Raw genomic sequence first — 115343 nt, 5'->3', positions numbered from 1 at the left:
CTTCGATCGGCAGGATGTAATCGGGAAAGGATGCCGCAGGTACACGCGCAGCGATAGAGTCGAGAACCCTGGAGTCGTACAGTTCTTCGCTCTTGAGAATGAGCGGGCGAATCCGGGCAGCAAGGGATTCAAGCAGCTCCTCTTCCGGAAACTCCTCACGATGGACGTAGGTGACTTCACCGGTCTGATGGTCAAGTGTCACTGTGACATTCATCTGACCAGCGTGCAGCTTCTCCAGGAGTTCCTTCTGCTCGCGCCATAGCGAATGGGCCGTGATCCGGCGTGCACGAAGCACGAATGCCTTCAATCGCTGTTCATGAGTGAAGCTCTGGCGCTTCGGTTTGCCCACAGAGGGGAATCGCAGCCTCCCAGGCTGCTGCTCGCGCGGGCTTCTGCTGCAGTAGGCGCTATGGGCGGTTCGAATGGCCGGGTTTCTCCGTGTCTGACCTCCAATAAGGACCGCTTCCAGTCGTTCTGTCTGTCTGCAGCGCACGAGGTCACTGCCCCCAAGGATGTAACGTCGACAGGCCTTCCTGCGATTGGCGAGCTCGAGCTGCGAGTTTGGAGAATCCACACAACCTGCCTCTGCGAAGTCCGTTGGACACCGCCTGACGTAAGCGGCAATGCCGGAGTTAACTGGGCTACGACGTGATTCGGTTCAGGGCGGCGAAGAGTGGCTCAACCGAATCCGCAACTGGGAAACAACGAACAAATGAGATATTGGCCATGGCAGACGGGTTGCTATTCGTATTGTTCGCCGATAGCTGGGCAACGAATCTAACCCAGGCGCAAGTCGCTTCCTTGACTGTTGAAACTCGGCAAACCGAACTGACGTTTCGAGTAAAGACTGTGATCGGTGGCTGAATTTTAAGGCTGGTAAATAAGAGCGTCCATCAACTCGTGCCAAACCACTTCCCGCATTCATGTCGGGGCGATCAAAGGAGTAGCATGACCATGCCGGGATTTCCCGCCGAGCGGAACGATGAATCGCCACCGCGTCCTATCGTGCACCCATTACTTGCGCTGGCTGTGAGCGTTCTGCTGGCTGCAGCAACCGGGCTGCTGGTCGATTGGACTGCCGCAGTAACGGTGTTCGTCACCACCGTCGGCCTGCTCGGGGTACAGAAGGCACATAGCCGCCGCCTTCCTCGGGGCGAACGATGAGACGCAGTTGCGATCCGCCAAGATGTATACGCTATCCGATACCGGGTCGCGAGGACGGCGAGTCTGGACATCCCCCTCGAGGCCCAGTGGATACCTGGCGTGCTCTACGCCTGGGCGCGAATACGGCTCGGACGCGACCCGGTTTGGTACGCCGACGTGGCAATCGATTACCGAAGTCATTCCGTTGTCACCGCAGTGACACTGCGCAAATGGGTGCCATGGGATGCCGTCAGACCGCCCGAACCAGACGAATTGCAAACCCGACAAACCCGCCGGTAGACAGTTCATGCGGCCGGATGCGGACGGTCGGCTACGTATGCCTCAATTCGGGACCGTTTTCGACGGCAAGAGGATCGGTGCGAGTCGATTCCATCGCTTGCGCTCTAGTGCAGCCGTAAGATTGCTCCAGAAGATCTGCATCTGTCGGCCGTGTGCTCTGTCTGCTGCTACTCGCTAAGGAGAACCGCGATGGATTACCCTGATGCGCTTGGCTCGGTATGGTACGAGACCGAAGTGGACGGCTGGCAGGGCAAATGGACCCGCATAGCCGGTACAAACGAGTTCAGCGCCGAATTTACCCATCCGTCAGGGCAGCGCATTGGAGGCCGACTGAGTATTAGGGTGGACGGCCGCACAGTTCGTATCCATCGGGAGAACCCTGGAACATGGGGGACGTGCGAGTATCTGGGGACTCTGTCGCCCGATCTCAAGACAGTCAGCGGCAATTACCATTGCACCGACCAAAACAACCAACCGACTCCGACCTATGCTTGGAGTGCTCGTATCGAGTAGTGCCCTGCACCAGAGATCGGCTGTATAAGGCGTCGCTGCCAATGTGCAACCTTTCCACTCTCGACCTCGCCGATCTCGACCTCAGCGGTACAGACCTGGGCGGTGCGAAGCTGGCCCGCGCGAATCTGACCGATGCGAAACTGGCCGACGCGAACCTGCGTGGTGCGACTTTCCGCAGAATTGTCCAGCGCCGGGCTGTTCCGCGCGGATCTGACCAAAAGAGGCGACTGGGAAAGGTCAGGCCTCACGATCTACGGCACACCTACGCGGGCCGCCACGTACGCGGCGGGGTGCCGATCCAGCAGGTGCAAAAGCTGCTCGGGCACGCGTCGCTGCGGACGACGCAGCGGTACGCGAGCCTGGGTGATAGCCAGTGGGAGAGCGTACGTGGCGTGCTGGGTTAGCGGCTCCCGTCTATACGGGACTGCGCTCGCAGACCCCCTGATGCGGTGGCGTATAGGAGCTTTCAACGATACGTCGCGCATGCACAGCTCTGGTCCTGATCGACCAGGTGGTGAGCCAGGCTAGCACCCAGAGGGCTGGGGGCGAATCACTACAGTGCTTTGTCTGTCGAGGCAAACCTTAGTCCACTTTCGGTTGGTGTCGAGGCCGTCATGCCCTGACATAGGCCGCGACGAACACACGTCCTGTGGGATAATCGAAAGAATGTTCGATGAGACGCTGACGGTGGGTGAGGCTGTCACCTAATGGACGGATACTCATGGGCGCGGTGTCGAGCCCGAGGATCCTGCAGCGGTTCGTCGCACCGGCATCATCGCCCAGGTGCACCGCAGTCCGAGCGATGCCAGCCGGGTCGTGGCATACAGTGTCGTCTGTCGCAACACCCTGGGCGAATACCTCGTGACCCTCCGGCCCAACTATCGCCACCGGCCCACACGGGCGGAGTAAGCGTTTCCCGCCTTCGTCTGTGTCGGTGGTACGTGGAAGTCGGGCTGCCCGTGCGGAACGTGCATGCGGACGAACCGCCGAACCGGAGCATGGACGAACTCGCAAAGCCCGCCGGTTTTCGACATTACGTACTCTTCGGTTCGTGCTTTCCTGTTTGTCGGTAGGCGTAGCTAGGCTGCTGGGGTTGCCGGTTTTGAGGGAGGAAGAAGCGTGGCGGATAAAAAGATCGTTTTCGTGGCATTCGCGATCGAGGACGAGCGACAGAGGGATTTCCTCAAAGGTCAATCACTGAGTCCTCGCGCTCCGTACGAGTTCATTGACTTGTCGGTGAAGGAGGCGTATGTGAGCGACTGGAAAGACAAGGTGCGCACGCGCATCAAGAGGTCTCACGGCGTGATCGTGCTCGTGAGTAAGAACTCGCTCGATTCCACTGGGCAGGAGTGGGAGATCCAGTGCGCCCGTGAAGAGGGGAAGAAGATACGGGGCATTTGGGCGTACTCGGATGATCGGACGAATCTTCCCGGCGTTCCTACTTATACCTGGAGCGACAAGAACATTAGCGACTTCATCGACTCGCTGTAGGGGAGAGAAGTGCGGAAGGCCCTCATCGTCGGGATTGACTACTACGAATACGGCGATGATCTGTCAGGCTGTGTTGCCGACGCTCTCGCCGTGAAAGGGGTACTTGAGCGGAACGCTGACGGCGGCTTGAACTTTCCCTCACCGAGGGTTCTCATCGCCCCTCGGGCAGAGCAGCCGGTGACCCGGAGGCAGCTTAAAGATGCTGTCGAAGCCCTTTTCGAGGATGATTCCGACATCGCGTTGTTTTACTTCGCTGGGCACGGATCTGTCGATTCCACAGGCGGTTTCCTGTGCGCCAGTGATACGGAGGACGCCGATGCGGGCCTTTCGCTTAACGATGTCATGAGTTTCGCTAACAGATCCAAGGCGAAGAACAAGATCATTATTCTCGACAGTTGTCATGGTGGAATTGCTGGGGGCAGCTCCCGTGACCCTAACGTCGGCGAGCTTCAAGAGGGAGTCACGATCATGACTGCGTCGACGAAGGATCAGTACTCAATGGAAGTCCCTGGGGGTGGGTCTGGTGTCTTCACGAACCTGCTTGTCGACGCGCTCAGCGGCAGTGCCGCGAATCTCGTCGGCTCTATCACCCCGGGCAGCGTGTATGCGCACATCGATCAGTCGCTCGGCCCGTGGGAGCAGAGGCCCGTATTCAAGACCAACGTCAAGACCTTCGTCTCGCTCAAGGAGGCCAAGCCGCCGATCGCGTTGGAGCACCTGCGTTCTCTCACGACGCATTTTCCAACCCCTGACTACAAGTTCCCTCTGGATCCCACATACGAACCGTTCAGGTCCAACGACGACCTGGCGAATCCCGACATCCCCGATCCTGATGAGAACAACACCGCGACGTTCGCTGTCTTGCAGAAGCTCGTTCATGTGAATCTGGTTCGCCCGGTGGATGAGGAGCACATGTGGTACGCCGCGATGGGCTCGAAAGCCTGTGAGCTGACGGCTTTGGGACAGCATTACTGGAATCTCGTTGCGCGTGATCGTATTTGAGCCATGGCTATTGACTGGCAGCGAGGTCGGGATGTGCTTCGCTCTTCTGAACTGATGGAACGCCTGGCATCGCTGGAGCACGAGCGATGGTCGCACTGGCAGGAGTATGTGCACTCACGGTGTACGTCTGGCACCGACGGGTCGTTGATAATCCCCGCGGAGTTGGTCGAGCGCTGGACCAGGCAACTGTCAACCCCGTACGAGGATCTGCCTGATCACCAGCGGGAAAGTGACCGTGAGCAGGTGCGCCGATACTTGCCTATCATCGAGGATGCGCTGAACACCCAGCCGCCGGAGTGAAAGCGGAATAAGTCGTCGGCTCGCCGGGAGGTGTGTCGCGCGACACGCTGAGATGTGGGTAACACATCTCCGTCACCCTGGTATGCAACCGTTGGGCCGAAACCTGGCCTCGCGGTTGTATTTTGCGGCCCGCTTCGGGCCGGGTGTCAGCTTGGTGGATATCGTGTGTCCGCCTGAAATCTGATCCGCGGCGTATCGTGACGCGAGCGGATCGAATGCGAGGGAGGGCATCGCATGAATGAGGCCGCCACGGCGCCGATGTCGATCTCGCCACCGCACGCACGGTGCTCGCCGATATCGCCGCTCACCTCAGCACGCACGCAGCGCCCTGGCCGCTGAAGTTCTTTGGGCATTGTGCCGGTGAGCGCTCGGCCGAAGACGGAGCGCACTACTCGCGATCATTTGCTGTGTCCGGGTGTGGCGCTTTGCGCTTGAGAGAAGACATCGACTTGCGCTTGAGGGAAGACTCGGACTGTTGCCGCTGTTGGCTGAGCCTCCTGATTAGCTTCTCGGCCAGATCGGCGTCTTCATCGGTCAATTGCTCGAAGAGAGGGCCCAGCCGGAGAACTCGAGCAGAGATCTCCGTGTTCTGCTGCACTCCGTACCAATCCGCAGCGATCATGGCCCTGACCTGCCCCTCCGATGTGCCAAACAATTTCGCTATACCGCTCAGCGCGTCGGGGTCAGGTGGGCTGACCCTTCCGGCAGGACCTTTCCACGGCCCGTATTCGACAAGGTTCCTCCACCAGCCATGCGACCGCGCCCGGTCGCTCCGGTGGGCCATGTCCTGGTAGTCCATCGTTTGGGCAATCCGATTGGCGGCATCCCAAAAAGGAGTCTCTTGCATATCATCAGTATAGAACTCTTGAGATTCTGTCATCTGCACTATGGGGCTATGTGCGCTGAGGCTTACCTGTGACGCGCCATCGCGGATATGCGTGAGGCTCGCCGTCATGCATGGCGGCGTTTCGCGCCGTCTCACGGCCTCGACGGCGGCCGTGGCACAGCGGCAGTCCGGCAACCTCACAAACTTGCTTACACCCGCCCCAAGCCGATCAGCCGCGCACGAAGGTTCGCGCCGGATCGTAGAGGGCGCGATGCCATTTCACGACCGAACATTCCGCTGATGCAATCGAGCTCAGCGCGTGCCGACCGCGGCGGGCCAGATTCTGGTGTACTGCCGGATCGGTGCTAAGGGCGTCGAGTGTCGAGCCGCAGTTTGCGCAGCCACCGGCCATTGCAGTGCGGTCGCCGGTTGGATCGGCGCGGCGGATGATCGTCCTGGCGAGACCGTCTGCGACGCCGGATCGTTCGAGTAGATGTTTGACGAGCTTCCAGGAACTCTCGGTGTTAACCAGGAGTAGCAGGCGGTACTCCGCGGCGGGAAAGACGGGGAATACTCCTGCGACGCGGGCGGCGTCGTTTCCGCACTGCGTGCAGGCGCTGGCAAGCCCGAACGCGCGAAGCCAGACACGTGCGGCGGCCCCACGCGGTGGCTTATCGATCTGCACATCCGGCAGCGGCACGTCGGTGTGGCCATACACTCCGGTGAGGCTCACCATGTGTTGGCATCGGCCGCATGTCACAGTCCACGCGCCGGGTTCACCGCCGAGACACCCGCCGCCGTCGGCGACCGGTACTGAACACATATTGCAGGCTTTACCCCATCGGGCTTTGCCGCCGATTCTGGACATGTGCCACGCTCCCGTCGCATTCGTCTTGGATGCGTCGAGTGTCCTTTGGTGTACCGACAGAAAAGATTCCGTGTGAGGCGTCTGGGTAGTGCCTGCTCCACGTTTGCTCCACGAAATGAGCGTGGAGCAAACGATTCGTAGTGATAAAACCGCTGTCTAGCTCAATCTTCTTCGGTGGGCGCAGAGGGGTTCGAACCCCCGACCGCTGGTGTGTAAAAGCGCACCACAACGTCCAGCCGGTACCACCCCGTCCATCCCGTCCAGGTCAGAGGCTGTCTACCGTCCAGCGAGTATCGCCGTGTCCGGCCCGTATCTGCTTGTCTTGGCAAGGTCTTGGCAAGTTCGGGGATTCGCCGATCATGCCTCGGACCTGCGCATAGCCGACCTGTTCGGCAACATCGATGCGCCGCCCGGCATCGCTCATACGGGCACGACGCCTACGCGCTGGGCCAGCTTGCCCAGGTCCCCGGTCGTCAGGTCCCGCCGCGCCGTGCGCATCATGTGGCCGACCAGTTCGCGGACGTGCGTCATCTGGCGGACGTGCTGGGGCGCAGCGTGTTCGGCCCGCAGGAGGGCGTAGAGCGAGCCCTGATAGTCCCGCTTCATGGCGTGCGCCCGGCCGATCTCCACGAAGTACTGAGCCCGCCGCCCCTCCGCCGGGAGCGCATCCGGGGTGAGGGTCGGCGCGAGCGCGAGCACCTGGCCCGGCTCCCGGCGCTCCATGGCCGCGCTCATCCGCCACAGCTGGACATTCGCCGGGCCGAACGTGGGATTGCGCAGGATCGACGTACCGGCCGGGGCGTCGGCCAGGCGGCCCGCCGTCTCCGCCGCCTCGGTCAGGTGCGGCTCCGGGTCTCCGCCCATGGCGGCCGTGACCAGGGAGGCTTGAAGGTGGAGCATCCCCAGGCCCTCGATCTCCCCCACGGTGCACACGTCCGGCGCGATCTCCGCCGCCGTCCCTTCGGCGTGGGTCAGGGCGGCAGGCAGGGAGCCCGGCCGGGACAAGAGCACCTGACTCCGGGCGAAGGCGGTAGCGGCCAGCGCCGCCGTGCCGCCGATGTTGCGGGCGGCGCTCTCGGCCTCCTGCGCCGCCGTCCAGGACAGGGCACCGTAGCCCCGGGCCTTCAGCGCCGCCGCCGAGGTGTGGGCAACCATGCTCAGCACGTCCCAGGCCCGGTCTCGGTCGGTCGGTCCGCCGTCGCGGATATGGCGGTAGCAGTCGGTCAGCATCGGCGCGAGCATCGGACCGAGCGTGGCGTAATCGCACGCGATCCGCAGTGCCGCTGTCCGTTTGGCCTCCGCCGTCAGAACGTCCAGGGTGCGCGCCGGGGCGGTGTGAGTGGTATTGCCCTGGGTCCACAGCGCCACTTCGATATCCGGGACGGCGGTGTGGAACCCGGCGACGGCCGGGTCCATCCGGTCTTGCTCGTGTCCGGTCAGGTCCCCCAAGGTGACGCCGAGCGCCGCAGCCAGCGCGAGCAGCGTTCGGCGCGAGTCGATCGGCCGTTCGCCGTTCTCGTACTTGGCAATAGCGCCACGAGACAACCCCGCCCGGTCGGCTAGCACCTGCTGAGAGATGCCCCGCCGCGCTCGGATCGCGCGGACCCGTTGCCCGATGTACCGGTCTTCGTGCTGGTCGTCGCTCACGTGCGCGCCCTCCGTTGCTGGCCGTGAATACCCGCTCAACGGGCATTGTCCCACGGTGGGACAGCGCGCGGTGTCTGCGCTGCCAGGCTCCTGTACAGCCCCGCCGCCGGGTCGGCGCGAAGCCCTCGGCGGTGGGTGCCTACCAACTGGACAGCGGAAGGCGCAGGGGAATGGAAGCGCTCGCGTGGTTAGACCCGACATCACCAACGTCGGAATGGGACGAGGCCCAGATTCGGCGTTTGGCGCGGCGATTGGGCTACGTGCTGCACTGGGCCGACGCGGGTTCGGTGCTCGGTCTGGTCGAACAGGCCGCCGGGCTAGGCGTCGACGTGGTGCTGTTGCCGTCCTCGGCGCACCTGGACGCGCAAACCCTGAATCGACTTATGGGGTTTGCCGATGTCGAATGCGCTTGCCCGCGTGAGTCTTTCGCCCGATGGTCCGTGCTGGGTGGGGTGCACCGATGATCGCGCTCGGGTGGGTGATCGTGTTCGGCTTGCCCCTGACCGTGGTGTTTGCGGCGATCTTCTGGCCCGAGCGCACACCGGAGGACCGCACTGTGTGGGCGATCAGACGTCGGGTCGATCAGGAGCGCGACGACGACGCGTCGTCTACCCGAGGACCCAGGTATTCGCGCTCAGCAACTATTTGGAATCGGGCCACGCGTAACCCGGCGATGTCGTCGTTGGACCTGCCTCGGGTTGCCGGGACAGGTCAATCCGCACCGCCCCTGTCCGCACCGCTAACGCCATCCCAGGTGCCCGCACCGGATGAGCCCGGGGGGGACCCTCGCACCGCGCAGCTGACAGCGGCGAACGCCTCGCCCCAGCAAACACCGTTTGGGCCGACCATTCATCTTCGGTGCGGATGTGGAACCGGTGTGGGAGTTGGCTTCCTGTGGGTTGGCATTGAACCCGGCCAGGGGGTGTGCTCAGTGACCGGTACCCGCAGCCGTGCGGGCGGTGTCGTGGGCTGAGTCGCGGCGCGGGCACAGCGTTTCGCCGGGGGGCTGGGAACAACAGGTGCTGACCGCATCCGGGTACCCGGCACACGTCGGCAACAGTATCGGCCGGGGGTAGGTTGCGCAGCTCGCACGTGATGCGGTGTCGCATGGGCGGCCCTGTTCGGCGACGAAACCGAGGCGACCGGAACCTAGTTCGCCGACCCGTTGGCAAGTTCTACGCAAGATCAGCTTGCGCGGAGGGTCACATGAGGGGGACGGGGTGGACGGAAATAGGCGGTTACCAGCCATTTCCTTGGTGGGCGCAGAGGGGTTCGAACCCCCGACCGCTGGTGTGTAAAACCAGAGCTCTACCACTGAGCTATACGCCCGGGATCCGTCGGTGGGATTACCGACGGGCCGGTCTAGGACTCTAGCGCGGCGAGCGCTTTCTCCCAAGCCGCCTGGTCACGGGGCTCGCCGGGGCCGTTCATTTCGGCGAAACGGATGACGCCGTCGCGGTCCACGACGAAAGTGCCGCGGTTGGGGTAGCCGGATTTTTGGTTGAAGACGCCGTAGGACTGGGCGACGGCGCCGTGCGGCCAGAAGTCGGACAGCAGCGGGAAGATGTAGCCCTGTTCGGCGGCCCAGATCTTGTGGGTGGGCGGCGGGCCGACCGAGATGGCGAGTATCTCCGCGTCATCGTTCTGGAACTTGGGCAGCTCGTCACGCACCTTGCACAGCTCGCCCTGGCAAATCCCGGTGAAGGCGAGCGGATAGAACACGAGCAGCACGTTCTTCTTGCCGCGGTAGTTCGAAAGCGTGACGTCTTGGTTGTTCTGGTCCTTGAGCGTGAAATCCGGCGCGACAGTGCCGATTTCCAGCGGACCAACCTCGAGTGGCATCACTGATCCTCCATCGTGTCGGGCTGCACCGGGCGGTGGGAACACCGCCCGGCGAAACCATAGCGAAAGCGGTCAGCGCTGTTTCGAGGGTGCCTTGGGCTGCACGAGGCGGCTGCCGGACCAGGCACCGAGGCTGATCGCCGACGTCTGCGTCAGACCCGCGGTGGGCGCCGCTTCGGCGATATCGCTCGGATCGACATGACCAGGTTGCCCGGTCTTGGGGGTGAGTACCCAGATGAAGCCTTCGTCGGCCAGCGGGCTGATGACTTCCATCAGCTCATCCGCCAGATCGCCGTCGCCTTCACGCCACCACAGCAGTACGGCGTCGACGACCTCGTCGGAGTCTTCGTCGACCATCTCCCCGCCGCTGGCCTCTTCGACGTCGGCCCGCAGGTCGTCATCGGTGTCCTCGTCCCAGCCCAGCTCCTGGACAACCATGCCGTGTGTAATGCCAAGCTTCTGAGCGTAATTCTGCGCGTCCGCCGCGGCGACCACGGTGGTGTCCTCCTCAACTCCAGACAATAGTTAGTTGCAAGCGAACATGGTTATCGCCTCGAGCGCAAGCTGATCGGAGGAAATACCCACGGAATGTCGCATGACAACCTCGTGTGATTGACCGATTATCGCCACCCGCACTCGGTTCGTGGGATGAATCAGCGTTTCGGGCATGCGTCCTTGACCGCGTTGCGCGCGTCGTTGACCCGTTTGCTGGCCTCGTTGAGCGCGCCGACCGGTGCGGTGTAGGTCATTTTGCGGGTTTCGGCGGCCAGCTGCCGAGCGGCGGCGACGTATTCGGTGAATTTGGCCTGCAGGTCGGCCGGTAGTGCGCCGTTGGCGCCGTTCACGCCGGTCTCGACCTTGGTCGCGGCGTCCTCGAGCGTCTTGGCCGCGGTATCGCGCTTGGCGTTGTAGTCCGGCGCGTTCGCATCGTGGGCATCCACGAACTCGTTGTACTTCGAGACGCCGACGCCTGTGGTTGTGGGGAATTGACCACAGTTGTCGTTGATCGCCTGCGCCTGTGCCGCGGCCTTGCGCGAGGAGGTGGCCGCCGCGGAGGACGAGGCCGCCTCGGTCTTATAGGCGGCTAGTTCCGAGGCATTCGGATTGGCAACTCCGTCAACGTGTTTCGCACACCCGGCGACGGTAAGGCCGATCACGACCGCCGCTGCCGCGCACACCGCTCCGAACCCGCGTGGGTCCAGCACCTTCATCGTCCTCCCGGCTCCTCTTTATCGTCGGCGGTACTCGACTCACGTTCCCTGCGGAACCGTACTGTAGATGCCCCTGACATGATGACCTGGGCCACATCTTCCGCAAGGATGGAGGTGCGCCCGAACCTAACGTAGACGGGTGGTCCGCCAACCAAGCGTGCCCATCCGGGGAAACAGACGCCTATCAGCTTGTCCACCCCTGTACGAGGAGCAGATTTGACCGACCTGATCCACTCTTCCGCACCAGCGAAATCCGCTGGTACCAACGCCGCGCCCGGTGATCCGAACGGATCGCACGTGCCGCCGACCGGCGGGCGGGTGCGGGTGATCCGCGAAGGGGTGGCGTCCTACCTACCGGACATCGACCCGGAGGAAACCTCCGAATGGCTCGAATCGTTCGATGACATGCTCGACCGGGAAGGTCCGGGCCGCGCTCGTTACCTCATGCTCCGGCTGTTGGAACGCGCCGGTGAGCGTAGGGTCGCCATTCCATCGCTGACCTCCACCGACTACGTCAACACCATTCCGACCGAGAACGAGCCGTGGTTCCCCGGCGACGAAGAGGTGGAGCGACGCTTCCGGGCCTGGATCCGCTGGAACGCGGCGATCATGGTGCATCGGGCGCAGCGTCCCGGAATCGGTGTCGGCGGCCATATTTCGACCTACGCGTCCTCGGCGGCGCTCTACGAGGTCGGCTTCAACCACTTCTTCCGCGGCAAGGACCATTCCGGCGGCGGCGATTCGATCTTCATCCAGGGGCACGCGTCGCCGGGCATCTATGCCCGCGCGTTCCTAGAGGGCCGGTTGAGCACCGACCGGATGGACGGCTTCCGGCAGGAGTACAGCCACGGGGGTCCGGGCCACGGCCTGCCGTCGTACCCGCATCCGCGGTTGCTGAACGACTTCTGGGAGTTCCCGACGGTGTCCATGGGCCTGGGCCCGATGAACGCCATCTACCAGGCGCGGTTCAACCACTACCTGCACGACCGCGGCATCAAGGACACCTCCGATCAGCACGTCTGGGCCTTCCTCGGCGACGGCGAGATGGACGAGCCGGAGTCGCGCGGCCTGATCCAGGTGGCCGCGAACGAGGGCCTGGACAACCTCACCTTCGTGATCAACTGCAACCTGCAGCGTCTCGACGGCCCGGTGCGCGGCAACGGCAAGATCATCCAGGAGCTGGAGTCGTTCTTCCGCGGCGCGGGCTGGAACGTCATCAAGGTCATCTGGGGTCGTGAGTGGGACGCGCTGCTCGGCGCCGACCGCGACGGCGCGCTGGTGAACCTGATGAACAGCACCCCCGACGGCGATTACCAGACCTACAAGGCCAATGACGGCGCCTACGTCCGCGACCACTTCTTCGGCCGCGACCCGCGCACCAAGGCCCTGGTCCAGGATCTCTCGGATCAGGAGATCTGGAACCTCAAGCGCGGCGGTCACGACTACCGCAAGGTCTACGCCGCCTACGCGGCCGCGATGGCGCACAAGGGTCAGCCGACGGTGATCCTGGCCAAGACCATCAAGGGCTACACCCTCGGCAAGCACTTCGAGGGCCGCAATGCCACGCACCAGATGAAGAAGCTGACCCTGCAGGACCTCAAGGACTTCCGTGACCTGCAGCGGATTCCGATCTCCGACGCCGAGTTGGAGAAGGATCCGTATCTGCCCCCGTACTACCACCCGGGTATGCAGGCGCGCGAAATCCAGTACATGCTCGATCGCCGCAAGGCGCTCGGCGGCTTCCTGCCCGAACGGCGCGCGGCGGCGAAGCCGCTGCAACTGCCGGGCGATGAGGCGTACCGGTCGGTGCGCAAGGGTTCCGGTAAGCAGAACGTGGCCACCACCATGGCCCTGGTGCGGCTCATGAAGGAGCTGCTGCGGGACAAGGAGATCGGCAAGCGGATCGTGCCGATCATTCCGGACGAGGCCCGCACCTTCGGTATGGACTCGTGGTTCCCTTCGTTGAAGATCTACAACCGCAACGGGCAGTTGTACACCTCCGTCGACGCGGAATTGATGCTTGCCTACAAAGAGAGTGCTGTCGGGCAGATTCTGCACGAGGGCATCAACGAGGCCGGTTCGACCGCGTCGTTCACGGCGGCGGGCACCTCCTACGCCACCCACGGCGAGCCGATGATCCCGCTCTACATCTTCTACTCGATGTTCGGCTTCCAGCGCACCGGCGATGGATTGTGGGCCGCCGCGGATCAATTGGCGCGCGGTTTCGTACTCGGCGCTACCGCCGGGCGAACCACGCTGACCGGTGAGGGTCTGCAGCACAACGACGGCCATTCGCTGCTGCTCGCCTCCACCAATCCGGCCGTCGTCACCTACGATCCCGCGTTCTCCTTCGAGATCGCGCACATCGTGCGTGACGGCCTGCGCCGGATGTACGGCGGCGGCACGCCGCAGCCCGGTCCGGGCGCACTGCCCGGCACGCATCCGCACGGGTCCGCGGGTGAGTTCGGCGGCGAGGACGTCTTCTACTACATCACCCTCTACAACGAGCCGTATGTACAGCCCGCCGAGCCCGACGATCTCGATATCGCCGGACTGCTCAAGGGCATCTATCTGTACAAGCGCGGCGGCGAGGGCAGTGTGCGCGCGCAGATCCTGGTCTCGGGCGTCACGGTGCCCGATGGCGTGCGGGCCCAGGCGCTGCTCGCCGAGGAGTGGGGCGTGCAGGCCGATGTCTGGTCGGTGACCTCATGGGGTGAGCTCCGTAAGGAGGCCCTGGACAAGGAGATCGCTCAGCTGCGCAATCCGGGTACCGACGCCGGGGTTCCGTATGTCACCCAGGCACTGGCCCGGGTCGATGGTCCGTATGTGGCCGCGACGGACTGGATGCGTGCGGTGCCGGACCAGGTCCGCAAGTGGGTGCCCGGCGACTTCACCACGCTCGGCACGGATGGTTTCGGTTTCTCCGATACCCGTCCCGCCGCGCGCCGGGTCTACAACGTCGACGCGCAATCGATCGTGGTCGCCGCCCTGGCCGCACTGGCACGGACCGGCAAGATCGACCCCGCGAAGGCCACCGAGGCGGCGGCCAAGTACCGCATCGATGATGTCGACGCCGCGCCGAAGTCGGCTCCCGGCACCGAAGACGAACTCGCATAGCGGACGATTGGATGGTGGAACGTAAACCGCCGCGGCCGCGTCGGATCTCCGAAGGCTCCTCCGAGCACGAGGTGTATCTGCCGACGGGCGCACTCTCCCCGAACCGGCAAACCCGTGACCCGCTGCCGGACACGCTGCTCAAACGCGTGAAGCAGTTCTCCGGACGCCTCTCCACCGAGGCGGTCGGGTCCATGCAGGATCGGTTGCCGTTCTTCGCCGATCTGGACGCCGCGCAGCGCGCGGGTGTGCAGATGCTGGTGCAGACCGCGGTGGTGAACTTCCTGGAATGGCTGCAGGATCCGGAAAGCGATATCCGGTTCAGCCTGGATGCCTTCCAAGTGATCCCACAGGATCTGGCGCGGCGGCTGACGCTGCGCCAGACCGTGGACATGGTCCGCGTGGCCATGGAGTTCTTCGAACAATGGCTGCCCGCGCTCGCGCGCAACGACCGGCAGCTGGTCGCGCTCACCGAGGCGGTGCTGCGATACGGGCGTGAGCTCGGCTTCGCGGCCGCCTCGGTGTACGCGAGCGCCGCGGAATCCCGTGGCGCGTGGGATACCCGACTGGAGGCGCTGGTCGTCGACGCCGTAGTGCGCGGCGATTCCGGTCCGGACATGCTCTCGCGGGCCGCGACATTGAACTGGGATGCCACCGCGCCGGCGACGGTGCTGGTCGGCACCCCGCCGGGGGATCAGGGCGTATCGATGGTCGGTTCCGTGCACACCATCGCCGCGCGGCACGGCCGCGCGGCGCTGGCCGTTGTCCAGGGCTCGCGACTGGTCATGGTGGTCAGCGGAAATCTCGGCGATACCTCTTATGCCTCACCGTTTCTCGCGGATCTGCTGGCCGAGGTGTTCTCCGACGGTCCGGTGGTGATCGGCCCGACCATGCGGACCCTCGGCGCGGCGCATGCCAGCGCGGTGGAGGCACTGGCCGGAATGGAGGCGGTGGTCGGCTGGCGTGGGGCCCCGCGACCGGTGCACGCGGCGGAGTTGCTTCCCGAGCGCGCACTGCTGGGCGATCGAGCTGCGATCGACGCGTTGAACGAGTATCTTGTCCTTCCGTTGGCCGCCGCGGGTTCCTCGCTGGCGGACACTCTAGAGGCCTATCTGGACTGTGGTGGCGCTGTCGAGACGTGTGCCCGGCAGCTGTACGTTCATCCAAATACGGTTCGCTATCGCCTCAAGCGGATAGCCGAGATCACGGGCCGCGATCCGATGAATCCGAGGGATGCCTATGTACTCCGGATCGCCGCAACCGTGGGTCGTTTGACACGAACCCGTAACGAACCGTCAACACCTGTCCCAGAGGTCACTCAATTCTCGATGGGTAACGAAGGGCTGTAACGGATCCGGCGAACCGGTCGATCGGGACGCCCCACATGGGATTTTGTGGGACCCCCACAAAAGCGAGCAAAAAGGTTCATTCGCGTCGACATCTCGTGCGGCGCACCTCACAGTGTTCTCTTAGAGGTGTGATCGCGTTGTTCGCCCCTGGACAGGGGTCCCAGACACCCGGCATGCTCGCGCCTTGGCTCGACCTTCCTGGCGCGAACGATCGCCTCGCCATCTGGTCCAAGGCCTCCGGCCTGGATCTGCTCCGTCTCGGCACCACCGCGACGGCGGAGGAGATCACCGACACCGCCGTGACCCAACCACTCGTCGTGGCCGCGGCCCTGCTGGCATATGCCGAAATCGAGCCGGAGTCGCTGCCGGCCACTACCATCGTCGCTGGACATTCGGTCGGTGAGCTCGCCGCCGCCGCGGTCGCCGGAGTCATCTCCGCCGACGAAGCGGTGACCTTGGCCGCCATCCGCGGTGCGGAAATGGCCAAGGCGTGCGCGCTGGAACCGACCGGCATGTCAGCGGTGCTCGGTGGCGATGAGGCCGCCGTGCTCGCGCGGCTCGAAGAGCTCGACCTGGTCCCGGCCAACCGCAACGCAGCGGGGCAGATCGTGGCCGCCGGACGTTTGACCGCCCTGGCGGAACTCGCCGCGAACCCGCCCGAGAAGGCGCGGGTGCGTGCGCTGCCCGTCGCGGGGGCTTTCCACACCGCGTTCATGGCCCCGGCCCAGGACGCTGTGACGGATGCCATAGCCAAGATCACGCCGAACGAGCCGACCCGGACCCTGCTTTCGAACTTCGACGGCAAGCCGGTCGCCTCGGGCGCCGATGCGGTCGCTAAGCTCGCGGCGCAGGTCACCCGGCCCGTCCGGTGGGATCTGTGCACCGAAACCGTGCGACAGGCGGCGGTTTCGGCCGTGGCGGAGCTGCCACCGGCGGGCACGCTCGTCGGTATCGCAAAACGGGAGATGAAGGGCACGCCAACCCTGGCCCTGAAGACCCCTGAAGACCTCCCCGCGTTGGCCGGGTTCACCACTTCCGGCTAGCTTTCCCCCCGGCGATTGTGTAACCAAATGCACGATCGTGACCGAGCAGGCGGTAACCATCGGCTCGCTCGATTCGAAAAACAACAGTGAAGCCCTACAAAGTAGATAAGAAGGGAGCCACGAAGTGGCCGCTCTGACCCAGGAACAAATCGTCGAGGAACTCGGCAAGATCATCGAAGAGGTGACCGGTATCGAGCCCTCCGAGGTGACGATCGAGAAGTCCTTTGTCGATGACCTGGACATCGACTCGCTGTCCATGGTCGAGATCGCGGTTCAGACCGAGGACAAGTACGGCGTGAAGATCCCGGACGAGGATCTGGCCAGCCTGAAGACGGTCGGCGACGCTGTCGCCTACATCCAGAAGCTCGAGGCCGAGAACGCTGAGGCGGCCGCTGAGCTCAAGGCCAAGTTCGACGCCGAGTAGGGCCGACACCGTGACCACTCCTTCCACCTTGAACGGGAACTTCCCCAACGTCGTCGTTACAAGTATGGCGGCGACCACGTCGATCGCTGGTGATGTCGATGCGACGTGGAAGGGACTCCTCAACGGCGAGAGCGGTATCGACGTTCTCGAGGATTCCTTCGTCGAGGAGTACGACCTTCCGGTCCGCATCGGCGGCCACCTGAAGGTCAAGCCCGAGACCCTGCTGAGCCGTGTCGAATGTCGGCGCATGGCCTACGTCGAGCAGCTCGCGACCGTTCTCGGTCGTGAGGTCTGGCAGAACGCGGGCAGCCCCGAGGTCGATCCGGAGCGTCTGGGTGTGGCGATCGGTACCGGACTCGGGGGCGGTGACGCGCTCATCGACTCGGTCGACAAGCTGAAGAACGGTGGCTATCGCAAGATTTCGCCACTGGCAGTTCAGATGGTCATGCCGAATGGTCCGTCGGCCGTCGTCGGCCTCGAATTGAAGGCCAGGGCAGGAGTGGTCACTCCGGTCTCGGCATGCTCGTCGGGCTCCGAGGCCATCGCCAATGCTTGGCGGATGATCGTCATGGGTGACGCCGATATGGTCGTCACCGGTGGCGTGGAGGGTTTCATCGACGCGGTGCCGATCGCGGCATTCACCATGATGCGCGCGATGAGCACCCGTAATGATGACCCGAAGGGTGCCTCGCGTCCGTTCGACAAGGATCGCGACGGTTTCGTCTTCGGTGAGGCCGGTGCGCTGATGGTCATCGAGACCGAGGAGCACGCCAAGGCACGTGGTGCGACGATCCACGCGCGGCTGCTCGGCGCCGGTATCACCTCCGACGGCTTCCACTTGGTCGCACCGGACCCCACGGGCGACGGTGCCGCACGGGCGATGACCAGGGCGATGCAGACCGCGGGTCTGACGCCGAAGGACATCACCCACATCAATGCCCACGCGACCGCGACCCCGATCGGCGATACCGCCGAGGCGAACGCGATCAACAAGGCCGTGGGCAACCACGCTTCGGTGTATGCGCCGAAGTCGGCACTCGGGCACTCGATCGGCGCCGTCGGCGCCCTCGAATCGGTGCTCACCGTGCTCAGCATTCGCGACGGCCTCGTCCCGCCGACGCTGAACCTGGAAAACCAGGATCCGGAGATCGATCTGGATGTGGTGCACGGCGAGGCTCGCCGCCAGGAGATCGAGTACGCGATCAATAACTCGTTCGGTTTCGGTGGGCACAATGTCGCGCTCGCCTTCGGTCGGGCATAGCCGCCCCATCGACTGCACAACGAACCCCGGTGGGGTCGGCCATTCGACAGGTGGCCCGACCCCACCGGTGTTCGCCATACGCAGCCGCTGGTAGCGGCGCACTTCCTTGAGGTGAGGAGAAAACGCGATGACGATCATGGCTCCCGCGTTTCAACCAGAAACTTCGACCGATCCGCGTGATCCACTCGGTCGACTCCAGCGCTTCTTCGACCCTGGAACCGTTCTGCCGCTGCACCCGCGGGACAAGTCCGGTGTGCTCGCCGCGATCGGCGAGGTCGACGGTGTTCGCACCGTTGCCTACTGCTCGGATGCGACCGTCATGGGCGGCGCGATGGGTGTGGAGGGCTGCAAGCACATCGTCGACGCGATCGACACCGCCATCGATTCCGCCATCCCGGTGGTCGGCATCTGGCATTCCGGCGGCGCTCGCCTGGCCGAGGGTGTCGAGGCGCTGCACGCGGTCGGCCTGGTCTTCGAGGCCATGGTCCGCGCGTCCGGTCTGGTGCCCCAGATTTCGGTGGTGCTCGGCTTCGCGGCCGGTGGCGCCGCCTATGGTCCCGCGCTGACCGACATCGTGATCATGGCGCCCGAGGGCCGGATCTTTGTGACCGGTCCCGATGTGGTGCGCAGTGTGACCGGTGAGCAGGTCGATATGGCGACCCTCGGTGGGCCGGTGACGCACGGCAAGAAATCCGGTGTCACCCACATCGTGGCCAATGACGAGGCCGATGCGCTGCACCGCGGTCGTCGCCTCGTGTCGATGTTCGCCGAGCAGGGCGAATTCGATCTGGTTGCCGCCGCGCACGGTGATGTCGACCTGAAGGCGATGATGCCGGAGTCGGCCAAGCGCGCCTACGACGTGAAGCCGATCGTCCACGAGCTGCTCGACAACGTCGACGGCGAGTCCTCGTTCGAGGAGCTGCAGGGTGGTTACGCGCGCAGCATCGTGACCGGTCTCGGGCGGCTCGGCGGGCGCACGGTGGGTGTGCTGGCCAATAACCCGATCCGGCTCGGTGGCTGCCTGAACTCCGAAAGTGCCGAGAAGGCCGCGCGTTTCGTGCGGTTGTGCGATGCATTCGGTATTCCGCTGGTGGTGCTCACCGATGTGCCCGGGTACCTGCCCGGTGTCAGCATGGAGTGGGAGGGTGTGGTGCGGCGCGGTGCGAAGCTGCTGCACGCGTTCGCCGAGGCCCGCGTCCCGCGCGTCACGCTGGTGACCCGCAAGATCTACGGTGGCGCCTACATCGCGATGAATGCCCGGTCGCTCGGTGCGACTGCGGTGTATGCGTGGCCCGGCTCCGAGGTCGCCGTCATGGGCGCCAAGGCCGCGGTCGGCATCCTGCACAAGAAGGCGCTCGCGGCCGCGCCGGAGGACGAGCGTGAGGCGCTGCACGAGCGCCTGACGGTCGAGCACGAGCGCATCGCCGGTGGTGTCGAGCGGGCCATCGCGATCGGTGTGGTGGACGAGGTCATCGACCCGGCCAAAACGCGCAGCACCATTGCCGCGGCACTGGCGGCTGCGCCGGTGCGCAAGAGTCACCACAAGAACATTCCGCTGTAGATCCAGTAGCGGAAGCGGGTCTCGGGATTTTCCCCGGGGCCCGCTTTTCGTTCGTAATGTTCTCCACGTCCCACCTGGGGTGACGGGTATATATCGATCGGGATTCCGCTCAGCAATGTTGTTGAAACTTTGGTGATACGCATTGCTCGTACGTTGCCCGCATGAGCGTGACGATCGAATCCACCGCATCGACGGACCCGGTGCGCACATCGCCTTGGTACCGTTCGCTGTTCCTGCAACTGCTGGTGGCGATCGTGGCCGGAATTCTGGTCGGCAAACTGTGGCCCGACTTCGGTGCGGATCTCAAACCGCTGGCCGATGGGTTCATCAAGCTGATCAAGATGGTGATCGCGCCGATCATCTTCTGCACGGTGGTACTCGGCATCGCCCATGTGGGGGATATGAAGGCGGTGGGGCGGATCGGGGTGAAGGCCCTGATCTACTTCGAGGTGATCACGACCTTCGCGCTGCTGTTCGGTCTGGTGGTGGGCAATCTCGTCGAACCGGGCGGGGGATTTCATGTCGACGCGCAGACCTTGGCGACCGGCGCGGAGAAGATAGCGAAGACCACCAAGAACGGCGAGCTGCCGCATACCGTCGACTTTTTGCTGAATATCATTCCGGCGTCGGTGATTTCGGCGTTCGCGGAGAATGCGCTGCTGCAGGTGTTGTTCTTCGCGGTGCTGTTCGGGTTGGCGTTGGCGAAGTTCGGGGAGCGCTCGGGGACGGCAGCCGACGGAGTGGGCAAGCCAGTGCTGCCGGTGATCCTGGAGGCCGTGGATCACATCGGGAAGATCTTCTTCACGATCATCGGCTGGATCATGAAATTGGCGCCGATCGGTGCGTTCGGGGCGATGGCCTATATCGTTGGGCAGTACGGACTTTCCGCGCTGAGCAGTTACGGCAAGCTGATCGCCTGTTGTTACGCGGCGGCGGTGCTGTTCCTACTGGTGCTCGCGGTGGTGGTGCGGGTTTTCGCGGGGGTGAGCCTGTGGAAGCTGATCAGATACATCAAGGATGAGCTGTTCCTTGCGCTCGGCACCGCGTCGACCGAGGTGGTGCTGCCGCGGATCATGATCAAGTTGACCGAGGCCGGATGTTCGCGGGCCACCACCGGGCTGGTGATACCGACCGGGTACTCGTTCAATCTCGATGGTGCGACGCTGTATCTGTCCATCTGCGTGCTGTTCCTGGCGCAGGCGCTCGGTGTGGATCTGAGTCTCGGGGAGCAGATCACGGCGGTCGGCGTGTTGATGCTGACCTCGAAAGGTATGGCCGGGGTTCCGGGGTCGTCGTTCCTTGCGCTCTCGGCGACGATCACCGCCATTGGGCACGGGTCGATTCCGGTGGCGGCGGTCGCGCTGTTGCTCGGGGCCGATCGGCTGATGGATTCGATGCGGGTCACGGTGAATCTGCTCGGCAATTGCGTTGCGACATTTGTGGTGGCGAAGTGGGAGGGGCAGTTGGATTCGGAGCGGATGCGCAAGGTGCTGAATGGGGAACAGGTTCCGCCGCTGCAGGCCGCCGATCCGATGGTCGCGTATTCGGCGGAGGCGGGCTGAGCGGCGGCGAGGAAAGCCGCCGCCGGGCAACGACCGATCGGTAGCATCGACAGGTGCGCTACGAGGAACTTGCCGATGAGCCGTGCTCGATCACGCGGCCCCTGGTGATCCTGGGCGACCGCTGGACTCTGGTGATCCTGAAGTACGCGTTCGCGGGCGTCCGGCGCTTCAACGCGTTCCAGAGCGCACTCGGTATCTCCCGGAGTCGGCTACAGGATCGCCTCGACCGCCTGATCGAACACGGAATCCTGGTCAAGCAGAAGGCGGCCGTCGGTGCGCACGAGGAGTACCGGCTGACGCCGAAGGGCCACGATATCTACCCGATCCTGATGGCGATCCGGGACTGGGGTGATGCGTACATGGCCCCCGATGGGCCGCCCGTCGCATACCGCCACCGCGGGTGCACCGGTGAAGCACATGTCTCCCTCCAATGCGATTGCTGCGGCAGCGAACTCACCGCCCGGGAAATCACGCCGGAACCCGGACCCGGAATGACGGAGTTCCCCGGACGTCAGGCGGGCTGACCGCCTCGGATTTGGGGTGGGTCAGGCGCTGTGCCAGGTGGCGACCTGGTCGAGGTCTTCGCGAGAAGTGCGGAAGGCGTTGACCGGGTGATTCGGATTCGGATAGCCGAAGGAGATGGCGGCGACCACTCGGCGCTGCTCCGGGAGACCGAAATAGGTGCGGAGGAAGGGGGAGTAGGAGGCGAGGGCGGCTTGCGGGGCGGCGCCGAGGCCGAGGCTCTGGGCGGCGAGTAGGAAAGTGCCGATGTAGAGGCCGCAGTCGATGGCGCCGTAGACGCCGAGGTCGGCCTCGGTGGTGATGATCGCGACGTGCGGGGCGTCGAAGAGTTCGAAGTTGCGCCGTGCCTGGCGCATGGTGCCCGCGTGATCGCCCTTCACGATGCCGACACTGTCGTAGAGCCGCAGTCCGCATTCGCGTCGGCGATCGCGGTACACACCGGTGTACTGCGCGGGAAAGGCGAAATCCGGTTCCGGCGTCGCGGTGGCGATGTGTTCGAGAAGTTCCTCGCGGAAGCGGTCGGTGCCCGCGCCCTCGGTGACGACGACCTGCCAGGGCTGGGTATTGCACCAGGAGGGGGTGCGCTGGGCCAGTCGCAGCAGGGCCTCGATGGTGTCGCGGGGGATCTGGTCGGTCGTGAACTGTCTGCAGGTCCACCGGTCGTCGAGGAGGCGGCTCAAGGCCGTGAACTCGTCGGTCTGCAGGCTGGTCGGGCTCATGCGGCACCCTCTCGCACTTGGTCTTATTTCGAGACTGAACGCTAGCAGTTGTGGTCTCGTTTTGGAACTGGCAATCGCGCGGACCTGGGGCGGGCGTGGAATGTGATGCGGTGCTGTCGCGAAATTAATTGGCCCACAGTGTGATACGCGGTGCGCCAGACAATGAAAATAGGGGCTCGGGCGCTGGGGGCAATTCGGTGAAAGATGCCATACGGGTCCGACTCGACTTGTACTCTCCGGGCTGGACTGAAATGCTGCTACTCCTGATCTCTAGAACGGGGAACGTGTTGAAGGTTTGTCTCGCGGCCGTGTTCGCTTGCGGCGCGGTGCTTCTCGGCGCCACCGCATGCAGTAGCGGGACCGAATCGCATGACGATCACACCCCGACCAGTGCGTCGACGACTGCGGTCGCGCCGACCAGTGCGGTCGCGCCGTCGAGTAGTGCGCCCGAGGCACCGGCGCCCGCTCCGCAAGTAGTACCCGGGCCGGAAGCGACATCGATAGCGCCGCCCGCGCCGCAGCCGCAGGCGGTGCCGGCACCGCAAGCGCCGCCGGCGGCGCAGACGGCACCGCAGCCCGAACCGGCCAAGCCGGCACCCACTTTGACCGCACCTGGATTCGAACCGCGCGCGGGCTACTGATAGCGGAGTAATCGTTTTGACCAGCAAGCTCTCCCGCCGTTGTGCCCGTTGGCTCGGGGCAATGACGGCGACCGTCGCGGCTGCGGCCTGGGTGCCCGCGGCAGCGCAGGCGGCTCCGGCCGCAGCACCGGGCAGTACCCTGGTGGCGCTCGGGGATTCCTTCACCGCCAACGGTTTCCGATGGGAAGTGGATGCGAAGGAGTGTCTGCGCGGACCTGCCTCGTGGCCGACGCAGCTGAGCCGACTGATGGGTGTCGCGGGTAGTTCCGACTTCGTGGACGCGTCGTGCTCCGGTGCGGCCATTCAGACCGCGCGGGGTTATTCGCTGGTTCAGGAGGCGATCAATGCCGATAAGGCGGGTGCGTTCGGTCCGCGAACCAAGCTGATCGCAGTGCAGTTCGGGCTCAACGACAGCTGGGGCACGAGCGAGACCACGCTGTGGACCTCGCTGCTCCCGTGCGTATTCAACCTCGCCGACGGATGTGGGCCGGAGGCGGCCGAACAGGGCCGGATCACCGACTATCGGGCCGTATCCGGCAGCGACTTTGCCCAGCGCATCCGCGAGGTGGTCGAATATCTGCGCTATTACGCGCCGCAGGCGAAGATCGTGCTGGTCGGCTACCCCGAACTGTTCCCGGCCGGGCAGGATTTCGCGTGTGTCAGCGTGCTCGGCGTCGGGCAGTACGTACAGCCGAGGGCCGCGGCACTGGTCCGGTATCTGGATAGCATCGATGCGGCGCAGCGGGACGCGGCGGCGCAGCTCGGGATCGAATTCTTCGATTCCAGGGCGGTGACCGCCGGGCACGGATTGTGTTCGGCGCAGCCATGGTTGAACGGTGCGCTCGATCCGCGTGCGGATCTGGTCGGGATTCCGTTTCATCCTTCGGCGCACGGTGATTCGGTGATCGCGGGAGCGCTGTACGAGCGGTACGGCAAGTGACGCAGCAGCGGCCCGCCCTGCCGTCGCTGACCGGGGCGCGGTGGTGGGCCGCCTTCGCGGTATTCCTGTTGCACGCCTTGGTATTTCTGCCGGTCTATCCGTTTCAGAAGTCCGAGTTGTTCCGGCATATCCATCAGGTGATGCCGATGCAGTTGGGCGCGGCCGGGGTCACCTTCTTTTTCGTGCTCTCCGGATTCATCATCTATTGGTCGTTCCGGCCGGGGAATTCGGTGCCGCGGTTCTACTGGCGGCGAGTGCTGAAGATCTACCCCACGCATCTGGTCGCGACGGCGGCGTTCATCGTGGTCGCGAGTGTGCCGCTGTCCAGGTTGGTGGTCTGGGTGCCGAACGTATTGCTGATCCACACCTGGGTGCCGAAGTGGACGACCGTCGGTGGGCTCAATGTGCCCTCCTGGTCGCTGGGCGCGGAAATGCTTTTCTACCTGAGCTTTCCGCTCGCACTGCCGGTGGTGCGCCGCATTCGCGGCGATCGGGTGTGGTGGGCGATGGCGGGGCTGCTCGTGGTGATCCTCGCGCTGCACACGGCGTATTTCCTGTGGGTTCCCGGACCGAAGGGCATCGAGAACGCCTTTGCGCCACGGCTTGTTCCGGGGGATGTATCGCCATCCTTCGAACTGCACGCCTCACCGGCGTGGTTCGCCCAGTCGGATATCCCTGTCGCCCCGGCCTATTGGCTCAGTTATACCTTTCCGCTGTCGCGGTTGCCCGAATTCTTTCTCGGGGTGTTCGCCGCGCGGCTGGTACTGGAGGGGCGTTGGCGCAATACGCGGCTGACCTGGCCGCTGCTGGCATTGGCCGTCGCCTTCGCCGCCACCTGGGTGGTTCCGGTGAACTACAAAATGTCGGCGCTGCTGCTCGCGCCGATGACCGCGGTGGTCGCGACGCTGGCCGCGCGGGATCTGGCCGGTATGCGCGGGCTGAACGCCTCGCCCCGCATGGCGTGGTTCGGCAATATCTCCTTCGCCTTCTATCTGATCCAGTTCCCGGTGATGGTGCTGATCACTCGACTTTTCATCGGCGGCAGGCAGTTCGGCCTGTTCGGCTGGCTGGGGTTCGCCGGATTGAGCCTGATCGTCGCGACGGCGGCGGCCGCGGCGATCTACCACTGGGTGGACGAACCACTCATGCGCCGCTTCTCCGGCCGCCGCGCCGCGGGTCCGCCCGCGACGACGCGGGAGCCGGTCGACCGCGTTTCCGCCGTGGTTGGGTCATGACGAGGCAGAATCCCTGGCATGAATCCCGGGGACCCTGCCGCGCGCGACCGCAAACGGCACGGTAGGCACTACACGCCCCCTGCCCTGGCACGCTTCCTGGCAGAGCGGTTGGTCGCGCATGTGCCGAGACCCGGGGTGCGCGACGGGGTACCGGGTGCTGGCGTGTTGCGGGTGCTCGACCCGGCTTGCGGGGACGGTGAACTGCTGCTCGCGCTGCATCGGGTGGCGGGTGAGGTGATGCCGGGGGTGGCGGTGGAGTTGGTCGGGTATGACCTGGACCTGGCCGGGGTGGCGATGGCGCGGGAGCGGGCGGAGGCGGCGGGGGTTGCGGTCGAGTGGCATATCGGGGATTTCCTGACCGCGTCGGCGGGGATCGCGGACGGGTCGTTCGATGCGATCATCACCAATCCGCCGTATGTGCGGACGCAGCAATTGGGTGGCCCGACCGCGCAACTGCTCAGCAAGCGGTTCGGATTGCGCGGCCGGATCGACCTGACCCACCCGTTCGTCGCGATCGCGCCGCGGCTGCTGCGGCCGGACGGGGTGCTCGGATTGTTGTGCGCCAATCGGTTTCTCACCACCAAGGCGGGTGCGAATATTCGGAGTCTGCTGCTCACCGAGCTGTCTCCGGTCGAACTGTACGACCTCGGCGATACGAAACTCTTCGAGGCGGCGGTGCTGCCCGCGGTCACCATCGCCACCCGCACCGCATCCCGTGCCGTCTGCCGCCACGTCTCGGCCTATGAGGTCGAAACCACCGAAACCGTCAGTGCGGCGGATCTTTTCGAGGCACTGACAGCCGAAGGCAGCCACACCGTCACCCATGCCGGACGCACCTTCGCGGTCGAGGTCGGCGCGCTGGCCACCGGCGATCAGACAGTGACCAGCGATCAGGCTTCGGGACAGGAGGGTGAGGGTGCAGATACGGGAACGTTGGGGGCCGGCGACGGGGGTGGGAAGGGAGCGTGGCGGATGTCGCGGCCCGGGGTGGACGGGTGGTTGGGGGAGGTGGAGGCGGGGACCTGGCGGACGTTCGGAGAGGTGGGGCGGATTCGAGTGGGGATCAAGACGACTGCGGATCGGGTGTTCATCTCCGAGCGATGGGGGGAGATGGAGCTGCGGCCGGAAGGGGAGTTGTTATTCGATTTGATCACTCATCACGATGTCGAGCCGTGGCGGATTTCGCGGGCGCGTGACACCAGGGTGCTGTATCCGTACGACACCTCCGAATCCACGCGAATACCGGTTGATCTGCGGGGATTTCCCAGGGCCGCAGCGTATTTGGAGGCGAATCGGGAGACGTTGGCCGCGCGGAAGTATCTGACCGACGGTGGCCGGGAGTGGTTCGAGATCTGGGTGCCGCAGCGGCCGCATCTGTGGCGGGTGCCGAAGGTGGTGTTTCCCGATATCAGTGAGCGGCCGCGGTTCGCCCTGGATCGGTCGGGGGCGGTGGTGAACGGGGACTGCTACTGGATATCGCTGGCCGATCTCGGGGTGGACGGTGCGGCCGAGCGACTCGCGTATTTGCTGATGGGCGTGGCGAATTCGGCACTCGGGCTGCGGTTCTACGATGCGGTGTGCGGGAATCGGCTGTATTCGGGGCGGCGGCGGTGGATCACCCAGTACGTCTCCCGGCTGCCGCTGCCGGATCCGACGACCATGCGGGCGGGCGGGGTCGTCGAGCTGGTCAGGGATTTCGTCGACGGCGGGCGGGTGCCGGATGCGAATTCGCTGCGTCTGCTCGATGAGTGGGTGGCGGCCGCATTCGGCCCGCGAGTATACGAAATGCGTTGATTACGTAGCGCTTAGAGTGTTGATGCCGCGTCAGGCGGTGGTGCGGACACCGACCATCGGCAGCAGCGTGCGCCGCGCGAATTCGCGACCTGCCGTCACATCATCGATCGGAATGAGCCCGTCGGGCGTCAGTGCGAGTGAGAGCGCGAGCCGCGCCATGATCTCGGCGACGAGGTCGAAGTCGAAGTCGTCGTCGGCGCCGCTGCGGAGTTCGCGCAACTTCTCCGCCAGATAGGTGCGCCCGACCGCGATGATCGGCCCGGCGTCGGTGGTGAGCCGGGGCAGGATGAGGTCGGGTTCGGTTCGCAGGAGCCTGCGCAACAGTTCGTTGCCGGCGATCTCGGTGATCACCGCGACGAAGATCTCCACCAGTTGTTCTTCAACGCCCTCGACCTTCTGCACGCGCTTATCGATTTCGGCGACGAAACGCTGTGCCTCGCGCACGCTCACCGCCTCGACCAGGTCGTTCTTCGATTCGAACCGCCGATACAGCGTGGCCGGGCTGATTCCGGCGCGCCGGGCGATCTCGCCCATGCTGGTGCGTTTGATACCGAAGTCCAGGAATGCCGACAGCGCACTCTCCAGCAGCCTCTCGCCGTCACTGACGGGCTTTTCCAGAATGCGCTGGAGGATGGGCGGGACGGTCGGCATCGAGTCTCCAGTCGTATCGGCTCGGACGCCGATGGTGGCTGGGCGTCGCGACGGTGCGGGTGATCGGTGTTCATTATTTCACCGGGTCGCGATGGTTCGGCCGGGGATCGGCACCAGAGGTCGACAGGAGGGCTATCGCTGGTGGTTCGATGAGTGTGAGCGCGTGACTACGGTCGCGGCAGATCCAGCTCCGCCATCTCTTGTTCGATCGCATTGGCGGCGAAATCCACTCCGCTGGAGCGCAACTCGTGGACCCGTCGCTGTAGCGCCTCGATCCCGCCCGGTTGGGCCGCGATATCGGCCACGCTGATCCGCCCCGACGGCCGGTGCATGCTCTGCTGCACGTACGCCACCGTGATACCTCCTGCCTGCACGCTACGCAGCCACCATCCCGGCGGGCTCACCCTCCGCGTTACAGGCCACTCGACAGCTGCGTCGGCGGGAGATCCCGGGACACCGGGCACGCTGGCAAAATGTTATCAGCGATTCCGATCGGACATTTGATCAGTGTGGTCTGTCTCACACTTGCTTGGCGACCCGGTGGTTGGCCATGTTGTGCAGGTACACAGCGCCATTGAGCCGAATGCCGTCCTGTTCGGCCTCGGTCAATTCCCTGCGCACCTTGCCGGGTACGCCCGCGACCAGCGAGCCGGGCGGAATCTGCGCGCCCTCCGGTATCAGGGCGTTCGCGGCGATCAGACTGCCCGCACCGATGACCGCACCGTTGAGCACCGTCGCGCCCATGCCGACGAGCACATCATCACCGACGGTGCAGCCGTGCAGGATCGCGTTGTGCCCCACCGAGACTCCGGTACCTACGGTGAGCGGGAAGCCGGGGTCGGCGTGCAGTACGCAGCCGTCCTGAATATTGGTACGCGCGCCGACGCTGATCGCCTCGAGATCACCGCGCAGCACCGCGCTGTACCAAATGCTCACCTCGGCGGCCAGTCGCACGCGTCCGATCACGGTCGCATTCGGTGCGATCCACGCGGTGTCGTCGATCTCCGGGGTGTGTCCGCTTACCTCGATCCTCATGCCGAAAACCTAGACGACGAGATCGCCGGCATCGCGGGCGTCCCCGAGAACAGCGCGCGGTGCGCGGCCGGACTGGTGCCGAGGATGCGGTGGAAGTGATGGCGCAAGCTGACCGCGGTGCCGAAGCCGGTCTCGGTCGCGATGCGGTCCATGGTGTCGGTGGTGGATTCGAGCAGCAGCCTGGCCCGATCGGCGCGCTGGTGCAGCAGCCACTGCTGCGGACTGCTGCCGGTGCGATCGCGGAAGCGGCGGGTGAAGGTGCGCCGCGACATGAGCGCGACGCGGGCCCAGCCGTCCAGATCGATCGGTTCGCCGAGATTGGTTCGCGCCCAGACCATTGCGCGTTCGATCGGATCATCGTCGGCGGCGTCGGGCACGGCCACCGGAATGTATTGGGCCTGGGATCCGCTGCGGTGCGGTGCGGTCACCAGCGCTCTGGCCAATTCGGTGGCCGCCCGGCTGCCCAGGTCGCCGCGCACCAGGTGCAGGCAGCAGTCGAGTGCGGCGGCGACGCCCGCGGAGGTGATGATGTCGCCGAGGTCCGACCAGAGGGTATCGGCGCGGACCCGGACCGTGGGGTAGGCGGCGGCGAGGTCGTCGGCCGCGGCCCAGTGGGTGGTGATCTCCCGGCCGTCCGCCAAGCCGCTCGCCGCGACCGCGAAGGCGCCGAGGCACAGGCCGACGATGCGGGCACCCCGGGCGTGGGCGCGATGCAGTGCGTCGCGCAGATCGTCCGAAATGGCCTGATCGCGGCGCCAGCTCGGGATCACCACCAGATCGGCGCGCTCGAAGGCGTCGAGTCCGGTTTCGACGACGATGTCGAATCCGGCGGGTGTCCGCAGGGTGCCGGGACGCTCTGCGCATACCTCGACGCGGTAGTCGGCGCTGCCCTCGGCGCCGACACGGCCGAAGACCAGCGTCGGCACGGACAGGTGGAAGGGGATGACGCCATCGAAGGCGAGGACGGCGACGGTACGCATGGCCCGATCTTATCGCTGGGTGGCTGACGGGCCACTTTTGATTGCTCCGGGCGGTCGGCAAATATTGATCGCATGACCGAGACGATCGAACGCACCACCGTCGAAGCCCTGCACATCGGCGGGCCCACCCTGCGCTTCCGGTACGGCAATCTGACCTGGCTCACCGACCCCACCTTCGATGCTCCCGGCGACTACCCGGGTCCGATCACGCTGCACAAGCTGACCGGCCCGGCGGTATCCGCCGATGAGGTGGGGCCGGTGGATGTGGTGCTGCTCTCGCATGATCAGCACGCGGACAACCTCGACACCTCGGGCCGCGAGTTTTTGACGAAGGTGCCGACCGTGCTCTCGACCACGGATGCGGCCGGACGCATCGACGGTGTTCGGGGACTGGAGAACTGGGAGACCGTCACGGTGGGTGAGGTGCGCGTGACGGGCGTGCCCGCGCTGCACGGGCCCGAGGGGTGCGAACCATTCAGCGGGATGGTCACCGGATTCGTACTGCAGGCCGATGACCAGCCGACCGTGTACGTCTCCGGGGACAACGCCTCGGTCGCGCTGGTCGAGCAGATCGTGCAGCGCATCGGGCGGATCGATATCGCAGTCCTCAATGTCGGGGGCGCGAATGTCGGGCGGTTCGGCGACGCCGACGTGACGCTGAACGGGCGCACCGCACTCGCGGCCGCCGAATTGCTCGGCGACGCGGTGGTCGTTGCCGTGCACGGCGAGGGTTGGCACCACTTCAGTGAGCCGCTGGACTACCTGGCCCGCAACTTCGACTACGCCGGACGGGCCGCTCAGCTGCGGATCCCGCGCTTGGGTCAGCCGTTCGAGGTATAGCCGCACGGTGGCGGACTGCCTCGGGAGCGCGCGGCGTTCATGGCGAAGCTCCGGTCCGTGGTCCACGATGGCGATATGAGGATCGCAGTTCCGCGGGAGGTCAAGGAACAGGAGTTTCGGGTGGCGCTGACCCCGGCCGGTGCCGGGGAACTGGTGCGGCACGGGCACGAGGTGCTGATTCAGACCGGCGCGGGGGTGGGGTCGGGTTTTCCGGATGCGGAGTACCTCGCCGCGGGTGCCCGGATGGTGCCCGGCGCCGATCAGGTGTGGCGGGAGGGCGAGCTGGTACTGAAGGTCAAGGAGCCGATCGCCCAGGAGTATCCGCGGATGCGGCGCGAGCAGGTGCTGTTCACCTACCTGCATCTGGCCGCCTCGCGGGAGTGCACCGATGCGATTCTGCGGTCGGGGATCACCGCGATCGCGTATGAGATGGTGCGGGCGGTGGATGGATCGCTGCCGCTGCTCGCGCCGATGAGTGAGGTTGCGGGCAAGCTCGGGCCCCAGGTCGGCGCGTATCACCTGATGGCGCCGCTCGGGGGCGCCGGGCTGCTGCTCGGCGGGGTGCCCGGGGTGCCGCCGGCCGATGTGGTGGTGCTCGGCGGTGGTGTCGCCGGGACGAACGCGGCCACCGTCGCGGCCGGGATGGGTGCGAAAGTCACTGTGCTGGACACGAATCTGACGCGCCTGCGCGAGCTCGACGCGCTGTTCCAGGGGCGGGTCTCGACGGTGGCTTCGAATGCGGTCGAGATCGAACGGGTGGTGCTCGGCGCGGATCTGGTGATCGGATCGGTGCTGGTGCCCGGTGCGCGGGCACCGAAATTGGTGTCCGAGGAGCTGGTCCGCGGTATGCGCCCCGGCTCGGTGCTGGTCGATATCGCGATCGACCAGGGTGGATGCTTCGAAGGCTCGCGTCCGACCACGCACGCGAATCCCACCTTCCGCGTGGCGAATTCGCTGTTCTACTGTGTGGCGAATATGCCGGGCGCGGTGCCGCATACCGCGACCCTCGCGCTCATCAATGCCACCATGCCGTATGTGCGCGCCATCGCCGATCACGGGTGGCGCGAGGCGTGCACCGCGCATCCTGAACTCGCGCACGGGGTTACCGCGGATAAGGGGCGGTTGCTATCGGCGGAGGTCGCGGCGGCGCACGGGTATTCGAACTCCGAACCGGTAGGTTTGGCGGGCTGACGGCTCGACGCGGACCGAGAATGATGAGGGCGAGATCGGTGACGGTGGAATACCTGCGGCGGGCCTGGGTATTGGTGATCACCTTGCTGCTGGTGCTGCTGCCGTACTCCGGTGCGGCGGTCGCGGCGCCGGCCGGCCTCGATTCGGCCGCGGTGGACCGGTATATGTCCGAATACCTTTCGCGGACCCGGTTGCCGGGGGCTTCGATCGCCATTACGCACGGGGATCAGGTGGTGTATGTCGCGGGGTACGGTCACGATTCCACCGGTTCGGCCATCACCGCGACGACGAGAATGCCGATCGCTTCGGTGAGCAAGTCCATGACGGCGTTGGCCGTGATGCAGTTGGTCGACGCGGGCCGGGTGCGTCTGGATGCGCCGGTGCGTCAGTACCTCACGGACTTCCGGCTGGCCGATCCGCGCGGTGAGCGGATCACGGTGCGGCAGTTGCTGAACCAGACCTCAGGCATGTCGGATACCGCATTTCCCGATCTGCGGCGGCCGCAGGCGGATTCGCTGGCGGGGGCGGTCGAGCGACTGCGGACAGCGAAATTGGCCGCCGATCCGGGGACGCGATTCAACTATCACAATCCGAACTATCAGGTGGCCGCTCGGTTGGTGGAGGTGGTCAGTGGGGAACCGTTCGCGGACTATCTGCGGCGGAATGTCTTCGGGCCCATCGGGATGCGCAACACCACGACGGTGGATACGGCGCGTGCGGCCGATGATGTGACGCACGGATACATTCGGGCGTACGGGTTCGCGATACCGGTGGCGGAGCCCGATTGGTTCGTCGGTGGTAGCCACGGTGTGATCACCACGGCCGCCGATCTTGCCCAGTGGTTGATCACTCAGAACAGCAGCGGTCTGGTGGCGGACGGACAGCGGGTGATATCCGCGGCAGCGGTGGCCGAGATGCACACACCGTCCGGGGTGGGCGATGACGACTACGGAATGGGCTGGCGGCGTGCGCAGTCCGACCACGGAGTCCAGCTCTCGCACAATGGCGATTGGTTCACCTATACCGCTGAACAGGTGCTGTTGCCCGACACCGGGTACGGGATTGCCGTGATCGCCGATACCGGGATGTCGCTCGAGGACGATCCCGGGATCATCGCGCAGGGGCTGGTCGAGCTGACCCGGGGCCAGACGCCGGATGTGCACCGCCCGTGGAGTATCTGGGCGGACTGGGGGATGGCGCCGTTCACGCTCGGGACGGTCGGTCTCGGTGTGTTCTGCCTGGTGCGATCGCGCCGGTGGGCCGACCGCCAGACCGTCCGACCGCCGTGGTTGATCGCACTGCGGCAGTTGCCCTATCTGGCTCCGATGGTGATCTTGGCGGTGCTGCCGCAGCTCGCGGGGCTCGTCTTCAGGGGGCGAGCCGGAACCTTCCTGCAGGTCACCTATGTGTGGCCGGCTCTTGTGGTGTTTCTCGGCATCGCCGCGTTGGCGGGAGTGAGTGTTCTGCTCGCGCGCGGGGCGTGGCTCATTGTGTTGCGGCGCCAGCGATCCGGGGGAGACGCGCAGCAGGAAGCGCCGGTTGCCGAGGCATCTGCCTGAGGTCGGATGGGCGGCCCGCACCGGGGAAGGTGCGGGCCGTGTGCACTATTCGGCGTTCGGGCCGAGGTACCAGTCGGGGGCGCCCTCGGTGGGGAGGTCGTGCAACTTGTCCGGATTGCGGACGACATTGATGGCGGTAATGCGGCCGCTGTCGATGGTGAAGGCGAAGACGCCGATGTGGGTGCCGTCGAAGACGACCAGACCGGGTGCGCCGTTGACCAGGACCGCGCGGCCCCAGGCGCCCGCCGCGGACGGTGCGTGGTACCAGCCGAGCAGCATCTTCGCGATGAGTTCGGCGCCGTGCACCGGCTGGCGGATCGCGGGGACCTTACCGCCGCCGTCGGCGGTGAGGCTGACATTGGCGTCGAGTACGCCGAGCAGTGCGCTGAGATCACCGGAGCGCCAGGCGACCGCGAAGGCCGAGACGACCTTCTCCTGCTCGTCGGGCGAGGCCGGGAAACGGGGTGTGCCGTCCTCGACGCGCTTGCGGGCGCGCGACGCGAGTTGCCGCACGGCCGCCGGGGTGCGGCCGACGACCTCGGCGACCTCGGGGCCGCTCATACCGAACACGTCCTGCAGCACGAATGCGGTGCGCTCGGCGGGCGAAAGGGATTCCAGTACCACCAGCAGCGCCGTGGTGACGCGCTCGTCCTGGGTGATCCGGTCGGCCGGATCGTCCCAGCTGGTGACCTCCGGCTCCGGTAGCCATTCGCCGACGTACTGTTCGCGGCGGGCGCGGGCCGAGCCGAGCTGATCGAGGGCCAGGCGGCCGGTGACGGTGGAGAGCCAGGCGCGCAGATTCTCGATCTCGCCCGCGGTCCCGGCCTCGTACTGGCGCTGCAGCCGCAGCCACGCATCCTGCACCACATCATCGGCATCGGTAAGACTGCCGAGCGTGCTGTAGGCGAGCCTGCGCAGATACGGCCGGTGCTCCTCGAAACGCCGGGCCAATTCGGCCTGGTCGATCGGTTCGGAGGCTGGCTGGTCTGCGGTCACTGTTCTCGCCGTTCGTCGGTCCGGCCCCCTCAGGGGCGAGTGTATGAGTCGTCATCACGATGACGAAACAGGGCTAGCGAGTGTGACATCCGAGTCGCGTGGCGCACTGCGGGGGTTGCGCGCGTGTTGGGCTCTGGCCGCGGGTGCTGCGAACTCGGCCGCGAGATTCTGGGCCTCGAGCAGTCAGGATCCGACTGTGTCGAGATAGTGGCCGGCACCGAGGTTGGGGGCGATCGCGTTCGGGTGAGCGGGGATATCGCGGCAGCAACCGCACGGCGGGCGCGATGTCGAGATGCCGGGGAGTCGAAATTCGGGAACTTGGCCCTCGTCGCGGCGAGCTGGCGGCATCTCGCGGAGTAGTCAGGGCCGACCACCCTTCTGGCATGCGTGTGCGTCGGCGGGTTCGGTGGGGACGTGGGTTGTCGGGAGGTGAGGACCGGCTACCCTCGCCGGGTGCGAATGGGGACCTCGACGGCTGTTGGGCTGGTGCTCGGCTTCGCGCTCGACCGCGCGTTCGGTGATCCCCGGCGGTGGCATCCGGTGGCCGGATTCGGTTCGGCGGCGAGTGCGCTGGAGCGGGCGACCTATGCCGATCGGCGGTCGGCGGGGGTGGTGCACGAGGTCTTGCTGGTCGGTGCGGTGACGGCGCTCGGGATCGGGCTGCGTCGTGGCGGGGTGGTGGCGACCGCGCTGGCGACCTGGACGGTGCTCGGTGGACGCAGCCTGGCGCGCACCGGGCGCGATATGGCCGATCGGCTCGAGTCCGGTGATCTGACGGGTGCGCGGGCATTGCTGCCATCGCTGTGCGGGCGCGATCCCGAGGCGCTCGATGCGGACGGATTGGCCCGTGCCGCAGTGGAATCCATCGCGGAGAACACCTCCGACGCGACCGTGGCCCCACTGCTGTGGGGTGCGGTCGCCGGAACGCCCGGGCTGCTCGGATACCGCGCGGTCAATACTCTCGACGCGATGATCGGCTACCGCGACGAGCGCTACCTGCGCTTCGGCTGGGCCGCCGCGCGCGTGGACGATCTCGCGAACCTATTGCCCGCCCGAATTACCGGCATGCTCACCGCCGCCTTGGCTCCCATGGTCGGCGGTCATCCGGTCGATGCGCTGCGCGCCTGGCACCGCGACGCATCCGAACACCCGAGCCCCAATGCGGGTGTGGTCGAGGCATCCATGGCGGGTGCGCTCGGCGTCCGCCTCGGCGGCCGCACCCAATACCGCTACGGCATCGAACTGCGACCCACCCTCGGCGACGGCCCCGCACCCCAGGTAGCGGATCTCCGTCGGGCCGTACACATGTCGGAAGCAGTCCAACTGGGCGCTGTTCTCACGGCCGCTCTCTGGTCGGTCCTGCGGCGCTGACGCCGAGGTCACACGGCTCAGCGGGTGCCGCCGTAGCGGTCGGCGAGGCGTTGTTCGTTGCTAGAAGTCGGTGCGGGGGTTGAGGTTTCGGTCGGTGTCGGTTCCGGGGCCGCTGGCGTCTTTTCCTTGCGGCGTTCGCGGATTTCGGCGTAGACGAAATAGCCGAGGCCGAGCGGGGCCATGATGCCGAAGGCCAGCCACTGCAGGCCGTAGGAGAGGTACGGGCCCGCGTCGAGTTGGGGAAGGGGGGTGGGGGTGAAGGCGCCGGGCTGGTTTTCGCCGAGTTGCAGATAGCCGCCGCGTTCGCCGGTGGGGATCACGGTCAGTGGCTCCTGCAGAACGGCCATTTCCTGGGTGGTGTCCACCGAGTACACCTGGCGATAGCCGTCCTGGACCATCGGGTCCTTGCCGGGGGTGACGCCCTCGGACATCCGGATTCGGGCCTCGATCCGCTGCGGTCCGGCCGGCGGGTCCGGAATCTGCGGTGGGCGGGATCCGTCGACGGCGGCGACCAGGCCGCGGTCGATGAGCAGGATGCGGCCGTCGTCGAGCTTGAAGGTGGCCAGCACCGAGTAGCCGGGGGCGCCGTCGAGGTGGCGCAGGCGGACCAGCGCCGTCGAATTCGGCATGTAGCTACCGGTCGCGATGACTCGACGCCATTCGGCGTGCGAATCGGTGCCCTGGTCGTCCAGGACGGTGGTGATATCGATCGGGGCGGCGTCCACCGAATCGGCGATCAGCTGGTTGCGGTGCGAGGTGGTGGTGTTCTTGCCGAGCTGCCAGGGTGCGAGCACGGTGAAGCAGAGGTAGGCGAAGGCCGCCACGAGCACGGCCAGGATCAGCCAGCTCGGACGCAGGAGGAAGGTCAGTCGGCGCATCACGCGTGTCCGTCGTGGACGGGACTGTAGGACACCGTCCGGTCTGATTGGGCGGCGAGATCTGCTCCTCGGGCCGTACTCGGCTCGGCGGCGATCTGGCTCCGCGTGTCGTCACCGGACCGGGCAGCGCCGCGGACTTGGATCGCGTCTGCCTTCGCCTCGGCTTCGAAGTGAGCGGTGGACGTGCCGTTGCGAGCGGCGAGGGTGCTTCGGACCCAGTCCAATAATCCGGGGAGGGCGGCGGCTATCTGGTCGTGGACGAGGTCGAAGTCGGCGGTGTCGCCGTAGTAGGGGTCGGGGACGTCGAGGGAGTCGGCATCCGGGTCGAAGCTGCGCAGCAGGCGGCGGCGGTCCGACGGGACGCCGAGCATGGCCAGTCGGCGTTCGTGACCGGAGTCGAGGGCGATCAGCAGGTCGGCGTCGCGGTGCTGGTTGCCGAGTTTCGCGGCCACGTGACCGGTCGGATAGCCGTGGCGGCGCAGTGTCGCATTGGTGCGGGCGTCGGCGTCCTCGCCGACGTGCCAGCCGTCGGTGCCCGCGCTGCTGACCCGCACGCGGTCCGCGAGCCCCTCGCGGTACAGGTGTACCGCGAACATCTTCTCCGCCATCGGCGATCGGCAGATGTTGCCGGTACAGACGAACGACACGTGCAACTCACCCACGACAGCCATTCTGGCCGGTCGCCCCGATGAGCCGCCACGTAGGGTGTTTTCTCGTGCCGGATGAACAGGTCGATCACGCGAAACTGCGTCACCACGGTGACGTCGACGCGCACCCCGGCATGCTCGATTTCGCGGTGAATGTGCAGGGCAGTGCGCCGCCGGTCTGGCTGCGCGACCGGTTGGCCGCCCGACTCGACGACCTCGGCCGTTATCCGAGCGTGGCTGATGAATTCGCCGCGCGCGCCGCGGTGGCGGCCCGGCACGGCCGCACCGCCGACGAGGTGCTGTTGCTGGCCGGTGCCGCCGAGGGTTTCGCGATGCTGCCCCGACTCGCACCCCGGCTGGCCGCGGTGCTGCATCCGTCGTTCACCGAACCCGAGCTGGCGCTGCGCGAGGCCGATATTCCGGTTGCCCGCGTCGTCCTCGAACCGCCGTACACGCTGGATCCGGCCCTGGTGCCGGTCGCGGCCGATCTGGTGGTGCTCGGCAACCCGACCAATCCGACCTCGGTCCTGCACCCCGTCGACACCATCCGCGCGCTGCGCAGGCCCGGCCGGATCATCGTGGTCGACGAGGCCTTCGCCGATGCGGTCCGCGGTGAGCCACAGTCGCTGGCCGCCGCGACCGACCCGGATATCCTCGTCCTGCGCAGCCTCACCAAAACCTGGGCGTTGGCCGGCCTGCGCTGCGGCTACTTCCTCGGCGCACCCGATCTGCTCGCGCGGCTGAACCACGGCCGCGCGCACTGGCCGCTCGGGACACTGCAACTCGAGGCGATCATCGCGACCGCCGAGCCGAATGCGGTCGTCGCCGCCCAACAGCGTGCGCGGACGATCGCCGTCGACCGGGATTCGATGATCGAACGACTGACCGCGCTGGGTGTGCACGTCCACACGCCCGCCGACGCACCATTCCTGCTACTGCGCGTATCCGATGGTGAACTCCTGTGGAAACACTTGGCGGACCAGGGAATCGCGGTCCGCCGCGCGGATACCTTCCCCGGCCTCGGACCCGACTACATCCGCGTTGCCATCCGCGGTGCCGCCGAGGTCGATCGGCTGGTCGCCGGTATTCGTGCGGCGGGGGTCTGATGTCGGCCCGGACGAGGTGTTATGGGGGCATCGATGGAGTGGAGGTAGGCGGATCGTGACGACGCTGGCGGAACTTATCGGGGTGCTCGATGCGGCTTATCCGCCGAAGTTGGCGGAGTCGTGGGATTCGGTGGGGCTGGTGTGCGGGGATCCGGGGGATGCGGTGACGCGGGTGCTGTTCGCCGTGGATGCCACGGCGGCGGTGGTCGATGAGGCGATCGATTGGCGGGCACAGGCTTTGGTGGTGCACCATCCGTTGCTGTTGCGCGGGGTCGACAGCGTCGCGGCCGATACGCCCAAGGGTGCGCTGGTGCATCGGCTCATCCGGTCCGGATGTGCGCTGTTCGCGGCGCATACCAATGCCGACTCCGCTGATCCGGGGGTTTCCGATGCGCTCGCCGCGGCGCTCGGGCTCACTGTCACCGGGCCATTGGATTCGAAACCACAAGCCGCCGTGGATAATTGGGTGGTGCAGGTGCCGCGCTCGGAGGCCGATGCGGTGCTGGCTGCGCTGTTCGCGGCCGGTGCGGGCGGTAGCGGAACCTATCGTGACTGTGCTCTCCGAGTGCCGGGAGTCGGGCAGTTCCGTCCGGTTGCGGGAGCGAATCCGGCGGTCGGCGCGATCGGGGAATTGCAGCGGGTCGATGAGGATCGCCTCGAGGTGGTCGCGCCGCCCTCGGCGCGTGCGGCCGTGCTGGCGGCATTGCGGGACGCCCATCCCTATGAAGATCCCGCCTACCACGTCACCGAGCGTGCCGCGCTGCCATCGGGGCTCGGCATCGGTCGGGTCGGCGTACTGCCCGAGCCGGAGTCCTTGCGCGAGTTCACCGCTCGGGTTGCGGCCGCCTTGCCCGCGACGACCTGGGGTGTTCGCGCGGCCGGTGATCCGGACCGCATGATCCGGACCGTCGCCGTCTGCGGCGGCGCGGGTGACTCCTATCTGGATACCGCGGCGCGCCTCGGCGTGGACGCCTACGTCACCTCGGATCTGCGCCACCACCCGGTCGACGAACACCTGCGCCGCGGTGGCCCGGCCGTGATCGATGCGGCCCACTGGGCGACCGAATTCCCTTGGTGCGCACAGGCGCAGACGGTGGTGCAATCCGCGCTGCCGGACCTGGAAACCCGCGTGTCCACGCTGCGCACCGATCCCTGGACGGTCAGCGCCACCGTGTGACGCACACTCTGATCAACTCGCACGAACCCGAACTATCCAGTGCGGCGGCGTGTTCGGGGCGTGTCGTGCCTATTGCCGGGAGTGGTATGCCGTTCAGCTGAGTCGACGCGCCGGTACGGGGTACAACTACCGCATGAATTTCCCGGTGGACTTCGGGATCGTGCAGATCGGGCTGATGCTGGTCATCCTGGTCGCGGTCGCGTTGCTGATATCGGCGCTCGTGATGGTGCGCAAGGTCGGTTTGCGGGTTTTGATCGGGCGCGGGGCGGGCGGACTGGTGCTGCTGGTCGTCGCCGTTCTCCTGTTGTGGGTGGTGACGCTCATGCAGACCTTCCTCGGGTTGAGCGGGGAGATCAAGGCGGCACATGTAGTGGTGAGTCAGGTTGCGGGCCAAAACCATCGGCTCGAGGTCGACCTGACCCTCTACGGCGACGAGGACCATCCCGACAAGCACGAGAAATATCAGGTCGAGGGCGATCTGTGGGTGCTGCAGGCCAATATCGTCGAGCTGAAGCCCTGGGTGAACGCCCTCGGCTTCCACTCCGGCTACAAGGTCACCCGCCTCTACGGCCAGCGCCTCGACGGCGTCGCGACCACGCAGAACCAGATCTTCGTCAATGGCGATGATCAAGACTTCTTCAACGATATGAGCAACCACAAGTGGTGGACCGACCCCTTCGTCCGCTCCGCCTACGGCAATGCCGTCATCGCCACACCCGGCACCTACGACGTCTTCATCTCCCGCGACGCCATCAAAACCCGAGCCCCGGGCAGCTGAGATCTCGTTGTCGAGATGGTGGTGAGCCTCGTCAGGGGGCGAGTGAGTTGTGGACCGGGCCGCGTAGTCGTCCAGTCGATCAGGTTCACTCGTGACGCCCGCTTCGCGGTCACCGCGGGCGGGAAGCTGCGGCTGCCCAAGGCCGGCGAAGTGAAGGTCATGTGGTCACGGGAATTGCCGTCCGAGCCTTCGATCGGAGGTCGAACATTCGTGCGAAGGCTCGGATCGAGTCACCATGGCTCACACCACGGTGGCCGATGCGCGCCGCGACTTCGTGCATGAACACCCACGCCGATGACGTGGCCTCGGACCGAATCACCCACCATTCGGGGTACGGTTGAAGACTGGTATCGCCGCATCCCGCGGCTCGCGTGCCCCATCCGTCCATAGCGTCCAGGAGTTTGTCCGCGTTGAATGTCGAACCACCTGTCCAGGCCAAGCTGCTCCAGCTCGCCGCCGTCGACGCCGAACTGACGCGGATCGCGCATCGGCGCACCGTGCTGCCCGAGCAGCAGGAGGTGGCGCGGCTGGAGACCGAGCGGAATGCGCACAAGGATGCGGCGGTGGCGGTCGAGATCCTGCTCGACGATCTCGACCGCGATATTCGCAAGCTCGAGGGTGAGGTCGAGGCGGTGCGCAAGCGCGAGGAGCGCGACCGCGGCATGTTGACCGCCGGTTCAGTGGGTGCCAAACAGCTTTCGGAGATCCAGCACGAGCTGGGCAGTCTGGAGCGGCGCCGTTCGGTGCTCGAGGATGAACTGCTCGAGGTGATGGAGCGTCGTGAGGCGTCGGCATCCGATCACGATCACGCGGGTGCGCGGCTCACCAAGACCGAACAGGATCTGGCCGACGCGCAGCGGCTGCGCGATGAGGCGCTGGCGGATCTGGATGTGGCGCAGGGGCGTTGCGATGCCGATCGCAAGGGTTTGGTCGCGCTGTTCCCGGTCGATCTGCTGAGCATCTACGACCGTCAGCGCAGCCAGCACGGGGTGGGGGCGGCGCTGTTGCAGGCGCGTCGGTGCGGTGCCTGTCGGATCGAACTGGACCGCGGCGAGATCGCGCGGATCGCCAAAACCGAGCCGGATGTGATCGTCCGGTGCCCGGAATGCGGTGCGATCCTGGTTCGTACCAAAGAGTCGGGTTTGTGACGTTTCCGGTGCGGGTATCAGTACCCGCGTCGGTTCCACACCCGGCGGCGGGCGGTCCAACGAGGCCGGGTGGTCGAAGAGGACAAGGGGAACAATGACCCAGCGCGAGGTGATCGTCGAGGCCGACGGCGGTTCCCGGGGCAATCCGGGCCCGGCTGGTTACGGTGCGGTCGTCTTCGATGGCGATCACAGTCGAATCCTTGCCGAGCGCAGGGAATACGTGGGCATCACCACCAACAATGTCGCCGAATACCGCGGGCTCATCGCGGGTTTGGAGGCGGCGGCCGAACTGGGCGCTCGGGTGGTTTCGGTGCGGATGGACTCCAAGCTGGTCGTCGAGCAGATGTCCGGGCGCTGGAAGGTCAAGCATCCGGCCATGATTCCGCTGGCGGACCGGGCGCGCAGGCTGGTCGCCGGATTCGACACGGTCACCTTCACCTGGATTCCGCGCGCCGAGAATTCCCATGCCGACCGGCTGGCGAACGAGGCGATGGATGACGGCACGCTGATCGGTGAGGTGCATGCCGCCGAACGGCAGCTGCTCGATGCCGGGGCGGTCGCCGCCACGGTGGCGGAGGAGGTGCGCGATGCCGAAGAGCAACTGCTGAGCTGGACCGATGAAACCTCCGCACGCGGCGCCGAAGAAAACTTGCCGAGCTGGATCGACGAAGCCAGGGACGCGCAGTCGACCGCGGCCGATGCCCGAGACGCCGCGGGCGACACGGCGCCGACCGCCGCCGAAAAGGCACCCGGCTGGACCGGCGCGACCGGCCGACCGACCCGCTTTCTGCTGCTGCGCCACGGCCAGACCGCGCTCTCGCTCGAGCGCCGCTACTCCGGCCGCGGCAATCCGCCGCTCACCGACCTCGGCCGCGAACAGGCCGCCCGCGCCGCGAAAATGCTCGCCGCGAAGGGCGGTATCGCGGCGGTGGTCACCTCGCCGCTGGGCCGCGCGAGGGAAACCGCCGAAGCCGCCGCTACCGCACTCGATGTGCCCGTGCACGTCCTCGACGGCCTCATCGAAACCGACTTCGGCGACTGGGAGGGCCTCACCTTCCTCGAGGCCGCACAACGAGATCCGCAGCTACACGCCCGCTGGCTCGGCGATCCCTCGACGCCAGCGCCGAACGGCGAGAGCTTCGACCAGGTCCGCGAACGCGTGGAGGCGGCGCGCCGCGATCTGGTCGCCCGGTATCCGGGCCAGAACATCGTGGTGGTGAGTCACGTGACCCCCATCAAGACCCTGTTGCAACTCGCGCTCGGCGTCGGCCCGTCGCTGCTCTACCGCCTGCATCTGGACCTGGCATCGCTGTCGATCGCCGAGTTCTATCCGGACGGCGGCTCCTCGGTTCGATTGGTCAACGACACGTCCTACCTCTGAGACGTTCGGGCAGCTGACCGATCCGCATCTTTCGCAAAGCGTGAATTATGGCGCATGACAACGGATTCGGCCTGTCGAAACGGCCCCTTTGGGGCGAATCTCACACGGTAACGTTTCAGACACGCTTATAGCGGTAGGCTTCGGGTCGGTCAGGCACAGGCATCCCGCCCCGCCGGTCTGGTCGGGGATTACATCGGTCTTCGAACAGTGCTGCTCGGGGGATGAGAGCCGACGAGCAACGTGGCTCGGTGGTCGCTTCGAAAAGTGAAGGCGTCCTGTGCTGTCCAGTGGGTCGAGGGAAGCGCAGGTTCGAATGAGTAGTCCGGTCAAGGTTGTCGTGCTCGGTGCGGGGATCGGAGGGCTCACCACGGCCGCCGCACTGCGACAGGCGGGCTTCGCGGTCGAACTGTATGAAGCGGCCCCCGAACTGCGCGGCCAGGGATTCGGACTTTCGGTGCAGGCCAACGGCATCCACGCGCTGCGCGCGATCGGTCTCGGCATCGAGGAGGAACTGTTCGAGCGCGGCGGCAAGGTCGAGACCTTCCGCTTCAACAACCCGGATGGCACGCCCATCCGCGTGCTCCCCGTGCACCGCCAGGACGAGCGCCTCGGTGCGGCAAGTGTCGCGCTGCATCGCAAGGATCTGCATGCGGTGCTGTTGCGTGCGATCGGCGACACCCCGACTCATGTTGGCGCACAAGCGACTCGGTTCATCGATGACGGTGACCACGTGCGCGTCGAATTCGCCGACGGCCGCGTCGCCGAGGGCGATCTGCTGATCGGCGCCGACGGCATCCACTCGGTAGTGCGCGCCCAGCTGCACGGCCGCGCCGAACCGCGCCCCGGCGATTTCGTCGCCTGGCTGGCCTGCATCCCGTTCGAACATCCGGCTGTGCCGCGCGGCTACTCCGCCCACTACTGGGGCACCGGAATGCGTTTCGGCATCCACGACATCGGCCACGGCCGGGTCTATTGGTGGGGCACCATGACCATGCCCGGCGATGAGGCCGCCGATTGGCAGGGGACCAAGGAAGATCTGCAGCGGCTCTACGCCGACTGGGCGCCCGAGGTGCGCGCCTGCATCGAGCAGACCGACTGGGCCGATGTGCTCGCCGTACCCTGCCAGGACCGTCCGCCGCTCGCGGGTTGGGGCCGCGGCCGGGTCACCCTGCTCGGTGACGCCGCGCATCCCATGCTGCCCAGCCTCGGTCAGGGCGCCAACTCGGCCATCGAGGACGCGGTCGTGCTGGCCCACTCGCTGAAGACCTCGCTGGATCCCGTTGCGGGCCTGCGACGTTACGAGCAGGTGCGCGCCGAACGCACGGCCATGTTCGTCAATGGCTCGTGGTCGCTCGGCAAGATCGAGCAGACGACCGATCCCAAGCTGGTGAAGGTGCGCGACACCTACTTCCGGCACGCGCCGACGGAATTCTTCCTGCGCGAATTGGCCAAGCCGATGTCCTTCCCGGCGCTGGCCGGTCCGACCGCGCGGCTGCCGCGCCAGCTGTCCCCGGTGGAGCGCTGGCACTGGATCGCCGATCAACTCGCGCCGCTGCACATTCTGGCCCGGGTGCGGGTGCACGGGTCGATCACCGCCGAGCAGGTCCGGACCGGACTCGACGCGGTGCAGCACCGACATCCGCTGCTCGGTGTCGCGGTGGCGGCCGAACCCGACGGCACCGCACCGCGTTTCGTCCCGGTGCCGACACCGATTCCCTTGCGCGTTGTCGAATCCGCGGATGCGCGGACCTGGCTGACCGAGGTGGACGAGGTCGAACTGCGCGAGCCGTTCGACTGGCACGGCGGACCGCTCGCGCGCGCCGTGCTGATCACCGATTCGACCGGCGAGACCAGCGATCTGGTCATCACCCTGCACTACGCGATCGCCGACGGCGAGAGCGCGATGTCGGTGGCCAAGCAGGTGCTGCAAGTCGCCGCCGGCGAGGGCCCTGAACTCGAGCCCGCCCCGGTCCGGCCGGGTCCGGAGGCGCTGTTCCCGGCGAAGTTCCAGGGCGCCAAGGGCTTCGGTCGCACCGTGGGATCGCTGCTGCGCGATCAGAAGTCGCAGCTCAAACGTCCGCGCCGACTGGAGCCGACCGAATTGGCCGCGCCCGCGCAGCGACGCAGCCGGGTCGTGCACCGCGGCCTCAACGCCGATCAACTCGACGCGCTGAGTGCCGGGTGCGAGCGCAATGGCGTCGGTCTGCAGGCCGCGCTCTCCGCGGCGCTGCTCATCGCGGCGGCCCGAGAGTCGGGCACCTACAAGGAATCCTGGTACACGGTAGGCAGTTCGGTGAATTTCCGCGACCATCTCGACGGCGCGGTCGCCGATACCGAGGTCGGGACCTACCAGGGCATGATCGCGACCCCGGCGAAGTACGCGCCGTGGTCCTCGCTGTGGCGGATCGCCGGTGAAATCGAGCGCGAGTACGGCGCGCGGATGGATCGTCGCGATCACCTCGCGGCACTGAACCTGTTGCAGGTCGCCGCTCCGAAGTCGGTGGCCGCCAGCGCATCCACGGTCAAGCTGATGGACACCCGCGGTCCGGGGCACCTGTGTATGACCTACCTGGGCCGCTACTCGTTTCCGGACAAGATCGGCTCCTGGCAGCTGTCGGGCGCGCAATTCGTCTCCGGCATGTCGGTGAGCGGCTTCACCATGGCCACCGCGAATGCCACGCACGGCGAACTGTCGTTCAACCTCGGCTACGTCGAGCCCGCGGTATCTCGCGAGCGCGCGGAGCGGCTCGCCGATGAGAGTGTTCGCGCACTGCTGTCGGTGATCTGACAATGCGGGCCGTCCGCGCCCGCCCATAGACCGCGAATCCCGGTATCGAGCGCGATGCCGGTAATTCGCGCTATCTGAAAACTGGATACAAGTGGTAACTGCTTTGCGTTCGGCGTCGACAGGGGTGGGTCCTGGACAGGTTTGCGCACGGTATGTGCCGCGATCGTCGCGATAGGAGTGACTGTGACGTCCGAAATCAGCGCAACCCCGGAGCGATCCACCGAGGCCTGGCCGGTCAGCGCGTATCAGCGCGATGTCCTCGGCCTGGCATTCCGGCTGGCGCCCGAACCCGTTGCCCAACAGACCTATAGCCTGCGCATGGATGAGCCGCTGGATATCGAGCGGCTGCAGGCGTGCTGGCAGCGGACCCTGATGAGCGATGTCGCGCTGCGCCTGCGCTTCGCATTCGACAACGGCGAGTTCCGCCAATGGATTTCCGATGATATCCCGCCGGTCGAGGTCATCGATCTGACCGGTGCGCCGGATCCCGAGACCGCGGCTCAGGAGTGGCTGTGGCGCGAGGTCGGCGCACCGGAGCGGCCGGAGCGGCCCGCCCGGCTGGCCGCGGTGGTGGACCGGCCGGACCGGTTCTTCCTCTACATCTCGGTGCATCACGCGCTGGCCGACGGCTATGGCATGAATCCGGTCATCGCCATGCTCGATACCAGCTACAAGATGAAAGATGTTCCGCCCGACCAGCTCGCGGTACCGGAACCCGCCAATGAGCACACCGATCGCTCGGTGGCCACCTATCGGCGGATCATCGAGGACGACGAGGCATACCGGGCCTCCGAGCAGTACCAGGCCGACCGCGACGGACTGCTCGCCGCGCTCGACGGCGTCGAGCCCGCATTGTTCGGCAACCGGACCAACTCGCCGAGAATCGCACGCGGGCACTACAGCACGATGATTTCGGGGGAGTACCTCGACCGTGTCCGCGCCACCGGTGTCACCGTCTTCGCCTACCTGACCGCGGCGGTGGCGACCTATCTCGCGACGATCCACCGCACCGACGAGGTGGTGATCGGCTGCCCGATGCTGAACCGGCATTCCGCGGAGACGTACCGCACGCAGGGGCACCGAGCCAATGTCGTCCCGCTGCCGGTGCGCGTCGATCGGGATGTGCCGCTCGCGGCAATCGCGGAGCAGGTGACCCAGCAGATTCGGAAGCTGAAGAAGCATCAGCGATTCCCCTACGGTGAGCTGACCCGCGCGCTGAATCCGGATCCGGCCGCGCCGCCGCTGTACGACGTGGCCTTCTCCCACACCAAACTGCCCGATGCAGACTACGTCCACGAGCTGCTCTCGAAGTGGACGGTGCACAACCCGGGTTCGGTGACCAACGCACTCACCATCGTCACCGCGGAGAACGGCAGGGACGGCTCGATCAGCCTCCAGTTGTTCTACGACAGGGACGTTTTCGACGCGAGCTTCCCGATCGAATCGGCGCTGCGCGGCGTCGGCGAGCTGGTCACCGCATCGCTGGACCGGCCGCAGACCCCGGTGGGCGCGCTGCCGTTGCTGTCGGAGCGAATGCGTGCCGACGTGGCGGCCTTCGAGGCGGGGCCGCGCAACGAGTTCCCCTACACCACCATCGATCGGCTCTTCACCGAACAGGCCGCCGAGCATCCGGATCGGGTGGCCATCGTGCCCGCCGCCGGTTCCGGTGAACGGCGGCTGACCTACGCCCAATTGTCCGGTCTGGTGGATGGTTTCGCGGCCCGGCTGCACGAGCTCGGCGCCACCGGCAACGAATGCATTCCGGTGGTCCTGCCGCGTTCCACGGATATGGTGATCGCGGTGCTCGGCATCCTGCGTGCCGGGTGCGCCTATGTGCCGCTCGATCCGGAATATCCGGCGGCGCGCATCGAGACGGTGCTCGCGGACTGCGATGCGCGGTTCGTGGTCGCCGGACGCGAGCACACGCGGGTCTACGCCGACCTCGGCGTCACCCGCGTCACGGTGTCCGACACCCTGCCGGGCACCGTCGAAAACGTCTCGCATCCCCACGATCTGAGCTATCTGATCTACACCTCGGGCTCGACCGGCGTGCCCAAGGGCGTGATGATCGAACACCGCTCGGTGGTCAACCGGCTGACCTGGATGCAGCGCCGCTATCCGCTGACCGCCGACGATGTCATCCTGCAGAAGACGCCGGTCACCTTCGATGTCTCGGTGTGGGAGTTGTTCTGGTGGGCCATTACCGGGGCCGAGGTCGCGCTGCTCGAGGTCGGCGGCGAGCGCGACCCGCGTCGCATCGCCGAGGCCATCGAGGCGCACGGGGTGACCGTCATGCATTTCGTGCCGTCCATGTTGGCGGCCTTCGTGGACGAGCTGACGGCCGATCGCACGATCGTGCCGCGCATCGCCGGTCTGCGCCGGGTGTTCTGCAGTGGTGAGGCGCTGCCGCCCGCCCTGGTCCGCCGCTTTCACGCGGCCTTCACCGCGGTCGGCCAGCGGCCGCCGCAGCTGGTGAACCTCTACGGTCCGACCGAAGCCACCGTCGATGTCTCGTATTTCGATATCCCGGACACCGGCGATGCACTCGATCTGGTGCCCATCGGCCGCCCGATCGACAATATCGATCTGCTGGTCCTGGATGAATCCGGACGCCGTATGCCCATCGGGGTGCCGGGTGAACTCAATATCGCCGGTGTCGGCCTCGCCCGCGGATATCGCGGCCGCCCCGAGCTGACCGCCGCCGCCTTCGTCGACGACCTGTCCGTGCCCGGCCGCCGCCGCTACCGCACCGGCGATCTGGCGCGCTGGCTGGCCGATGGCAGCCTGGAGTTCCTGGGCCGCTTCGACGATCAGGTGAAGATCCGCGGTAACCGGATCACCCTCGGCGAGGTGCAGAACGCGATCCTCGGCTGCCGGGGGGTACGCGCCGCGGCCGTGGTGGACGAGCAGTCCGACACCCACGGACCGCATCTGGTCGGCTACTTCGTCGGCGATGCGGTGACCGGCGAGGAGATCGCCGAACAGCTCGCGACCCGCCTGCCCCGCTACATGATTCCGACCCGGCTGCTGCGGGTGGACCGGATTCCGTTGACCCGCAACGGCAAGGCCGATCGCAAGGCGCTGGCCCGCGAGGCGGCGACCGTCGAGCAGGTGGACGTCATCGGCGCGGTCGAACCGCGGACACCGGTCGAGGCCGAGCTGGCACAGGTCTGGCGGACCGTGCTCGGTATCGACTCCATCGGTGTACACGACAACTTCTTTACCCACGGCGGCGACTCGATACTCGCGCTATCTGTGCGCACCGCCGCCGAGCGGGCCGGGATGTATTTCGATGTGGACGCCTTCTACCAGCATCCGACCATTGCCGAGCTGGCCGGGATCGTTTCGGATGGTCCGGACGGCAACCGGATTCGGATCGCGACGGCGCTGGAGACGGTGCCGCTGATCGACCGCGCCGCCCTGCACCAGGCGGAGGACGCCTTTCCGGCCACCGCCCTACAGCTCGGCATGCTCTTCCACAGCATCGAGCGCGCCGATTCGGTGACCTACAAGGACGTGTTCCGCTACCGCCTCGACATGCCATGGGATGTCGCGCGCTTCCGCGCCGCATTCGACCGGCTGGTGCGCCGTCAGCCCGCCTTGCGCTCCTCGTTCGAACTGAGCAAGTATTCGGTGCCGCTACAGGTCGTGCACACCGCGGTCGAATACGAGCTGGAAATCGTGGATGTCTCCGATCTCGATCCGGTACTCGCCGATCAAGAGGTCGAGGACTACACCCAGGAGCGCAGGCACGCCCACTACGACCTCACTCGCGCACCGCTGCACGCCGTGCGGGTGTTCCTGCGTCCATCCGAAAGTGCGGGCCAGACCGTCGATCTGGTGCTCAGCTTCCACCACGCGATCCTCGACGGGTGGAGCGTCGCCACCGCGGTGCTCGAGCTGTTGCTCGACTACCTGAACACGCTGGGGCTGATCGAAACCGGTACCGATGACACCCCGCATGCGACCACCGTGCTCGCCGAATACGCACAGGCCGAAATCACCGCGGCACACGATGATTCGGCCCGTGCGTTCTGGCGGGACGCGCTGGCGGGCGCCGAACCGACGGCGCTGACCGCATTGGGTGTGCACGAGGGCGCCGGGGCGGAGGAACCGCGGGCCAGTGCGGTGGTGCCGCGCCGGCTCGCCGAGCGGGTGACCGCCTTCGCCGCCCGGCATCAGGTGCCGGAGAAGGCCGTCTACCTGGCGGCGCACTGCCTGACGCTGCGGACGGTGACCGGCCGCGCCGATATCACCACCGGCGTCGTCAGCCACGGCCGTCCGGACCGGGCGGGCGCGGAAAGCATTGCGGGCCTGTTCCTCAACACCCTGCCGATGCGGCTGGACGATACCGCGACCACCTGGCGCGCGGCCGTCGACCAGATCGCGCGTCGGGAGCGCGAGGCGTACCCGCACCGGCGCTATCCGCTGCGGTCGATGCTGGCCGATGGCGCCCCCGCCTTCGAGACCGCGTTCAACTTCATCAACTACCACCTCTTCGCGCCGATCGTCGGTGCGGACGGCGTCGCACTGCGCGATTTCGACGTTCGCGAGGACACCAACTTCCAGCTCCTGGTGACCGTGGCCAACGATCCACGCGATGGCCGAATGTGGGTGCGGGTCAACGGCGATCACACGCTGACCCGGGATCAGTGCGAGACCGTCGCGGTCACCCAGCTGCGCATGCTGGCGGGCATCGTCGCGGATCCGGATGCCGCGATCGATCGCAGCACGGGTCCGGCGACGGCCCGCGATATCGGCACGCTGGTCGCCGACGCGGCCGCGCTCAATCCGGATATCGTCGCGGTACAGGGCGACGAATCCGGCATCACCTACGACGAACTGATCGAGCGCAGCGATCGACTTGTCCGGCGGCTCAGCGATTTCGGCATTCGGACCGGCGATCGCATCGGCATTCTGATGGGCCGTCGCCCGGAGCTGGTGCTGCTGGTGCTCGCGCTCATGCGGCTCGGCGCGGCCTGCGTGCCGCTCGATGTCAGCTATCCACGGTCCCGGCTGAACCTGATGATCGGCCGCGCCGCCCCGCACCGGGTGATCGCCGACGCCGACTACGCCGATATCGTCGACAATGCCGCGCTGGTGCTGGACACCGCCGAACTGTTCGACCCGACAGTCGCCGACAGTCATACCGAGGCCGCAGTCCCGGACCATATCTCACCCGATGCGGTCGCCTACGTGCTGTTCACCTCCGGCTCCACCGGCGAACCCAAGGGCGTCGCCATGCCACACCGCGGGCTGACCACACTGGTGGACTGGCAGAACCGCAGCGCGTCGGGCATGGATTTGGCGAGCACACTGCAATTGGCGCCCTTGAGCTTCGACGTGTCCTTCCAGGAGATCTTCACCACCCTGGTCGCGGGTTCCACGCTGCGGGTCAGTTCGGTGGATCTGCGCTCCAATGTCGAGGAACTGCTGAATACCGTTGTCGCGGAGGGCATCGAGCGACTGTTCCTGCCCTACGTCGCATTGCAGGCCTTCGCCGAGGCCGTGGTGGCCCGGCGGATGTTCCCGGTCAACCTGAAGGTACTCGCCTCCTCCGGTGAACAGCTGCGCATCACCGACGAGATCCGCGCGCTGTGCAAGGTGGTACCCGGCCTGCTGCTGGAAAACCAGTACGGCCCAACGGAATCCCATGTCGCGACCACCTGCAGGCTCACCGGCTCGCCCGATGACTATCCGCCGCTGCCGCCCATCGGCCGTCCGGTCGACGGCGATACCGTCGAAGTGCTCGACGGCGCACTGCGTCCCGTGGCCGACGGCGTGATCGGTGAGATCTACCTGGGTGGCCGTTCCCTCGCGCTCGGCTACCAGGGCCGGGCGGGATTGACCGCGCAGCGTTTCGTGGCCGCCCACGGCGGCGCGATCCTCTACCGCACCGGCGATCTCGGTGTCCGGCTCGCCTCCGGTGATCTGGTCTGCCTCGGTCGCAGTGATAGTCAGGTGAAGATCCGCGGCTTCCGCGTGGAGCCCGCCGAGGTGGAGCTGTGCATTCTCGGGCTGGTCGAGAAGTATCCGACCATCACCGAGGCCGCCGTGGTGGCACGGGGTTTCGGTGGCATCGATGGTGCCCTGATCGCATTCCTCGTCGGCGACGCCGAGCAGACCGATCTGGCCGCGCTGCGCCACGATCTGCGCGGGGTACTGCCCGCGCATATGGTGCCGTCCCGGTTCGTCTTCCTCGACGAACTGCCTCGCACGCCCAGTGGTAAGCGCGACGACGGCGCATTGCGCTCGATCATCGACGCTGTGCCGGAATCGGTTGCCGCACAGCGGGAACCGGCCGACGAATACGAACGCACCGCCGTCGAGCTGCTGGCCGAATACGCCGGTCTGCGCTCGATCGGACTCGACGACGATTTCTTCGCCTCCGGCGGCACCTCGATCGGTGCCATGCGGGTGGTGATGGGGCTGTCCCGGCGCTTCGGCGTCGAGTTGCCGCTGGATTCGTTCATCGGTGCGCCCACTGCCACCGAACTCGCGGCGCTGATCCGCTCGGGCAATACCCAGCGCACCTTCGACCCCTTGGTGCCGATCAGCGTCGGCGGTCATAAGCCGCCGCTGTTCCTGGTGCATCCGATCGGCGGAAATGTGCTGTGCTACTTGGCCCTTTCCCGCTATCTCGATCCGGATCGGCCGATCTATGGCCTGCAGGCCGCGGGGGCGGACCCGGGCAGCACGCCGGAAAAGTCGATCGTCTCGATGGCGGAGTCCTATCTGGCGGCGGTGCGCCGAGTGCACCCCGAGGGGCCCTACCACCTGGCGGGCTGGTCCTTCGGCGGCAATGTCGCACTCGAAATGGCGCGTCAGCTGCCCGAACACGAAGTGGCCAGCGTGACCTTGCTCGACACCATGGCGCTGCGGCAGCAGGCCCGCGAACCGATCGCCGAGGAGCAGCTCATCCGCTGGTTCTTCCTCGAATTGCTGTGGTACGCCCGCGGAAATCAGGCCGCGCTCGTCGATTTCGAACCCGATGTGCACGGTTCCGAGGAACTGTTCGAGGCGATGCTCGCCGAGGCGATCAGGTCCGCGATCCTGCCCGCCGACAGCTCACCGCAGGCGATCCGCAGGCTCTACGACGTGTTCTACGCCAATTACACGGCGCTGCTGGAGTACCGGCTCGAACCCTATGACCGCGATATCACCCTGCTGCGGGCCGAACAGGGGCTGCCGCCGGGTGTCGATATCGCGCACCAGGCGGTGGGCAGCATGTTCGACAGCGCGAACAACGGGTGGCAGCAGTACGCGGCCCGACGCTTCACGCTGGTGCCGGTGCCGGGCGATCATCTGCACATGATGACCGAACCGCATGTCGGTGAGGTCGCCGTGCAGTTGGACGCCGCGCTGGCGGCGGCGGATCCGGATCTGGATCGGGAGCTGGGCGCCGAAATGCTCGACGCCTGACCGATGCGACCCGACCGTTATGCACGACGACCCGCATAACGGTCGGGTTCGGTGCCGTGGCAGGCGTGGTTCCCGTCATGGTGAACTACAGTTTCGAGGTGGCCGCAGCCATCGGGGTGGCTCTCCATCGCGTGTGCGGTCGGCCAACGCCTGAGTCGATTCCGATGTCGGCCAGCGCTTTTCGAGAGGGAGAGTAGTTGCCGTTGAAGTTCGCAATGCTCGCACTGGCCGCGGCCGCGGGGTGTCTCGTGGGGGCCGGTACCGCGCAAGCGGCGGGAAATGCCGTGGTCGGCGGAGGTACCGGTCTGGTCTTCGATAGCAACGCGGTGTGTTCGCTGACCGCCATCGGCTACGACAGCGCCGGACGACTGGTCGGGCTGACCGCCGGACACTGCGCCCCGACCGGTGCGCGATTGGGCGCCGAGCAGTTCCTCGACACCGGTGTGATCGGCACGGTCGCATACTCCGATGAGGGCGCGGGCCTGGACTTCGCGGTGCTGGAATTCGATCCGGCGAAGGTCACGCCCGCGCGCAATATCGGCCCGACCACCATCGCCGGGTTCGGTGCCGCGCCCGCCCCTGGTGAACCGGTGTGCACGAGCGGGCGCAGCGGCGGAATCGACTGCGGCATCGTGTGGGGCACGCTGGAGGGCAGCGTTATCAACCAGTCCTGTTCCAGGCCCGGCGATTCCGGTGGTCCGGTCACGGTGGGTGATCGACTGGTGGGTATGAATCAGGGGCGGCTGACCCGCCTCGGCGGCCTCGGATTCAACATTCCGTGCACCTTGGGCGCGAATCCCGTGCACTCACCGGCATTTTTCGCGCCGATCGATCAGATCCTCCAGGCCGTGGACGCCACCGGTGGTGTCGGCAGCGGATTCCAGCCCATCTGATCCGATGTGGAGTTCACCGCCGCGAGCCCGCGCAGGGCGTCGGCGGTGCATGCGTCCAGGGGGTAGAACAATTCGATCGCGAGCTCGGAGAGCGTGATATCGGCAGGCGCGCCGAAGGTGGCCATGGTGCTGAACATGCGCAGTTCGCCGAACGGAGTCCGGATACGCAGCGGGACCTCGAACGGACTCGGTTGTGCCGCATCGTCATCCGGTTCTTCGCGGTAGTCCGGCGGCAGGGGATAGGCGACAACCTCGTCGTAGAGTGCCCGCAGCTCGGCGTCGCCGGTCGCATCGACCTGGCGGGACAGTCGCTCCAGGAACAACTCCCGTACCTGGGTCAGGTTGGCGAGTCGGCCCGAGAGGCCATCGGGATGCAGCACCAGCCGATAGACATTCGGCCGCGGCAGCAGCAGTTCGTCGGGGATGCCGGTCATGAACAAGCCCATCGCGGCGTTTTCACCGACCACATGCCACAGCCGGTCCACCACCACCGCCGGATAGGGTTCGTGCGCGGTCAGCATGATGTCGAGCGCGGAACGGACCGAGGCCAGGCCGGCGTCATCGAGACTGCTCTCCCGGTAGGCGGGCGCGTAGTCGGCGGCCAGCAGCAGGGTATTGCGCTCGCGCAGCGGCACCTCCAGTGCATCGCAGAGCCGCAGGATCATGGCCCGACTCGGTTTGGACCGTCCGGTCTCCACATAGGAGATGTGCCGCGCGGAACTGTCCGCCGATAGCGCCAGGTCGAGCTGACTGAGCCTGCGTCGCTGCCGCCAGTCGCGCAGCAGTGCGCCGACACGTGTGTCCGTCCGAGTTGATGCCACCCGAGCAGGCTAGTCAGCGTTGCCTGCGTTCGGCCATGACCTCGGAGGTTATTGAGACCTGTACCTCGAACCGGGCATGGTCGGTGCCGGGAGCCGATCGGCTGCTATGGATCGACCTCAGGAGATGGATATGAGCGCGTCTACACTCAGCGCCCGGCCCGCGTCGGACACCGATTTCTTGCGGACGGTGCTGCGCCTGGACGGATGGGGAACCGGGGCCTTCGGCGTCGTCATGCTCGCCGCGGCGGCGGCGCTGAGCGGACCGCTCGGGCTGCCGACGGCCTGGTCCATTCCATTCGCTGTCGCGATGATCGGCGGCGGGCTCGCGCTGCTGCTCATCGCGGGATATCCAGAGCTGGTGCCGGGCCACGCGACTGCGGTCATCGGCGTCAACGCGGTATCGGCGGTGACGCTGGTGGTGTCGGCGTTCTCCGGTGTGCTGGAGCTGACCGGGCTCGGGGTGATGTTCCTGCTGATCGGGGCGGTGTGGGTTGCGGTATTCGCGGGGCTGCAGGCCCGCGGGGTGCGCCGGGCCGGGCTGTGAGTGCGGCAGCTGTCGGAGCCTTCGGGCGAGCTCGGATCGTGCCGATCAATGTCATCGCCGCGATCGCCGGTTCCGAACCGGCCGTCATCCCCGACTTTGGTGAGGCTGCTGGTGGTGGTTGCGATGTGGCCGTTATCCCCGACGTTGGTGGGGGTGCTGGGGTTGGCTGCGACGTGGTCGTCAACCGCGACCTTGGCTAGGTGCTGGCTGCGGTGGTGCGGAAGCCAGTGCGATGACCATCTCGCGCTCCATGCGCGGATCGTCATCGGCGCAACGCTGTTCGCGTCCGGTGAAGGTGAAACCTGTTCGCAGGTATAGGCGTTCGGCGTGCTGATTGCCGACGACGACGCAGAGTCGCAGGTGATGATGACCAAGTTCGCGAGCCCAATTGATCGTAGCGGCCAGCAGGAGATCCGATGTACCCTGCCCGCGCGCACATGGATTCACCCAGACCGATACCACCGTGGGCGGCTCGGTCTCGGTGATGATGCCCGCGCAGCCGACGACGCGATCGCCATTCTCGGCGACGAACAGCAGTCGCGTGCCCACCCATTGCCGCCATTGCCATTCGTCCCACTGCGCGGCCACCTCGTAGGTCGTCGCGAATGTCCCCGGTGGTGATCCCGCGAGGGCGTCGAGCCGGATCTCCTGTGCGACCATCCACTCGTCCCCGCCCAACTGCCGCACGCTCATTCGGCGATCTTGCACCGACATCTCGCGGTCGTGCAACCGCATATCTGCCCGCGAGTGACCCGGGGACCAGCGGTTATCAGCTCATCGCTGCCGCCGTCGCCGTACCCGTTCGCACAACGGCCGGTCGCACCTGGGTCAGTCGGGTGCATCGGTCCGTCGGGGCCAGCGATTGGGCGCCCGGCGTGTGGGCTCCTGTCGCGGAAGTCGCGAGCCTGCACAGGTGCCCGGCCGTCCTGGATGCGGTGCCCATGCTGAGCGATAGGCGCGGGCTCACGTTGAGTCGTCGGCAGCGCGACACCGGGCCGCCGGCCTGAGACGCGGATTCAACGCAGTCGGCCGGTGCGGTTGGTGGTCCGGTCGTCGCGCGTCGTCTCGGGGTGGGGCTGACGTGGTGGCTCCGCGTGTCGTTCGCGGGCGAGTTCGAGCATGGCCAGTCCGGTTTCGCGGATGAGGCTGTCGAGATCGTCGAGCATTTCGGCGATGGCATCGCTGGTCGTCTGCAATTCGGCTGAGCTCGGATCGCGCCGATCGAAGACGACGCGGAGCTTGTGTAGTCGGAGCCCGACATCGAAGAGGCGGCGCACCAGCCGATCGCTGGAATCGGCGAATGCGGTTGCACCGGCGGAGAGCTCATTGGTGGGGACGAAGGATCGTCGTGGCTTGCGCCGGGGGCCTCTACTGATGCCCATGCGGCTGCCGGGAAGTCGACGGGTGTCGCTCTGCGCGCTCGACCGCGCATTGTCGGGCATAACATTCCTCCTGAGTCATCTGATTCGTATTGGCGCCCACGCTTCGGGACCCGGAGACATGGGTATTCTAACGCGCACGATACCGCGGCAATGATCGCCTCCCCGGGGAATTCGATACTCCTGTACCACTTTTCGTTGTACTCATACGGTAATCACTTGGTACACAACAGGATCTAGAACCCGTTGATTCCGCATTCGTCGCGTCCGAGCTCAGCACGTGGTGTGCTGATCGATTAGGGGGCTGCTTCGCGTGACGAACGGGTGGACAATGGAGGGATGACAGTAAACGGTGTGCGGGAGTCACGCGAACTGTCGGTCGATGCGTCGCTGCATTTGCTCGGCACGATCGGATTCGGTCGTGTTGCGTTCTCGCGCTACGCCTTACCCGCCATTCGGCCGGTCAGCCATGCGGTTGTCGATGACCAACTGGTGCTCTACGCCGACTCCGCGACAACCAGTTCGCTCGATCGTCAGGTGGTCGCCTATGAGGTGGACACGATCGATCACGAAACCTCCCTTGGCTGGTGTGTGATCGTGACCGGCATTGCCGATACCGTCCGCGACCAACACGAAATCCTGCACTATCAGCAGTTCTTGCCGGAGCGCACGGTCGGGGCGGGCGATCGGGTGACCAGAATCCTGCCCGATATCGTCACCGGCATCGAATACGTCGGGTCCGAGGACATCGAACGGTAGTGCCTACCGGTCCGGCATCGGTTCGGGGAGTAGAGGTTCGAGCTTCGCCAGGAAGCGGGTGAAGTGCGGGTCGGCGTCGGTGCGGTCGAAGGTATCGATCTCCCACCAGCGTGACGCGCTGAATTCGCCCGGGTCCAGCGTGTATTCGCGGGTACGGTCGCCGCGGATGACATACCAGAGGCTGACATCCTCGTGGCCGCTGTCGATTCCGACGGTCGTGGTCACCGTGAGGAACAGCGGTTCGGTTCCGGTGACGGTGAATTCGGCATCGAGACCCAGCTCCTCGGCCGCCTCGCGCCCGGCGGCGGTCAGGGGGTGTTCGCCTGGCGAGATATGACCGCCGGTCGGCAGCCACAGTCCGGCCAGGCGATGGCGGCCGAGCAGGACGCTGCGGGTTTGCGGGTCGACGAGCACGACGTAGGAGACCAGATGCCGCGGCGGCGTATCGGGTTTGACTCGACGGAATACGTCGTCGGTGGCGGCGAGCCAGGCCAGCGTTTCCGCGATGTGTTGGCGCTCGAGCTCGTCGAGCGGATCGATGGCGTCGACGATATCGGCGACGGCGGCGGTCGCGAGGTTCATGGCAGGTGAGGATAGCGGCAGGCACCGACAGGTTCGCCGCCGCGAGTCAGTCCAAGACGACCGGGCGCAGCCTGGTGGTGTAGACCCCTGCGCGATCGAGCGCGTCGGCCGCCGCGTCGAGCTCGATCGAGGCCTCCTCGAACACTTCCCGCGCCCCCGCGATGCAGTAGGCCGGGGTGGTGAGCGCCCCGATGCCCTCGGTATCGACCAGCATCCCCGAGGTTTGCAATGATCCGTAATCCGCATCCAACTCGGCCAGTTCCCCACGAAGTTCGCGCAGCCGATCGAACAACCGCTGCCGCCGAATCTCCAGTGCCAGTGGATCGGTCATCGCACGCTCCCCAGGTCGGCTACATCGCTCGCTGCCCGCAATCTACCGCCGATCTATGCCGAAGGCTCGAACTCCAACAGCACCGGTCCACCACCCCGGCCCTTCGGCAGTGGGAAGAAGCTGTGGTGAGTATCCGGATCGACGGCGACCGTATGCGCGCCCTCGGCAAGATGATCGGATGCGAGGGCGATGGTGTGTCCGTCGCGCTGGTCGAACAGGCTCACCCAGCCGCTCTCGGCGGCCACATACAGCCGATGGGCCGAATTGTCGTAGACCAGCACATCGGGAGTCCGGCCGACGCTGTTCGCATCGATCACGGTGCGACGGGTGAGATCGACGGTGACCAGGCGGGCATTGTCCTCGCATCCGACGAACATCAGCCGGTCGGCCGCATCCAGTGCCTGACCGTGCGGTCCGGCGCAGCCGGGTACCGGAATCCGGTCGGTCACCGTCAGCGTCTCCGGATCGATGACGGCGAGATCGGTCCTGCCCTGGACCGCGACGATCATTCGGTCGGTATCGGCGTCATAGACGACATTGCCGACTTCACCACCCAATGGCACCGTGCCACGGACGGTTCCGGTTTCGGCGTCGACAACCGTTTCGGTCCCGGCGCGCTGGTCGGTGGTCCACACCGCGCCGCGGCGCGGATCGTAGGCGAGTCCGTCCGGATAGTCACCGGTCGGCGAGGTGCGCAGGATGGTGCCGCTATCGGAGTCGATGGTCGCGAGTTGGTTGCGTCCGGTCGCGGTCGCGAAGATTCGATGCCGCTGCGGAACCGCGAGCACGCCGTGCACGTCGGGCAGGTCGGCGATCGTACGCACCACGCGATGGGCGCGGATATCGATCTCGACGACCGCACCCGCACCCATATGTGCCACCCACAGCACGCCGGATCCGGCGTCCAGGCTCATGTAGTCGAATCGCACCGCCGCACCGGGCAGGTCGAGCTGCCGGAGTTGGTGTAAGGGCAATCGGCTCGACTCGGGCGGCGTCGAGGTGCCGCACCCGGTCGCCACCACGACGACCGCGCAGGTCAAGGCGATCGGCCAGATCGGTCGCATCGAGCCTCCCGTCGAGGGCAACCGTGGGTTCAGACTAGTCCGGGAGCGAACGGGGGTCGTGGATTCGAACAGCGCAAGGGTGCATCAGTCGGCCCGGTCAGGCCGGGAAGGTGAAGCCGACCTTGCGGGTCGCGGGGTCGGCGGCGATCAGGCGCACCTGGACATTCGAACCCTCGGGTGGCCCGCCCAGGCAGGGGCCGACCACGGGTGGGTCGGCGACGAAGACTTCGGCGGCGCGGCTGCCATTGGCCTCGCGTACCACTATGGCATCGAAGACCGTGCCGCCGCGTTCGGCGAGCAGGGTGGCCTCGGTCAGGTCGATGCAGGCCCGTTCCACCTTGCCCGCGATGCTGTCGCTGCGCTTCATCGATTCGGCGGTGGGGACCAGGCCATCGCGAACCCATTGCGGCACTTCGGTTCCGGCGCAGCGGGCCAGACAGATCTCGGTGGCGAACCGATCCGCGAGGCGGCGCAGCGGCGCGGTCACGTGTGCGTACGGCGCGCCGATCGCGCTGTGCTGCAGATTGTTGGGTGCGTTGTTCCCGGATCGAGCGCCGTTCGTCGAGCGCGAGCCGCCGGTCGCCCGGCCGCTTCCGGCCTCCTGCCCGCCGCCGGTCGGTCCACCGCCAACCGATTGCCCGCCACCGCCAGCCGCCGCGCCGCGGGTTGTCCGCCCGCCACCGATCGGCGAACCACCCGCTTCGTCCATCGCGCCGTCGAGCACGGTGTAGGCGGCGCCCCGCAAGAGCCCGGTCGCTTCCGACATCAGCACCAGCGTCGCGGGCGCCTTCGGATCCAACCCCGCCAACATCCGCCCGACGGACTCGTCCGTGGGCCATTCGACCCCGAGCGCCGCGGCGGTCCTACGCATCGAATCGATCGCCGATTCCGTGGGCGGCGGCATGGTCCGCAAGAGCGCGATGCGCGCACCGGCGCCTGGTGCGCCGTCGGATCCACTGCCGTTCAACATGATTCGCGCCGCGCACATGCCGGTGAGCAGCGAAACCTGCTCGTTCCAGTCATCGGCCGCGGTGCGCGGTTCGACAACGAGGCGCCAGTGCCCGTCGGCGCTGTCGTCGCGGATAATGCTCTGGGCGGGCAATCGCAGCCCGATCGCGCCACGCGCCAGCCCGGCCTCGATGCGCCGCGTGCCGAATTCCGGCAGGGCCGCGATCGAGGGGTGCAGGCGGTTCGCGTCGGCGTCGGCCTGGACGCTCGCGTAGTCGAGCCGGGCCCGGGAGCGCACGGTCGCCCGGACCACCGAGAACCGTTGCGGCTCGGCGTTCTCATCGCATTCGATGGTCCACAGGGCGGCGGGCCTGGTCTGTTCGGGGAGCAGGCTCGCGGAGTTCTCCGACAGGATCGTCGGATGCAGCGGCACGGTGCCGTCGGGGAGATAGAAGGTCTGGCCGCGCATACCCGCTTCTCTGGCCAGTGGGCCAGCCGGGTCGATGACGGCGCCGACATCGGCGATCGCGTAATGCACGGTGAAGCCGGATGCGGTGCGTTCGATATGTACCGCCTGGTCCAGATCCAGGGCGCCGGGCGGGTCGATCGTGACGAACGGAATATCGGTGCGATCACTGCGATGGCCCGCGAACGCGTCGATCGCGTCGCGGGCCGCCGTGGTGGCCTCGGCGGGATACGCCGAGGCCAATCCGAATTCGGATCGAATGGCACCGAAATCGACCGGTGCCGAAACGATCCGCTGGTGGAGTTCCACGGTTTCGCACTCGTGCTCTACTGCAGTGCCAGCATCGTGCCGTTCAATTCATTGAGCGGGCCGTACACAGTAAAGGTCACCCGTCCACCCGGGACGCTGGCCGAGACGTCGGCTGCGGCGTCCAGCGCCTCGCCGAACGACGCCGCCGACGGATGCGGCAGACCGGCGATGGCCTGCCCGATGTGATTCTGGTGCACCCAGGCGGTGTCGGCCGGGTTGAGGTCGACCCGGACCCCACCCGCCAGCGGGGTGACCGCGACCGCCGAGGCGGATCCGGTACCCAGCATGGCGAAAACCGATGCGGCCCCGGCGATCAACGCACCGGCGACCAGTGAACGAACAATCCGCATAAAGATTCAGACCTGCTTCCATGATCGAAGAATGGGGAGGGTTCGTGGCGGCCCGGCTACGGGGCTTACCAACGGCGCCTACTCTATGACGTCGATCACGTTCAAGGCCAGTTCCCGCCGAATCGACATACCGAACACGCTGAGCCGGGCGCCGTCACACAGTGGCTGCTAGGGTTCCCCGGCGTGGCGGGGTTTGCCTTTCCCGCACATTCGCCAGCGTCCCTACGTCGACAATTGGGAGTTATCCACTGATGTCAACGATTCTTTTCGATTACCTGATGCCGCTGCTCGGTCCCGAGCAGGCGTCGTATTGGGCTCAGGTCTTGATGGTCGGCCCGCTCTGACCTCACAGTCACCGATGCGGTGTTCGTCGCCTTCCGTTAACCACACGGGAGGCGGCGTTTCCCGAGTCCCGCTAGCATCCCGCTCCGTGACCAGAACTACCGCCGCGATCGCGGCCAGCTCCGCCGTCTTCGCCCTGCTCATCGCTGGTTGCAGCGATGACAAAGCCTCCTCCACCGCCGCCTCGTCATCCGGCGCCGCAACCACCTCGGCGGCCAACGCGGCCGGCTCCGAAAACCTGGACAGTGTCAAGGCGGGGACGTTCGTCGTCAGCTACCGCAGCGCCTTCCCCAAGCTCGCCGATGGCAAAGACGACGCCAAGATCCGCAGCGTCTTGGCCGACACCTGCAAGGACATCAAGGGCGGCAAGAGCGAGGACGAGATCGTCCAGAACGTCATCAAGCGCACGAAGGGCAGCGCCGAGGCCTCCAAGGAAGAGGCCCAGGCGATCTACCAGATGGCGAAGATGCTCTGCTGATCAGCTTTCCGGCTGATCAATCCTTCAGCCACGGCAGGTAATTGGGCAGGTATTTCAACACGTATCCGACGGTGATCATGACGATGATCGAGATCACGGGAATCAGTATGGACATCGGCCCGGTTTCCTTACGTTGAGCTACCGATGCGGGCTGTACGGCGCTGGACCGTCGCCGTACCCGTATCGGTATACGCCCGTTGTGTTACGAGCGCATACCATCTTGGCTCGTCGCGGGCGTGTTGCCCGGACCGAGCGCCGGGGCCGGTTCGGACGGGTTGATCTCCGGTGCGGCCGATTCCTTCGCGACCGGGGTGGGCTCGGACGCCGCCGAGGTGGTGCCGGTGCCGGTCGACTCCGGCTGGGTGCCGCGCTCCAGGAAGCGCAGCAGTTCCACCGGGAACGGCAGCACCAATGTCGAATTCTTCTCCGCCGCAACCTGAACCACCGTCTCCAGCAGCCGCAGTTGTAGCGATGCCGGCGACTCCGCCATCTGGGCGCCCGCCTGCGCCAACATCTTCGACGCCTGCAACTCGCCCTCGGCGGAGATGACCCGCGCCCGCCGTTCCCGCTCCGCCTCGGCCTGCCGCGACATCGAGCGCTTCAGCGAATCCGGGATGGAGACATCCTTGATCTCCACGCGATCTATGTGGATACCCCAGCTCAGTGCCGGGCTATCGATCATGATCTCCAGGCCCTTGTTCAACTCCTCGCGGTTGGACAACAGGCTGTCCAGATCGCTCTTGCCGATGATCGACCGCAGCGACGTCTGGGCCACCTGTCCCACCGCGAACAGATAGTTCTGCACCTCCACCACCGCGCAGACCGGGTCGATCACCCGGAAGTAGACCACCGCGTCGACCCGGACGGTCACGTTGTCGCGGGTGATGCCGTCCTGCGCGGGCACCGGCATGGTGACGATCTGCGTGGAGATCTTGCGCATCCGGTCGACGAAGGGAATCAGCATGCGCAGTCCGGGATCTCGGGTGCCGACCACCCGGCCGAACCGGAATACCAGCCCCTTCTCGTATTGGGCGACCACGCGCGCGCTCATCGCGGTGAGCACCCCGCCCGCGATCGCCCCGACCCCGAAGATCGCCCCGATAATGCCAAGAATATCCATGGTTACACCCCGCACGAAGTGTCCGACCGCACCGAATACCGGATCGACGGTCCACTTCCATCATGGCACCGGATGCCCCGGTGAGCACTGGATTACGGGGCGGACGAGTTGGCCTGTAAGCCGGATCCTGTCCCCGGTTCGCACCGGGTGACGGCCATCCATCTGGACACACCGTTGCCGGGTGCCTCGAGCGGTCCACCCGCAGGCTCGGGCGAGCAACCCTCGAACACCTGCGCAGCCACATCGCGAACGATGCGACCTTCGACCTTGCTCCGGGCGGGGTTTACCTAGCCGCCCCGGTCACCCGGGGCGCTGGTGCGCTCTTACCGCACCGTTTCACCCTCACCGCACGATCCCGGAGGATCGTGGGCGGTCTGTTCTCTGTGGCACTGTCCCGCGGGTCACCCCGGGTTGCCGTTAGCAACCGCCCTGCTCTGTGGAGTCCGGACTTTCCTCGGTGCCGGGCGGCGGCACTCGCGTGCCCGTTCCCGTCACCGCGGCCGCCCGGCCAACTCGTCCGCAGCGTTTAGCCTACTTTGATCACGGGGTACGTTGTTCACTGGCCTGACCTCGTTACCGGTCGGGGGGCAATAGTTCGGACCGCAACAGTACGGTGAGGTGCCATGGAACGTGTCGAGGTCAGTTTTCCCTCGGGTAGTGAGCAGTGCGCTGCCTGGCTGTATCCACCCGCTGGCATCCCCAAGCCCCGCCCACTCGTCATCATGGGGCACGGTCTCGGCGCGAATCGGGAGATGGGATTGGATAGGTACGCGCGGCGCTTCGCCGCCGCCGGAATGGGCGTGCTGGTATTCGATTACCGGCACTTCGGGGCCAGCCAGGGCGAGCCGCGCCAGCTACTACATATCGCCCGGCAGCGTGCGGACTGGCGCTCGGCCATCGCGTACGCCCGGACGCTGCGTGGCTTCGACGCCACTCGAATCGCCCTGTGGGGCACCTCATTCGGTGGCGGCCACGTCCTGGCCGTCGCACCCGACGACGACTACATCGCGGCCGTGGTCGCCCAGGTTCCGTTCACCAGCGGCTGGGCCTCGGCAATGGCGAAGGGGCCGACCAGCTTAACCAAGGTCGCCACCATCGCGGCCACTGATCTGCTCATCGGCCCGCTTCGACGCAAGCCGGTCCGTATCCGACTGGCCGGACGCAAGCGTGCGGCGGCGCTGATGAGCGCGCCAGATGTGCCGGAGGGTTACGGCCGGCTCGCCGAGGAGAGCGAGACCTACGAACCGAAAGTCGCAGCCCGCGTGGCATTCTCGAGCCTGTTCGATTCTCCCGGCCGCCGGGCCAAGGCACTGAAGATGCCGGTGTTCTACGCGGTCGCCGACAAAGACTCCATCGCACCGCCAAAGCCGACGCTGCGCGCGGCCGAACGCACCAAGCACGCGATCGTAAAGCGCTATCCGGTGGGGCATTTCGACCTCTACTTCGATGACGTTTTTGAGCAGACCGTGTACGACCAGACCGAATTCCTGGTATCGGTGCTGCGGCCCTGAGGTAGCCGTCGCGGTGATGCGGACGGTATCCTTGGCCACCCGGCCCGGTCCATCTTGACCTGCCATGTCGATGGCCTGGATGCGCCGCGAAGCATCACCGCGATGAGATTCGTTGTCTGCCAAGCCTTTGACTCCCCCGGGAAGGGCATTCCCGCGCTGCCGTGACGGCCGCGCGGGTGCGCACCCGCCCCGAACTCCGTCGCCAGCGCCGTCCACGTGCGCACGGCTGCTGGAACCATCTGCTCGCCGCACCGCCTGGTTCGGTCAGATTCCGAGAGACACGACCATCCAGTTCCGGGCTGCCTCGAGATCATTGCTGGGAATGGCGCGTGTTGCGTAAGTCGGCTTGCTGACCCATCGCCGTGACCGCCACCCGATCATGGGTCGCACTGTCCACCAGCCCATCTCGCGAAGCAGCATGTGGCCCGCACCCGTGTGCCGTGGGTTCAGCCAACGTCGGGCTCGTGGTCGCGTCGCCGCTCTCCATAGGCCGGTCAGGTGATCGCGTACGGTAACCGGACCGTCGTAGTCGGCGTACCGCCGTCCGTTCGGCAATCTCATGTCATCCGCCTATTTTGCATTCGTCGGCCGAAACATCTCGTGTGCCAGATATGGTCTCGATCGGGCCGTATGGCCTGCCCTGGATCGTACCCACTACCTGGGCGTACATACGCCACGTCCCCGGCACACACGGAGCGGTCGCGGTGTGGGTCTGACGCGACCACGGCACCAGCCGGGTTCGTACGTGCTGACCCACAGAATCCCACTGGCCGGAGTTATTGAGCCGCTGCAAGCTCATGTAGTAATCCGTGGGTCAACCCTGGATCGCCGTCGCGGGGCATATCGCATTTCGCCCACGCATCAGCGTGTAGGTCCGGCGGTACGATCGTTGGCTTGGTGAAGAGGAATCCGTTGTCACACAGCTGTCTTCGCGCATCGGTCACCAGCGGCCCGCTGGGACTGCCGATCACGACGTTGCTGTCTGCGCCGAAAACCAGTATCGCGCCGAGCGCTGCGACGATCGCGCTCAGCCGGGAAATTTTGTACCGCAACGTTTCCCCATTCCAATAGCCTGATCAGCTGGGAGCCGATCAGTACTCCCGTGACGGGTCGGGCTTCATCCCGCCCGTGTCCTCGCGTTCGATCCGTTCGCGGATTCCCCTGACGGTGCGGTCCTTCGGTATCCGCTCAGGCCACACGATCACTCCGACCATCACCGCCAGCGGTAGCCCGATCGCGACAACCCAGCCGAACGTGATCACGGCAGGTCTTGGAGCAGTCGCAGCACCGTGGCGCACGTCTCGGCGTCGGCAGGTTCGGCAGGGCTGACGTGGTGATCCACGACTGCAGCACCCGGAACACGTTGCGGTAGAACACGATCGGCTGGAGTCCGCAACTCCAGGTGCACCCCCGGACCGTCGTCTCCGTCGCCGTAGTCGGTCATCTCCAGAACACCAACCGGGAATTCGAAAATCCTTGTACGCCTGTCCATGCCGACCCCTGTCCATCCGTGGCGTGGTAGGCACCCCGTGACCGGTTGGCGTCACATGTCACGGGGGCCAGATCAGACGCTGAGGAGTCAGCGACGCCGGTCGCTAGCAACTTGACAGAACTTGGCCGAACGTTGCTGTACAGGCTATATAGCAGGATTTGATGCGGCACCATGATCTGCGGGGGTGTCACACACGGTCACACTCCTGGACGGGAGCCAAGATCATGCGCTTAAAGTTCCTCGGCAAGGGCGGTTCTACCGTCGGCGAGTGCCCGACGCTGTACGCGACAGAACACTCGTTTGTCGTCCAGGGCTGGCGAACCGGCAACCCCGGCACAGTCGAGATCCCACACTTGCTACTCGGGTTCGCTGAGCCGAATACATTCGTCGGGGCACCGATGACGGACACTGGCCGGGGTACGTTCAGCTTGTCCGGCCGACCGATCACTGAACCCGACACGCTGGCACAGCTCGACCTCGCCGAAGACGAGACGGCCATCGAGGTGCCGAAACTAGAGAGGAGCTATTACGGTGCTTCTGCTGCAAGGTGATCCGTACCCGGATCTTCTTCGTTCTTGCCAGCGCGAAGCGTTCCACCTCGAAGTGCGCGACTCCTACGGCGTCGCCGTAGAGTCCGAACCGTTGCGTCGGTTCCTCGACGGCGAGCAAGCCGGCGGCTTCGAATGGTTTCGTCCATGGCGGTCGCTCATCGAGGAGACGACCGGCCGGGGGGTAGCCGTGCGACGGGTGCGGGTGCTCACCGAGCCACACACCGACTATCACCGTTGGATGTTGACGACGACACCCCAGAACATCCAGGCTGGGGAAGACATCCGGTACCTGCCGCGGCAGCTTGCCGAGGACGTGCCCGCTGAGGACTACTGGTTGTTGGATGACGAACGAGTAGCGTTCCACGCCCGCGATGTCGAAGGGCGCGGGCTCGGTGTAACCATCACCTCGGACGCTTGGATCGTTGATCACTGCGTCAGCGTGAAGCGTCGGCTGTGGGAGTTGGCTACGCCGTTCGAGGACTACGCGGCGACCAGCATTCCGAAGTGACCAACTCGGTTCACGAACAGCGGGAGGCGCTCGGGAAGCGCCTCCGCGAGATCCGGAAGGATGCGGGACTTTCGGGACGCCAGCTCGCCGCTATGGCGGGCTGGCACGAGTCCAAGGTGTCCAAGCTGGAAACCGGGGACCGCACCCCCTCGGAGGCGGATCTACGCGCGTACTGCGCCCACACCGGCACCAAGAACCAGCTAGCGGACCTGATAGCCACTGTCCGCAACATAGAAGCCGCATACCTCGAATGGCGGCGAGTGCTCCACGCTGGTACCAGGCGACGCCAGGAACGGTCCGTGTCGCTGGCCGAACAGACCAAGCTCATGCGGATCTACGAACCGGTATTGATCCCTGGGATTCTCCAAACGGCCGAGTACGCCGAGGCGGTACTACGCCGAGGTGTCGAGTTCTACCGAATACCCAACGACGTCGACCAAGGCGTATCGAAACGTCTCGAGCGCCAACAAGTCATGTACCGGGGTGACCACCGGTTCCATATCCTGATAGCCGAACAGTCGTTGTCGACCACTGTGGGTAACCCTGAGGTTATGACCGGTCAGCTGGACCGGCTCCTCGCAGTCATGGGCATACCTCGGATGTTGTTCGGTGTCGTACCTTCTGATGCCGAATGGCGCACGCCCGCAACGAACTTCGTCATGTTCGATGAGCGCATGGTCTTGGTCGAAGCGATCTCAGCAGAGCTGACGATCACTCAACCTCGAGAGATTGCGCTGTACGCCCGCGCGTTCGAAACGCTCGCCGCGCAGTCTGTGACCGGCAAGGCTGCTCGTGCGCTGGTTGGGGCCGCACTGGACCGATGGCGCAACAAGCCCGTGGAAGGATGATAGCTGGGGCAAGGTCCACTGACATCGGAGCGTTGACTCCGGCATCTCACCCGGAAACGAACGCCGCTGCGGCCGGATACTTGGCCAGGGCTTCGCCCGCCGCGATCTCCTCGGCGTCGGCGAGTAGTTCATAGATCGTCGCGTTGACCCCGGTGGCGTGGGTTGCGGTGGCTCGGGCCAGGATCGCGGCGCGGGAATCGACGGCGTCACGGTGGTCGCCGAGTACGGTTTGCAGGCGTTTTGCCTCGGTGCCGAGATCCTTTGCGGCACTGCCGAGTACGTCGACGGCGCCCTCGCAGCAGTAGCGGAGGCGTTTGGCGCTCTTGCGGATATCGTGCAGTAGTTCGATGCGTTCATCGGCCGAGACGGCGGGTTCGGCGTAGACCAGTCGTCGTAAGCGCTTGCGGTCCTTGCGCAGGATGCGTTCGAAGACCTCGGCGGCGGGGCTTTCGGCCCGGTGTGGGTCGAGGGGCGGATGTGTGCGCCAGGCCGAAAGCTCTTGGCGCAGTGCGTGATAGCGCTTGCCGTCGAGTGCGGTGAGGATTTCGGCGTGCGCGCTGGCGTATTGGGCCTTCTCGGCGTCGACCAGTTCGGTGCGGACGTATTCGGTGGTGCCGGGGACGTATCCGTCTCCGGCGGATCGCGCTACGGTCACGCCCGCCGCGGCCTCGGCCGCCCTGGACTCCGTTGCCAGCCGGGCGAATTCATCCTGCGGCGCATGCGCGGCGAGCAGCGCCGCGAACCGATCCGCGCGCACCTCGGCGTCCCTGGCGACGCCGAGCAGACCCGCCAGCCACTTCAGCTCCTGCTGCATGGCGGCGACCGGCGCGGACTCGAAAAGACTGCGATACGAGCGCAGCACGCTGCGCAGCCTGCGCGTCGCGACGCGCATCTGGTGTACCGAATCCCAGGCGTCGGCACGGACTTCCGGTTCGGCGGCCAGCAGCCGGTCGACATCGTCGCGTAGCGCCGCGATGATGGCGTCTCCGGCTGTGACCCGCATATCTCAGCTCACTTTCGCGAATCCGTCGGTTGCCTCGACGAGATGGTGGGTGATGCCGGGTTCGGCGGCGGCGTGTCCGGCGTCGTCGACGATGTGCAGTACCGAACCGGGCCAAGCGCGGTGCAATTCCCAGGCGCTGGTGGCCGGGCACACGACGTCGTGGCGGCCCTGCACGATGACGGCCGGGATGTGTGCAATGGTACCGATATCGCGCAGTAGCTGCCCCTCGTCGAGGAATCCGCCGTTGACGAAGTAGTGGTTCTCGATCCTGGCGAATGCCAGGGCGAACCGCGGTTCGGCGCTCTCCTGCACCCGATCCGGTTGCGGCAGTAGCGAACTCGTCGCGCCCTCCCAGGTGGACCAGGCGATGGCGGCCGCGAGCGCGACCTGCTCGTCGGGGGAGTGCAGCAGCCGGTGGTACACCTGCACCAGATCGCCCTCGCGCTCGTCCTCGGGCACCGGGGCCAGGAACTTCTCCCACTCGTCCGGGTAGATGTTGCCCGCCGCGCCGTTGTAGTACCAGTCGATTTCCTTGCGCCGCAACAGGAAGATCCCGCGCAACACCAGCTCGGTGACCCGCTGTGGATACCGCTGCGCGTAGGCGAGCGCGAGGGTGGAACCCCAGGAGCCGCCGAATACCTGCCAGCGGTCGATGCCGAGATGGGTGCGCAGTGCCTCGATATCGGCGACCAGATGTGCGGTGGTATTGGTCTCCAGACTCGCCCCGTCGGCGATGTGCGGCGTCGACCGGCCGCAGCCGCGCTGATCGAGCAGCACGATCTGGTAGGCCGCCGGATCGAAGAACTGCCGGTGGAACGGTTCGGTGCCGCCGCCGGGTCCGCCGTGCAGGAATACCACCGGTTTGCCGTCCGGGTTCCCGCTGACCTCCCAGTACACGGATTGCCCCGCACCGACGTCGAGCATGCCGGTGTCGTAGGGCTCGATCGGAGGATAGAGGGTACGCATCAGAAGGCGAGTCCCGAAGCCAGATCGGTCAGTTCCAGCGCCTCCAGCGCCTGCTGGCGCACATCGGCGCAGCTCTTGGTGGTGATCCGGTCGATCATCCCCTTATCGGCGAGGACATGGCCGTTGATGCCGCCATTGCGCAGCGCCCATTCGTGCACCAGCGCGTTGTACCCGATCCGGCCGAGTGTCGGCCCCTGCACCCGCCAGTTCGACAGCTCGGGACGGATCATGTCGCACAGCTGGGTGGCCGAGGCGTCGGAGATCTCCAAGGTCGTCGGGGCCGCGCCGGTGGTCTTGCCCGGCGCGGCGGTGGCGGTGGCCGTCACCGATCCGGTGGTCGAGCTGGAGCTGCCGGTCGGCGCCGGGTTCGAGCCGCTTCCGCAGGCGGTGAGTGCCGCGGCGGCGAAAACACCCGCCACCACCAGCGTGCTGCGTGAAATCCAACCGGGTTGCGCCATCGGTACCTCTGCTCGTGTCGATATTGTCGGCTTCGAGTCTGCCATTATTTGCCCGGGGTGGCCCGCGCGAGTTTGCTGAGCACCGCCGTGTGGTTGCGGATCGGCCCTGGTCGTGGTGGTCGGTCAGCGAAACCTTGTGCGCAGATCGTCCAGCAACCCCTGTAGGAAGCGCGCGAAGCGGGGTGACGAGGCGTCGATGGTGCGCCACGGATGCAGGGCGACCAGCGGGGCCAGTCGGTCGGCGAGTGCGATCTCGGTGTCGGAGACGATGCCTGCGCGCCGCCACCGGTCGAAGTATTCGATGCGGTGCGGGCCGCGCAGCACACGCCAGGACAGCAGGGGGTGGGTGAGCACCGCGTCGCCCCAGTCGAACAGCATGCCGGTGGCTGCCGCCGAACCGGTGAAGACATTGCCGGGGTGCAGATCGTTGTGTTCGATGCTCAGCCTGCCGAATTCGTCGAGCGCCGTCGCGGCCTCGGTGATCGCGGCGCCGAGGCCGGGGACGCGCGGCTCGAAGTGGCGGTAGACCGTGATCAGTTGGGGCGGCGGCAGATACGGCGTGCCGGTGGCGCGCAGTTCATCGATATGGTCGGCCATCGCCAGCTGGAGATCGGCGTAGGAGCGCACCAGTTCGGTCCACACGGCCTCGGAGTCCCGCGCGGTGGCACCGCCGTCCGGGCTGAGCACCCAGCCGTGATCCGCTCGCACCGCAATGGGTTCGAGCACACTGCCGGGCCGCAACCGGGACAGTGTCTGCAACAGCGGACCTTCATGCGCGCAGGCGCGCGAGTTGGCCTTCAACCACATCGGACCCGCGTCGGTCGGAATGCGAACGATCAGCGACCAGGCGCGACGTCGTGTTTCCTCCGGCGCGCCAACGATTTTCACACCGCGTGCGGTGAGGATTCCGGTGGCCCAATCGAGCATCGGCCGCACAGGCTGGCCGAGCAGTGCCGCAGGTGCGTTCGCTGCCCGGCCGGTCATCGTGAACTCAGAAGCTGTGCTCGGGGCCGGGGAAGGTCCCGCGACGCACCTCGTCGGCGTAAGCGGCTGCGGCGGAACGCAGTTCATCGCCGATATTGCCGAAACGCTTGACGAACTTGGCGGTCTTGCCCGAGGTGTAGCCCGCCATATCCTGCCAGACCAGCACCTGCGCATCGCATTCCACGCCGGCGCCGATGCCGATGGTCGGGATGGTCAGCTTGCGGGTGACCTGTCCGGCCAATTCGGCGGGCACCATCTCCATCACCACGGAGAACGCACCGGCCTCCTGCACCGCGATGGCATCGGCGATGAGCTGTTCGGCACCGTCGCCGCGCCCCTGCACCCGGAAGCCGCCGAGGGTGTTGACGCTCTGCGGGGTGAAGCCGATATGTGCCATGACCGGAATACCGGCCGAGGTGATCAGCGCGATCTGTTGGGCGACCCGCTCACCGCCCTCCAACTTCACCGCGTGCGCGCCGCCCTCCTTCATGAACCGGGTAGCGGTGGCCAGGGCCTGCTGCGGCGAGGTCTCGTAGGTGCCGAACGGCAGATCGGCCACCACCAGCGCGTGCGGTGCGCCGCGGACCACACCGCGCACCAGCGGAATGAGCTCGTCGACGGTGATCGGCACGGTGGTGTCGTAGCCGTAGACGACATTGGCCGCGGAGTCGCCGACCAGCAGTACCGGAATTCCCGCCTCTTCGAAGATGCGCGCGGAAGAAAAGTCGTAGGCGGTCAGCATGGACCAGCGCTCGCCCTCGGCCTTCATCTGCTGCAGATGATGTACCCGTGTCTTGCGCTTGGCCGTTTTGGTAGTGGCCGGGGCAGCGCCGTAGGCAGGGGTTTCCGATTCGGATACGGACATCATCGTCCCTTTCGTGGTTGTCGCCTCGAGGCCCGTGCGGGTCCCCGGGTTTGTATGACCAATCCAGTGTGCACCTCCCGAGCGGCGCGTTTAAGGCCATCAGCGGTGCAATTGGTCACATCGCCACTCCCAGCGCAACGACTGATTTCGTCCGAACACAGGTAACCCGTCGGGTACGCCCAGAACTTGGCACTGTCCCAACTGTCGGCCCGGTGACCAAAGCATGGCAAGAGATCCGGGGAGGCGGGGGAGCATGGGTGACTCGTCGAGTACCTCCAGAATTTGTCGCACTTCCAACCGGCGGCCCGGTGAACTAAAGCTCGAGGCACTTGCGACCGGCCAAAGTTTCGGGGAGGCGGGGGAGCCGTGCCAGGATCTTTGATATGTCTTGGGTGCGTAGTGGGCGTGGTGTGCTGATCGCGGTGGCGTTGACGGTGGTGGCGGCCGGGTGCGGCGCCTCCAAGGACGAGCCGGGCCAGGCGCCACCCACACCGCCCGCGGGCCTGGAGAAGTTCTACAGCCAGACCGTGAACTGGGGCTCCTGCGACGACTTCGGCTCCGCGGACGATCGCCCCGCGCCGAAGGCCGAGTGCGCGCGCATCAATGTGCCCGTCGACTACGCCAAGCCCGGCGGCGCGACCGCGTCGCTGGCGCTGGCTCGAATCCCGGCCAGCGGCAAGCGAATCGGCTCGCTGCTGCTCAATCCGGGCGGCCCCGGGGTATCGGGCCTGTCGATATCGGGTATCGCGGGCAAGACGCCACTGGCCGAGCGCTTCGACCGGGTCGGCTTCGATCCGCGCGGGGTCGGCTCCTCGACCCCGAGCATCGCCTGTCTGACCCCGCAGCAGAACGACGCGGAACGGGCCGAACTGCCGACCGACAACACCCCGGAGGGCATCGCCAAGGCCGAGGACGAGAACCGGCAGTTCGTCGGCCACTGTGTCGAGCGCACCGGCACCGAGTTCCTGTCCCATGTCGGCACCCGCGAGGTGGTGCAGGATATGGACGTCATCCGGGCGGCGCTCGGCGATCCGAAACTCACCTATCTCGGGTACTCCTACGGCACCAAACTCGGCTCGGCCTACGCCGAGAAGTTCCCGAACAATGTGCGTGCGCTGGTACTCGACGGCGCCGTGGACTCCGCACAGGATCCGGTGCACGAATCGCTGCGGCAGGCGGCCGGATTCCAGAAGGCCTTCGACGCCTATGCCGCCGACTGCGCCAAGCAGGCGGACTGCCCGCTCGGCACCGATCCGGCCCAGGCGGTCGCGAAGTTCCGCGCGCTGGTGAATCCGCTGGAAACCAAATCCGCCCCGACCACCGATCCGCGCGGGCTCAGCTACAGCGATGCCATCACCGGGGTGCAGCAGGCGCTCTACTCCGACGATTATTGGCGGGTGCTCACCCTCGGCCTGTCCGAATTGCGGGACGGGCGCGGCGACACGCTGTTGAAGCTCGCCGATCTGTACGACGGCCGCCGCGACGACGGCTCCTACGACAACACGCAGGAGGCCTTCAACGCGATCCGCTGTGTCGATGACCCGCGCATCGACGATCGCGCGGTGGCGGGCCGTCAGGACGCCGAATACCGCAAGGCGGCGCCGTTCCTGGACGACGGCCGCGGCACCGGTGCGGTACCGCTGGAACTGTGCGCCATCTGGCCGGTGCCGAATACCAGCACACCGCACAAGATCGCGGCACCCGGTCTGCCGAAGACGGTCGTGGTGTCGACCACCGAGGATCCGGCGACGCCGTATCAGGCCGGTGTCGACCTGGCCGATCAGCTGGGCGCCGCGCTGATCACCTATCAGGGCACCAGACACACCGCGGCCTTGGTCGCGGGCAATCAATGTCTGGACGACGCGGTAATCGCCTATCTGACCGATCTGACGATTCCCCCAGCCGGTCTGACCTGCTGATTTCGCGCACCGTGCGCATCGTCGCCGCGCTCACGACGCGATCTTGGGCGCGGTGCGATTCATTCCGAATGATGGGATTGCAATCCCTAAGCGTGTATGTAACACGGATTTAACGCCAGGTGCTTACGCTCGGCGACATGGATCGCCAGAAGGAATTCGTGCTGCGGACGCTCGAAGAACGGGACATCCGCTTCGTGCGTCTCTGGTTCACCGATGTGCTGGGCTATCTGAAGTCCGTCGCCATCGCACCGGCGGAGCTGGAGGGTGCCTTCGAAGAGGGCATCGGCTTCGACGGCTCGGCCATCGAGGGCTTCGCCCGCGTATCCGAGGCCGATATGGTGGCGCGGCCGGATCCGTCCACCTTCCAGGTGCTGCCGTGGTCGACGAGCAAGGGCCACCAGCACTCCGCGCGCATGTTCTGCGATATCACCATGCCCGACGGCTCGCCGTCCTGGGCCGACCCGCGCCATGTGCTGCGGCGTCAGCTCAACAAGGCCGGTGACGTCGGCTTCAGCTGCTACGTACATCCCGAGATCGAATTCTTCCTCCTGGAGAACGGCCCGCAGGACGGCTCCATGCCGACCCCGGCCGATTCCGGCGGGTTCTTCGACCAGGCCGTGCACGACTCCGCGCCCAACTTCCGCCGCCACGCCATCGATGCGCTGGAGTCGATGGGCATCTCGGTGGAGTTCAGCCACCACGAGGGCGCGCCGGGTCAGCAGGAGATCGACCTGCGCTACGCCGACGCGCTGTCCATGGCCGACAACGTGATGACCTTCCGCTACCTGATCAAGGAAGTGGCCATCGACGAGGGCGTGCGCGCGACCTTCATGCCCAAGCCGTTCGCCCAGTACCCGGGCTCGGCCATGCACACCCATATGAGCCTGTTCGAGGGTGAGGCCAACGCCTTCCACGATCCGGACGATCCGATCAACCTCTCGGAGACCGCGCGGGCGTTCATCGCGGGCATCCTCGAACACGCCCCGGAGATCAGCGCGATCACCAACCAGTGGGTGAACTCCTACAAGCGGCTCATCCACGGTGGCGAGGCGCCGACCGCCGCCTCCTGGGGCCGGTCCAACCGCTCCGCGCTGGTGCGCGTGCCGATGTACACCCCGAACAAGGCGTCCTCGCGCCGCGTCGAGATCCGCAGCCCAGATTCGGCCTGCAACCCCTACCTGACCTTCGCGGTGCTGCTCGCCGCCGGTCTGCGCGGCATCGAGAAGGGCTACACGCTGCCGCCGGAGGCCGAGGACGATGTGTGGTCGCTGACCGCCGCCGAACGGCGTGCCATGGGCTTCCGCGAGCTGCCCGGCACCCTGGACGAGGCGCTGCAGGCGATGGAGCGTTCGGAGTTGGTCGCCGAGACGCTCGGCGAGCACGTGTTCGACTTCTTCCTGCGCAATAAGCGTCGGGAGTGGGCGGACTACCGCAGCCAGGTGACGCCGTACGAGCTCAAGGAGTACCTCGGCCTGTAGGGGTACCTCCTCCGGTAGCCGGTAAAACCAACATCGTCGGCTACGTTTACGAATCTTTCCACCGTGCTTTGTGGAAACAGATGATCGGGCAACTAAGTTGGACTTATGGTCCGGCCGCCGTCTGCTCGTTCAGCTGTCCCCGGTGTCGGTCGGCTCGGCTTGCTCGAGCCGACCGCCGCCGCCTCGTTACGAGAGTTGGCGTGGGACAACATCGACAGCATTCCGGTGCTGTGGGCGCTGTCCCGTGCGCCGGATGCCGATCTCGCGCTGCTGACGCTGACGCGGCTGCGGGCCGCGCTCGGCGACCAGTGGCCCGAGCTCGATGCCGTGCTGCGGGCCGATAATGCGTTGCGCGGCCGGCTTTTCGCGCTGATCGGATCGTCGAGCGCCTTCGCCGATCATTTGGTCGCCGATCCCGCCGCCTGGCGAATTCTGCGGCGGGACAAGCTGCCCGCGCGCGAGGAGTTGATCGCGGACATGCTGGCCTCGGTGCAGGCCGTGCCCGCGGAAAGTCCGAATGCGGATGCGCAGCTGTACTCGGCCGAAATCTCCGGTCCGGAGGCAATCCCGCTGCTGCGCAAGCGATATCGCGATCAGCTCATGCTGCTGGCCGCGCTGGATCTGGCGGCCACCGTCGAGAACGAACCGGTGCTGCCGTATCAGGTGGTCGGCCGCCATCTCACCGACCTCGCCGATGCCGCGCTGACCGCCGCCCTCGCGGTGGCGGTGGCGCGGGTCTGCAAGGACGCGCCGGTTCCGGTGCGACTGGGTGTGATCGCCATGGGTAAGAGCGGTGCGCGCGAACTCAACTATGTCAGCGATGTCGATATCGTGTTCGTCGCCGAACCCGCCGATGCCACCGCCACGCGATTGGCCGCCGAGCTGATGAGCGTGGGCAGCGCGGCATTCTTCGAGGTCGATGCGGCACTGCGGCCCGAGGGCAAGGCGGGCGCGCTGGTGCGCACCCTGGACTCGCATATCGCGTACTACAAGCGGTGGGCCAGGACCTGGGAGTTCCAGGCATTGCTCAAGGCCCGGCCGATGACCGGCGATCTGGCGCTGGGCGAGCGGTACCGCGACGCCCTGATGCCGATGGTGTGGACCGCATCCGAACGCCCCGACTTCGTCGCCGATGTGCAGGCGATGCGGCGCCGGGTGGAGAATCTGGTCCCCGCCGATCTGCGCGAACGCGAACTCAAACTCGGCCACGGCAGCCTGCGCGATGTCGAATTCGCCGTGCAGCTACTGCAATTGGTGCACGGACGGGTGGATGAGACCCTGCATGTGCAGGGCACCGTCGAGGCGCTGACGGCCTTGGCCGCGGGCGGCTACATCGGCCGCGACGACGCCGCGAATCTCACGGCCTCCTATGAATTCCTGCGACTGCTCGAGCACCGACTGCAATTGCAGCGGCTCAAGCGCACCCACACCCTGCCCGCCGCCGATGACGAGGAGGGCATGCGCTGGCTGGCCCGCGCCGCCCATATCCGGCCCGACGGCCGACAGGACGCGGTCGGTGTGCTCGGCAATGAGATTCGGCGTAACGCGGTGCGGGTGCGGCGCTTGCACGCCAAGCTCTTCTATCGGCCGCTGCTCGAGTCGGTGGTCAAGATGGAGCCCGACGCGCTGCGGCTGAGCCCGGACGGGGCGATCCGGCAGCTGGCGGCGCTGGGCTATGCGGCGCCGGAAAACGCACTGGGACATCTGAAGGCGCTCACCGGCGGGGTGTCACGAAAGGGCCGGATTCAGGCGCTGCTGTTGCCGACGCTGCTCGAATGGCTGGGGGACACACCGAATCCCGATGCCGGACTGCTCGCCTACCGGCGGGTGTCGGAGGGGCTCGACGACCAGATCTGGTTCCTGCGCGAGTTGCGCGATGAGGGCGCGATCGCGCAGCGGTTGATGATCGTGCTCGGCTCCTCGGAATATCTGCCGGATCTGCTGATCAATGCGCCGGATACCATCCGGATGTACGCCGATGGCCCGGGCGGGCCGCTGCTGCTCAGTCCGCAGCCGGAAGATGTCGCGCGCGGGATCCTGACCGCGTCGGCGCGCTATGACGATCCGAAACGCGCGGTGGCGGCGGCTCGTTCGCTGCGTCGGCACGAATTGGCGCGGGTCGCCTCGGCCGATCTGCTCGGCATGCTGGACGTGCCGCAGGTGTGCCGGGCGCTGTCCTCGGTCTGGGTCGCGGTGCTGGAAGCCGCACTGCGCGCGGTGATTCGGGGCAGCGAGACCGAACTCGGCGCACCGGCTCCGGCCGATATCGCGGTGATCGGGATGGGCCGTCTCGGCGGTATGGAACTGGGCTACGGTTCCGACGCGGATGTGCTCTTCGTCTGTGATCCGCGGCCCGGGCAGGACGAAACCAGGGCCGTCAAGTGGGCGATCAGCATCGCGGAGAGGGTGCAGCGGCTGCTCGGCGCGCCGAGCACCGATCCGCCGCTGCAGGTCGATGCCGGACTGCGCCCGGAGGGGCGCAACGGGGCGCTGGTGCGCACGCTGGCCGCCTACGCCGCCTATTACCAGCAGTGGGCCCAGGCGTGGGAGGTGCAGGCGCTGCTGCGCGCCCATCAGGTGGCGGGGGACCAGGACCTCGGTGTCCGGTTCCTGCACATCATCGACAAGGTGCGCTATCCGGACGGCGGGGTGTCGGCCGAGGCGGTGCGCGAGATCCGCCGGATCAAGGCCCGGGTGGACGCCGAACGCCTGCCGCGCGGCGCCAACCCGGCGACCCACACCAAACTCGGTCGCGGCGGCCTCGCCGATATCGAATGGACCGTGCAACTGATGCAGCTGCGCTACGCCCACGATGTGCTCGGACTGCACAACACCTCGACACTGCAATCGCTGGATATCATCCAGGAAACCAAATTGCTTGCGGCCGAGGATGTTTCACTGCTGCGCGAGGCCTGGCTCACGGCCACCAAGGCGCGCAACGCCCTCGTGCTGGTGCGCGGCAAGCCCGCCGATCAACTTCCCGGCCCGGGCCGTCTACTATCGGCCGTCGCGCGCGTGGCGGGCTGGCCCAATGATGACGGCAGCGAATTCCTCGACAACTATATGCGCGTGACCCGGCGCGCAAAGGCGGTGGTGGAGCGCGTCTTCGGCGGCTGACGTCGCGGCCGGATCCCACGGCTGGCGGCGTTCAGGGCAGGGTGATACCGACGCGGTCGGCGCGTTTCTGCCCCCATTCGTAGAGGGCGGTGAGGACTGGGACCAAACTCCAGCCCTCCTCGGTCAGGTCGTACTCGACCTGGGGTGGCACGGTGTCGAAAATGGTGCGGCGGATCAGACCGTCGGTCTCCAGATCGCGCAGCTGCTGGACGAGCATCTTCTCGCTGGTGCTCGGCATCAGTCGGCGGAGTTCGCCGTATCGGCGCACGCCCTCTTTGAGGTGGGCCAGGATGACCGGCTTCCATTTGCCGTCGATGAGGTCGACGGTCACCTCCACCGCGCAGTAGTAGCGCTTGTCCGGCATTGCTCGCCTCCCGGTACTCACCAAAAAGTGCGTTCTTGTAACACTGTAATCATCGAGCTTTCATGGAACTCGCCCTGCGGCGCGGCCGCACCACATTCTGCAGACATGGAGCGCGATTCCCATGAAAGTCATCGTTTTCGACAGCTTCAAGCCCGGCGTGACGATGGAGACCATCACCCCGTATCTCCCCGAAGAGGTCGCCAATGTGTGGCGGCTGTGGAAGGCGGGCATCGTCCGCGAGAACTACGCGCGCGCCGATGAGCCCGGCGTGGTTATCGTCTTCGAAGTCGACAGCGTCGAGGAGGCCAAGCGCTACGTCGCCGACTTCCCGCTGACCAAGGCCGGCCACCTGGAATGGACCTATGTTCCGGTGCAGGCGCCGCTGCCGCTCGAGGCGCTGATGGATCCGTCCGTCGATGTCGCCGAGCCCTACGACCGGACGAAGGTGGGGTCGGCCTGATGCAATACGCGTACGGTCTCAGCATTCCGCAGACCCTCGCGGATGCCTGCGACCCGACCAGGATGGCGCTGATCATCTACGACATGCAGGTCGGTATCGTGCGGCAACTGCCCGACGGCGGCAAGATCGTCAAAGCCTGCCTGGACCTGCGGGATGCGGCGCGGGAGAACGGATTTCGCGTCTTCTACACCCGGCACATGTCGCTGCCGCCCGCGGCCTCCGGCGTCTCCCAACTGCGCACGGCCATGGAGTGGCAGCGGGTCGACAATCCGAACGAGGTGCACTCCAGCTTCCCGCAGGGCTCGCCCCAGTACGAGCTTGTCCCCGAGTTGACGCCGGGGCCGAACGAAGTGGTCATCGACAAGATCACCATGTCCGCCTTCGCGGCCACCCCGCTGGATTTCGCGTTGCGCGACTTGGGCATCGACGCCTACGCCATTGCGGGCATTGCCCTGGAGGTCGGCATCGAACCCACCGTCCGGCACAGCCTGGACCTGGGCTATCTGCCCATCCTGGTGACCGACGCGTGCGGCGCGGGACACCCCGCAGCGGCCGAACGCTCCCTGGCCACACTGGCTTTCGCGGGTGGTTCGCTCACCACGGACGCCGCCGCCCTCGCCGAGCAGATGAACCGCCACTGAGGGCGAGCCGCGCCGGACCGACCGCGGTCAGCACCTGGAAGCGCCGCACGAATTCGCGCAGTTCCATGCGTTCCTCATCGTCGGGCGGGCGGTACCCCCGCTCGGCGGTGACGGATACGGTGCACCCGTTGCGCACCCGCAACTGGTCCCAACACCACGGCAGCACCGGTGTCAGCACGGTGTGCCCATTGCAGGTCACGGTGATCCGCGCGGTGTACCGGCCCGCGATGTCGGCGAGATCTTCGGCCGCGTCGGCAGTGAGCGCACCGGTCGCCGTGAACTCCTCGACATACATCGCGACCACCTCACTCTCTGCTGGCGAGTGTACGAGGTGCACGGCGTCCACACGGGATCTCCACAATCGCCGCACCTCGGCTCCACGGCCGCCGGTTAGGGTCGGAGCATGCGGAAATGGGTGGACCGGGTGCTGCTCGGGCTGGGATGGTGCGCCCTCGGGGCGGGAGTTCTCGGGGTCGTACTGCATTTCGGGACGTGGCGGCGGCAGGCTTTGGTGCTGTTGGCGGCGGGGGCGTCGTATTTGATGCTCGGTGCGGCACTGGGGCTGGTGTTGCTCCTGATCGCGCGGGGATGGAAGAGTGCGGCGGCGGCCGGGGTGCTCGTCGCGGCGGTGTTGTGGACGCAGGTGCCGATGTTCGTGCCGGAGGGACGGGCGGCGAGTGGCCCGGAAGTTTCGGTCATGCAGTCGAATCTGTTGTTCGGCAAGGCGGATGCGGCGACGGTGGTTCGAGCGGTGCGGGAGAACCGGGTCGAGGTGCTCACCGTCGACGAGCTGACACCGGAGCTGGCGCAGCGGCTCGCGGCGGCCGGAATCGAGGAGTTGCTGCCACATCAGTTCCTACAGCCCCGTGGCGGCGGTAACGGTACCGGGATCTACAGCCGATATCCGTTGCGGGACACCAAGAAATACGACGGCTTCTGGATGAGCAATCTGTCCGCCACCATGGAGCATCCACAGCGCGGGCCGGTCGCGGTGTACGCATTTCATCCAGTGCCGCCGTCGGTCGACTTCTCGGCGTGGAGTTCGGAGCTCGACCGGATTCGCGAAATACTGGACACGCAACAGGGTCCCGCGATCGTCGGCGCGGATTTCAATGCCACCCGCGATCATTCGGCATTCCGGGATCTGCTGCGCGGACGGTTCGTCGCGGCGGCGGACCAGGCAGGGGCCGGGCCGCTGCTGACCTATCCGGCCGACCGCCGGTGGGGTCCGGTGATCGGCATCGACCACATCCTGGTCGCCGACGGCACCGCGGCGGAGGTCCGCTCGCTCACCATTCCCGGATCGGATCATCGCGCGATACTGGCGCAGGTGCAATTGAACGCCTGACGGGCGATTGCGCCCAGACGTATACGCGCACAGCGGTTTCTGCGATTACCATGTGATCGCTCGACGGGCTGGCGAATGCGTCGCCGACGCCATCGGGTCAGGGGGCCGCTGAGGACTGGCCCGCGGCGAGTTCGGGGAGGAAAGACCTGATGAGGACTAGACGGCTGCGGTTCGGGGTGGTCGCGGTATTGCTATTGGTCGGCGCCGCGCTGGTCGGATGCGACAGCAAGGCGGGCCAGCAGGGGGCGAGCGCGGTGGCCGCGGACAATCCGTGGGATCTGACCGGCGCGGTCTCCAACAACGGGCCGAGCGGTCCGCGCAAGGGAGTGTCGGACGCCGCGCTCACCGCGGAGAACGGTGATGGTGGTGCGGTCGACAAGCTCGCCCTCAACACCATCGCCGATCTCGAGGATTTCTGGAAGACCGAGTACGGCAAGAACTTTCCTGGCACCTTCAAGCCGGTGAGCCGCTATATCTCCTGGAATGCCAAGGCGCCCAAGGAGCAGGCGATCACGTTCTGCAAGTCCAGCACCTATCACCTGGTCAATGCGGCCTACTGCAGTCTGGACCACACCATCGGCTGGGATCGCGGGGTGCTGCTGCCGCTGCTGCAGGAGAAGTACAGCGATATGGCGATCGTGATGGTGCTCGCACACGAGTACGGTCACTCCATCCAGGGACAGGCCAAGATCGCCGGATTCTTCAGCGGGGCGCTGGTGAAGGAACAGCAGGCCGACTGCCTGGCCGGCGTCTTCCTTCGGCATGTGGCGGAAGGGAATTCGGCGCACTTCACCCTGAATATGACCGACGGGCTCAACGCGGTGCTCGGCGCGACCATCGCCGTGCGTGATACCGATCCGGACAACCCGAAGAATGTGCACGGTTCCGCCTTCGAGCGGACGACCGCGGTGCAGATCGGCTACACCGACGGCGCTCAGGGCTGCAAGAAGATCAACAAGAAGGAGATCGAGCAGCGCAGGGGCACCCTGCCCACGACATACGAGGACGGCGAACAGGATGCCCAGCTGCCGGTCGACATGCCCTCTCTGACCAGCCTGAGCCAGGCGCTGGCCAAGATCTTCCCGCTGCGCCGGGCGCCGCAGTACGACTACACCGGGATCGTCAAGAACTGCACCGAGGTGACCGCCACCGAGCCGGTCTCCTACTGCCCGAGTTCGAACAAGATCGGCACCGATGTGCCGGAACTCGCCAGGCGCGGTGGGAAGATGAAGGGCGATGACGATCCGCTCTCGGCGGTGGTGGACGGCGATTACAACGCCTTCGCCGTCTTCATCTCCCGCTATGTGCTCGCGGTGCAGCAGGAACGCAAGCTCTCGATCACCGGAGCCGAAACCGCGGGACTGCGCACCGCATGCCTCACCGGAGTCGTGACGACCAAGCTGAGCGAGCCGGGCAGCGATCCGCGGCTATCGGCCAATGACCTCGACGAGGCGGTCTCGGGACTGCTCGCCGACGGTATGGTCGCCAGCGATGTGGACGGCAAGGTGGTGGCGAGCGGCTTCCAGCGGTTGGAGGCGTTCCGCACCGGTGTACTCGACGGCGAGCAGACCTGTCTGACGAACTACCGCTAGCTCACCGGCAGTGAGCGCAGGGAGCTGAGCGTGGTCGCCAGCGCGCGGGCCGCCTCGGCTCCCTTCGTCACGAAGTGCTCGGTGAAGAAGGTGACGTGCTCGCTGTGCTCGTGGAAGTGATGCGGGGTGAGCACCACCGAGAACACCGGCACATCGGAATCGAGCTGTACCCGCATCAGACCGTCGATCACCGCGGACGCGACGAAATCGTGCCGGTAGATGCCGCCGTCGACAACCAGCGCGGCCGCGACGATCGCCGAGTACTCGCCGCTGCGCGCCAATCGCTTGGCATGCAGCGGGATCTCGAATGCACCGGGCACCTCGAAGACGTCGACGGTGGTCGGGTCGAAGCCGAGCCCGGCGTATTCGGCGGTGAAGCCCTCATACGCCTTGCCGACGATGGAGCTGTGCCAGGTGGCGCGAATGAATGCGACTCTGTCTCCCATGGTCCGAGCCTACTTGCCGGTATCGGCGGTGATGTGTGCCTCCAGCCACTCCACCACGTCCGAGAGCACCTTGTCCTGTTCGGGCTCGTTGAAGACCTCATGGTAGAGACCCTCGTAGCGGATCACCGTCAGATCCTTCGCGGCCGCGGACCGCTCGATCAGATCGGTGCTCGACGGTGCGGCGATGACGTCGGCGGTGCCGTGTAGCACCAGCAGCGGCACGGTGAGCTTGTCCAAGCGGCTTTTGACGAACTGGGTGGCGTTCAGCATCTCCATGCCGGTGCGGGCGGGGAGTTTGCCGCGGAAGACCAGTGGATCGTCGTCGTAGGCGCGAACCACCTCGGGATCGCGGCTGATCATCGACGAATCCAGTCTCAGCACACCGAGATTCGGGGCGAACCGGGACAGCAGCGGGCCGAGCAGGCGCTGTAGCGGATTGCCGACGGCGATATCCAGCGGCGGCGCCGAGACCACGATGCCATCGACATCGATCGGTGCGCGGGTGGCCAGATACAGCGTGATCAGACTGCCCATCGAATGTGCGACCAGGAACCGCGGCACATCCGGATGTTCGCGGCTGGCGATCTTCAGCATCTCCGCGACATTGTCGGCGGCGCCCGCCATGGAGCCGATATTGGCATTATTGCCCGCGGACTTGCCGTGGCCCAGGTGGTCGAGTGCGTAGACGGCGAAACCGCTGTCCACCAGACGCTTTCCGACATGGGTGTAGCGGCCCGAATGCTCCGCGACGCCGTGCACGAGCACGATCACCGCGCGCGCCGAGGTCTCGGGAAGCCATGCGCGCCAAGCGATCCGGCTGCCGATGCCGTCGAATTCGCCGGTCTCGGTGCCCGGTACCGGCTCGGGAGACACGCTGGCCTTCGGATCGGTTGTCATGCATCGGCTCCTGGGGTCGGTGGCGGCGCAGCGAGCTGATCGATCAGCCGCCGGTTGAACTCGATGAGCCGAGCGTAGTTCACCAGCGAGATGCGCTCGTCGGTTCCATGAATCGTTTCCACATCGGCCTGGGTCAGCACGATGGGCGCGAAGTTGCACCGAGTCGTCGCGAGGTCGTCGTAATGTCGCGAATCGGTGGCGCCCGGAACGATTCCGCTGGTCACGGCGATACCGGGGACGACGGCCTCGGCAAGGTCGGCGATCAGGTCGAAGGCGGGACCGGGCGGACGGGCCGCGGACGGCTCCGAGGTCATGCCGACGAGTTCGATCCGCACGCCCGCGTCACGCACCACCTTGCGGCAGTGTTCGAGCACCGCCGCGACCGAATCGCCGGGCAGGATGCGGAAATTCACCAGGGCCTCGGCCTGCTGCGGCAGCACATTGGGTTTGACGCCGCCGCGGATGACCGTCGGCGCGGTCGTCGTGCGCACCAGCGCCTCCGTCTGGGGGCGGGCCGCCAGCACCCTGGTGATCACGGGGGCGGCCAGTCCGGCGAATGCGAGCAGGCGGCGGCGATACTCCGGCATGACGCGGCGCAGTCGCGCGACCATATCCGCCACCACCGGTGTCATGCGCAGCGGCATCGGATGGTCCTGGACCCGGCCCACCGCGCGGGCGATCCGGCCGACGGCGGTCTGCGCACCGGGCATGGACGAATGCCCGCCCACCGCCGATACCGAAAGCCGAACGGTCGCATAGCCTTTCTCGCCCACCATGATCGAGGCGACCGGCCGGTCGACGCCGTCCGCGACGCCGTCGAGAATTACCCCGCCCTCATCGAGCAGCAGATCCGCGCGCACACCGGATTCCCGCAGCCACTGCGCCATCCGGACCGCACCGTCATCCCCGAACACCTCCTCGTCGTGCCCGAAGGCCAGATAGATGGTGTGCCGCGGTCGAAGTCCCGCCGCCAGCGCGGATTCGACCGCCTCCAAAATGGCGATCAGCCGACTCTTGTCATCGATCGCTCCACGGCCCCAGATGAATTCGTCGTCCACCACGCCCGCGAACGGCGGGTGTGTCCACCGCCGTGGCTCATCGACCGGCACCACGTCCTGATGTGCGAGCAGAATCGCCGACACCTGCTCCGGCTCGACGCCCGGCCAGCGGTACAGCCTGCTGTGCCCGAACCGCCGCAGCTCCAGTTCGGCGTGTACCAGCGGGAACGACCGCTCGAGGTGCGCGGCGAGACGAATGAACTCGGCGCCGCTGTCGTCGGTAGCGGGGGTGCCGGACCGCTCGGGGGATTCCGCTGGCTCGGCACCGCGCCGCGCGATGGATTCGGCAGCCCGGTCGGGGGACACGGCACCGATGCGCGCGGTGTCGGCCGGTTCGCCCGACCCGGTATCCGCCGATCCTGCGGATCCGACACCCTGCGTTGTCGACGCGATATCCGGCGGCTCGTGTGAAATCGTCGCGCATCGCAGGGCGTAGGCGAGACGTTCGGCGATCTGGGCGTCGACAACGACGGCGGTCGGTCGGGTCTGCGCGGCGCTACCTGTCATCGAGGGCCGGACTCGTTCGGCAAATTCATGGGCATCACTGCATTCTTCAACACATCGGCGTCGAGGGTGCGAACCTTCTGGTCGCGCCATTTCGCCCAGGCCTCACTGGTACCGCCGGTGAGGTCGGGGGTGCGCGGGGTGCTGAGCAGCGGCAGCTCCAGGCGGGCCGCGAGCACGGTGACCTGGCTGTTGGCGGCGGCATGGGACCAGACATCGTCGACGACGTCGGTAATCCGGACACCGAGGCGGTCCCCGGCGCGCAGGGGCCAGTCCTGGGCCAGGAGTCTGATATCGGCGGTGTCGGCGACCGGCGCTATGCCGCGGGTGATGACGGTGGCGCGGCCGTCGGGCGCGATATCGAACAGCTCCACCGCGACCGTCGCGGCGGGCGAACCGGACAGTTGCAGCGCTGCCGTCGGGATGCCGGAGATGTGCTGGTCGGTGGTCAGCGGTTCGGAGATGGACCAGATTTCGCGGTCGGGTCCGGGGAGCAGGCCGCGGTCGGTGTAGACACCGGTCCGCAGGTCGATCGGGACCCGGCGCGCATCCGCGGGCGGCCACGCGGTCTCGGCGCGCCAGCCACCGTCGAACTGGCCGACGGTGATGCGTGGCCCCGGCACCTCGACATCGCGCCCGGCGACGTGCTTGTCGAAGAAGGCGAGCAGTTCGGTATCGAAATCCGGAGTGCCGCATTTGACGTGGCAGTCGCTGTGGCCCCATTCACCGAAGAAGGCTCGGTGGTCGCCGGGGCCGAGCGCGTTCCAGACGTCGAACACCCGGTAGGCGCGGGTGTTGTAGTCGAGAAAGCCCTGGCCGAGGAACAGCGGAATCGTATTGCCGCGCAACTGTTCCACCAGATCGCGTGCGCGCCAGAATTCGGTGCCGCCATCGTGATTCGTGGTGTTCGCCGCGAATTGCGCATAGCACTCGGGGGGTATCTGGACGGCATTGGACTGGTATTCGGGGGAGTCGTCGGGTCGGCCCGGTGTGGAGGCGATGAGCAGATGCTCCATACCCGTCGTATCCGCTGGCCGAATGCCCTGCTCGGTCACCGGCTTACCGGAGAACTTCCAGGAAACGCCCTGCATGTATACGTAGGAATACGGGTCGACGACCGGTCCGAACGATACGACGGCGGCCAGGCCCGCTGGCTTGGTCGCCAAGCCCATCATCCCGGTCCAGCCCTCGTAGGAGGTGCCGATCATGCCCACCCGGCCGGTCGACCACGGCTGTTCCGCCGCCCACGTCACGGCGGTGGCCACATCCGAACGTTCGCCCGGCCCACCGAAATCCGGGCAGCCGGAGGAGCCGCCGTATCCGCGCAGGTCGACGATGACGTAGGTGTAGCCGGCGTTCAGGAACATCGCCACATGCAGGTCGTCGGTGGACGGACCGCCCTCCAGCCGCGGCATGCTCAGATAGGCGGCATGCGAGCGATACGGGCTGACGGTGAGCACCACCGGCGTGCGCGTGTCCGCGGCGATGCCCTCCGGCCGCAGGATATCGGCGTGCAGCCGAGTGCCGTCGGCGGCAGCGATATAGCTCTGCGACCACTGATACGGCACGCCGACCGGCTCCGCCGCCGTTACCGGCGCCAGCATGCCGAGAATCAACAGAACGCCGGCCAACCCACGCCACAACACCGAACCCAGAGCCACCCGAGAACTATCGACCGCTGCTGGTCGATAGTCCAGCCCCCGGAACGGGGGTATCCCCGACGCTCAGCGCTCCGCCGCCGGACCGAGCACCGGCTTCAGATCCAGCACCGGGGTGCCATCAATCGCTTCCAGACCGTGCACGGTGAGGATGTGCCCGTCACTCTCGGCGATCGTGACCCGATGCAGGCCAATGGGATTCGGCCGATCGGGTGAGCGCGTCGCGAACACTCCGGTCTCCGGACGTGCGTGGTCCCCGCGCGGATGCACCGCGAGCACCGTCCGATCCGCCCGATGCAGCCAGGTGAGCACAATGACCTCATCGCCGGGACGCAGATCCTTCGCCGCCGCCACCACGTCCGTATCCAGCACAATGTCCGCCGGCGGAGCTCCCTCATCACCCTGCCGGGGCGCATCCGCCCGATCACTCAGCGGCGAGCGCACCCACCCGATTGGCCGCACCTGATACTGCTCGACCGAACTCATACCTGCCCCTCAATTCCACGTCGCCACATGACTGGCCTCGCCCACGCGTCGATCCTCTCCTTCTTACCCCTGCGACCGGGGACTTTCCCCGCCCGCCGAGCCGAACTGACCTGGACGGCCGATCACCATGCGCTCGTGTAGGTCCGCTCTCGACGTTTGCCGTCCTGAGCGCATCGTGATCAGCGGTCCAGTTCTGGGTTAGGGCTGGAGGAGGCCGATGACATTGTTGTCGGCGTCGGTGAGGGTGGCGATCAGTTTGCCGCCGCCTACGTCGCGGGGTTCGTCCCCGACGGTGGCGCCCGCTTCGACCATCGCGGCGATCTGCTTGGTGATGTCCTCGACGTGCCAGTAGCCGACCGGGCCGGTCATGCCCTTCTTCGCGCCGTTCGGGTCGAGGCCGATGTCCTGACCCGCCACGCGGTAGCCGACGTAGTAGGGGGTGTCCGCAGTGGGCTCCGAGTCGAACAGCGCGCCGTACACGCTCTTCGCCTTGACCAGGTCGGTCACGGGGTACACGATGGTCTGCAGTCCAGCGGTCATGATTCGCTCCTCGTTCGCGGTGATTGTCGTTCCGGTTCTGGCTTCCGGTTCATGTACATGACCAGCCCGATCGGGAGAATGTGACAAATGGACGAGAATTTCCTTGCCGAGCGCTTCGAGGAGCACCGCACGCATCTGCTCGCGGTCGCGTATCGCATCCTCGGCTCCGGCAGCGAGGCCGACGACGCCGTCCAAGAGGCCTGGCTGCGACTCAGTCGCTCCGACAGTGACGAGATCGAGAATCTGGGTGGCTGGCTGACCACCGTGGTCGCCCGGGTCTGCCTGAATATGCTGCAGTCGCGCAAGACGCGACGCGAGGAGCCGCTCGACGATATCGAACCGCTGCCGGAGGCCGACGGTCCGGAACAGGAAGCGGTACTCGGCGATTCGATCGGGCTGGCATTGCTCGTCGTACTCGATACCCTGGCACCGCCGGAGCGCCTGTCGTTCGTCCTGCACGATATGTTCGCCGTGCCATTCGATGAGATCGCCCCGATTGTCGGCAAAACCCCAGCAGCCGCACGGCAATTGGCCAGCCGGGCGCGGCGTCGGGTACAGGGGGTCAGGGCCGCCGCCGACCGCGATCGCCAGCGCGAGGTCGTCGACGCATTCCTCGCCGCATCGCGCGGCGGTGAATTCGAGGCATTGCTGACTCTGCTCGATCCGGATGTGGTGCTGCGCGTCGATGCCGCCGCGCTGGCCACCGGCGCCGCCGCCGCGCATGGTCCGAACGCCGTCGCGCAGACGTTCTCCGGCCGGGCCAGGGGAGCGCACCTCGCGCTCATCGATGGGCGCGCCGGCATGGTCTGGGCCGTCCGCGGCACCCCGCGCGTGGTCTTCGACTTCACGGTCTCCGAGGGCCGCATCGTCGCCATCGACCTGCTCGCCGACCCGCAGACCTTGGAGCTCATGGACCTCGAGTTGCTGGCGGGCTGAGTTCGTCTGTCACATCCGGATCGCCGGGCCGGTCAGGGGTGTGACGGCGCGCGAGCAGAGCGCGCCGAGGGCACGAGGCAGGAGAGCCACGATGAGCAATACCCGATCGATCGCCTATTGGGTCACCACCGGGCTGTTGATTTTCGTACTCGCGACGGGCGGCGTCGCCGACCTGACCCACCGCGGCGGCACCGCGGCGGGCATGACGGAATTGGGTTATCCGACCTATGTCATGACAATCCTCGGATTCTGGAAAGTGCTCGGCGCCATGGCCATTGCCGCACCGCGTTTTCCGCTGGTGAAGGAATGGGCGTATGCCGGTGCGTTTTTCGATCTGACCGGCGGACTCGCATCGCATATCGGACACCATTCCGCCGTGAATCACCTGATCTACACCGGCTTTTTCGCGATATGCGTGGTGGCGTCATGGGCTTTGCGGCCCGCGAGCCGCAAACTCGGAGTGCCGGTATTCCGTGGGCTCGGCCGTGCTCCGGAATCGGCCGCGCGCCAGCACCGGACGATGCCATCGGGATCGGTCGGCGCCGCCGCATGACCCGCGACCGTGAGTGGCCCGTCGTTCGAGCAAACGACGGGCCATTCGCTTTTGCTATCGCCGATGCGAAGGTCGCGTCCGGCCAATAAGATTCGGCTGGTGTCTCAGGCAGTGCGGCGTAAGATCGGGCCGGTGCGCGTCCCCGGGGGAAGTACGAGTGAGCCGGTGACCACGGATTGGGACAGATTCGTGCGGGCACTGGCACAATGCCTGTCCGAACTACCTTCCCGGGCAACGCTGATCATCGGCGCGCCCGGCAATAGGTATGTCCAATTCGTGCAATACGACATCAAGCTGTCCGTCGAACTGGCGGGCAATTCCTATCTCACCCAGCCCATCTCGCCGACCGCTGAGCACACCCTGCGCGACCTCGGCTGGTGCGAACCCGTCGCGCGGCGTGGGATCGACAATTGGACCCGCACGCTGCTGTGGCCCCTTTCGATGGACACCCTGGTCGGACTCGCGCGCTCGGTCGCCATCGGCCTGCGCGACGCGCTCGGTGTCGGCACCCCGGTGGAACTGCGCGCCATGGGCTGGACCGAGACCTCGGGTGATCTGGATCTCACCGCACTGGGGCCGATCGCGCACCGCGGCGTGCACTGACGCGGTGAGGAGACCCGCCCGACGTGGCACTATCCTGTGAACCATGGCAGTAGGCAAGGGCGGCACACCGTCGAAGGAAGCGAAGGCCGCGGCTAAGGCGGCGCGCAAGCAGCAGTCGAAAGAACGCCGCCAGCAGCTCTGGCAGGCCTTCCAGATGCAGCGCAAGGAAGACAAGCTGCTGCTGCCTTTGATGATCGGCGCCGTTGTCGGCATCACCGCCGTATTCCTGGTGATCGGCCTGATCTTCGGGTTGCAGTGGTTCCTGCTGCCGCTCGGTCTCCTGCTCGGCGTGCTGGTCGCGTTCATCATCTTCGGACGTCGGGTGCAGCGCAACGTCTATGCCAAGGCCGAGGGCCAAGCTGGCGCGGCGGCGTGGGTGCTGGAGAATCTGCAGGGCAAGTGGCGGGTCAGCAATGGCGTCGCCGCGACCACCCAGCTCGACGCGGTGCACCGGGTGATCGGCCTGCCGGGCGTCATCCTGATCGGCGAGGGTGCCCCACAGCGGCTGAAACCGCTGCTGGCCCAGGAGAAGAAGCGCACCGCCCGGCTCATCGGCGACACCCCGATCTACGACATCATCATCGGCAACGATGAGGGCCAGACCCCGCTCAAGGAGTTGCAGAAGCACCTCACCAAGCTGCCCCGCAATATCGACGCCAAGCGCATGGACCTCATCGAGGGCCGCCTCACCGCGCTGAGCTCGCGCAGCGGACCCGCACTGCCCAAGGGCCCGATGCCCGCGGGCGCCAAGATGCGCGGTGTGCAGCGCACCATCCGTCGGCGCTGATCCGATGCCACAGGGCCCGCATCCCTCTAGTTGGGATGCGGGCCTTTTCCGTCAGGCCGCCGGGGCGGTGGTGAGCAGCCAGGTGATCCTGTCGTACGCGAGTGCGTGGTAGATCACCAGCACCGCGGTGCAGATCAGCGCCCACTGGGGCAGCCCGGCGAGCCACAGCGCGGCCGCTCCGCCGAACAGGACGATCAGTTCGACCACCAGCCGCACCGGTCCCGGCACCGCGACCGGCGCCGCACCGCTGCGGCTCGGATCGCGGGGAACGGCGAAGGTTCCCCACAGCGCGGCGGCGGCGACCGGCAGCACCACTACCAGGATGAAGCGCCATGGTGAGTCGAATGCCCGCCATCCGCAGATTCCGAAGGAGGAAATGGCGGTGAGTTCGAGCAGTAGGCGCAGCGCCAGCATGGCCGGATTCAGAGACACCGCCGGAGCCTAACGGGCCGTGCCCCAGCCGTCGTCCCGATGAAAGTCGGGTCTTCTTACTGTCGGAAGGTTCGTGCGGGCGGGCTATCGCGAGCGAATGACGGCGGTACCGGTGGCGCGGTCGTGCATACCGCGGCCGTCGGCGTCGGTGAACAGGGCCGGGACCACGAAGACCAGCAGCACCTGCCGGGCCAGCGCCCGCATGAAACCGACGGCCACCGGCGCATCGACGCGGATCACCCGCAGGCGCAGGAAGTACTGACCGGGAGTGAAGCCGAACAACGACACCGCGACGACGCCGATCACGAACCAAACCAGCAGGTTGGGCGTGGTGAGCGCGCTCACGATCACTTCGAAGTCGGTGGGGCGCGGCTTCCCGGCGGGGATATCCATTCCGGCGATGATCTTGTCCGGATTGGGCCGGACGATGATCGCGGTGATGCCGAGCGCGATGAACCAGTCGACCACCAGCGCGACGATGCGCCGCAACATGCCGACGAGCGAACCCGCGCCCGAGCGCGGCAGGCCGAGATTCTGGCCGGGGAACTCGGGGGTTGCCGGATCGCCCGGGTCCGCCGAAGGTCCGGAGAGCCAGGATCCGCTGATGCGTGCCATGCACCCCAGAATAGGCCCCTACGACCGGTTGTAGGACACCGCATTAATCGGAGCTGACCTCGGTGAGCAGCGCCGATGATGGCAGGACTACCATGCTGTTCGAGCGCGGTTGGGTTTCACCACCTGTCCGGCCGCACGTGTAACACTGGCGAAACACAGCCTTGATTACTGGGAAACACCGCGTCCATACCGTCTGGACGCGACGAACCCATGCAATCGCCACTGGCTGGGAACCGATCCGTAAGGAGAACAAGTGACGTTCAGCACGGCCGACGAGGTCATCAAGTACATCAAGGAAGAGGAAGTCGAATACGTCGACATCCGCTTCAGTGATCTTCCGGGTGTGCAGCAGCACTTCTCGATTCCCGCGAAGGCTTTCACCGCTGACCTCGCTGAGGAAGGGCTAGCGTTCGACGGCTCCTCCGTCCGTGGCTTCCAGTCCATCGACGAGTCGGACATGCTGCTGCTCCCCGACTACAGCACCGCGCGTCTGGACCCGTTCCGCGCCGCCAAGACGCTGAACCTCAACTTCTTCGTGCACGACCCGTTCACCCGCGAGGCCTACAGCCGCGACCCGCGTAACGTCGCGCGCAAGGCGGAGGAGTACCTGCGCTCGACCGGCATCGCCGACACCGCGTACTTCGGCCCCGAGGCGGAGTTCTACATCTTCGACTCGATCCGCTACGACTCGGGCATGAACGGCGCCTTCTACGAGATCGAGTCGATCTCGGGCTCCTGGAACACCGGTAAGGAGTTCAACCCGGACGGCACCCGCAACCGCGGCTACAAGGTCCGCAACAAGGGTGGTTACTTCCCGGTCGCCCCGTACGACCACTACGTCGACCTGCGTGACAAGATCTCGACCAACCTGCAGAACGCGGGCTTCGAGCTCGAGCGCGGCCACCACGAGGTCGGCACCGCGGGTCAGGCCGAGATCAACTACCGGTTCAACACCCTGCTGCACGCGGCCGACGATCTGCAGCTGTTCAAGTACATCGTCAAGAACACCGCGTGGGCCGAGGGCAAGACCGTCACCTTCATGCCGAAGCCGCTCTTCGGTGACAACGGCTCGGGCATGCACGTGCACCAGTCGCTGTGGAAGGACGGCAAGCCGCTGTTCCACGACGAGTCCGGTTACGCGGGCCTGTCGGATCTGGCGCGCCACTACATCGGCGGCATCCTGCACCACGCGCCGTCGCTGCTGGCGTTCACCAACCCGACCGTGAACTCCTACCACCGCCTGGTCCCGGGCTACGAGGCCCCGATCAACCTGGTGTACTCGCAGCGCAACCGCTCCGCCGCGGTCCGCATCCCGGTCACCGGCAACAACCCGAAGGCCAAGCGCATCGAGTTCCGCGCTCCCGACTCCTCGGGTAACCCGTACCTGGCCTTCGCCGCCATGATGATGGCCGGTCTGGACGGCATCAAGAAGAAGATCGAGCCGAAGGCCCCGGTCGACAAGGACCTCTACGAGCTCCCGCCGGAGGAGGCCAAGGGTATCCCGCAGGCCCCCACCAGCCTGGCCTCGGTCATCGACCGCCTCGAGCAGGACCACGACTACCTGACCGAAGGCAACGTCTTCACCCCGGACCTCATCGAGACCTGGATCAGCCTCAAGCGCGAAAACGAAATCGCGCCCGTGAACCTGCGTCCGCACCCGTACGAGTTCGAGCTGTACTTCGACGTGTAAGTCGTTGTAAGGCTCTGACCTGCGCACGAAGGTCTACCCGAGGTTTTCCGTCCGCAGTAGTTGTCAGCGAGTCCATCCGTTCCGCGATCACTTCACCGATTGCGGTCCGGGTGGACTCGTCTGCGTCCGGCCACAAATGCCCATAGGTGTCCAAGGTCGTTTTGGCACTGACATGCGAAAGCGGCGGATAGGCGATCTATCCACTAAACGAGCCAGGCCATCTACTGGTCTAGGCCAGAAGGTCGAGCGCACAGGAAGATTCACTCCAACGTACGTAATGTCAGCCATGTGATTACTGCCTTGATCGCCATCGCTGGCACGCTCCTCGGTGCGGCTGTCACCCACTACTTCCAGCGGGTCAATGCGGACAGAACGATGCGTCAGAACTTTGTCGAGCGGCTGAGGCAAGACCGCCTCACCGCCTACCACGACTTCGCCAACGCGGTTGTCGAGTACCGCCACCACCAGATCAAGCGGTGGCACCGGCTCACGCAGGATCCTGATGCCGAAGCACACACGCGGTCCGAGGCGTACGACAAGAAGGCGGTCGCCAATTCACAGCTGCTGCGGATCAAGCTCCTCACCAACGATGAGCGCCTGATCCAGCTGGCGAACGAAGCAATCGAGGCATCGCTAGCCATTCAGCGAGGCGGAATCGCCCCAGCGACGGCTGAGGAACACAGAGCGCGCTACCATCAGGCAACCGCCGCGATCGACGCATTCGTTCGCCATGCCGGGACGGATGTGCAGAATCCTTCGCGGGCGAATCTACCGGCACGACGGGTAAGCGGGCCGTCTTGATGAGCCTGACACCAACCTCATGAGATGGCACAGCTAGATGTGCCATCTCATGAGGTTGGCTACACGGCCTCGTCGAGGTCGAACAGCGGTCCAGTCGGCAGCTATTTCACGTGCCCGTGATCACGGCTGGCCGGTGGCGACCGCGTGGACGGCGTCGAAGAACTCCGGGCCGCCCGTGACGTATCCGCCGACGGTTCCACCGATCAGCACACCCACGGGAATGCTGATCCCCCATATCAGGGGCAAACACGCCCCGAGGAGGCCGCCCACGATGGCACCGCCGACGACGCCGGGCAGGTTCTTGTTGATCTGCTCCTTGAGCCGGTCGTAGGAGCTGATGTCCTTCAGTTGCGCAATATCTTCTGCCGTCGGGGTCGGTGTCACCGCCAGAGTGCGACCGTCCGCACCGATGTGCTGCGCAATCGCGATCGAACGCCCGTCGACGGCGAACCACTGCGGTATTTCGGTTACCGCCGCTCCGTCGCCGGACTCGAGCACCACCCCACCGTTCTGCGCGATCTCGAACACGCCGTTCTCGACGGTGGCGGTAACGACCCGGTCCGCCGGCGAAACGGTGATCTGGTAGTTGATTCCGTGATCCACACCGGAGGTCGTGCCCTCCGCAGTTACCACCGTCGGCTGCTCCGCTACGGCCGGCTCTGCATGGGCGGTTGCCGTAGTGACACCCACGGCCGAGATGGTCATGAAAACGGCAGCAGTGATTTTCTCGAACTTCATCCTTCGAATCCCTCCACTCAACTGCCCCTGATGGGCGGACCGAGTCAGACATTAGGCGGTGTCGAATTCAATGGCGTGTAGCACGCCACACGCAGTTCGAAGTCACTGCATTCCTGTTTCCGGTTTCCCGCGTCTTCGGTGCAGCCCTGGTCGCCGAACTCGAACAGTTGGCTTCGAGATCATTACCGTGGAACCAAGGTCCTGTGAGGTTGGTACCACCGGCAGGCCGTTGACGCAGCTCGCCGGTACGCGGCCGAATGAGGCGCAGCTTCAGTCAGATGCCACTTTGGTGGCCACACCCAGGATCAGCGGTCGAATAATCGGGGGCTCTCCCCGCCACGACGCTTCCTGTACGTCTTCGAGCTCCAGCCCGCACGCCCGGATCAGCTCGAGGGTGGCACGGTTGCAGTGGCAACCCTCCGCGAACCGGCGCCACGGGCCGGCGAGGCGGTCTTGCCAAGAGGCAAGTCGCGGCGACTCGGAACGCACGTGCTCGAGAAACAGCAGCTGGCCGCCGGGGCGCAATACGCGCCCGATCTCCCGCAACACCCGATCAGGGTCGTCGACTGTACATAACACGAGCGTTGAGACGACCGTATCCACGGTGTCATCCGCGAACGGCAGTCGTTCCGCCGATGCGTCGACCACACGCGCCCTACGTCGACTGCGACCCAGCCTCCGCGCCAACCGCGCACGCATCGCGGGCTCCGGTTCGGTCAGGATCAGCTCGTCGAGACCGTCAGGGTAGTACTCCAGGTTGAGACCGGTACCACTGCCGAGTTCGACAGTCCGCCCCCTCGCACGGCCGAGCAAACCCCGTCGGCGCGCGCCCATACCCGCCTTCTCGCCCACCCACAGCAGGGGGTCGTACAGCGCCGCGAACACCCGGGCCCACAGGTCCGAGCCCTCCACCGCTGCCGCCGGCACGGCGCCACTGCTCACAGACTCGACGGTACGCCGGGCTCACCGACCTTGTACATGCGTGTTTTCAGTTACAGCTCAGCGACCTCTGGCTGTCCCGGTGGATCCAGCCCCAAGGGCCGCGGCGTAGATATGCGGTCCGCATCCCGACGTGCTCGGCCGGAGCCACGTCGTTGTCGATCCGATCGCCGACATAAACGCGCAATGTCGCCGACAGCTTCGACACCTCCTACCCGGCCCAACTGAAGGCGGTCACCCCGGACGGGCCTCGAAGTGACCGATACACAGTCGAATCCGCTGATCGCCCAGCGTGAGGATCAATGCAGAATAGTGGCCAAATCAAGTTCTTGGAGCGAGGAGTTGGCGAAGGATTCCGGATGCGAGCGTCCAATTCGATCGGTGTACTTGCTGTGGGTTGAGGTGCTGTCCGGCAGTCGGTTTCGAGTGTCTTACGTCAACGGGCGTCGATCGGTACGTCGATGGCCCTGCCGGGTGAGCCATCTCATCGAACGCTCAGCAGTTCCGCAAACGGCGCGGAGAGCGAGAGCTATTGCGGCGCAAAGCGTCCTGATGTGTACGGGTTCACGCAATCGCTACGGCGTCGGCGCGGTGAGGCCGAGGTTCGTGAGGGCGGCCGCGGCGGAGTGGTCGCCCATGAGGCTCAGGGTTCGGGCTCGCTGGTAGGGGCAATGGGCGGATTCGAAGGCAGTCGCGGTGGCGGGTAGGCGTTCGGGGGCGTTGTCGAGCAGGGCGGCGGCTCGGTCGACCAGGGCGGTGGCGATCGGGTTGCCGGACACTGCGGTTCGAGCCGTGGTGAGGTAGTCGCGGGCGTTCGGATAAGCGGCGCGGACGGCTGCTTCGGCACGGAGTGCGAGGTACCAGTGGCGCCAGATCCAGATGACCTGCACGTCCATCTGGTCGGGATCGGCCGAGAGGCCCGCGAGGGCACCGTCGGGTTGTCCGTGGTGGAGCAGGACGATGGCATCGAATACGGCGCTGTAGGCGGCCTTCTGGTCGGGCGCCACACCGAGGTCGTCGACGATGGCCAGCCATTCGGCTCGCGCGTCGTCGTCACCGCGCAGGCCGTGGATCATGGCCACCGCTGCCGCCGCCATACCGAGATTGGGTGCGTGCAGGCGACCCGAGAGCTGCCACGCGTCGAGGAATCGCCTACTGCCGGCGAGTACGTTGTCGGCATTTCCAGCGAGCGCATCCGCCACCAACAGCCGGGAGGTGGCGAAGTCACCGCGTTCGGCCAGCAAGGGCAGGTCGCGAAGTTGTTCGGCCCAACGGCGGGCCCCAGCCAGGTCTCCCACGCCGATACAGGTATCGGACGCCTCGGCGAGCGCGTTGACCCGTTCGAGCGCGCTGGCCGGTGTCACCGGAATCGCGGCGAGCAACTCGACTCGCCGCTGGGTCGTCGCCGCGGTGGCGAAGGTATCGCCCGCCCAGCACTGGGCCGCGGCGAGCGCGTCGAGGGCCGCGCTCTCGGCCAGCGGATCGCCGGTTCGGTAGGCCAGGTCGACCGCCCGCTCGGCGAGCGTAATCGGCTCGGTCACACGAGATTCCGGCGCGGAATCGGCAGTCTCGGCGAGCACTCCGCACTCGGCCAGGGCGACCGCGGCCAAGGCGGCCGAGTCGTCGTCGGCCAACTCGCGCGCCTCGGACAGCAGCGCCGCGGCCGCATTCGACGGTGGCGGTTCGGCGAAGGCCTCGGACATCCGGAACACGGTGATAGCGGCCGTCGCCAGGTCGCGGGCGGCCCTGGCGGTATCGCCGGCGCTGCGTGCGGTGTCTGCGGCGCTGCGGTAGAGGCGGTACATGTCCGCACCGCGCATCCGGCATCCGGCGACCTCGGCGGCGTGCCGCAGCGCCGATGCGGCGGCGAGCGGGTCATCGGCTAGCGCTGCCGCCTGCTCGTACCGCTGCTGGGACTCGCCGACCAGATTTCGAGTGAAGGTCAGTCGAGCCAGGGACAAGGCCAGATCGTGTGCATCGGCACGAAATTCGGATTGTTCGGCCGCCCAGGCCAGGGCTGCCCGGATATCGTCGACGGCCGCGTCGAATTGGGTGCGCCAGTCGGTGACGGTCGGCAGGTCCCCGGTCAGCGCCGCGGCGGTCTTCGAGCACCAATGCAGGTGGCGCGCAAGCGCTTCGGACAGCTCGCCGGTGTCGAGGAGTTGCTCCATCTCGTACTGGCGGATCGTCTCCAAGGCCCGGTAGCGGGTGCCGCCCGCGGACGGCGCGGCGGTGAGCAGGCTCTGCTCGGCGAGCCGGGCCAGACCGTCGGCGACCGCGTTCGGTGCCAGCGGCGGATACCCGGCCACCTCGGCGGCGTCGGCGGCGGTGAACGGTGCGACGAAGACCGAGATGCGTCGGAGCAGGCACCGGTCCGAGGTGGTCAGCAGGGCCTGGCTCCAGTCGAGCATGGCCCGCACGGACCGGTGCCGGTCGTCGGCACGGCGTCCGCCGACCAGGAGCCGCAGCGGGTCGGCGAGACTCGCGGTGAGACCGTCGAGGCCGAGGGTGGGCAGCCGGGCAGCCGCGAGCTCGATCGGCAGCGCCAGACCGTCGAGCCGCTGGCAGACCTCGGTGACCTGATCCAATTGCTCCGGTTCGACGGGCCAGCCCAGGGCGGCGGCTCGATCCAGGAACAACGCCACGGCATCCGCGGCGGCGGCATCGTCGCCGAGAGACAGCGCTGGCACCGCATAGACCTGCTCGAAGGGCACCATGAGCCGAGCCCGGCTGGTCGCCAGTACGGTCACGCGCGGGCAGTGCGCGAGCAGGCGCTCGATGAACGGTGCCGCGCCCTCGCGCAGGTGCTCACAGTTGTCCAGGACGAGCAGGGTGTGGCGATCGGCGAGGGTGGTCAGCACCGAGTCGTCGAGGCTGCGGCCCTGTTGTTCGCCGAGACCGAGCGCACGGGCCACCGCGGATCCGGTCATCGCTGGATCGGTCACCGGAACCAGGTCGACGAACCATGCGCCGTCGGCGAATTCACCGGCCAGATCCGCGGCAACGGCCAAGGCCAGCCGGGTTTTGCCGACACCGCCGGGGCCCAGTGCGGTCACGTGGCGCTGCGCTGCGACGGCCTGACGCAGTGCGGCCCGCTCCCGGGTCCGGCCGACGAACGATGTCAATGGCGAGGGGAGGACGGCCACCGCCTCGCTCCGCTCGGCCCGGGTGAGCTCGGCCGCGCGCTGGGCGAGCGCCCGCCGGTCGGGGACGCCGACCTTGCGCAGCAGCGAGGACACATGGGTCTCCACGGTGCGCACCGAAATGTACAGCTGCGCGCCGATCTCGGCATTGCTGCGATGTTGCCCGATCAGGGTCAGGACTTCGGCCTCGCGGTCGGAGATCCCGGCAGCCACCTTCTGCTTTGACACGTCCCCATTCTCACGCACCGGTCCCGTAGCTCGTGCGGGCACCGACCCGTGCTCACTCAGTGGTGCTTTCCGTGTTCGGCACGGATGGCACGCCTGCCAGCGCTGCCTACCGTAATTCTCATCGCCGCAAGACGATCCGGACCACATCGCAGAAGGAGTACTCATGACCGCCGCCTCGGCCGGAGGAATCAAGACCGTCCTGCATCCCGTCTCCGACCTGGCGACGGCCAAGGAGGTCTACGCCGCCCTGATCGGTGCACCGCCGCAGATCGACGGAACTTACTACGTCGGTTTCGACGTCGCGGGTCAGCACATCGGGCTGGTGCCGGGCGGTGGACCGCAGGGCATGACCGCACCGGTGGCGTACTGGCACGTGCCCGATATCGAGGCGAAGCTGGCCGAGGTCACCGCCGCGGGCGCCACCGTGCGGGAGCCCGTGCGCGATGTCGGTGAAGGTCGCCTGGTCGCCACCGTCACCGATCCCGACGGCAACGTCCTGGGGCTGCTGCAGGACCGGTGAGCCCCCACCAACGTTCTTCGCCGAACCGACATCACGATCAACACCACAACGGAGGAACCGCAATGGCCACCACCCGCACCACGAAGAACAAATCCACGGTGGGCTTCTCGGAAGAAGAGCGCGCCGCGATGAAGGAGCACGCTCAGGAGCTCAAGACGGCCACACGCCGCGGCGCCCGCGCAACCAAGGCGGACGGCGAGGCCGATGTGCTCGCGAAGATCGCCGAAATGGCGGATTCGGATCGGGTCATGGCCGAACGGATCCACGCCATCGTCAAGGCCAACGCACCCGAACTCAGCCCGAAGCTCTGGTACGGCATGCCCTCCTACGCCAGGGACGGCAAGGTCGTCTGCTTCTTCCAGACGGCGGAGAAGTTCAAGGCGCGGTACGCCACCTTCGGCTTCAACGACTCGGCGAGCCTCGACGACGGCGCCATGTGGCCGACCGCCTTCGCTCTCACCACATTGACCGCCGCCGATGAGACCCGGATCGGGGAACTCGTCAAGAAAGCGGCGAGCTGAAAACCACGGCCTGCCACCGCATCTGGTGGCAGGCCGTCCGGTGCTATTCGAACCACCTGATCAGCCGTCGAGGAGAGATCCTTCGCCTCGCCGACCAACCGTCCCGCAACGACCATGGCTGGGATACTTCTGCGGTGGATGAGGCAAGGGCCTGGGCGAGTGCGGTGGACTTCGCCCACTCAGCCAATGGCTCGTTCATACCAATCGCCGCCGACAGGGGAGCCTGGACTCAGCGCTACGAACACGGTGTCCCCGTCACCGATCTGCTCCCCATCACGTCGAACGGCACGACCGGGACGACCGTCCACTTCCGCCCGGATCGCAACTTGCCGGCGATGGATGGTTCGGAGGCCGAAGAACTGATGCGGTTGAATTCGCAACGGCGGCACCGATCCGTCGACATCGCCAACGCACGCTGAGGAGCACTGCATGGAATTCGAAGCCCGGGGTCGAAAGCTGCCTTATTTCAAATGACCTGGTCCGAAGACGAGTACGTGCGAAACCTGCGGGATGCGCGGCGCGACTACGCGTGGTTGATGCGGCGGTATGGCGGGCGCACGTGGCAGGAGGCTGATGCGGAGGCGCGGGAGGCGTATCCGTACGAGTCGAGTGATCGGCCGTTTCGCGGAATCGAATTCTGAACCGCCCCGATCTTCTTGCCGCTTCCTTCCTTGAGGAGGATGTTGGCCATGCCCAAGCAGTATCCGATCGAGCAGCGTGAGCGTGCGGTGAAGATGGTGCTGGACCGACTCGACGGTTATCCGTCGGTGTATGCCGCCTGCCAAGCGCTCGCCGTGAAACTTGGAGTCCATGCTGAAACGCTGCGGGTGTGGGTGAAGCAGGCACAGGTCGATACCGGGAAGGCGCCCGGAGTGACGACCGCTGAGCAGGCGCGGATCAAGGAACTCGAACGGGAGAACCGAGATCTGAAGGAGGCCAACGAGATTCTGAAAGCGGCCTCGATTTTCTTCGCGCGGGAGCTCGACCCGCGACGCCGTTGATCTGCCAGTTCATCGATACCGAACGTGCAAAGGGGCACCGGGTCGAGTCGATTCTGGGTGTACTGCGAGAGCAGGGCATGCAGATCGCCGGGCGCACGTACCGGAACTGGAAAACCACCGGACCGTCGGCGCGGACGGTCACCGACGCGCATCTCACCGATGCGTTACGGGCTACCTCGGGCACGCCGGAGGGCATGTACGGCAGCCGCAAGATGGCCCGGCATCTGCGTCGCCAGGGCCATGAGGTATCGGTGGACACCATCGGGCGGCTCATGCGCGATGAAGGCATGTCCGGTGTGGTCCGCGGCGGCAGAGTCCGGACCACGATCGCTGGGAAGGGCCACGATCATCGCCGTGCACCGGACCTACTCGACCGCGACTTCACTGCCGTCGAGCCAAATCGCAAGTGGGTCACCGACTTTACCTACGTGCCTACCTGGCTGGGGTTCGTCTACGTGGCGTTCGTGATCGACTGTTTCTCCCGCGCGATCTTGGGCTGGCACGCGGCCACGGTCAAGGACACCGCGATGGTCACCAGCGCGCTGCGGATGGCGTTGTGGCGACGCGATCACGACGGCCACGCTGTCGCTGACGGTCTGATCCACCACAGCGACGCCGGATCCCAATACACGGCTATCTCGTTCGCTGACACCCTTGCGGCCGAAGGGATTTCAGCGTCGATAGGCAGTATCGGCGATGCCTACGACAACGCACTGTCCGAATCGACGATCGGGCTCTACAAGACCGAAGCCCTCGCCAAGGACAGCCCGTTCCTCACCGGGCCGCTACGTTCGCTCGACGACGTCGAGTTCGCGACGATGGAATGGGTCGACTGGTACAACAATCGGAGGTTGCACAGCCTGATCGGGTATCTCCCACCCGCCGAATACGAAGCCCTCTACTACGCTCAACAACAGCCATCCCAGCCGGTGATGACTCAACCATGAAGCCGGCAAGAAACTCGGGGCGGTTCATTCCATGATGACGCTTGGCATTGGGCGATGTTGGCGATTCATGGCGCCATGTACTGGCGCGAGCGCCCGGAGCTATTGGAGCCGTCTGCTGAGTATCTGAGGAGCCAAGGGGAGTAGCGGAAGTCTCGGTGGGCGGTATGCGGGTCTCGGTGAGCGGGGTAGTAGCGGCGGGATCGATGGGAAAGTCAGCAGGGGGCCGGAGACGGCTCTACTGTCCCGCGCCATGAAGAATTCAGTAATTGCTCTAATTGGTTCTGTCCTAGCGACATTCGCGTTGACGGCCACCGGCGCGCCTCCGATGGCGACGGCCGAGCCGACGGTGGAGAGTGTCGCGGCGCGGATCGAGTTGCAGGGCGCGGTCAATGTTCGGGATATCGGCGGATATCGGACGTATGACGGTGCGAAGGTCAAGTCCGGCAAGGCCATTCGATCGGATTCGTTGGAGAAATTGACCGACTCCGATGTGCAGAAGCTCGGTGGATTGAATCTGAAGGCGGTCGTCGATCTGCGGACGCCCGCGGAGGTGCAGTTCATGGGCGCCGATAAGGTGCCCGCCGGGGTGCAGACGGTGGCGCGGCCGATCGATGACACCGGGTTGTTCCAGCAGATGATGGCGGCCATTCAGTCGCGGGACCCGCAGAAGCAGGAGCAGCTGCTGGGCAACGGGAAGGCCGAGGAGATCATGGGCCGCGTCTATACGAGCTTCCTCAGTGCGGATTCGCGCGCGAAGTTCGGGCAGACAATTCGGGATCTGGCTGCCACCGACCGCGCGACGCTGTACCACTGCACCTCGGGTAAGGATCGAACCGGCTGGCTCACATATGTCGTGCTGCGGGCGGTCGGAGTACCGGAATCGACTGCGCGACAGGACTATCTGCTGTCGAATCAATATCGGGCCGCCGCCGATGCCAAGCTGCGCGACCAAGTGAAGCAGGCCGGCCTGATGCAGAATCCCGACCTGCTCATCCCCCTGCAAGAAGTTCGTGACCAGTACCTGGATACCGCGATAGATGCCATGGAACAGGCATACGGCGACTTCGGAAAGTTCCTGACCCAGGGCCTCGGCCTCGATGGCGGCACCCTCGTACAGCTTCGAAAGAACTTGGTCAGCTAGCGAAAACATCTCGGGCCCACCCCATCCCATGGGGTGGGCCCGAACCGCGCCTACTCAAAATCAGCTCACCCTGTCGCGCCCCTCGGACAAGTGATCACCATGCGCTCATGCAGGTAAACAGCGAGAGTGCACCTGCACCACCGCATTCTCGGCGGTTGTGTTGGGGGTTGGGGGTAGGTTTCGAGCGTTGGGCATTCCGCTGACGGGCAAGCCAAACAGTTAGGTGCCGTAGGTAGGCATCGAGAGCGCAGAACCTTTGCGCTGCCGCATATCGAGTTGCGGTCGTGCACAACGTATAGCCTGTGCGAACTCGTCAGTTCCTATGCGGCAGTGAAGGTTCAGATCGGGAGCAGCATGTGGATGAGCTCTGATAGGGAGACGCCGCCGGTGCCGAAGGCTGCTACCAGGGCGTAGGCGATGAGTGCGTCCTCCACGGTGGAGTGGCGAACTGGTGTGGTAGTAGGCGGCGCCCATGCCACGTCGATGTGGTGCGTTCCGGTCAGTGTGAATTCGCCCAGGGCATGGACGCCCTGGTCCTTTTGTCCGAGAACCACTGTGCTGGAGTGCAGGTTTGTCGGCTGGAGCCGCCACATCTCGCCGTCGAGTTCGGCGATTGCTCGGTAGGTCGATCGGCGGTAGAAGAGTCCGTGGCCGACGGTCAATCTGATCGGACGATCGTTGAGCGATGCCCGTAGCCGTTTGGTGTTGCGCGTGCCGATGGGAACGCGCTCGCGAGTGCGTGGGCCGATGCGCTCGATGGTCACCATGGTGGCATCGTCGAATACCGGTGTGGTGATTACTCTTTCATCGGTTCGGGTGATCACGATCTTGCCGAAATGCTCGGTGTCGACAACGAAACGCTCTGGACTGATCAACAGGCTCCTTCGACGGTAACGAAATATCCTGTGGCGCTGGGGATCAGCCCGTCTTCTTGGCCTGCTCGCGAACCGAACCCGCCAACGCATTGGGCATCGGTTCGTGCCGCGCGTACGAGCGGGTGAAGTCACCGGTGCCGTGCGAGAGCGAGCGCAGATCTATGGCGTAGCGGGTGAGTTCGAGTTCGGGCACCTCGGCATGGATGCGCGTGCGACCGGTGCCGTGCGGTTCGGTGCCCAGGACCCGTCCGCGGCGTCCGGATAGATCGCTGAGCACCGGACCGACATAGTCGTCGGTGACCACCACCCATACTTCGGCGATCGGCTCGAGCAGGTCGATGCCCGCGGCGGCGGCGGCCTCACGCAGGGCGAGCGCACCAGCGGTCTGGAATGCGGCATCGGACGAATCGACCGAATGCGCCTTGCCGTCGAAGAGCGTGACGCGCATATCTACCAGCGGGTACCCGGCCGCCACACCGCGCGCGGCCTGGGCGCGCACACCCTTCTCCACCGACGGAATGAATTGCCGCGGAACGACTCCGCCCACCACACGGTCGACGAATTCGATGCCCGACCCGCCCGGCAGCGGCTCCACTTCGATCTCGCAGACCGCGTACTGCCCGTGCCCGCCGGACTGCTTGACGTGCCTGCCCTTGCCGGTTGCCTTGCCCGCGAACGTTTCCCGCAGCGCGACCTTGTGATCGATCACGTCGACCTGCACACCGAACCTGGTACGCAACCGCTCCAGCGCGACATCGCGGTGCGCCTCGCCCAGACACCACAGCACGATCTGATGGGTATCGGGATTCTGTTCCAGCCGCACCGCTGGGTCCTCGGCCGCCAGCCGGGACAGACCGCTGGAGAGTTTGTCCTCATCCGCCTTGCTGCGCGCGCGAATGGCAATGGGCAGCAGGGGATCCGGCATCCGCCAGGGTTCGATCAGCAGCGGCGCGGCGGTGGCGGACAGGGTGTCGCCGGTTTCCGCGCGACTCAGCTTGGTGACGTACGCGATATCACCGGCGATGGCCTGGCCGAGCGGGCGCTGCTGTTTGCCGAACGGCGCGGTGATGGCGCCGATGCGCTCGTCCACGTCATGGCCTGCATGGCCCCGGTCCTCCAGTCCGTGACCGCAGACATGCACCGTATCGTCGGGGTGCAGGGTGCCGGAGAAGACGCGAACCAGCGAGACGCGCCCGACATACGGATCCGACGCCGTGCGGATCACCTCGGCCGCCAGCGCGCCGTCGGGATCGCAGTGCAAGGGGGTCGGTGCGGAACCGTCGGTGCTGGTGATCGCCGAAACCGCGTGCTCGGACGGGGTGGGGAAGCCGCCGATGATCAGCTCCAGCAGTTCGACGGTGCCGAGGCCCTGCTTGGCGCCCTCCGGGGCGGGCGCGGCGAACAGCACGGGGTGGAAGCTGCCCCGGGCGACCGCCCGTTCGAGGTCCGCGACCAGCGCGGCCAGCTCGATCTCCTCGCCGCCGAGATAGCGCTCCATCAAGGTTTCGTCTTCACTCTCGGCGATAATGCCCTCGATGAGCCGGTTGCGCGCCTCCTCGAGCAGCGGCAGCTGATCCGAAGACGGCTCGCACTCGACCTCCTCCCCGGAGGAGTAGTCCGCCACGCAGTGCGGCAGCAGCCCGGCCAGGCCGGTGACCGGGCGGTGCCCGTCCGGCCCCTTCGGCCCGTACACCGGAAGGTGCAGCGGAAGGATATTTTCCGAGGAGCCGCCGCCGAGCACGATGCGACAGGTCTCGGTCATCTCGTCGAAGTCCGCGCGCGCGGTATCGAGATGGGTGATCACGATCGCGCGCGGCATCCCGACCGCCGCGCACTCCTCCCACAGTGCGCGCGTCGCACCGCTCACACCCTCCGCGCCCTCCGCCGCCGAGATGACGAACAGGGCCGCATCCGCCGCCCGCAGACCCGCCCGCAGCTCACCGACGAAATCGGCGTATCCGGGGGTATCCAGCAAGTTGACCTTGATTCCGCGCCACGCCATCGGCACCACCGACAGCTGCACCGATCGGTGCTGGCGATGCTCGATCTCGTCGTAATCCGATAGCGATGTCCCGTCCTCCACCCGGCCCGCGCGATTGACCGCGCCCGCCGTCAGCGCCATCGCCTCTACCAACGTGGTCTTACCCGACCCGCTGTGTCCGACCAGCACCACATTCCGGATGTCCTCCGGCCGCTGCGCCGTCACAGCCTTACCGTTGGTCCCTGCAGACGCACTCGCTTTCTCGACCATGTGTCTCGCTTTCTCGGTCGACACCTACGGTCCTTCGAGCTTCCCACCAGCGGTCGCCTCGCGTGCGCAGATCGGGCGATCCGGTGTGTTCAGGTGCGCGTCGGGTGGCATGCATGCGTGGTTCAGGTCGGGTTCGCCCATGCTCTGTGTCCGGGGGCAGGTGCCGTTTCGGTGCTCGGCGATGCTCATGCCCTCGTCTGGTGCAAGTCGCGGCTCCACCCGCCCCATTCGAGTCGCCAGGTTGCGTCGCCGTTGGCGTGACCGTGGCGGACGCCTGCTACGACCCGTTCGGATTCGTCGGCGATCAGATCGCCGAGTGGAGGCTCACCCGTGTCGAGCCCGATCGGAAGCCCCTGGACGCGTTCGCCGGAAACGACGAGATGGTGCAGGCGTATGCCACACCTGGTCGAGTATCGCCACGGAGCTCACCGATATGAGTGCCGGTCACAACCACGGGTCAGGGCGATTGCCTCCGCTGGCCGGGGAGACTGCCTCTGGCGATCGTCATCGAACGACGCGGTCCTCGCACATTCAGTCGATGGTGTGCGAGGACCCGAGTCGGTTTGTGATCGAGCTAGCTGCTGAAGCGCGCCAGGACGGAACTGGCTTCTTGGGAGGCAGTGCCTTCGGCGGCGAGATGTGCCATGGCGGGGGAGATTTCGCGGCCGTGGTGGGCCATGGCCTGGGCGTACAAGCGGCCGGCGCGGTAGGACGAGCGGACCAGCGGTCCGGCCATGACGCCGGCGAAGCCGATTTCCTCCGCCATCCGGGAGTGCTCGACGAACTCCTCCGGCTTGACCCAGCGGTCGACCGGGTGGTGGCGGGGGGAGGGGCGCAGATACTGGGTGATGGTGAGGATGTCGCAGCCCGCCTCGTGCAGGTCACGCATTGCCTGGGTGACCTCCTCGGGGGTTTCGCCCATGCCGAGGATCAGGTTGGACTTGGTGACCAGGCCGTCTTCGCGGGCCGCGGTGAGTACGGCGAGGGAGCGCTCGTAGCGGAACGCCGGACGGATCCGCTTGAAGATGCGGGGCACCGTCTCCAGATTGTGCGCGAGCACCTCCGGACGCGCGGAGAAGACCTCGGCCAGCTGCTCGGGGACCGCGTTGAAGTCGGGGATGAGCAGTTCGACGCCGGTGTTCGGATTAAAAGCCTTTATGGCACGGACGGTTTCGGCGTAGAGCCAGGCACCGCCGTCCTCGAGATCGTCGCGGGCGACGCCGGTGATGGTGGAGTAGCGCAGGCCCATCGCCTGGACGCTCTCGGCGACCCTGCGCGGCTCGTCCCGATCGAGTGCGGCGGGTTTGCCGGTGTCGATCTGGCAGAAGTCGCAGCGGCGGGTGCACTGCTCGCCACCGATCAGGAAGGTGGCCTCACGGTCTTCCCAGCATTCGAAGATATTGGGACAGCCCGCCTCCTCACACACCGTGTGCAGGCCCTCGCGTTTCACCAGGCCCTTGAGTTCGGTGTACTCGGGGCCCATCTTCGCTCGGGTCCGAATCCATTGAGGCTTGCGCTCGATCGGGGTCTCCGCGTTGCGCGCCTCGATGCGTAGCAGTTTGCGTCCTGCCGGTGCTGAAGCTGAGGTCACTCGATCGACCTTACGCCTGCCGTGCGCGGCCGTCGGATGCAGTCCGTCACTGTCGCGCGCACGGTCGGGCAATGTGACAGCAGCCAACTCATTCGGCGGTCGCGGGCTCCACAACCGGTGCGGCGCGGACGATATCGCGCGCGGTCACCGGGAGTTCGCCATTGAGCGCACGCGTGATCGCATCGGCGACGAGTGGCTTGACTTCGGCCACTGTGACCTCACGACCGAGTTCGCGCGTCAGCGTGGTGACACCGGCGTCGCGGATGCCGCACGGAACGATCGCCTGGAAGCCGTCGAGCGCGGAATTGCAGTTGAGCGAGATGCCGTGCAGTGCGACGCCCTGCTGTACCCGGACGCCGATCTGGGCGACCTTGCGCTCGGAGTAGAGCTCGGTGGCGGCCAGCCAGACCCCGGAGCGGCCCTCGACCCGGCCGCAGTCGAGCCCGAGATCCGTACACACGGTGATCAGAGCCTCTTCGAGCCTGCGCACGTACTGGACCACATCCACCGGCTCGGCCAGCCGCACGATCGGATAGCCGACGAGCTGGCCCGGCCCATGCCAGGTGATCTTGCCGCCGCGATCGACCTGCACCACCGGACTGCCATCGATCGGCAGATCTTCGGCCTCGGTGCGGCGGCCCGCGGTGTAGACCGATGGATGCTCGAGCAGGAGCAGGTGGTCTGCTCCTTGGCCTTGGGCCCGCTGCGCGGCGATCGACCGTTGCAGTTCCCAGGCGCTGTGGTAATCGATGAGTCCGAGATCCTCGACCACGATCGGGGTCGTATCGAATCTGGCGGACCAGGTGGTGCGCGTGTCGTTCACGTCCTTGACGGTACGCCGAGTGTGTCGATTCGATAAACCAACCTGGTGTGGGCGATGCCACAGGGTTGCCAGGTTTGGCATGAGGTGCGATTGTGTGCGCTTTTCCATGAGATGCGGCCCAGGTAGACGGCGGCGTCTCTCGTAAGCAGGGCACCAGACCTGTAAACCGCATGCGACCATTCGATAACTGCGGGCGATCAGGCCCGGGGCGCGGCTTCTGTCAGTCGCCCTCGACCGGCAGTGTCAGTTGCATCAGGGTCAGATCCATCCAGCGGCCGAATTTGCGGCCCACTTCCGGCAGTTCGCCGACCGTGCGGAAGTCGAAGCGCTCGTGCAGTGCGATCGAACCGGTATTGCTGGATTCGATGGCGGCGACCATGGCGTGCACCGTGCCCGTCCGGCGTGCGCGCTCGATCAACTCGCTGAGCAGCGCGCTCGCAATGCCGCGGCGGTGGAAACGATCGGCGACATAGACCGAATTCTCCACGGTGAAGCGGTAGCCCGAGCGGGTCCGCCACGGACCGTAGCTGGCGTAACCGGCGACCTCACCCTCGATTTCGGCGACCAGGATGGGTAATCCGGCGGCCGTGCGCTCGCGGAACCAGGCCAGTCGATCGTCGAGATCGACCTGCTCGTGATCCCAGATGGCGGTGGAGGTGGCGATATTCGCGTTGTGGATGTCGAGGACCTCCGGCAGATCGCCTTCGTGCGCGTCACGAATGACTATGGCAGGCCGGGTTTCTAGCTCGGTCATCGATCTACTCCATTACGGCGCTGGGTCATTGGGAGCGCTGGATCATTGGGAGCGCTGGGTCATTGGGAGCGCTGGGTCATCGGGGCGCTGGATCGTGGGCGCATCGGATCAGCGTGGCCGGTGATTGCGCGGTCGACACCGTGTCGTACCTGTTCCGGCGCCGGGCATCATCGGTCGCCATCGTGCCCGAGGGTGGCCGCGAGCGCGGCACCGATGGTCTGATGCTGGAACGGATAACCCGCTTCCTCCAGCACAGTCGGAATCGCCCGCGGCCCGTGCAGAATCGCCTCGTCGGCGAATTCACCGATCAGCGCGCGCAATGCGAACGCGGGCACCACAAATGGGGTCGGCCGGTGCAGGACGCGGCCGAGCGCGCGATTGAATTCGGCATTGGTGACCGGCGCCGGGCCGACCGCATTGATCGGCCCGGAAATGCCGTCGTTGGTGATCGCGAAGATGATCGCGCCGACCTCGTCGGCCATCGAGATCCACGGCGTGTACTGGCGGCCGTTACCCAGTCGGCCGCCGAGACCGAGCGAGTACAGCGGTTGCAGCATGCCGAGCATGCCGCCGCCGTGGGACAGCACCACGGCACTGCGCAGCAATACCGTGCGCACGCCCGCGTCGACGGCGGGTTTGGTGGCGGCCTCCCAATCCCGGCACAGGGTGGCTAGGAAACCCGTTCCCGCAGGGGCGGTTTCGTCGACCACCCGGTTGCCGGTCGCGCCGCCGTAGTAGTGCACGCCGCTGGCATTCACCAGCACTGGCACGCCCGCGGCGGCGACCGCGTTGGACAGTACGTCGGTCGGGGTGATTCGGCTGTCGCGCAGCTCCTGTTTGTAGCTGCCGTTCCAGCGTCGTCGTCCGATACCCGCCCCGCAGAGGTTGACCACCGCGTCGGCGCCCCGCAGGGCCCGCTCGTCCAGATCGGCGCGAGCGGGATCCCAGCGGTATTCGTCCGGCGCGTTGGGGGAACGGCGTACCAATCGGGCGACGTCGTGCCCGTCGCGGCGCAATGCCGCGACGAGTGCCGTTCCGATCAGCCCGGACGAACCGGCGAGCACCACCTTCATACGGGACAGACGACCTTCCGGTTACAGGCCGAGATCAGCCTCGAACGCCGCTTCCTCGAGCCGGTGCCGGATCGTGGTCAGGAAGCGACCGGCGTCCGCGCCGTCGATGAGGCGGTGATCATAGGTGAGCGGCAGGTAGCACATAGACCGGACGCCGATGGACTCGTTGCCGGTCTCATCGGTGACCACCACCGGACGCTTGACGATCGCACCCGTGCCGAGCATGCCCGCCTGCGGCGGGACCAGGATCGGGGTGTCGAACAGCGCGCCCTGGCTGCCGATGTTGGTAATGGTGAAGGTGCCACCGGCCAGCTCGTCCGGCTTGAGGCCGCCGGTGCGGGCGCGGTTGGCGATATCGGCGATGGCGCGGGCCAGTCCGGCCAGCGACAGGTCGCTGGCGTTGTGGATCACCGGGGAGAGCAGACCCTGCTCGGTGTCGACGGCGATGCCGAGGTGCACCGAGGCGTGGTAGGTGATCTCCTTGGTGGCCTCGTCGTAGCTGGCGTTCACATTCGGGTGCACGCCGAGCGCCTCGACGACCGCCTTGGCGAAGAACGGCAGGAACGTCAGGTTGACGCCTTCGCGGTCCTTGAACGCGGCCTTGGCCTGGCTGCGCAGGGCCGCGATCTTGGTGACATCCGCCTCGTGCACCTGGGTCAGCTGCGCGGTGGTCTGCAGCGATTCCCTGGTCTTGGTCGCGGTGATCTGCCGGATGCGGCTCGCCTTCTGCACGGTGCCGCGCAGATGCGCGAGCTGCGACGGGACGGCGGGCGCGGCAGCCTTCCCGGCCGGTGCGGCGGCCGTGGCAGGGGCGGGTGCGGCGGCGGGGGCCTGCCTGGCCTCCACGGCGGCGAGCACGTCCTGCTTGCGGATGCGCCCACCGACACCGGAACCGGTGATGGTGGCGAGGTTGACGCTGTTCTCCTCGGCCAGCTTGCGAACCAGCGGAGTGACGTACGGGGTCGCGCCGTTGCCGGAGGGTTCCTGAGCTGGAGCGGTCGCGACCGGAGCCGGTGCGGGCTTGGGCGCAGGGGCAGGTGCTGGTGCGGCGGGGGCCGGAGCGGGTGCGGCGGCCGCGGGGGCCGGAGCTGGTGCGGCGGGCTCCGGGGCCGGAGCGGGGGCGGGAGCCGGGGCAGGAGCTGCCGGAGCCGGGGTCGCGGGGGCGGGGGCCGGTGCGGCGGCCGCGGGGGCGCCACTGCCGATCACGCCGAGCTGTCCACCGACGGCGACGACATCGTCTTCCTGCGCGGAGATCTCCAGCAGGGTGCCCGCGACGGGCGAGGGGATCTCGGTGTCGACCTTGTCGGTGGAAACCTCGAGCAGCGGCTCGTCGACGGCGACCTGGTCTCCGACCTGCTTGAGCCAGCGGGTGACGGTGCCCTCGGTGACCGACTCACCGAGTTCCGGCATCTTGACCGGGGTGCCGGACGCGGCGGCGGGGGCGGGTGCGGCAGGAGCCGCGGGCGCGGGTGCGGGGGCCGCGGCGGCGACCGGCGCGGGGGCCGGTTCCGGGGCGGGCGCGGGGGCCGGTGCGGGTGCAGGCGCGGCTGCCGGTGCGGGTGCGGCGGCGGGCGCGGGCGCCTCGCCGGCTTCGCTGATCACACCGAGCTCACCACCGACCTCGACGACATCGTCTTCCTGCGCGACGATCTTCGACAACACACCCGCCGCCGGGGACGGGATCTCGGTGTCGACCTTGTCGGTGGAGACCTCGAGCAGTGGCTCGTCGACCTCGACCGTGTCTCCTTCCTGCTTCAGCCACCTGGTCACCGTTCCCTCGGTGACGCTCTCACCAAGAGCGGGCATCTGGACGGAGAAGGCCATGTCCGTTGACTCCTCTGACTGCTCGACGGGTTCTACAACAGTTGATCTCACTGCGGGCGCTCACCACTGGTCGCGGCGAAAGCCCGAAAGCCACCGATCATTGTGCGTGGCACCGGAGATCTGTGCGGTTCTTGTACCGCGATCCATCCTTGCACTCGCTCGCGAGACGTGTAGCACAGGGCAGCGAACTGCGGTGGGCTGGCAAGATGGAATGACGGGCGCCGAGCGTCCGATCGGAGGTGAGAGGAGGTCGGCGTCGTTGGGTTTGCTGGATCGTTTCCGGGGCGGCGCGGCTCGGGGTGGCAGCGGTTTACGTGGGGGAATGGGTAGTGGCGCGGATGCCCGCTATCTCGCCGAGTGGGTGCGCACCCATATCGGGGTCGAAGGCTATGTAGAACCCAAGACGACGGTGACCGATGTCACGGTCGTGTTGATCGCGGCCGACGGCGAATGGACGCGCCGGGTCGTCGGCGAGCGCGGAGCGCAGCGACTAGCCGGTGATTTGCGGATCCCCGTCTACGACGTCCGCAAAACCGGATATCCACAACGGATGCGCGATTACGACGCCCGTAAGCGGATCGAGCGCCAGCGGGCGCTGGAACGCGATCTGGGCGACCTCTAGCGGCTGTTCGTTTCGTTCAATTTGTTCTCGGCGCGAAGACCGCCGTGACGCAACTGGCTCCCCCACAGTGGAGTTCGAGTGTCCGGCGTCCGGCGACGCGGAGCCCGTCGCGGCGATCCGCGACGGGCGTTGCGTTCGTGGTCGAGCCTCGCGGTGGCTACTCCGATGCCTCCGACAGATCCTCGGCCGCGATGTCCTCGATCACCGAGACCAGCGTGCGCACCGGAACCCCGGTGCCGCCCTTGCCGATATAGCCGAAGGGGCCGCCGGTGTTGTAGGCCGGGCCCGCGACGTCCAGATGCGCCCACTGCACGCCTTCCGGGACGAACTCCTTGAGGAAGATGGCCGCCGAGAGCATGCCGCCCCAGCGGTGCGGTGCGACATTGGCGAGATCGGCGACCTTGGAGTTCAGGTCGGCCCGCAGTTCGGTGGGAAGCGGCATGGCCCAACCGTTTTCGCCTGCCAGCCGGGAGATGCGGGCGACGCGGTCGCGGAAATCGTCGGTGCCCATGACACCCGGGGTGCGGGTGCCGAGCGCGACCATCTGGGCGCCGGTCAGGGTGGCGACGTCGATGAGGTAATCCGGCTCGTCCTCGCTC

The 115343-nt window shown here is 66.3% G+C and carries 108 protein-coding genes, 1 tRNA gene, 1 other RNA gene and 2 pseudogenes (2 of these 112 running past the window's edge); 57 read left to right on the top strand and 55 right to left on the bottom strand.

Translation table 11 applies throughout. The features are described 5' to 3' along the window. Window positions 1-349 carry the start of a hypothetical protein gene (locus tag ACQP2D_RS32345; protein WP_433679695.1) on the bottom strand. The gene continues 395 nt to the left of window position 1, outside the view, so 349 of the gene's 744 nt are visible here — the first part of the coding sequence; the start codon lies at window positions 347-349; its stop codon lies beyond the left edge, outside the window. Between the two features lie 599 nt (window positions 350-948). Between ACQP2D_RS32345 and ACQP2D_RS32340 the strand changes: the two genes are divergently transcribed. The 5 genes from ACQP2D_RS32340 to ACQP2D_RS32320 all read left to right on the top strand — a co-directional run bounded on the left by ACQP2D_RS32340 (window position 949) and on the right by ACQP2D_RS32320 (window position 4449). Beyond that, window positions 949-1164, top strand: coding sequence for a hypothetical protein (locus ACQP2D_RS32340; RefSeq protein WP_433679694.1), 216 nt, complete (start codon window positions 949-951; stop codon window positions 1162-1164). Between the two features lie 468 nt (window positions 1165-1632). Beyond that, window positions 1633-1956: a hypothetical protein gene (locus ACQP2D_RS32335; protein ID WP_433685983.1), complete on the top strand. Its 324-nt coding sequence runs from the start codon at window positions 1633-1635 to the stop codon at window positions 1954-1956. Further along, window positions 1839-2360, top strand: coding sequence for a tyrosine-type recombinase/integrase (locus tag ACQP2D_RS32330; protein ID WP_433685830.1), 522 nt, complete (start codon window positions 1839-1841; stop codon window positions 2358-2360). Before ACQP2D_RS32335 ends, ACQP2D_RS32330 begins: the two co-directional genes overlap by 118 nt. Before the next feature lie 715 nt (window positions 2361-3075). Further along, a complete protein-coding gene (locus ACQP2D_RS32325) occupies window positions 3076-3447 on the top strand; it encodes a TIR domain-containing protein (RefSeq protein ID WP_433679693.1) in 372 nt (123 codons plus the stop codon). A gap of 9 nt (window positions 3448-3456) precedes the next feature. Further along, a complete protein-coding gene (locus tag ACQP2D_RS32320) occupies window positions 3457-4449 on the top strand; it encodes a caspase family protein (RefSeq protein WP_433679692.1) in 993 nt (330 codons plus the stop codon). Between the two features lie 688 nt (window positions 4450-5137). Here the strand turns inward: ACQP2D_RS32320 and ACQP2D_RS32315 are convergent. The 3 genes from ACQP2D_RS32315 to ACQP2D_RS32305 form a co-directional block, all read right to left on the bottom strand. Next, window positions 5138-5596 carry a hypothetical protein gene (locus ACQP2D_RS32315; protein WP_433679691.1) on the bottom strand — a complete coding sequence of 153 codons (459 nt, stop codon included), beginning with the start codon at window positions 5594-5596 and terminating at the stop codon, window positions 5138-5140. Window positions 5597-5804: 208 nt separating this feature from the next. Further along, on the bottom strand, window positions 5805-6293 hold the full coding sequence (locus tag ACQP2D_RS32310; protein ID WP_433679690.1) for a hypothetical protein: 489 nt from the start codon (window positions 6291-6293) through the stop codon (window positions 5805-5807). A gap of 570 nt (window positions 6294-6863) precedes the next feature. Beyond that, window positions 6864-8090, bottom strand: coding sequence for a helix-turn-helix domain-containing protein (locus tag ACQP2D_RS32305; RefSeq protein ID WP_433679689.1), 1227 nt, complete (start codon window positions 8088-8090; stop codon window positions 6864-6866). 239 nt (window positions 8091-8329) lie between these two features. On the opposite strand from ACQP2D_RS32305, the gene ACQP2D_RS32300 reads away from it, so the two are divergent. Further along, entirely contained in the window at window positions 8330-8554 is a 225-nt protein-coding gene (locus tag ACQP2D_RS32300) for a hypothetical protein (protein WP_433679688.1), read from the top strand. A gap of 790 nt (window positions 8555-9344) precedes the next feature. Here ACQP2D_RS32300 and ACQP2D_RS32295 read toward each other — a convergent pair. The 4 genes from ACQP2D_RS32295 to ACQP2D_RS32280 form a co-directional block, all read right to left on the bottom strand. After that, window positions 9345-9419: transfer RNA gene (locus tag ACQP2D_RS32295), tRNA-Val, on the bottom strand. Window positions 9420-9452: 33 nt separating this feature from the next. Then, a complete protein-coding gene (locus tag ACQP2D_RS32290) occupies window positions 9453-9932 on the bottom strand; it encodes a peroxiredoxin (RefSeq protein WP_433679687.1) in 480 nt (159 codons plus the stop codon). A 72-nt stretch (window positions 9933-10004) separates the two neighbouring features. Beyond that, window positions 10005-10427, bottom strand: coding sequence for a DUF3052 domain-containing protein (locus ACQP2D_RS32285; protein ID WP_040688342.1), 423 nt, complete (start codon window positions 10425-10427; stop codon window positions 10005-10007). 158 nt (window positions 10428-10585) lie between these two features. Next, a complete protein-coding gene (locus tag ACQP2D_RS32280) occupies window positions 10586-11143 on the bottom strand; it encodes a hypothetical protein (RefSeq protein ID WP_433679686.1) in 558 nt (185 codons plus the stop codon). A gap of 297 nt (window positions 11144-11440) precedes the next feature. On the opposite strand from ACQP2D_RS32280, the gene aceE reads away from it, so the two are divergent. The 8 genes from aceE (at window position 11441) to ACQP2D_RS32240 (ending at window position 21981) form a co-directional block, all read left to right on the top strand. Continuing rightward, a complete protein-coding gene (aceE, locus tag ACQP2D_RS32275; RefSeq protein ID WP_433685829.1) occupies window positions 11441-14260 on the top strand; it encodes a pyruvate dehydrogenase (acetyl-transferring), homodimeric type in 2820 nt (939 codons plus the stop codon). Between the two features lie 11 nt (window positions 14261-14271). After that, entirely contained in the window at window positions 14272-15606 is a 1335-nt protein-coding gene (locus ACQP2D_RS32270) for a PucR family transcriptional regulator (protein ID WP_433679685.1), read from the top strand. Window positions 15607-15734: 128 nt separating this feature from the next. Then, window positions 15735-16649, top strand: coding sequence for an ACP S-malonyltransferase (locus tag ACQP2D_RS32265; RefSeq protein ID WP_433679684.1), 915 nt, complete (start codon window positions 15735-15737; stop codon window positions 16647-16649). Between the two features lie 124 nt (window positions 16650-16773). Further along, entirely contained in the window at window positions 16774-17073 is a 300-nt protein-coding gene (gene acpM, locus ACQP2D_RS32260; RefSeq protein ID WP_040688302.1) for a meromycolate extension acyl carrier protein AcpM, read from the top strand. A gap of 10 nt (window positions 17074-17083) precedes the next feature. After that, complete coding sequence (locus ACQP2D_RS32255; RefSeq protein ID WP_433679683.1) at window positions 17084-18334, top strand: KasA/KasB family beta-ketoacyl-ACP synthase; 1251 nt, start codon at window positions 17084-17086, stop codon at window positions 18332-18334. Window positions 18335-18461: 127 nt separating this feature from the next. Beyond that, window positions 18462-19895, top strand: coding sequence for an acyl-CoA carboxylase subunit beta (locus tag ACQP2D_RS32250; protein ID WP_433679682.1), 1434 nt, complete (start codon window positions 18462-18464; stop codon window positions 19893-19895). 161 nt (window positions 19896-20056) lie between these two features. Next, window positions 20057-21457 carry a C4-dicarboxylate transporter DctA gene (dctA, locus tag ACQP2D_RS32245; protein ID WP_433679681.1) on the top strand — a complete coding sequence of 467 codons (1401 nt, stop codon included), beginning with the start codon at window positions 20057-20059 and terminating at the stop codon, window positions 21455-21457. Between the two features lie 53 nt (window positions 21458-21510). Further along, window positions 21511-21981 (top strand): winged helix-turn-helix transcriptional regulator, encoded by a 471-nt coding sequence (locus ACQP2D_RS32240; RefSeq protein WP_433679680.1) that lies wholly within the window; start codon window positions 21511-21513, stop codon window positions 21979-21981. 21 nt (window positions 21982-22002) lie between these two features. Here ACQP2D_RS32240 and ACQP2D_RS32235 read toward each other — a convergent pair whose 3' ends face one another. Both ACQP2D_RS32235 and ACQP2D_RS32230 read right to left on the bottom strand, forming a co-directional pair. Continuing rightward, entirely contained in the window at window positions 22003-22698 is a 696-nt protein-coding gene (locus ACQP2D_RS32235) for a nitroreductase (RefSeq protein WP_433679679.1), read from the bottom strand. Window positions 22699-23074: 376 nt separating this feature from the next. After that, window positions 23075-23299 (bottom strand): hypothetical protein, encoded by a 225-nt coding sequence (locus tag ACQP2D_RS32230; protein ID WP_433679678.1) that lies wholly within the window; start codon window positions 23297-23299, stop codon window positions 23075-23077. Window positions 23300-23400: 101 nt separating this feature from the next. Here ACQP2D_RS32230 and ACQP2D_RS32225 point away from each other — a divergent pair, with 101 nt between their 5' ends. From ACQP2D_RS32225 to ACQP2D_RS32215, 3 genes are read left to right on the top strand one after another with little or no spacing between them, the layout of a single operon-like run. After that, on the top strand, window positions 23401-24279 hold the full coding sequence (locus tag ACQP2D_RS32225) for an SGNH/GDSL hydrolase family protein (protein WP_433679677.1): 879 nt from the start codon (window positions 23401-23403) through the stop codon (window positions 24277-24279). After that, entirely contained in the window at window positions 24276-25514 is a 1239-nt protein-coding gene (locus ACQP2D_RS32220; RefSeq protein WP_433679676.1) for an acyltransferase family protein, read from the top strand. Before ACQP2D_RS32225 ends, ACQP2D_RS32220 begins: the two co-directional genes overlap by 4 nt. An 18-nt stretch (window positions 25515-25532) precedes the next feature. Further along, a complete protein-coding gene (locus ACQP2D_RS32215; RefSeq protein ID WP_433679675.1) occupies window positions 25533-27308 on the top strand; it encodes an Eco57I restriction-modification methylase domain-containing protein in 1776 nt (591 codons plus the stop codon). A gap of 30 nt (window positions 27309-27338) precedes the next feature. On the opposite strand, the gene ACQP2D_RS32210 is transcribed toward ACQP2D_RS32215, so the two are convergent. The 4 genes from ACQP2D_RS32210 to ACQP2D_RS32195 all read right to left on the bottom strand — a co-directional run bounded on the left by ACQP2D_RS32210 (window position 27339) and on the right by ACQP2D_RS32195 (window position 29974). Next, window positions 27339-27959, bottom strand: coding sequence for a TetR/AcrR family transcriptional regulator (locus tag ACQP2D_RS32210; RefSeq protein WP_433679674.1), 621 nt, complete (start codon window positions 27957-27959; stop codon window positions 27339-27341). 167 nt (window positions 27960-28126) lie between these two features. Next, window positions 28127-28312 (bottom strand): hypothetical protein, encoded by a 186-nt coding sequence (locus ACQP2D_RS32205; RefSeq protein WP_433679673.1) that lies wholly within the window; start codon window positions 28310-28312, stop codon window positions 28127-28129. 166 nt (window positions 28313-28478) lie between these two features. Beyond that, a complete protein-coding gene (locus ACQP2D_RS32200; protein ID WP_433679672.1) occupies window positions 28479-28994 on the bottom strand; it encodes a gamma carbonic anhydrase family protein in 516 nt (171 codons plus the stop codon). Continuing rightward, window positions 28991-29974: a GlxA family transcriptional regulator gene (locus ACQP2D_RS32195; protein WP_433679671.1), complete on the bottom strand. Its 984-nt coding sequence runs from the start codon at window positions 29972-29974 to the stop codon at window positions 28991-28993. The genes ACQP2D_RS32200 and ACQP2D_RS32195 overlap by 4 nt, the downstream gene beginning before the upstream one ends. Window positions 29975-30046: 72 nt before the next feature. Here ACQP2D_RS32195 and ACQP2D_RS32190 point away from each other — a divergent pair, with 72 nt between their 5' ends. From ACQP2D_RS32190 to ACQP2D_RS32180, 3 genes are all read left to right on the top strand, one after another. Further along, window positions 30047-30814 (top strand): MBL fold metallo-hydrolase, encoded by a 768-nt coding sequence (locus tag ACQP2D_RS32190; protein WP_433679670.1) that lies wholly within the window; start codon window positions 30047-30049, stop codon window positions 30812-30814. Between the two features lie 75 nt (window positions 30815-30889). Beyond that, on the top strand, window positions 30890-32005 hold the full coding sequence (ald, locus tag ACQP2D_RS32185; RefSeq protein WP_433679669.1) for an alanine dehydrogenase: 1116 nt from the start codon (window positions 30890-30892) through the stop codon (window positions 32003-32005). Between the two features lie 38 nt (window positions 32006-32043). Continuing rightward, a complete protein-coding gene (locus tag ACQP2D_RS32180; RefSeq protein ID WP_433679668.1) occupies window positions 32044-33564 on the top strand; it encodes a serine hydrolase domain-containing protein in 1521 nt (506 codons plus the stop codon). Between the two features lie 45 nt (window positions 33565-33609). Here the strand turns inward: ACQP2D_RS32180 and sigJ are convergent, their stop codons facing one another. Then, window positions 33610-34560, bottom strand: coding sequence for an RNA polymerase sigma factor SigJ (gene sigJ / locus ACQP2D_RS32175; RefSeq protein ID WP_433679667.1), 951 nt, complete (start codon window positions 34558-34560; stop codon window positions 33610-33612). 459 nt (window positions 34561-35019) lie between these two features. Here sigJ and ACQP2D_RS32170 point away from each other — a divergent pair, with 459 nt between their 5' ends. Continuing rightward, on the top strand, window positions 35020-35931 hold the full coding sequence (locus ACQP2D_RS32170) for a cobalamin biosynthesis protein (RefSeq protein ID WP_433685828.1): 912 nt from the start codon (window positions 35020-35022) through the stop codon (window positions 35929-35931). A 17-nt stretch (window positions 35932-35948) separates the two neighbouring features. Here ACQP2D_RS32170 and ACQP2D_RS32165 read toward each other — a convergent pair whose 3' ends face one another. Both ACQP2D_RS32165 and ACQP2D_RS32160 read right to left on the bottom strand, forming a co-directional pair. Continuing rightward, window positions 35949-36809 (bottom strand): SURF1 family cytochrome oxidase biogenesis protein, encoded by an 861-nt coding sequence (locus ACQP2D_RS32165; protein WP_433679665.1) that lies wholly within the window; start codon window positions 36807-36809, stop codon window positions 35949-35951. Window positions 36810-37018: 209 nt separating this feature from the next. Beyond that, window positions 37019-37480: pseudogene (locus ACQP2D_RS32160) on the bottom strand (low molecular weight protein-tyrosine-phosphatase); the annotation flags it as partial. Between the two features lie 44 nt (window positions 37481-37524). On the opposite strand from ACQP2D_RS32160, the gene cobC reads away from it, so the two are divergent. From cobC to ACQP2D_RS32120, 8 genes are all read left to right on the top strand, one after another. Further along, window positions 37525-38562 (top strand): Rv2231c family pyridoxal phosphate-dependent protein CobC, encoded by a 1038-nt coding sequence (gene cobC / locus ACQP2D_RS32155; RefSeq protein WP_433679664.1) that lies wholly within the window; start codon window positions 37525-37527, stop codon window positions 38560-38562. Between the two features lie 55 nt (window positions 38563-38617). Beyond that, entirely contained in the window at window positions 38618-39739 is a 1122-nt protein-coding gene (locus ACQP2D_RS32150; RefSeq protein ID WP_433679663.1) for a Nif3-like dinuclear metal center hexameric protein, read from the top strand. Between the two features lie 133 nt (window positions 39740-39872). Continuing rightward, entirely contained in the window at window positions 39873-40517 is a 645-nt protein-coding gene (locus tag ACQP2D_RS32145; RefSeq protein WP_433679662.1) for a hypothetical protein, read from the top strand. 410 nt (window positions 40518-40927) lie between these two features. Beyond that, window positions 40928-41665: a zinc ribbon domain-containing protein gene (locus ACQP2D_RS32140; protein WP_433685827.1), complete on the top strand. Its 738-nt coding sequence runs from the start codon at window positions 40928-40930 to the stop codon at window positions 41663-41665. A gap of 94 nt (window positions 41666-41759) precedes the next feature. Beyond that, complete coding sequence (locus ACQP2D_RS32135) at window positions 41760-43046, top strand: bifunctional RNase H/acid phosphatase (protein WP_433679661.1); 1287 nt, start codon at window positions 41760-41762, stop codon at window positions 43044-43046. 313 nt (window positions 43047-43359) lie between these two features. Further along, window positions 43360-45834: an FAD-dependent monooxygenase gene (locus ACQP2D_RS32130; RefSeq protein ID WP_433679660.1), complete on the top strand. Its 2475-nt coding sequence runs from the start codon at window positions 43360-43362 to the stop codon at window positions 45832-45834. Window positions 45835-46017: 183 nt separating this feature from the next. Further along, a complete protein-coding gene (locus tag ACQP2D_RS32125) occupies window positions 46018-53256 on the top strand; it encodes an amino acid adenylation domain-containing protein (RefSeq protein WP_433679659.1) in 7239 nt (2412 codons plus the stop codon). A 197-nt stretch (window positions 53257-53453) separates the two neighbouring features. After that, the gene (locus ACQP2D_RS32120) at window positions 53454-54149 is read left to right on the top strand and encodes a S1 family peptidase (protein WP_433679658.1); all 696 of its coding nucleotides are present in this window, start codon (window positions 53454-53456) and stop codon (window positions 54147-54149) included. Here the strand turns inward: ACQP2D_RS32120 and ACQP2D_RS32115 are convergent. Continuing rightward, window positions 54089-54970 carry a helix-turn-helix domain-containing protein gene (locus ACQP2D_RS32115; protein ID WP_433679657.1) on the bottom strand — a complete coding sequence of 294 codons (882 nt, stop codon included), beginning with the start codon at window positions 54968-54970 and terminating at the stop codon, window positions 54089-54091. The genes ACQP2D_RS32120 and ACQP2D_RS32115 overlap by 61 nt on opposite strands. Before the next feature lie 130 nt (window positions 54971-55100). Between ACQP2D_RS32115 and ACQP2D_RS32110 the strand changes: the two genes are divergently transcribed. Next, on the top strand, window positions 55101-55514 hold the full coding sequence (locus ACQP2D_RS32110; protein WP_433679656.1) for a hypothetical protein: 414 nt from the start codon (window positions 55101-55103) through the stop codon (window positions 55512-55514). Window positions 55515-55694: 180 nt separating this feature from the next. Here ACQP2D_RS32110 and ACQP2D_RS32105 read toward each other — a convergent pair whose 3' ends face one another. After that, complete coding sequence (locus ACQP2D_RS32105; protein WP_433679655.1) at window positions 55695-56207, bottom strand: N-acetyltransferase family protein; 513 nt, start codon at window positions 56205-56207, stop codon at window positions 55695-55697. Window positions 56208-56530: 323 nt separating this feature from the next. Further along, window positions 56531-56956 carry a hypothetical protein gene (locus tag ACQP2D_RS32100; RefSeq protein WP_433679654.1) on the bottom strand — a complete coding sequence of 142 codons (426 nt, stop codon included), beginning with the start codon at window positions 56954-56956 and terminating at the stop codon, window positions 56531-56533. A 276-nt stretch (window positions 56957-57232) separates the two neighbouring features. On the opposite strand from ACQP2D_RS32100, the gene ACQP2D_RS32095 reads away from it, so the two are divergent. Next, window positions 57233-57652 (top strand): pyridoxamine 5'-phosphate oxidase family protein, encoded by a 420-nt coding sequence (locus tag ACQP2D_RS32095; RefSeq protein WP_433679653.1) that lies wholly within the window; start codon window positions 57233-57235, stop codon window positions 57650-57652. Between the two features lie 3 nt (window positions 57653-57655). On the opposite strand, the gene ACQP2D_RS32090 is transcribed toward ACQP2D_RS32095, so the two are convergent. From ACQP2D_RS32090 to ACQP2D_RS32070, 5 genes are all read right to left on the bottom strand, one after another. Continuing rightward, a complete protein-coding gene (locus ACQP2D_RS32090; RefSeq protein WP_433679652.1) occupies window positions 57656-58234 on the bottom strand; it encodes an NUDIX hydrolase in 579 nt (192 codons plus the stop codon). A gap of 46 nt (window positions 58235-58280) precedes the next feature. Further along, a complete protein-coding gene (locus ACQP2D_RS32085) occupies window positions 58281-58565 on the bottom strand; it encodes a hypothetical protein (RefSeq protein ID WP_433679651.1) in 285 nt (94 codons plus the stop codon). Window positions 58566-58618: 53 nt separating this feature from the next. Continuing rightward, window positions 58619-59629 (bottom strand): YncE family protein, encoded by a 1011-nt coding sequence (locus ACQP2D_RS32080; RefSeq protein WP_433679650.1) that lies wholly within the window; start codon window positions 59627-59629, stop codon window positions 58619-58621. Window positions 59630-59726: 97 nt separating this feature from the next. After that, entirely contained in the window at window positions 59727-61352 is a 1626-nt protein-coding gene (locus ACQP2D_RS32075) for an RNB domain-containing ribonuclease (protein WP_433679649.1), read from the bottom strand. Between the two features lie 17 nt (window positions 61353-61369). Continuing rightward, entirely contained in the window at window positions 61370-61702 is a 333-nt protein-coding gene (locus ACQP2D_RS32070) for a hypothetical protein (RefSeq protein WP_433679647.1), read from the bottom strand. A gap of 430 nt (window positions 61703-62132) precedes the next feature. Between ACQP2D_RS32070 and ACQP2D_RS32065 the strand changes: the two genes are divergently transcribed. Beyond that, window positions 62133-62522: a hypothetical protein gene (locus tag ACQP2D_RS32065; protein WP_433679646.1), complete on the top strand. Its 390-nt coding sequence runs from the start codon at window positions 62133-62135 to the stop codon at window positions 62520-62522. 202 nt (window positions 62523-62724) lie between these two features. On the opposite strand, the gene ACQP2D_RS32060 is transcribed toward ACQP2D_RS32065, so the two are convergent. Together ACQP2D_RS32060 and rnpB are read right to left on the bottom strand one after the other, a co-directional pair. Next, the gene (locus tag ACQP2D_RS32060; RefSeq protein ID WP_433679645.1) at window positions 62725-63642 is read right to left on the bottom strand and encodes a slipin family protein; all 918 of its coding nucleotides are present in this window, start codon (window positions 63640-63642) and stop codon (window positions 62725-62727) included. A 100-nt stretch (window positions 63643-63742) separates the two neighbouring features. After that, window positions 63743-64158, bottom strand: an RNA gene (gene rnpB, locus ACQP2D_RS32055) — RNase P RNA component class A. A 107-nt stretch (window positions 64159-64265) separates the two neighbouring features. Between rnpB and ACQP2D_RS32050 the strand changes: the two genes are divergently transcribed. Beyond that, entirely contained in the window at window positions 64266-65153 is an 888-nt protein-coding gene (locus ACQP2D_RS32050; protein ID WP_433679644.1) for an alpha/beta hydrolase, read from the top strand. 1091 nt (window positions 65154-66244) lie between these two features. Here ACQP2D_RS32050 and ACQP2D_RS32045 read toward each other — a convergent pair. Together ACQP2D_RS32045 and ACQP2D_RS32040 are read right to left on the bottom strand one after the other, a co-directional pair. Further along, window positions 66245-66415 (bottom strand): hypothetical protein, encoded by a 171-nt coding sequence (locus tag ACQP2D_RS32045; RefSeq protein ID WP_433679643.1) that lies wholly within the window; start codon window positions 66413-66415, stop codon window positions 66245-66247. Further along, complete coding sequence (locus ACQP2D_RS32040; protein ID WP_433679642.1) at window positions 66412-66645, bottom strand: hypothetical protein; 234 nt, start codon at window positions 66643-66645, stop codon at window positions 66412-66414. Before ACQP2D_RS32040 ends, ACQP2D_RS32045 begins: the two co-directional genes overlap by 4 nt. 224 nt (window positions 66646-66869) lie before the next feature. Between ACQP2D_RS32040 and ACQP2D_RS32035 the strand changes: the two genes are divergently transcribed. The 4 genes and pseudogenes from ACQP2D_RS32035 to ACQP2D_RS32020 all read left to right on the top strand — a co-directional run bounded on the left by ACQP2D_RS32035 (window position 66870) and on the right by ACQP2D_RS32020 (window position 68552). Then, window positions 66870-67196, top strand: a complete 327-nt coding sequence (locus tag ACQP2D_RS32035; protein ID WP_433679641.1) for a hypothetical protein — start codon at window positions 66870-66872, stop codon at window positions 67194-67196. Further along, on the top strand, window positions 67177-67704 hold the full coding sequence (locus tag ACQP2D_RS32030; RefSeq protein ID WP_433679640.1) for a DUF6879 family protein: 528 nt from the start codon (window positions 67177-67179) through the stop codon (window positions 67702-67704). Before ACQP2D_RS32035 ends, ACQP2D_RS32030 begins: the two co-directional genes overlap by 20 nt. After that, a pseudogene (locus ACQP2D_RS32025) lies at window positions 67650-67895 on the top strand (helix-turn-helix domain-containing protein); the annotation flags it as partial. The gene ACQP2D_RS32030 and the pseudogene ACQP2D_RS32025, both read left to right, overlap by 55 nt. A 108-nt stretch (window positions 67896-68003) precedes the next feature. Then, a complete protein-coding gene (locus ACQP2D_RS32020) occupies window positions 68004-68552 on the top strand; it encodes a DUF5753 domain-containing protein (RefSeq protein WP_433685826.1) in 549 nt (182 codons plus the stop codon). A gap of 46 nt (window positions 68553-68598) precedes the next feature. On the opposite strand, the gene ACQP2D_RS32015 is transcribed toward ACQP2D_RS32020, so the two are convergent. The 5 genes from ACQP2D_RS32015 to panB form a co-directional block, all read right to left on the bottom strand. Next, a complete protein-coding gene (locus ACQP2D_RS32015) occupies window positions 68599-69555 on the bottom strand; it encodes a CHAD domain-containing protein (RefSeq protein ID WP_433679639.1) in 957 nt (318 codons plus the stop codon). Between the two features lie 3 nt (window positions 69556-69558). Beyond that, entirely contained in the window at window positions 69559-70521 is a 963-nt protein-coding gene (gene pip, locus ACQP2D_RS32010; RefSeq protein WP_433679638.1) for a prolyl aminopeptidase, read from the bottom strand. Next, entirely contained in the window at window positions 70521-70979 is a 459-nt protein-coding gene (locus ACQP2D_RS32005; protein WP_433679637.1) for a hypothetical protein, read from the bottom strand. Before ACQP2D_RS32005 ends, pip begins: the two co-directional genes overlap by 1 nt. A gap of 123 nt (window positions 70980-71102) precedes the next feature. Then, window positions 71103-71963, bottom strand: a complete 861-nt coding sequence (locus tag ACQP2D_RS32000; RefSeq protein ID WP_433679636.1) for a phosphotransferase — start codon at window positions 71961-71963, stop codon at window positions 71103-71105. A gap of 7 nt (window positions 71964-71970) precedes the next feature. After that, window positions 71971-72828, bottom strand: a complete 858-nt coding sequence (panB, locus tag ACQP2D_RS31995; RefSeq protein ID WP_433679635.1) for a 3-methyl-2-oxobutanoate hydroxymethyltransferase — start codon at window positions 72826-72828, stop codon at window positions 71971-71973. A gap of 383 nt (window positions 72829-73211) precedes the next feature. Between panB and ACQP2D_RS31990 the strand changes: the two genes are divergently transcribed. The 3 genes from ACQP2D_RS31990 to ACQP2D_RS31980 all read left to right on the top strand — a co-directional run bounded on the left by ACQP2D_RS31990 (window position 73212) and on the right by ACQP2D_RS31980 (window position 79342). Next, window positions 73212-74747, top strand: a complete 1536-nt coding sequence (locus ACQP2D_RS31990) for an alpha/beta hydrolase (RefSeq protein WP_433679634.1) — start codon at window positions 73212-73214, stop codon at window positions 74745-74747. Between the two features lie 137 nt (window positions 74748-74884). Next, window positions 74885-76225, top strand: a complete 1341-nt coding sequence (locus ACQP2D_RS31985) for a glutamine synthetase family protein (protein WP_433679633.1) — start codon at window positions 74885-74887, stop codon at window positions 76223-76225. A 105-nt stretch (window positions 76226-76330) separates the two neighbouring features. After that, window positions 76331-79342 (top strand): bifunctional [glutamine synthetase] adenylyltransferase/[glutamine synthetase]-adenylyl-L-tyrosine phosphorylase, encoded by a 3012-nt coding sequence (locus ACQP2D_RS31980; RefSeq protein ID WP_433679632.1) that lies wholly within the window; start codon window positions 76331-76333, stop codon window positions 79340-79342. A 31-nt stretch (window positions 79343-79373) separates the two neighbouring features. On the opposite strand, the gene ACQP2D_RS31975 is transcribed toward ACQP2D_RS31980, so the two are convergent. Next, window positions 79374-79706: a winged helix-turn-helix transcriptional regulator gene (locus ACQP2D_RS31975; RefSeq protein WP_354952459.1), complete on the bottom strand. Its 333-nt coding sequence runs from the start codon at window positions 79704-79706 to the stop codon at window positions 79374-79376. Between the two features lie 121 nt (window positions 79707-79827). Between ACQP2D_RS31975 and ACQP2D_RS31970 the strand changes: the two genes are divergently transcribed. Together ACQP2D_RS31970 and ACQP2D_RS31965 are read left to right on the top strand one after the other, a co-directional pair. Continuing rightward, a complete protein-coding gene (locus tag ACQP2D_RS31970; RefSeq protein WP_327096773.1) occupies window positions 79828-80166 on the top strand; it encodes a hypothetical protein in 339 nt (112 codons plus the stop codon). Continuing rightward, window positions 80166-80807 carry a cysteine hydrolase family protein gene (locus tag ACQP2D_RS31965; protein ID WP_433679631.1) on the top strand — a complete coding sequence of 214 codons (642 nt, stop codon included), beginning with the start codon at window positions 80166-80168 and terminating at the stop codon, window positions 80805-80807. Before ACQP2D_RS31970 ends, ACQP2D_RS31965 begins: the two co-directional genes overlap by 1 nt. Here the strand turns inward: ACQP2D_RS31965 and ACQP2D_RS31960 are convergent. Continuing rightward, a complete protein-coding gene (locus ACQP2D_RS31960) occupies window positions 80761-81102 on the bottom strand; it encodes a hypothetical protein (RefSeq protein WP_433679630.1) in 342 nt (113 codons plus the stop codon). The genes ACQP2D_RS31965 and ACQP2D_RS31960 overlap by 47 nt on opposite strands. Before the next feature lie 108 nt (window positions 81103-81210). Here ACQP2D_RS31960 and ACQP2D_RS31955 point away from each other — a divergent pair, with 108 nt between their 5' ends. Further along, window positions 81211-82155 (top strand): endonuclease/exonuclease/phosphatase family protein, encoded by a 945-nt coding sequence (locus ACQP2D_RS31955; protein WP_433679629.1) that lies wholly within the window; start codon window positions 81211-81213, stop codon window positions 82153-82155. A gap of 149 nt (window positions 82156-82304) precedes the next feature. Continuing rightward, complete coding sequence (locus tag ACQP2D_RS31950) at window positions 82305-83747, top strand: metallopeptidase (RefSeq protein WP_433679628.1); 1443 nt, start codon at window positions 82305-82307, stop codon at window positions 83745-83747. Here ACQP2D_RS31950 and ACQP2D_RS31945 read toward each other — a convergent pair. The 6 genes from ACQP2D_RS31945 to ACQP2D_RS31920 all read right to left on the bottom strand — a co-directional run bounded on the left by ACQP2D_RS31945 (window position 83744) and on the right by ACQP2D_RS31920 (window position 89336). Continuing rightward, entirely contained in the window at window positions 83744-84193 is a 450-nt protein-coding gene (locus ACQP2D_RS31945) for a 6,7-dimethyl-8-ribityllumazine synthase (RefSeq protein WP_433679627.1), read from the bottom strand. The genes ACQP2D_RS31950 and ACQP2D_RS31945 overlap by 4 nt on opposite strands. A 9-nt stretch (window positions 84194-84202) precedes the next feature. Beyond that, window positions 84203-85090: an alpha/beta hydrolase gene (locus tag ACQP2D_RS31940; RefSeq protein WP_433679626.1), complete on the bottom strand. Its 888-nt coding sequence runs from the start codon at window positions 85088-85090 to the stop codon at window positions 84203-84205. Then, window positions 85087-86655: a M20/M25/M40 family metallo-hydrolase gene (locus tag ACQP2D_RS31935; RefSeq protein ID WP_433679625.1), complete on the bottom strand. Its 1569-nt coding sequence runs from the start codon at window positions 86653-86655 to the stop codon at window positions 85087-85089. The genes ACQP2D_RS31940 and ACQP2D_RS31935 overlap by 4 nt, the downstream gene beginning before the upstream one ends. Continuing rightward, window positions 86652-88313 (bottom strand): CocE/NonD family hydrolase, encoded by a 1662-nt coding sequence (locus tag ACQP2D_RS31930; protein WP_433679624.1) that lies wholly within the window; start codon window positions 88311-88313, stop codon window positions 86652-86654. Before ACQP2D_RS31930 ends, ACQP2D_RS31935 begins: the two co-directional genes overlap by 4 nt. A 63-nt stretch (window positions 88314-88376) precedes the next feature. Beyond that, entirely contained in the window at window positions 88377-88796 is a 420-nt protein-coding gene (tsaA, locus tag ACQP2D_RS31925; protein ID WP_433679623.1) for a tRNA (N6-threonylcarbamoyladenosine(37)-N6)-methyltransferase TrmO, read from the bottom strand. A gap of 198 nt (window positions 88797-88994) precedes the next feature. Then, window positions 88995-89336, bottom strand: coding sequence for a VOC family protein (locus tag ACQP2D_RS31920; protein ID WP_433679622.1), 342 nt, complete (start codon window positions 89334-89336; stop codon window positions 88995-88997). Between the two features lie 87 nt (window positions 89337-89423). On the opposite strand from ACQP2D_RS31920, the gene ACQP2D_RS31915 reads away from it, so the two are divergent. From ACQP2D_RS31915 to ACQP2D_RS31900, 4 genes are all read left to right on the top strand, one after another. Further along, window positions 89424-90272 carry a sigma-70 family RNA polymerase sigma factor gene (locus tag ACQP2D_RS31915; RefSeq protein WP_433679621.1) on the top strand — a complete coding sequence of 283 codons (849 nt, stop codon included), beginning with the start codon at window positions 89424-89426 and terminating at the stop codon, window positions 90270-90272. Between the two features lie 91 nt (window positions 90273-90363). After that, a complete protein-coding gene (locus ACQP2D_RS31910) occupies window positions 90364-90825 on the top strand; it encodes a DoxX family protein (protein ID WP_433679620.1) in 462 nt (153 codons plus the stop codon). 99 nt (window positions 90826-90924) lie between these two features. Next, entirely contained in the window at window positions 90925-91428 is a 504-nt protein-coding gene (locus tag ACQP2D_RS31905; RefSeq protein ID WP_433679619.1) for a TY-Chap domain-containing protein, read from the top strand. Window positions 91429-91471: 43 nt separating this feature from the next. Beyond that, the gene (locus ACQP2D_RS31900) at window positions 91472-92215 is read left to right on the top strand and encodes a DUF4191 domain-containing protein (RefSeq protein ID WP_433679618.1); all 744 of its coding nucleotides are present in this window, start codon (window positions 91472-91474) and stop codon (window positions 92213-92215) included. Between the two features lie 51 nt (window positions 92216-92266). On the opposite strand, the gene ACQP2D_RS31895 is transcribed toward ACQP2D_RS31900, so the two are convergent. Then, the gene (locus ACQP2D_RS31895) at window positions 92267-92647 is read right to left on the bottom strand and encodes a YrdB family protein (RefSeq protein WP_433679617.1); all 381 of its coding nucleotides are present in this window, start codon (window positions 92645-92647) and stop codon (window positions 92267-92269) included. An 84-nt stretch (window positions 92648-92731) separates the two neighbouring features. Next, window positions 92732-93262 carry an RDD family protein gene (locus ACQP2D_RS31890; RefSeq protein WP_433679615.1) on the bottom strand — a complete coding sequence of 177 codons (531 nt, stop codon included), beginning with the start codon at window positions 93260-93262 and terminating at the stop codon, window positions 92732-92734. A 253-nt stretch (window positions 93263-93515) separates the two neighbouring features. On the opposite strand from ACQP2D_RS31890, the gene glnA reads away from it, so the two are divergent. Together glnA and ACQP2D_RS31880 are read left to right on the top strand one after the other, a co-directional pair. Beyond that, entirely contained in the window at window positions 93516-94952 is a 1437-nt protein-coding gene (gene glnA, locus ACQP2D_RS31885; RefSeq protein WP_433679614.1) for a type I glutamate--ammonia ligase, read from the top strand. A 288-nt stretch (window positions 94953-95240) separates the two neighbouring features. After that, window positions 95241-95753 carry a hypothetical protein gene (locus tag ACQP2D_RS31880; protein WP_433679613.1) on the top strand — a complete coding sequence of 171 codons (513 nt, stop codon included), beginning with the start codon at window positions 95241-95243 and terminating at the stop codon, window positions 95751-95753. A gap of 120 nt (window positions 95754-95873) precedes the next feature. On the opposite strand, the gene ACQP2D_RS31875 is transcribed toward ACQP2D_RS31880, so the two are convergent. From ACQP2D_RS31875 to ACQP2D_RS31865, 3 genes are all read right to left on the bottom strand, one after another. Beyond that, window positions 95874-96491, bottom strand: coding sequence for a hypothetical protein (locus ACQP2D_RS31875; protein ID WP_433679612.1), 618 nt, complete (start codon window positions 96489-96491; stop codon window positions 95874-95876). A 270-nt stretch (window positions 96492-96761) separates the two neighbouring features. Beyond that, window positions 96762-97433: a class I SAM-dependent methyltransferase gene (locus ACQP2D_RS31870; protein ID WP_433679611.1), complete on the bottom strand. Its 672-nt coding sequence runs from the start codon at window positions 97431-97433 to the stop codon at window positions 96762-96764. 572 nt (window positions 97434-98005) lie between these two features. Further along, on the bottom strand, window positions 98006-100801 hold the full coding sequence (locus ACQP2D_RS31865; protein WP_433679610.1) for a LuxR C-terminal-related transcriptional regulator: 2796 nt from the start codon (window positions 100799-100801) through the stop codon (window positions 98006-98008). Between the two features lie 163 nt (window positions 100802-100964). Here ACQP2D_RS31865 and ACQP2D_RS31860 point away from each other — a divergent pair, with 163 nt between their 5' ends. From ACQP2D_RS31860 to ACQP2D_RS31835, 6 genes are all read left to right on the top strand, one after another. After that, a complete protein-coding gene (locus tag ACQP2D_RS31860; RefSeq protein ID WP_433679609.1) occupies window positions 100965-101321 on the top strand; it encodes a VOC family protein in 357 nt (118 codons plus the stop codon). A 62-nt stretch (window positions 101322-101383) separates the two neighbouring features. Continuing rightward, entirely contained in the window at window positions 101384-101842 is a 459-nt protein-coding gene (locus tag ACQP2D_RS31855) for an iron chaperone (protein ID WP_433679608.1), read from the top strand. 164 nt (window positions 101843-102006) lie between these two features. Next, window positions 102007-102261, top strand: coding sequence for a hypothetical protein (locus ACQP2D_RS31850; protein ID WP_433679607.1), 255 nt, complete (start codon window positions 102007-102009; stop codon window positions 102259-102261). A gap of 51 nt (window positions 102262-102312) precedes the next feature. Then, window positions 102313-102483 carry a hypothetical protein gene (locus tag ACQP2D_RS31845; RefSeq protein WP_433679606.1) on the top strand — a complete coding sequence of 57 codons (171 nt, stop codon included), beginning with the start codon at window positions 102313-102315 and terminating at the stop codon, window positions 102481-102483. Window positions 102484-102531: 48 nt separating this feature from the next. Further along, a protein-coding gene (locus tag ACQP2D_RS31840; RefSeq protein ID WP_433677954.1) for an IS3 family transposase occupies window positions 102532-103790 on the top strand; the annotation gives its coding sequence in 2 pieces (ribosomal slippage) (window positions 102532-102805 and window positions 102805-103790; 1260 coding nt in all). Window positions 103791-104091: 301 nt separating this feature from the next. Further along, complete coding sequence (locus ACQP2D_RS31835; RefSeq protein WP_433679605.1) at window positions 104092-104931, top strand: tyrosine-protein phosphatase; 840 nt, start codon at window positions 104092-104094, stop codon at window positions 104929-104931. A 338-nt stretch (window positions 104932-105269) separates the two neighbouring features. Here ACQP2D_RS31835 and ACQP2D_RS31830 read toward each other — a convergent pair whose 3' ends face one another. From ACQP2D_RS31830 to sucB, 7 genes are all read right to left on the bottom strand, one after another. After that, entirely contained in the window at window positions 105270-105806 is a 537-nt protein-coding gene (locus tag ACQP2D_RS31830) for a hypothetical protein (protein WP_433679604.1), read from the bottom strand. A gap of 43 nt (window positions 105807-105849) precedes the next feature. Further along, a complete protein-coding gene (locus tag ACQP2D_RS31825) occupies window positions 105850-108057 on the bottom strand; it encodes an elongation factor G-like protein EF-G2 (RefSeq protein ID WP_433679603.1) in 2208 nt (735 codons plus the stop codon). A gap of 574 nt (window positions 108058-108631) precedes the next feature. Further along, complete coding sequence (gene lipA / locus ACQP2D_RS31820; RefSeq protein WP_433679602.1) at window positions 108632-109648, bottom strand: lipoyl synthase; 1017 nt, start codon at window positions 109646-109648, stop codon at window positions 108632-108634. A gap of 88 nt (window positions 109649-109736) precedes the next feature. Next, entirely contained in the window at window positions 109737-110471 is a 735-nt protein-coding gene (gene lipB / locus ACQP2D_RS31815; RefSeq protein WP_433679601.1) for a lipoyl(octanoyl) transferase LipB, read from the bottom strand. Window positions 110472-110691: 220 nt separating this feature from the next. Then, window positions 110692-111225, bottom strand: a complete 534-nt coding sequence (locus tag ACQP2D_RS31810) for an N-acetyltransferase family protein (RefSeq protein ID WP_433679600.1) — start codon at window positions 111223-111225, stop codon at window positions 110692-110694. 167 nt (window positions 111226-111392) lie between these two features. Continuing rightward, complete coding sequence (locus ACQP2D_RS31805) at window positions 111393-112298, bottom strand: TIGR01777 family oxidoreductase (RefSeq protein ID WP_433679599.1); 906 nt, start codon at window positions 112296-112298, stop codon at window positions 111393-111395. A gap of 21 nt (window positions 112299-112319) precedes the next feature. Then, a complete protein-coding gene (sucB, locus tag ACQP2D_RS31800) occupies window positions 112320-114122 on the bottom strand; it encodes a 2-oxoglutarate dehydrogenase, E2 component, dihydrolipoamide succinyltransferase (RefSeq protein ID WP_433679598.1) in 1803 nt (600 codons plus the stop codon). 259 nt (window positions 114123-114381) lie between these two features. Here sucB and ACQP2D_RS31795 point away from each other — a divergent pair, with 259 nt between their 5' ends. Next, complete coding sequence (locus ACQP2D_RS31795; protein WP_433679597.1) at window positions 114382-114744, top strand: oxidoreductase; 363 nt, start codon at window positions 114382-114384, stop codon at window positions 114742-114744. 157 nt (window positions 114745-114901) lie between these two features. On the opposite strand, the gene ACQP2D_RS31790 is transcribed toward ACQP2D_RS31795, so the two are convergent. Next, on the bottom strand, window positions 114902-115343 hold the end of the coding sequence (locus ACQP2D_RS31790; protein ID WP_433679596.1) for a leucyl aminopeptidase. 1106 nt of this gene lie beyond the right edge of the window; 442 of the gene's 1548 nt are visible here — the last part of the coding sequence; its start codon lies beyond the right edge, outside the window — the gene reads right to left on this strand; the stop codon is at window positions 114902-114904.

Source organism: Nocardia sp. CA-119907, from assembly GCF_050955995.1.
Taxonomy (GTDB): Bacteria; Actinomycetota; Actinomycetes; order Mycobacteriales; family Mycobacteriaceae; genus Nocardia.
Note: the sequence above shows the minus strand (reverse complement) of the source record. Positions and strands in the feature narration are given on the sequence as shown.

Bases quoted from the DNA above. Each gene is read 5' to 3' on its own strand.
- ACQP2D_RS31990 (WP_433679634.1), top strand. From the start codon at position 73,212: ATGTCTTGGGTGCGTAGTGGGCGTGGTGTGCTGATCGCGGTGGCGTTG.
- ACQP2D_RS32135 (WP_433679661.1), top strand. From the start codon at position 41,760: ATGACCCAGCGCGAGGTGATCGTCGAGGCCGACGGCGGTTCCCGGGGC.
- ACQP2D_RS32000 (WP_433679636.1), bottom strand. From the start codon at position 71,963: ATGACCGGCCGGGCAGCGAACGCACCTGCGGCACTGCTCGGCCAGCCT.
- ACQP2D_RS32195 (WP_433679671.1), bottom strand. From the start codon at position 29,974: ATGCGTACCGTCGCCGTCCTCGCCTTCGATGGCGTCATCCCCTTCCAC.
- ACQP2D_RS31845 (WP_433679606.1), top strand. From the start codon at position 102,313: ATGACCTGGTCCGAAGACGAGTACGTGCGAAACCTGCGGGATGCGCGG.
- ACQP2D_RS31980 (WP_433679632.1), top strand. From the start codon at position 76,331: ATGGTCCGGCCGCCGTCTGCTCGTTCAGCTGTCCCCGGTGTCGGTCGG.
- ACQP2D_RS32165 (WP_433679665.1), bottom strand. From the start codon at position 36,809: ATGCGCCGACTGACCTTCCTCCTGCGTCCGAGCTGGCTGATCCTGGCC.
- ACQP2D_RS31945 (WP_433679627.1), bottom strand. From the start codon at position 84,193: ATGGGAGACAGAGTCGCATTCATTCGCGCCACCTGGCACAGCTCCATC.
- ACQP2D_RS31970 (WP_327096773.1), top strand. From the start codon at position 79,828: ATGAAAGTCATCGTTTTCGACAGCTTCAAGCCCGGCGTGACGATGGAG.
- ACQP2D_RS32215 (WP_433679675.1), top strand. From the start codon at position 25,533: ATGAATCCCGGGGACCCTGCCGCGCGCGACCGCAAACGGCACGGTAGG.
- ACQP2D_RS31890 (WP_433679615.1), bottom strand. From the start codon at position 93,262: ATGGCACGCATCAGCGGATCCTGGCTCTCCGGACCTTCGGCGGACCCG.
- ACQP2D_RS32235 (WP_433679679.1), bottom strand. From the start codon at position 22,698: ATGAGCCCGACCAGCCTGCAGACCGACGAGTTCACGGCCTTGAGCCGC.
- ACQP2D_RS32200 (WP_433679672.1), bottom strand. From the start codon at position 28,994: ATGAGGATCGAGGTAAGCGGACACACCCCGGAGATCGACGACACCGCG.
- ACQP2D_RS31920 (WP_433679622.1), bottom strand. From the start codon at position 89,336: ATGACCGCTGGACTGCAGACCATCGTGTACCCCGTGACCGACCTGGTC.
- ACQP2D_RS31955 (WP_433679629.1), top strand. From the start codon at position 81,211: ATGCGGAAATGGGTGGACCGGGTGCTGCTCGGGCTGGGATGGTGCGCC.
- ACQP2D_RS31900 (WP_433679618.1), top strand. From the start codon at position 91,472: ATGGCAGTAGGCAAGGGCGGCACACCGTCGAAGGAAGCGAAGGCCGCG.
- ACQP2D_RS32015 (WP_433679639.1), bottom strand. From the start codon at position 69,555: ATGCGGGTCACAGCCGGAGACGCCATCATCGCGGCGCTACGCGACGAT.
- ACQP2D_RS31805 (WP_433679599.1), bottom strand. From the start codon at position 112,298: ATGAAGGTGGTGCTCGCCGGTTCGTCCGGGCTGATCGGAACGGCACTC.
- ACQP2D_RS31935 (WP_433679625.1), bottom strand. From the start codon at position 86,655: ATGACAGGTAGCGCCGCGCAGACCCGACCGACCGCCGTCGTTGTCGAC.
- ACQP2D_RS31875 (WP_433679612.1), bottom strand. From the start codon at position 96,491: ATGAAGTTCGAGAAAATCACTGCTGCCGTTTTCATGACCATCTCGGCC.
- pip (WP_433679638.1), bottom strand. From the start codon at position 70,521: ATGCGTACCCTCTATCCTCCGATCGAGCCCTACGACACCGGCATGCTC.
- ACQP2D_RS32315 (WP_433679691.1), bottom strand. From the start codon at position 5,596: ATGCAAGAGACTCCTTTTTGGGATGCCGCCAATCGGATTGCCCAAACG.
- ACQP2D_RS32110 (WP_433679656.1), top strand. From the start codon at position 55,101: ATGAGCGCGTCTACACTCAGCGCCCGGCCCGCGTCGGACACCGATTTC.
- ACQP2D_RS32250 (WP_433679682.1), top strand. From the start codon at position 18,462: ATGACGATCATGGCTCCCGCGTTTCAACCAGAAACTTCGACCGATCCG.
- ACQP2D_RS32080 (WP_433679650.1), bottom strand. From the start codon at position 59,629: ATGCGACCGATCTGGCCGATCGCCTTGACCTGCGCGGTCGTCGTGGTG.
- ACQP2D_RS31915 (WP_433679621.1), top strand. From the start codon at position 89,424: ATGGACGAGAATTTCCTTGCCGAGCGCTTCGAGGAGCACCGCACGCAT.
- ACQP2D_RS31825 (WP_433679603.1), bottom strand. From the start codon at position 108,057: ATGGTCGAGAAAGCGAGTGCGTCTGCAGGGACCAACGGTAAGGCTGTG.
- ACQP2D_RS32170 (WP_433685828.1), top strand. From the start codon at position 35,020: ATGGGGACCTCGACGGCTGTTGGGCTGGTGCTCGGCTTCGCGCTCGAC.
- ACQP2D_RS32050 (WP_433679644.1), top strand. From the start codon at position 64,266: ATGGAACGTGTCGAGGTCAGTTTTCCCTCGGGTAGTGAGCAGTGCGCT.
- ACQP2D_RS31810 (WP_433679600.1), bottom strand. From the start codon at position 111,225: ATGACCGAGCTAGAAACCCGGCCTGCCATAGTCATTCGTGACGCGCAC.
- sucB (WP_433679598.1), bottom strand. From the start codon at position 114,122: ATGGCCTTCTCCGTCCAGATGCCCGCTCTTGGTGAGAGCGTCACCGAG.
- tsaA (WP_433679623.1), bottom strand. From the start codon at position 88,796: ATGAGTTCGGTCGAGCAGTATCAGGTGCGGCCAATCGGGTGGGTGCGC.
- ACQP2D_RS32210 (WP_433679674.1), bottom strand. From the start codon at position 27,959: ATGCCGACCGTCCCGCCCATCCTCCAGCGCATTCTGGAAAAGCCCGTC.
- ACQP2D_RS32335 (WP_433685983.1), top strand. From the start codon at position 1,633: ATGGATTACCCTGATGCGCTTGGCTCGGTATGGTACGAGACCGAAGTG.
- ACQP2D_RS31985 (WP_433679633.1), top strand. From the start codon at position 74,885: ATGGATCGCCAGAAGGAATTCGTGCTGCGGACGCTCGAAGAACGGGAC.
- ACQP2D_RS32040 (WP_433679642.1), bottom strand. From the start codon at position 66,645: ATGGACAGGCGTACAAGGATTTTCGAATTCCCGGTTGGTGTTCTGGAG.
- ACQP2D_RS32090 (WP_433679652.1), bottom strand. From the start codon at position 58,234: ATGAACCTCGCGACCGCCGCCGTCGCCGATATCGTCGACGCCATCGAT.
- ACQP2D_RS32225 (WP_433679677.1), top strand. From the start codon at position 23,401: ATGACGGCGACCGTCGCGGCTGCGGCCTGGGTGCCCGCGGCAGCGCAG.
- ACQP2D_RS32005 (WP_433679637.1), bottom strand. From the start codon at position 70,979: ATGGCGCAACCCGGTTGGATTTCACGCAGCACGCTGGTGGTGGCGGGT.
- ACQP2D_RS31965 (WP_433679631.1), top strand. From the start codon at position 80,166: ATGCAATACGCGTACGGTCTCAGCATTCCGCAGACCCTCGCGGATGCC.
- ACQP2D_RS32145 (WP_433679662.1), top strand. From the start codon at position 39,873: ATGAATTTCCCGGTGGACTTCGGGATCGTGCAGATCGGGCTGATGCTG.
- ACQP2D_RS31960 (WP_433679630.1), bottom strand. From the start codon at position 81,102: ATGTATGTCGAGGAGTTCACGGCGACCGGTGCGCTCACTGCCGACGCG.
- ACQP2D_RS32095 (WP_433679653.1), top strand. From the start codon at position 57,233: ATGACAGTAAACGGTGTGCGGGAGTCACGCGAACTGTCGGTCGATGCG.
- ACQP2D_RS32105 (WP_433679655.1), bottom strand. From the start codon at position 56,207: ATGAGCGTGCGGCAGTTGGGCGGGGACGAGTGGATGGTCGCACAGGAG.
- ACQP2D_RS32070 (WP_433679647.1), bottom strand. From the start codon at position 61,702: ATGCGGATTGTTCGTTCACTGGTCGCCGGTGCGTTGATCGCCGGGGCC.
- ACQP2D_RS32270 (WP_433679685.1), top strand. From the start codon at position 14,272: ATGGTGGAACGTAAACCGCCGCGGCCGCGTCGGATCTCCGAAGGCTCC.
- ACQP2D_RS32190 (WP_433679670.1), top strand. From the start codon at position 30,047: ATGACCGAGACGATCGAACGCACCACCGTCGAAGCCCTGCACATCGGC.
- ACQP2D_RS32130 (WP_433679660.1), top strand. From the start codon at position 43,360: ATGAGTAGTCCGGTCAAGGTTGTCGTGCTCGGTGCGGGGATCGGAGGG.
- ACQP2D_RS32060 (WP_433679645.1), bottom strand. From the start codon at position 63,642: ATGGATATTCTTGGCATTATCGGGGCGATCTTCGGGGTCGGGGCGATC.
- ACQP2D_RS32340 (WP_433679694.1), top strand. From the start codon at position 949: ATGACCATGCCGGGATTTCCCGCCGAGCGGAACGATGAATCGCCACCG.
- ACQP2D_RS31910 (WP_433679620.1), top strand. From the start codon at position 90,364: ATGAGCAATACCCGATCGATCGCCTATTGGGTCACCACCGGGCTGTTG.
- ACQP2D_RS31855 (WP_433679608.1), top strand. From the start codon at position 101,384: ATGGCCACCACCCGCACCACGAAGAACAAATCCACGGTGGGCTTCTCG.
- ACQP2D_RS31975 (WP_354952459.1), bottom strand. From the start codon at position 79,706: ATGCCGGACAAGCGCTACTACTGCGCGGTGGAGGTGACCGTCGACCTC.
- panB (WP_433679635.1), bottom strand. From the start codon at position 72,828: ATGTCCGTATCCGAATCGGAAACCCCTGCCTACGGCGCTGCCCCGGCC.
- ACQP2D_RS32085 (WP_433679651.1), bottom strand. From the start codon at position 58,565: ATGACCGATCCACTGGCACTGGAGATTCGGCGGCAGCGGTTGTTCGAT.
- ACQP2D_RS32280 (WP_433679686.1), bottom strand. From the start codon at position 11,143: ATGAAGGTGCTGGACCCACGCGGGTTCGGAGCGGTGTGCGCGGCAGCG.
- ald (WP_433679669.1), top strand. From the start codon at position 30,890: ATGAGGATCGCAGTTCCGCGGGAGGTCAAGGAACAGGAGTTTCGGGTG.
- ACQP2D_RS32035 (WP_433679641.1), top strand. From the start codon at position 66,870: ATGCGCTTAAAGTTCCTCGGCAAGGGCGGTTCTACCGTCGGCGAGTGC.
- ACQP2D_RS32100 (WP_433679654.1), bottom strand. From the start codon at position 56,956: ATGCCCGACAATGCGCGGTCGAGCGCGCAGAGCGACACCCGTCGACTT.
- ACQP2D_RS31940 (WP_433679626.1), bottom strand. From the start codon at position 85,090: ATGACAACCGATCCGAAGGCCAGCGTGTCTCCCGAGCCGGTACCGGGC.
- ACQP2D_RS31950 (WP_433679628.1), top strand. From the start codon at position 82,305: ATGAGGACTAGACGGCTGCGGTTCGGGGTGGTCGCGGTATTGCTATTG.
- ACQP2D_RS31860 (WP_433679609.1), top strand. From the start codon at position 100,965: ATGACCGCCGCCTCGGCCGGAGGAATCAAGACCGTCCTGCATCCCGTC.
- dctA (WP_433679681.1), top strand. From the start codon at position 20,057: ATGAGCGTGACGATCGAATCCACCGCATCGACGGACCCGGTGCGCACA.
- ACQP2D_RS32290 (WP_433679687.1), bottom strand. From the start codon at position 9,932: ATGCCACTCGAGGTTGGTCCGCTGGAAATCGGCACTGTCGCGCCGGAT.